Origin of the sequence: Paenibacillus sp. EPM92 (assembly GCF_016586185.1) — a bacterium.
Lineage (GTDB): Bacteria > Bacillota > Bacilli > Paenibacillales > NBRC-103111 > Paenibacillus_G > Paenibacillus_G validus.
In genome coordinates, this window is record NZ_BCPS01000070.1 from 1 (window position 1) to 82,299 (window position 82,299).

71 protein-coding genes and 2 pseudogenes are annotated in these 82,299 nt (G+C 51.5%); 59 read left to right on the top strand and 14 right to left on the bottom strand.

Features of this window, described 5'->3' with window-relative positions; all coding sequences use genetic code 11:
- Positions 1-425: 425 nt before the first annotated feature.
- A complete protein-coding gene (locus JMF85_RS16325) occupies positions 426-1,208 on the bottom strand; it encodes a hypothetical protein (RefSeq protein ID WP_201318530.1) in 783 nt (260 codons plus the stop codon).
- A 282-nt stretch (positions 1,209-1,490) separates the two neighbouring features.
- Here JMF85_RS16325 and JMF85_RS16330 point away from each other — a divergent pair, with 282 nt between their 5' ends.
- The 5 genes from JMF85_RS16330 (at position 1,491) to JMF85_RS16350 (ending at position 6,087) form a co-directional block, all read left to right on the top strand.
- Positions 1,491-2,711: an acyl-CoA dehydrogenase family protein gene (locus tag JMF85_RS16330; RefSeq protein WP_141333974.1), complete on the top strand. Its 1,221-nt coding sequence runs from the start codon at positions 1,491-1,493 to the stop codon at positions 2,709-2,711.
- Between the two features lie 29 nt (positions 2,712-2,740).
- Positions 2,741-3,091 carry a cupin domain-containing protein gene (locus JMF85_RS16335; RefSeq protein WP_196426840.1) on the top strand — a complete coding sequence of 117 codons (351 nt, stop codon included), beginning with the start codon at positions 2,741-2,743 and terminating at the stop codon, positions 3,089-3,091.
- 199 nt (positions 3,092-3,290) lie between these two features.
- Positions 3,291-4,277 carry a heme-dependent oxidative N-demethylase family protein gene (locus JMF85_RS16340; RefSeq protein ID WP_230875954.1) on the top strand — a complete coding sequence of 329 codons (987 nt, stop codon included), beginning with the start codon at positions 3,291-3,293 and terminating at the stop codon, positions 4,275-4,277.
- Between the two features lie 18 nt (positions 4,278-4,295).
- Complete coding sequence (locus JMF85_RS16345; RefSeq protein WP_127604255.1) at positions 4,296-5,108, top strand: hypothetical protein; 813 nt, start codon at positions 4,296-4,298, stop codon at positions 5,106-5,108.
- Between the two features lie 28 nt (positions 5,109-5,136).
- Positions 5,137-6,087: a PDR/VanB family oxidoreductase gene (locus JMF85_RS16350; RefSeq protein ID WP_230875953.1), complete on the top strand. Its 951-nt coding sequence runs from the start codon at positions 5,137-5,139 to the stop codon at positions 6,085-6,087.
- 85 nt (positions 6,088-6,172) lie between these two features.
- On the opposite strand, the gene JMF85_RS16355 is transcribed toward JMF85_RS16350, so the two are convergent.
- Positions 6,173-6,517 (bottom strand): P-II family nitrogen regulator, encoded by a 345-nt coding sequence (locus tag JMF85_RS16355; protein ID WP_127604251.1) that lies wholly within the window; start codon positions 6,515-6,517, stop codon positions 6,173-6,175.
- 43 nt (positions 6,518-6,560) lie between these two features.
- Positions 6,561-7,859: an ammonium transporter gene (locus JMF85_RS16360; RefSeq protein WP_412760927.1), complete on the bottom strand. Its 1,299-nt coding sequence runs from the start codon at positions 7,857-7,859 to the stop codon at positions 6,561-6,563.
- A 548-nt stretch (positions 7,860-8,407) separates the two neighbouring features.
- Here JMF85_RS16360 and JMF85_RS28105 point away from each other — a divergent pair.
- The 8 genes from JMF85_RS28105 to JMF85_RS16395 all read left to right on the top strand — a co-directional run bounded on the left by JMF85_RS28105 (position 8,408) and on the right by JMF85_RS16395 (position 16,553).
- On the top strand, positions 8,408-8,530 hold the full coding sequence (locus tag JMF85_RS28105) for a helix-turn-helix domain-containing protein (protein ID WP_236595878.1): 123 nt from the start codon (positions 8,408-8,410) through the stop codon (positions 8,528-8,530).
- Positions 8,531-8,601: 71 nt separating this feature from the next.
- Entirely contained in the window at positions 8,602-9,111 is a 510-nt protein-coding gene (locus JMF85_RS16365; protein WP_236595877.1) for an IclR family transcriptional regulator, read from the top strand.
- A 240-nt stretch (positions 9,112-9,351) separates the two neighbouring features.
- Entirely contained in the window at positions 9,352-11,286 is a 1,935-nt protein-coding gene (locus tag JMF85_RS16370) for a primary-amine oxidase (RefSeq protein ID WP_201318531.1), read from the top strand.
- Between the two features lie 13 nt (positions 11,287-11,299).
- The gene (locus tag JMF85_RS16375) at positions 11,300-11,662 is read left to right on the top strand and encodes a hypothetical protein (protein ID WP_054796689.1); all 363 of its coding nucleotides are present in this window, start codon (positions 11,300-11,302) and stop codon (positions 11,660-11,662) included.
- Between the two features lie 151 nt (positions 11,663-11,813).
- Positions 11,814-13,529 carry a stalk domain-containing protein gene (locus tag JMF85_RS16380; protein WP_201318532.1) on the top strand — a complete coding sequence of 572 codons (1,716 nt, stop codon included), beginning with the start codon at positions 11,814-11,816 and terminating at the stop codon, positions 13,527-13,529.
- Positions 13,530-13,553: 24 nt separating this feature from the next.
- The gene (locus JMF85_RS16385; RefSeq protein WP_201318533.1) at positions 13,554-15,314 is read left to right on the top strand and encodes a stalk domain-containing protein; all 1,761 of its coding nucleotides are present in this window, start codon (positions 13,554-13,556) and stop codon (positions 15,312-15,314) included.
- Positions 15,315-15,536: 222 nt separating this feature from the next.
- Entirely contained in the window at positions 15,537-16,040 is a 504-nt protein-coding gene (locus JMF85_RS16390) for a GntR family transcriptional regulator (RefSeq protein ID WP_196426838.1), read from the top strand.
- Between the two features lie 135 nt (positions 16,041-16,175).
- Positions 16,176-16,553 carry a VOC family protein gene (locus JMF85_RS16395; RefSeq protein WP_201318534.1) on the top strand — a complete coding sequence of 126 codons (378 nt, stop codon included), beginning with the start codon at positions 16,176-16,178 and terminating at the stop codon, positions 16,551-16,553.
- Positions 16,554-16,692: 139 nt separating this feature from the next.
- Here JMF85_RS16395 and JMF85_RS16400 read toward each other — a convergent pair whose 3' ends face one another.
- Genes JMF85_RS16400 through JMF85_RS16425 form a run of 6 tightly spaced genes read right to left on the bottom strand, consistent with a single transcriptional unit; the run spans position 16,693 to position 23,007 of the window.
- The gene (locus JMF85_RS16400; protein ID WP_127604234.1) at positions 16,693-17,892 is read right to left on the bottom strand and encodes an MFS transporter; all 1,200 of its coding nucleotides are present in this window, start codon (positions 17,890-17,892) and stop codon (positions 16,693-16,695) included.
- Between the two features lie 34 nt (positions 17,893-17,926).
- Positions 17,927-19,138 carry an aminotransferase-like domain-containing protein gene (locus JMF85_RS16405; RefSeq protein WP_201318535.1) on the bottom strand — a complete coding sequence of 404 codons (1,212 nt, stop codon included), beginning with the start codon at positions 19,136-19,138 and terminating at the stop codon, positions 17,927-17,929.
- Positions 19,139-19,162: 24 nt separating this feature from the next.
- Positions 19,163-19,939 (bottom strand): ATP-binding cassette domain-containing protein, encoded by a 777-nt coding sequence (locus JMF85_RS16410; protein ID WP_155614134.1) that lies wholly within the window; start codon positions 19,937-19,939, stop codon positions 19,163-19,165.
- Between the two features lie 24 nt (positions 19,940-19,963).
- Positions 19,964-20,746 (bottom strand): ABC transporter permease subunit, encoded by a 783-nt coding sequence (locus JMF85_RS16415; protein WP_397375993.1) that lies wholly within the window; start codon positions 20,744-20,746, stop codon positions 19,964-19,966.
- Positions 20,747-20,775: 29 nt separating this feature from the next.
- Positions 20,776-21,861 carry an ABC transporter substrate-binding protein gene (locus JMF85_RS16420; RefSeq protein WP_201318536.1) on the bottom strand — a complete coding sequence of 362 codons (1,086 nt, stop codon included), beginning with the start codon at positions 21,859-21,861 and terminating at the stop codon, positions 20,776-20,778.
- A gap of 39 nt (positions 21,862-21,900) precedes the next feature.
- Positions 21,901-23,007: an iron-containing alcohol dehydrogenase family protein gene (locus JMF85_RS16425; protein WP_127604224.1), complete on the bottom strand. Its 1,107-nt coding sequence runs from the start codon at positions 23,005-23,007 to the stop codon at positions 21,901-21,903.
- 391 nt (positions 23,008-23,398) lie between these two features.
- On the opposite strand from JMF85_RS16425, the gene JMF85_RS16430 reads away from it, so the two are divergent.
- From JMF85_RS16430 to JMF85_RS16565, 29 genes and pseudogenes are all read left to right on the top strand, one after another.
- Positions 23,399-24,586: an LLM class flavin-dependent oxidoreductase gene (locus tag JMF85_RS16430; protein ID WP_201318537.1), complete on the top strand. Its 1,188-nt coding sequence runs from the start codon at positions 23,399-23,401 to the stop codon at positions 24,584-24,586.
- Complete coding sequence (locus JMF85_RS16435) at positions 24,583-25,947, top strand: LLM class flavin-dependent oxidoreductase (protein ID WP_201318538.1); 1,365 nt, start codon at positions 24,583-24,585, stop codon at positions 25,945-25,947. The genes JMF85_RS16430 and JMF85_RS16435 overlap by 4 nt, the downstream gene beginning before the upstream one ends.
- Before the next feature lie 18 nt (positions 25,948-25,965).
- Entirely contained in the window at positions 25,966-26,859 is an 894-nt protein-coding gene (locus JMF85_RS16440) for a transporter substrate-binding domain-containing protein (protein ID WP_127604219.1), read from the top strand.
- Positions 26,856-27,557 (top strand): amino acid ABC transporter permease, encoded by a 702-nt coding sequence (locus tag JMF85_RS16445; protein WP_155614129.1) that lies wholly within the window; start codon positions 26,856-26,858, stop codon positions 27,555-27,557. The genes JMF85_RS16440 and JMF85_RS16445 overlap by 4 nt, the downstream gene beginning before the upstream one ends.
- A gap of 29 nt (positions 27,558-27,586) precedes the next feature.
- A complete protein-coding gene (locus tag JMF85_RS16450; RefSeq protein ID WP_127604216.1) occupies positions 27,587-28,300 on the top strand; it encodes an amino acid ABC transporter permease in 714 nt (237 codons plus the stop codon).
- Positions 28,301-28,452: 152 nt separating this feature from the next.
- Complete coding sequence (locus JMF85_RS16455) at positions 28,453-29,778, top strand: LLM class flavin-dependent oxidoreductase (RefSeq protein ID WP_201318539.1); 1,326 nt, start codon at positions 28,453-28,455, stop codon at positions 29,776-29,778.
- Between the two features lie 53 nt (positions 29,779-29,831).
- Positions 29,832-30,689 (top strand): transporter substrate-binding domain-containing protein, encoded by an 858-nt coding sequence (locus tag JMF85_RS16460; protein ID WP_201318540.1) that lies wholly within the window; start codon positions 29,832-29,834, stop codon positions 30,687-30,689.
- 33 nt (positions 30,690-30,722) lie between these two features.
- Complete coding sequence (locus tag JMF85_RS16465) at positions 30,723-31,424, top strand: amino acid ABC transporter permease (protein ID WP_127604211.1); 702 nt, start codon at positions 30,723-30,725, stop codon at positions 31,422-31,424.
- Positions 31,425-31,442: 18 nt separating this feature from the next.
- Positions 31,443-32,153 carry an amino acid ABC transporter permease gene (locus JMF85_RS16470; protein ID WP_164751705.1) on the top strand — a complete coding sequence of 237 codons (711 nt, stop codon included), beginning with the start codon at positions 31,443-31,445 and terminating at the stop codon, positions 32,151-32,153.
- Between the two features lie 106 nt (positions 32,154-32,259).
- On the top strand, positions 32,260-33,012 hold the full coding sequence (locus JMF85_RS16475) for an amino acid ABC transporter ATP-binding protein (RefSeq protein ID WP_127604209.1): 753 nt from the start codon (positions 32,260-32,262) through the stop codon (positions 33,010-33,012).
- Positions 33,013-33,024: 12 nt separating this feature from the next.
- On the top strand, positions 33,025-34,041 hold the full coding sequence (locus JMF85_RS16480; protein WP_201318541.1) for an LLM class flavin-dependent oxidoreductase: 1,017 nt from the start codon (positions 33,025-33,027) through the stop codon (positions 34,039-34,041).
- Between the two features lie 41 nt (positions 34,042-34,082).
- A complete protein-coding gene (locus JMF85_RS16485; protein WP_127604205.1) occupies positions 34,083-34,550 on the top strand; it encodes a DinB family protein in 468 nt (155 codons plus the stop codon).
- Positions 34,551-34,591: 41 nt separating this feature from the next.
- Positions 34,592-35,929: an LLM class flavin-dependent oxidoreductase gene (locus JMF85_RS16490; RefSeq protein ID WP_201318542.1), complete on the top strand. Its 1,338-nt coding sequence runs from the start codon at positions 34,592-34,594 to the stop codon at positions 35,927-35,929.
- 169 nt (positions 35,930-36,098) lie between these two features.
- Positions 36,099-36,398: pseudogene (locus JMF85_RS28110) on the top strand (GNAT family N-acetyltransferase); the annotation flags it as partial.
- A 117-nt stretch (positions 36,399-36,515) separates the two neighbouring features.
- Complete coding sequence (locus JMF85_RS28115) at positions 36,516-37,058, top strand: GNAT family N-acetyltransferase (RefSeq protein WP_236595879.1); 543 nt, start codon at positions 36,516-36,518, stop codon at positions 37,056-37,058.
- Positions 37,059-37,398: 340 nt separating this feature from the next.
- A complete protein-coding gene (locus JMF85_RS16500; RefSeq protein WP_127604199.1) occupies positions 37,399-37,632 on the top strand; it encodes a hypothetical protein in 234 nt (77 codons plus the stop codon).
- Entirely contained in the window at positions 37,629-38,177 is a 549-nt protein-coding gene (locus JMF85_RS16505) for an OsmC family protein (RefSeq protein WP_127604197.1), read from the top strand. Before JMF85_RS16500 ends, JMF85_RS16505 begins: the two co-directional genes overlap by 4 nt.
- 235 nt (positions 38,178-38,412) lie before the next feature.
- Positions 38,413-40,065 carry an ABC transporter substrate-binding protein gene (locus JMF85_RS16510; RefSeq protein ID WP_201318544.1) on the top strand — a complete coding sequence of 551 codons (1,653 nt, stop codon included), beginning with the start codon at positions 38,413-38,415 and terminating at the stop codon, positions 40,063-40,065.
- Positions 40,066-40,077: 12 nt separating this feature from the next.
- Positions 40,078-41,007, top strand: coding sequence for an ABC transporter permease (locus JMF85_RS16515; protein ID WP_127604193.1), 930 nt, complete (start codon positions 40,078-40,080; stop codon positions 41,005-41,007).
- Between the two features lie 15 nt (positions 41,008-41,022).
- The gene (locus JMF85_RS16520) at positions 41,023-41,916 is read left to right on the top strand and encodes an ABC transporter permease (RefSeq protein WP_127604191.1); all 894 of its coding nucleotides are present in this window, start codon (positions 41,023-41,025) and stop codon (positions 41,914-41,916) included.
- Positions 41,917-41,928: 12 nt separating this feature from the next.
- Positions 41,929-43,968 carry an ABC transporter ATP-binding protein gene (locus JMF85_RS16525; RefSeq protein WP_201318545.1) on the top strand — a complete coding sequence of 680 codons (2,040 nt, stop codon included), beginning with the start codon at positions 41,929-41,931 and terminating at the stop codon, positions 43,966-43,968.
- A 43-nt stretch (positions 43,969-44,011) separates the two neighbouring features.
- On the top strand, positions 44,012-44,566 hold the full coding sequence (locus JMF85_RS16530; protein ID WP_155614121.1) for a GNAT family N-acetyltransferase: 555 nt from the start codon (positions 44,012-44,014) through the stop codon (positions 44,564-44,566).
- Between the two features lie 236 nt (positions 44,567-44,802).
- Positions 44,803-45,672, top strand: coding sequence for a LysR family transcriptional regulator (locus tag JMF85_RS16535; RefSeq protein WP_127604185.1), 870 nt, complete (start codon positions 44,803-44,805; stop codon positions 45,670-45,672).
- 25 nt (positions 45,673-45,697) lie between these two features.
- Entirely contained in the window at positions 45,698-46,744 is a 1,047-nt protein-coding gene (locus JMF85_RS16540) for an LLM class flavin-dependent oxidoreductase (protein WP_201318546.1), read from the top strand.
- Positions 46,714-47,892, top strand: a complete 1,179-nt coding sequence (locus JMF85_RS16545; RefSeq protein ID WP_201318547.1) for an amidohydrolase — start codon at positions 46,714-46,716, stop codon at positions 47,890-47,892. Before JMF85_RS16540 ends, JMF85_RS16545 begins: the two co-directional genes overlap by 31 nt.
- A gap of 17 nt (positions 47,893-47,909) precedes the next feature.
- Positions 47,910-49,052 (top strand): N-methyl-L-tryptophan oxidase, encoded by a 1,143-nt coding sequence (gene solA, locus JMF85_RS16550; RefSeq protein WP_201318548.1) that lies wholly within the window; start codon positions 47,910-47,912, stop codon positions 49,050-49,052.
- A gap of 11 nt (positions 49,053-49,063) precedes the next feature.
- Positions 49,064-50,407 (top strand): LLM class flavin-dependent oxidoreductase, encoded by a 1,344-nt coding sequence (locus JMF85_RS16555; RefSeq protein WP_201318549.1) that lies wholly within the window; start codon positions 49,064-49,066, stop codon positions 50,405-50,407.
- A gap of 364 nt (positions 50,408-50,771) precedes the next feature.
- Positions 50,772-53,420, top strand: coding sequence for a winged helix-turn-helix domain-containing protein (locus tag JMF85_RS16560; protein WP_201318550.1), 2,649 nt, complete (start codon positions 50,772-50,774; stop codon positions 53,418-53,420).
- 345 nt (positions 53,421-53,765) lie between these two features.
- Positions 53,766-56,732 (top strand): DUF4073 domain-containing protein, encoded by a 2,967-nt coding sequence (locus JMF85_RS16565; protein WP_201318551.1) that lies wholly within the window; start codon positions 53,766-53,768, stop codon positions 56,730-56,732.
- 193 nt (positions 56,733-56,925) lie between these two features.
- Here JMF85_RS16565 and JMF85_RS16570 read toward each other — a convergent pair whose 3' ends face one another.
- Together JMF85_RS16570 and JMF85_RS16575 are read right to left on the bottom strand one after the other, a co-directional pair.
- Positions 56,926-57,114, bottom strand: coding sequence for a hypothetical protein (locus JMF85_RS16570; RefSeq protein ID WP_054796679.1), 189 nt, complete (start codon positions 57,112-57,114; stop codon positions 56,926-56,928).
- A complete protein-coding gene (locus tag JMF85_RS16575) occupies positions 57,111-58,265 on the bottom strand; it encodes a DUF4062 domain-containing protein (RefSeq protein WP_196426834.1) in 1,155 nt (384 codons plus the stop codon). Before JMF85_RS16575 ends, JMF85_RS16570 begins: the two co-directional genes overlap by 4 nt.
- 812 nt (positions 58,266-59,077) lie before the next feature.
- Here JMF85_RS16575 and ssuD point away from each other — a divergent pair.
- The 5 genes and pseudogenes from ssuD to JMF85_RS28120 all read left to right on the top strand — a co-directional run.
- On the top strand, positions 59,078-60,244 hold the full coding sequence (gene ssuD, locus JMF85_RS16580) for an FMNH2-dependent alkanesulfonate monooxygenase (protein WP_201318552.1): 1,167 nt from the start codon (positions 59,078-59,080) through the stop codon (positions 60,242-60,244).
- Between the two features lie 130 nt (positions 60,245-60,374).
- Positions 60,375-61,517: a 4-hydroxyphenylacetate 3-hydroxylase C-terminal domain-containing protein gene (locus tag JMF85_RS16585; protein WP_127604167.1), complete on the top strand. Its 1,143-nt coding sequence runs from the start codon at positions 60,375-60,377 to the stop codon at positions 61,515-61,517.
- 79 nt (positions 61,518-61,596) lie between these two features.
- Positions 61,597-63,009, top strand: a complete 1,413-nt coding sequence (locus JMF85_RS16590) for a 4-hydroxyphenylacetate 3-hydroxylase family protein (RefSeq protein WP_127604165.1) — start codon at positions 61,597-61,599, stop codon at positions 63,007-63,009.
- A gap of 461 nt (positions 63,010-63,470) precedes the next feature.
- The gene (locus JMF85_RS16595) at positions 63,471-63,722 is read left to right on the top strand and encodes a YolD-like family protein (protein ID WP_054796674.1); all 252 of its coding nucleotides are present in this window, start codon (positions 63,471-63,473) and stop codon (positions 63,720-63,722) included.
- A 142-nt stretch (positions 63,723-63,864) separates the two neighbouring features.
- Positions 63,865-63,957: pseudogene (locus JMF85_RS28120) on the top strand (tyrosine-type recombinase/integrase); the annotation flags it as partial.
- Between the two features lie 454 nt (positions 63,958-64,411).
- Here the strand turns inward: JMF85_RS28120 and JMF85_RS16605 are convergent.
- A complete protein-coding gene (locus tag JMF85_RS16605; protein ID WP_127604163.1) occupies positions 64,412-65,290 on the bottom strand; it encodes a LysR substrate-binding domain-containing protein in 879 nt (292 codons plus the stop codon).
- 210 nt (positions 65,291-65,500) lie between these two features.
- Between JMF85_RS16605 and mmgD the strand changes: the two genes are divergently transcribed.
- From mmgD to prpB, 3 genes are read left to right on the top strand one after another with little or no spacing between them, the layout of a single operon-like run.
- Positions 65,501-66,610: a citrate synthase gene (mmgD, locus tag JMF85_RS16610; protein ID WP_141335858.1), complete on the top strand. Its 1,110-nt coding sequence runs from the start codon at positions 65,501-65,503 to the stop codon at positions 66,608-66,610.
- A 23-nt stretch (positions 66,611-66,633) separates the two neighbouring features.
- Positions 66,634-68,085, top strand: coding sequence for a bifunctional 2-methylcitrate dehydratase/aconitate hydratase (locus tag JMF85_RS16615; protein ID WP_201318553.1), 1,452 nt, complete (start codon positions 66,634-66,636; stop codon positions 68,083-68,085).
- A 35-nt stretch (positions 68,086-68,120) separates the two neighbouring features.
- The gene (gene prpB, locus JMF85_RS16620; protein ID WP_155614110.1) at positions 68,121-69,026 is read left to right on the top strand and encodes a methylisocitrate lyase; all 906 of its coding nucleotides are present in this window, start codon (positions 68,121-68,123) and stop codon (positions 69,024-69,026) included.
- 188 nt (positions 69,027-69,214) lie between these two features.
- Here prpB and JMF85_RS16625 read toward each other — a convergent pair whose 3' ends face one another.
- On the bottom strand, positions 69,215-70,141 hold the full coding sequence (locus tag JMF85_RS16625; RefSeq protein ID WP_196426833.1) for a tyrosine-type recombinase/integrase: 927 nt from the start codon (positions 70,139-70,141) through the stop codon (positions 69,215-69,217).
- A 554-nt stretch (positions 70,142-70,695) separates the two neighbouring features.
- Between JMF85_RS16625 and JMF85_RS16630 the strand changes: the two genes are divergently transcribed.
- From JMF85_RS16630 to JMF85_RS16645, 4 genes are all read left to right on the top strand, one after another.
- The gene (locus JMF85_RS16630) at positions 70,696-72,144 is read left to right on the top strand and encodes an aldehyde dehydrogenase family protein (RefSeq protein WP_230875947.1); all 1,449 of its coding nucleotides are present in this window, start codon (positions 70,696-70,698) and stop codon (positions 72,142-72,144) included.
- 49 nt (positions 72,145-72,193) lie between these two features.
- Positions 72,194-73,666, top strand: coding sequence for a lignostilbene-alpha,beta-dioxygenase (locus JMF85_RS16635; RefSeq protein ID WP_201318554.1), 1,473 nt, complete (start codon positions 72,194-72,196; stop codon positions 73,664-73,666).
- Positions 73,667-73,711: 45 nt separating this feature from the next.
- Positions 73,712-74,404 (top strand): nuclear transport factor 2 family protein, encoded by a 693-nt coding sequence (locus JMF85_RS16640; protein WP_054796666.1) that lies wholly within the window; start codon positions 73,712-73,714, stop codon positions 74,402-74,404.
- A gap of 71 nt (positions 74,405-74,475) precedes the next feature.
- On the top strand, positions 74,476-75,963 hold the full coding sequence (locus JMF85_RS16645; protein WP_127604149.1) for an aldehyde dehydrogenase family protein: 1,488 nt from the start codon (positions 74,476-74,478) through the stop codon (positions 75,961-75,963).
- A gap of 149 nt (positions 75,964-76,112) precedes the next feature.
- Here JMF85_RS16645 and JMF85_RS16650 read toward each other — a convergent pair whose 3' ends face one another.
- Positions 76,113-76,901, bottom strand: a complete 789-nt coding sequence (locus tag JMF85_RS16650; RefSeq protein ID WP_127604147.1) for an IclR family transcriptional regulator — start codon at positions 76,899-76,901, stop codon at positions 76,113-76,115.
- A gap of 141 nt (positions 76,902-77,042) precedes the next feature.
- On the opposite strand from JMF85_RS16650, the gene JMF85_RS16655 reads away from it, so the two are divergent.
- The 5 genes from JMF85_RS16655 to JMF85_RS16675 all read left to right on the top strand — a co-directional run.
- Complete coding sequence (locus JMF85_RS16655) at positions 77,043-77,882, top strand: fumarylacetoacetate hydrolase family protein (RefSeq protein WP_141335865.1); 840 nt, start codon at positions 77,043-77,045, stop codon at positions 77,880-77,882.
- Positions 77,883-77,895: 13 nt separating this feature from the next.
- Positions 77,896-78,996 carry a cupin domain-containing protein gene (locus tag JMF85_RS16660; RefSeq protein ID WP_127604143.1) on the top strand — a complete coding sequence of 367 codons (1,101 nt, stop codon included), beginning with the start codon at positions 77,896-77,898 and terminating at the stop codon, positions 78,994-78,996.
- 44 nt (positions 78,997-79,040) lie between these two features.
- Positions 79,041-80,243: an FAD-dependent oxidoreductase gene (locus tag JMF85_RS16665; protein WP_155614106.1), complete on the top strand. Its 1,203-nt coding sequence runs from the start codon at positions 79,041-79,043 to the stop codon at positions 80,241-80,243.
- Between the two features lie 161 nt (positions 80,244-80,404).
- Complete coding sequence (locus JMF85_RS16670; protein ID WP_155614105.1) at positions 80,405-81,892, top strand: sugar ABC transporter ATP-binding protein; 1,488 nt, start codon at positions 80,405-80,407, stop codon at positions 81,890-81,892.
- A gap of 17 nt (positions 81,893-81,909) precedes the next feature.
- A partial coding sequence (locus JMF85_RS16675) for an ABC transporter permease (protein ID WP_201318555.1) occupies positions 81,910-82,299 on the top strand: 390 nt, incomplete at its 3' end.

The window sequence follows — 82,299 nt, forward strand, 5'->3', positions numbered from 1 at the left end:
CCCGAGAATAACGCAATCGCAGTAAATATCCATTGTGATTTAAAAATATTTTTGAAAACGAATAATATTTATGATCCAGAATTAAATCTTAACAATCCACCAAACAATAAATAACTCGATGATTACATATTTGTCGGATGGGTTTTCTTTCGGCCCCTTTGCAATGCCCACAACACATTTCGCCCATGAAAAATCCCCTTAAGTATAACGGTAAGAAATGATTCTTCTTACTGTCTACTTGAAGGGGATAATACCGGTTCAATCGCAGCCGGTTTTATTCATGCTACCCTAATCTATCTCGAATTGCACAAAGTCATTGGGGTTACTTCGTATACATGTACCTATGATTTTATGTGTTATCCATACGGCCTCGTGAAGGTTATCGAAAAGAGGTTTTACAAGAGACATCAATTCAGGATCACCGGCTACATGAGGGCTATATAACGACGGGTAACCCCGCTTGCCAAAGTGGAAGTTGTTAGCATACGGATGGCCTCGTCGAAGGGAATACGGCGATAAGTCTCGGCTGCACGTCCGCCCTCCATTAACGCATCACGTTTCGCGCACAGCTGCTCGCGCTGCTCGGTGGTCAAGCTTTCAGAACTGTTGATCGAGGCGATGACAACCTGTTCGGCAGCCAAACAGCTTCGTATGAGGACATCGGCCCGGCGGGTTCGGCCGGTCGAAGAATACGCTACAGCGGATAGGATGCGCTGTTCGGCGCTGCTCACCGTTTCTTGAAGAAACGTTGCCGCCGACGGATTTATTTGATCCTCACGAATGGCCTCATACAGGGTAACGGCTGTTACGGGCGGGGTGTCCGGAACGAGCAGACGGGTTATTGCGCGATCGTTAATCGCTTCCAGAATTTGCTCGGGATCGTCGATAACCTCGACTTCCTTGTGCGGCGGCCATATATCCATCCAATAATGATCCATATGCCTCTGACCGACATGAAACACGTAGAACTCCGGATAAATCCTTAACTTACCGGGGGTATTGCCAAGCTTAGGCCGATAAAAGTCATAGACATTGGCCATCGCCGCCATGATCAAAGCGCTGGCGCCAATACCTCCTCCGGACTCGCGAACCACGATGCCTACACGATCATGGGGCTTCATCCCGGGGAAGATGTCCTCAAGGGTTGCAGGCTGACCGTCAATGACGAAATCAAAATCGGCAGAACTGATCATATCGGTAGTATGCATGCGGCGATCGCTCCTTTTTTATCCCATCTTGCAGTTATTTTATCCGGATGGTTTGACTTGCGGTAGGCCGTTTTACGAATAAATGAGAAACATGGAAAAAATCAATGGTTCGGGAAATGAGTTATGTATATGTAATGGATAGTAACATTGAAAGGTGAATCTGCGAAAAAAGTTACGATATTATCAATAGTTGGGAAAGGGAGATATCTACAAACTCAAATTCATGAAATAATCATGTCATGTAAGATGACAAAAAATAACTTTGATGAGGGAGTGGATGGTGTGGCGGTCGATAAAGCAATCGATGATAGTCTGCTGATGAAAATTCCTGCATGGTGGAACTGTTTGCCCGGGTTTGAGCAAATGCATGCCGAAGCCAAGCTGATCGGCGAACAAGTTCTTCGGCCCAATGCCGACATCTCCGATCGGGAAGGGGTCTATCCCAGAGTCAGCCTGCAAGCCATTGCCGATGCAGGGTTTGGCGCCGTTACCGTACCGGAAGAATATGGCGGACTTGGGGCCGGTTGCAGCGGATTTGCGGTATTGGCCGAAACTTTCGCCCAGTACTGCGGTTCAACTACGATGGTTTGGGTGATGCATACGGCCGCCGTTCAGACGCTGTTTATGGCTGGATCGCACGAACAACGGCTTCGCTTCATTCCGAAGGTTGTACGGGGAGCCGTCGGAGGTCTGGCATTTAGCGAACCGGCCACCGGAAGTCACTTTTGGAATGTGGTAAGTAAAGCGCCCCGTAGTGGCGAAGGATATATGCTGAACGCGGACAAATCCTTTGTGACAAGTGCGGGCGAAGCGGATTGGTACATTGTGGAGACAAATTCGCCGGAAAGCGCCAAGGCCGACAAGCTGATGTTTCTGATTGTGGAGAAAGGTCAGGACGGTGTGGAGGCCTTCCCGTTCGATGCACTCGGCTTAAGGGGGAATAATAGCGGTCCGATGAAATTCAAGGATGTGTTCGTTCCGGCTTCTAATCGTCTGGGAGAAGAGGGCGGTGCCGGTTACTGGAACGACATAGTCATCGATCCGTTCTTCCTGCTAGGATCAAGCGCCTGCTGGATAGGGATTGCGCAGGGAGCCATCAGCGCTGCGGTCGAACAAGCGAAAAGAAAAGTTCATGCGGATACCGGTAAATCGGTGGCCGGTTACCAAGTGATTCGACATGAGATGGCTAAAGCGCAAATTCTCGTAGACAGTGCAAGAAGCATGTTGTACCGGGTCGCTGACAAGCTGGATCAGGCGGCGCTAAAGGGAGAAACGCTGGATTCCTGCCTGTACCCGCTATGGGAACTGAAGACGCATGCAGCGGATATCGTCATTGACGTTACGAACAAGGCTTTGCAAATTTCCGGAGGTCGCGGTTACTTGCGCGGGAATGTAGAAAGGTTTATGAGAGACGGAAGAGCGGGCGCTATAATGGGGCCTACGAATGAAGTTTTGCGTGAATGGATCGGGAGAACATTAATCGGCGTACCGTGGCTGGAATAGTACAAACCATCTACTAGGAGGAATTGACCATGGCAATGAAAGTTGTGAAAGAAGCGATCAAAAGCGAGAAGCCTTCAATGGGAGTACCGGATACGAAAGCATTTCTTGTGGATACCCTAACGTCCGCTAACCCTGAAAAAACAATTACGAGCGGATTTTTCCGGATGGAAAAGTCCAAGCCGCTTTCCTATACCTATACGTACGATGAAATGAAAATTATTGTTGAAGGCGAGATTTGGATTACGGATGAAACGGAAAGGACAGTGAAGGGCATTCCGGGCGATGTGTTTTATTTTGAAAAAGGCAGCGAGATTACCTTCGACTCACCCGACTATGGAATCGGATTTTTCGTAGGGCTGCGCAAGGTTGGGGAGGCGTAATCACACAAAAGAAGATTTGATGCGGATGAAGACGATCTATCTGACGGACTCTGCCCAATCTTATGCCGCGGATAGATCGTCGTGCGCGATGATCAGGGGGGGACATGATCAACAGGCCCCGGCCATTCAAAGAACGCCTAGGCATTCTTGGGTGTACGGCGCCTGTTATTTGTCATCACTAACATTGGAGGAATAAGGCATGGATCAAATGATGGATATATCCGAAAGCAGACAGATGAACAACTGGCAGCTATTGGAAAGGTTTCCTTTTCCGTTTCAAGGGGACTCCTATCGGTACTCGAACAATTCCTGGGCATTAGTGCCCCCGATTTGCACGGACATTACGCTTGAGTATGTGGAGGAAGTGCTCGAGAAGAGGCGGCTTCTGGAGCGTTATCCCGAACGGACCTTCCAGTCGTTTGCTCATACGCTGAATGCCCAGTGGGAAATTCTAGATATGCTGATGCATGAGCTTTCCGGTGTCTATGCCGATTATTTCAGTTTGGATAAACAAGGCGATCGATGGACATTTCGCAATCATTTGTTAAATGAAGAGCAGGCGTTCACCTTCGGCGACGTCTCCACGCTTCCGTGTGAGCCGCTCGATTTCATTGGGCGTCACATGCAGGAAGATTTGATTTATTTGCAGCAGCGGGACGGCGATTTATATATGGATGCCGGGCAATTGTGCTTTCCTGCGAATTGGTCTCTCGCTTTCGATCTGGGGATGACCTATCTGCAATTTCATTCGCCGGTTCCCATCTATTCGGACAGCGGCCTTGCGGAAAAGGTGCGCGGATTTCTTCTGAGAATGGAGGCCGGCAAGCCGTGGACGCGGTTAAACTGGACGATTAACGTCGGAACCCGGCTGGATACTTCTCCGGAGGCGTTTGGAGAGTGGGGGCGCGGTAAATTTGACTTGAATGCGGAAAATGTAGGCCGTGAGGTTCATCTTCGGACGGAGGATCAGCGATTATTCCGTATTCCAGGCAGCAATGGCATTTTATTCAGCATTCATACCCATCTGCTTCCGCTTGAGATGTTAGTGCAGAACCCGGACTGGGCACAAAGGTTTTATAAGGTCTTGGAGGATCTTCCGGACCCTATTGCCGAATACAAGGGATTTATATCCTATAAACCGTTGATGCTTGAATACTTGCGGACATTCGCAGGGGCTGAGGGATAAGATCGGGAGGTTTTCAAGGTGGAAACGGGTTATCATATCTTGCAGCCGGGAACGATTAGGTCCTCGCCGTATGTTTATTTCACCGCTGAATTGACTCATGGGGAACTGGAGGCTCCGGTGGGTGTGGTTCGGGGTCTGCGGCTCCATAATGTGCGGATCGATCAAGAGGCTTCATTTGTCCGTTTAAGCACCGGGACAGGCGTTCAGGTAAGGCTGTATGTGGATCTGAACGATTGCCCGGATCAACAGACGACCGAGCTGCTGCGCGAATCACATTCGGGAGTGATTCGTTTAGATCCGCCGGCGCGGAAGATTTTCGTGAATTTGCATAAACATAAGTATATTTTGTTTGTCGATGAGAAGGGTATTCTTGGCTCCATCCCCCTATTACTGCTGTTGGCCAAACAGGGCATTCAAACGGAAGTATACTATGTTCAGAGCTATGCAAAGGATTCACCCAAGACGCTTAAGAGGTACGCCAAAAGTCTGGACATTCCGGTCCGCATCATTCGGGAGTGGAAGAGACCGTCCTTATCCTTATTGCTGGCTGAGCGGACGATTGACACCCAGCTCGTCGTGATTTGCCGCTGGCCCTTGTACAATAATTTGGTCAAGCTGGCGAGGGAATTAGGGTTTGCGAAGGAAGATATCGAAGGATATGATAACGGCGACAAAGAAGAAAGCGTGTTTTGCGTACGTTGCTATAAGCTACAGAGAAAGCCTGTCGAATCGGAGACCTCTTGCTTGCATTGCGGGGCCTCTCTTTCGATTTCCAATCATTATTCAGAGCGGTTAGAGGCTTATCTGGGTTATGTTCTGTGTAAGGAATAAGAGTGATCGTAAAAGGAGGCGGGTAGGCTTGCAGAACCCGAGGCTAAAGGTAACCGTAGCTGAAATCGTCCAGGAGACGCCTGTGGTCAAAAGCTTTAAGCTGGTCGGCGCTCGCGGGAGGCTTCCGCGTTTCTCAGGCGGTGCGCATATTACGACGTATTTTACCGTGAATGCCGAAACCATGGAACGCCACTATTCCCTGGTTGGCAACCCTCAGCGGGATGATTATTATACGATAGCGATTCGGCGCAGTGAAACCTCGCGTGGCGGCTCCGCGCACTGGCATGACCAAATTCGAACCGGCGATGAAATCGAAATCAGTTATCCTAAGAATCACCTGCCTGTAAGCTTTGAAGCGAAGCATCATGTATTCATAGCCGCCGGAATCGGCATCACGCCTTTCATGGCCATGATGTCGGAGCTTGCGGCGTCCGGCAAGTCCTTTGAGCTGCATGATGCGGCCGCTTCCGAGGCGTATTGCCCTTTCTATGAAGAAATCCGCAAGAGGTACGGAGAACGGGCCAAATTTTACTTCTCCGGCAAACAGCAGCGTCTGCCCGTCGCCGTCATGTGGAAGCAGCCGATCGGAACGCATGTGTATTTCTGCGGACCGGAGGAGATGATTTCGCAGTTCAGACAAGCGGCGATTCATTATGGTTACCCGGCATCCAATATCCACTATGAGCTGTTTAGTCCGCCTAATGTGGGCCCGAGCTATCCGTTTCAAGCCGTTCTTGCGAAAAGCAACGTCACGTTACAGGTGCCGGAAAGCAAGAGCTTGCTTGAGGTGATGCTGGAGCAAGGGATCGCCGCCGCCTACTCCTGCAAAATCGGCGGCTGCGGAAGCTGTGAGATTGAGGTGGAGGACGGGGAAGTGGATCATCGCGATTTCTTTCTTTCGGAGCAGGAAAAAAAGACGCGCAAGGTGATGATCCCATGCATCTCCCGCGCCAAGAGCCCGTTGATTATTAATCTGTAGATGCTTAAGATACGTGTTACGGGAACGACGATCAGCATAAAAAAGAGCCGTCAGGGATCATCATCCCGGGCGGCTCCTCTCTTTGCTATTGGTCCAATGCTTCCTGGCCGTGCTGGCCGGTACGGATACGGATGACGTCGAGCACTTCCGTGACGAAGATTTTTCCGTCGCCGACTTGACCCGTTCTTGACGCATCGATGATGACTTCAATGGCTTTCTCATAAATCGCGTCGTTAACAACCGTTTCAATTTTACATTTCGTGACAAAGTCTGTTTGGTACTCGACGCCCCGGTAAATGGTTTTCACACCCTTCTGGATGCCGTGGCCCCGGACATCGCTGATGGTCATGCCGGTTACGCCGATCGTATACAAGGCAGCCGTAATATTGCTGATTTTCTCCGGCCTTACAATAATGGTCAGCAGCTTCATCGGATTTAGCTCCCTTCAACATGGTATGCGCGGACCTTGCTGTTTAATTGGTTTGGGTGATCGGACTTTTCTCGATTTCGAATGAGGCAAACGATGGCGCCGCCATTTCGCTTCTTCCGGATTCAAGCTCATTGTAAGCGTGCTCGCCATGGTGGCTTATATCGAGACCCGCCTCTTCCTCTTCGGCAGGGACGCGAAGCGTTGTGAATAGTTGAATCGTCTTCAGGATGACGAGGGTTCCGGCCGCCGCCCAACCAATGGCTATGAGGATATCGATGGCTTGAATGACAAGCTGGCTGGGATTGCCGTACAGCAGGCCGTTGTTCCCCGCCGGGTTCACTTCCTTGCTGGCGAACACTCCGGTGAGGAGCGCACCCCATATGCCGCCGACGCCGTGAATGCCGAATACGTCGAGTGCGTCATCGTATTTGAATTTGGCCTTGAGTGTGTTGACGGCCCAATAGCATACGAAGCTGGCGCTGCCGCCAATCGCCATAGCGGATAATACGGATACGAATCCGGCTGCCGGGGTGATGGCAACAAGGCCGGCTATGATCCCGGTAACCGTTCCGACTAGCGTAGGTTTCTTATGGAAGATCCACTCGATAAGCGCCCAACCGGCACCTCCGGCACATGCGGCCATATGAGTGTTGGCGAAGGCGAGAGTAGCCAAGCCTCCGGCGGCAAGCGCGCTTCCGCCGTTGAAGCCCATCCATCCGAACCAGAGGCACATGGCGCCTATGAAGAAGAAGACAATATTATGGGGAGGGAGCGTTTTGCCGGGAAACAATTTTCTTGGACCGAGCACGATGGCCGCTGTTATGGCGCTCACGCCTGAAAGGATATGTACGACGGTGCCTCCTGCAAAATCAAGTCCGCCTAATTTGAATAACCATCCGCCTCCCCAAACCCAATGCGCGAAGGGCGTATAAATGAAGGTAACCCAGAAGATGGAGAAGACGATCCATACGGAAAATTTGATTCTCTCGGCAACCGCCCCGGAGATGAGCGCGACCGTAATGGCCGCAAATAAAGCCTGGAATATAGCGAATATAAGATGGGGGAATGTGAGCGTGCTGAACGGATCCATGCCCACCCCCTCGAAGAACAGAAAGTCAAGTCCGCCGATGATTCCGAATTGGTCGGTGCCGAACGTCAGCGTGTGACCCCACAATACCCATACGATGCTGACGACAATCAGGCTGCCCGTGCTCTGCATGATGGTGGAAAGAACGTTCTTGCGGCTAAGCAGACCACTGTAGAAAAGAGCTAGTCCGGGGAGGAACATGAACAGAACAACAGTCGTCGCGACGAGAAGCCAAGCCGTATCTCCGGTATCTATCTTGGGCGGCTCCGATTGGGCGAAAGCCGTCATGGGAAAGCTAAAGCACAGCATACACAGCATACTGATTCGCATAAATATGGATTTAAACATCTGTGGCATCGTATAACCCCTCCTGGATAATGATTCAATTTTGGCCCCTTGCATAGTACTCACTCCCTCCTTAATGTCATGTCATTAATAATAACGTTATAATGACATGTGATTTTGCGGTTTAATAGTTATTCATCCCAGAATGTGGTATGATGTCTAAAAAATAAAAATAACCCATAAATATAACATTAATGTTACATTGAATAAGCTGCGGCAGCATGGTTTCCTTTTGACACCAGGGCACTTAAAAGTGTGTTCTTGCTCTTTGCTAGCCTTATAAGTACCATATAAATACAATAATTATCCAGAAATACCGGATTTACGGTCTAGGAGGTGCGTTGCTGATTGTGTGAGGAAACATCACATTATGACTTGGGGTGAGATCTATGTGCGGAGTCATTTCAAAAGCTATTCAAATTTTGGATGTCCTTGTTCCGCAAGGCAGCGAAAAGGAAATGAGTGTCACGGAAATCAGCAGGGAGCTCGGTATGCCGGTGCAAAGTGTCCATAGAATTCTCAATTCGTTGTCCAGACATGGATTTGTTGCCCAGAACAAAAAACGAAAAAGTACAAGTTAGGTTTATGTGTGATGAAATACGGCTTTCTCATGTGGGACAGCTTAATGCTCAGATCTTTGGCGAGGCCCTTTATGGAGGAGCTTTCGCAAAAAACGAAAGAATCGGTTTATCTCGCGACCCGAGAAAATACGGAAGGGGTTTATATCGATTCTATCGATTCCCCGCAGATGCTCAAAATATCCGAGCCGATCGGGCTAAGGCTGCCTCTGTTCGTTGGGGCGTCCAACCGCGTCATCCTTGCTTATCTGTCCAAAAAAGTACAGGATACGCTGCTGATGAATGTAGATTGGGATAAAACTCCTTCATTAATCCGGTTATCCGCAGACTATATCATGAAAGATTTGGAGGTTATTCGCGCTCGCGGTTATGCCATGACCTCTGGCGAGGCAACCGAGGGGACGACCGGAATTGGCGCCCCCATCTTCTCGTTTGAGAACACCGTAATCGGTTCGCTGAATGTAGCGGGTCCTTCGCTGCGGTTTACGCCCGAGAAAATCGAGACCTATGCGTATCAAGTGAAAAAATATGCCGATTTGATATCTAAAGAGCTGGGCTACAGAAACAAATACAGATGGAGTTAATCAACCTCATTCATCAAACAGGATGGATCACCCTGACGGAAGATTTTGTCTTGTTTTTTTGTGCGCGCCTGCTTTTCCCAAATCGTGAGAAAATGCGAAAATTCATTTGAGGTATTCCATTATTCGGGAAAAGCAGCTAAACATGGTTATCTTTATGTTATATGATCGTTACATAACTTAACACACTGTATGAGCATTGGTGTTCAAAGTTGACATTTTAAAGAGAGAGGGAGAGCTTACATGGCTGAAACTATCGTTAAACATCCTCTGGAGCCGCTTAGCAAGGAAGAAATTCAGGCGGCAGTCTCCATCGTGAAAGTGCAGAAGCAATTGGGAGCCTATGACCGTTTCGTCTCGATCGAGCTCAAAGAGCCGAAGAAGGAAAAGGTACAAAGCTTTGATGGCACCCAGTCCATTCCGCGTGAAGCCTTTATTATCCTCTTGAACAATCGAGCGGGCGCTTGTTATGAAGCGGTTGTTTCCCTTAACGAGGGGAAGGTGACTTCTTGGGAACTGATTCCGGGCGTTCAGCCGATGATTATGCTGGATGAACATATCGAGTGCGAAAAAATTGTACAGGAGAGCCCCGAATTCCATGAAGCGTTGAAGCGTCTAGGCATTGAAGATCCCGGTTTGGTTATGGTCGATCTCTGGTCGGCGGGCAACTTCGGCACCGAAGAGGACTCGACCGTTCGTCTGGCGCGTCCGCTGTGCTTTCTTCGCAGCGACGCGAAGGATAACGGCTATGCCCGCCCGCTTCCGCTCGTACCCATTGTAGATCTGAACAAGATGGAAATATTGCGTGTCGAGGAATACCAATATACGAGAATCCCCGCCGAGGCATCCAATTACACGCCGGACCGTGTAGGCCCGCTGCGCACCGGTATCAAGCCCGTTGAAATTACACAGCCGGAAGGACCGAGCTTTACGGTGAACGGGCATGAGGTCGAATGGCAGAACTGGAGTTTCCGCATCGGCTTCAATCCCCGTGAAGGTCTGACGATCCATAACGTTTCCTACGAGGATCAAGGACGTAAGCGTCCCGTTATGTACCGTGGCGCTCTGTCGGAGATGGTCGTGCCATATGGTGATCCCGGCGCGATCCAAAACCGTAAAAACGCATTTGACAGCGGTGAATACGGTATCGGTCAGCTTGCGAACAGTCTGGAGCTAGGCTGCGATTGCGTAGGGTATATTAAATATTTCGATGCTCCGATGACCAATAGCAAGGGCGAGCTGGTCACTATCAAAAATGCGATTTGCATGCATGAGGAGGACTTCGGCATTTTGTGGAAGCATACGGACTGGAGATCCAACGATGTCGAGGTGAGACGTTCCCGCCGTCTGGTCGTTTCTTCCATCTCGACGGTTGCCAATTATGAATACGGGTTCTTCTGGTATTTTTACCAAGACGGCAATATCCAGTTCGAAGTGAAGCTGACGGGCATTTTGTCAACGGCGGGTTTACATCCGGGCGAAACTTCGAAATATGGCACGATGGTAGGGCCGGATCTCTATGCGCCGAATCACCAGCATTTCTTTAACGTGAGAATGGATATGCAAATAGACGGCAACGAAAATTCCGTATACGAAGTCAATGTGCTCGCGGAGGAATTGGGCGGGGACAACCCGCGAGAGAATGCATTCTACGCCAAATCCACGCTTCTTGAAACCGAACTGCAGGCAAGAAGGAAGCTCAAGCTGGAAACGGCAAGGTATTGGAAAATCGTCAATGACAATGTGAAGAACAGCTTGGGTCAATCGGTCGGATACAAGCTGGTGTCGGGCGAGAACTGCTTCCCGTTCGCCTCGGAGCAGTCCAGTTTGCTTAAACGTGCGGGGTTCATCAAGCAGCACCTATGGGTCACGCCGTATAACGAAAAAGAAATGTACGCCTCCGGCAATTATCCGAACCAGAATATCGGCGGAGAAGGACTGGAAGCTTGGACCGCACAGGACCGCCCGGTCAGCAATACCGACATTGTGGTCTGGTATACGATGGGTCACACCCATGTGCCTCGTCCGGAGGACTGGCCTGTCATGCCGGCGGCTTATATCGGCTTTATGCTGAAGCCGGTCAGCTTCTTTGACCGCAGTCCGGCAATCAACCTGCCGCCGTCCCCGAAGAAAAATTATTGCAGCAGCTCGGTCAAAGCGAACGGCTGTCAAAGCTAAGGAGTGATTCGTGATGATGCAGAAATTAAGACATATGGGGACAGAAATGAAATATGCGATGGTGTCTACGCTTTCGGTGCTTCTCGTCTTGGCGCTGCATCTCGTTCACTGGTTATCCGCCCCGCTGCTGATGGGAGCCATGGAAATGCACGAACACCATCATGGCTTGAACCATGATGCTTCCGGCTATATGGAAATGTTCACCGTAGTGCTGCTTATTGCCAATGGAGCGGGCATGTACTTTGCCCTCCGGCAATTGGCGTTGGCATTGAAACAAAGAAAGCGCGGATGGCATCATGATGCATGCACGGTGATTTCGCTTGGAGTCCTGGTCATGGGCGTCTATACGATCACGACGGTTTCATGGCCGTTATAGCTGGAATAATTTCCACCGCTGAGCAATCAGCCAAGACTTGGGAGCACATTCCCGGGACTTGGCTGTTTATTATTTTCGGATGATTTTTCACCCGAATCGTGCTACATTAAGGTTTACAAAGTTTTCATTCGATGGAAGGAGACATTGGCTCTTGAAGAAGAAACACGTACTTTCTTTTACCCTGCTCGCAGCGCTTTTGGCGGCCCAGGAGCATACGGCGTCAGCACAAGTATCCGGCACCAAGCTGCATTTGCAGTTGCAGGACAAGCAATTATCCGCGACAGTCAACGGCTCTGCCGTATCTTTAGAGACAGCGGCTCAAATTGTGGACGGAAGCTTCTACATACCGATTCGTTGGGCTGCCCAGCAGCTTGGACTGGAGATGAAGTGGAACGAGGAACGAAAGACGGCAGGACTTACCACGCCAAGCGCCTATTTGGAGTGGGATTTGGTGCGCCAAACGGTCAGTGTCAACGGAGCATCGACGCCTTTGAAGGAGACGTCCTTTATGGATGAAGGGGCACTGCTGGTAAAGCTGAGCTGGATCGCGCCCTACTTACAGGTGCAATATGCATTTCAACCGAATCCTGGCCGAGTGGACTTAGCCTACATACAGCCCTTTGATACCGCCTATCGTGAGTCTCGCTACTCCGAGGACACCCAGCCGAATTCGCGTCCCATCGCTATTTTTGTTACCGACAAGCCGTCGTACCGGCTCGGTGAGCCGATCACTTATATAGATTTGAGCTATGACCCCGATGCCGAAGGGCTTCCGGAATATCGATGGTCCGGCAACAAGATGGCCTTCTTTGAACCGGGGACCTACTCGGTTTCCTTGCAGGTGCGTGATGGGAACGGGAATTGGAGCGAGCCTGAGGTTCAGAGCGTGAAGGTGACGGATGAACCCTACTTAAGCAAATCGGAATTTCCTTGGTATACCCAACCGGCCGGCACCGTAATCAAGGACGAATCCGAACAATGGAATCGCGCGCTTTCTAGCGCTCCTCAGCTTTCTGCTATTGTGAAGAGGTCCACGGAGAGAAAGCGAATGAGCAGCGGGGAAAACCGGGTGATCCGACATACAGGGCTCATTGGGCAGCAATCCGTGAACGGCAAAGCTCGCCTATTTATGCATCACAGCAATGGGATGGCGGAAAAGGTGCAGTTTGCAGCTGTCATCCATAATCCGGATCAGAGCAAGACTCGAACGGTACATATCACGCGTGAAGGACTGCTTCAGCCGACCCTCTTGCATCAGGCGAATGCGAGAGAAGCGGCGGTCAATTATATGACCCAGCCGGCCTTGGAGGAAAGCATCGAGGTGAAGCCGGGGGAGACGGCAGTTTTAAAGCAAGTTACGCTTGAGCCTGGGCAAGGCTTTGCAGCGATTCAGGACATCGAGGCGGACGGCCAGGCAGTAATCGGCTTTGTCGCAGCCAAGGAGAGCGAAACGATGAAGCCCTATGGCTCCTATTCCGAAACAAGTGTCGTAGAGGCCGTTTATGATGCTGCTGCCGACATTCGCTTCGACGCGGATATCGATAGGAAGAGTTTGCCGGTGTTGTCCAAATGGACGCTGGACACTCCCCAAACCTCCGATAGAGGTACGGTGTATGCCATGCACTTGTATCATCCGCATCAGGCCGTCATTGCATTTCGTGCGAAGGAAGGCTATGTCAACGGCATCGTAAGAGTCAATGGCCAAGTGCTGGCTTTGCCCCAAGGAGGCTTGACGGATCAGGATGGCGCCTTCGTGGTCTACCGAGCGGAGGGTTGGGAGTCCGAAGTACATATCGATTGGTTGGCCGCCCCTGGAAGCACGTCTCCGGTCGAGTGGATCTTCTATCCTTTAGAAGAAAATAAGTAATCATAGAAAGGATTTCATACGCTGATGCAACCATTACGTCAACTATTGCTGTCACTTTCGGCGGTCTTCGCTTTAGGGGTCGTGAGCGGACAGGCCGCGGCTGCCCCGGAGGATAGCCACTTGTTACTCTATCCCGGCAATACGGCAGTCTATATCAACGGGTCGAAAACACAAACCCAAGTCGCAACGCTTGAACTGAACGGAAGGTACTACTTGCCCGCTGCGGAACTAACCGGCTGGTTCGGTATTCCTGTCAAGTGGGATGAAGGGAAGCAGGCGGTGCAAATCACGACGCCGAAGGCGTTTCTGGAGTACTCGCTTGCCGACCGGACGGTCCTTGACAACGGTGCAAGCCGCAATTGGGGTACCGATGCTGATCTTCAGGGAGATCGGCTGTACCTTGAATTGACCTCGCTGCAGCCCTATATTTCTTTTCAAGCCAAGGTCGATCAGGAGCTGAAACGAGTCGAGCTGCGCTATGTAAAGCCGGAGGCGAACCGGACGCTGTTTACGAACGACGCGGCGCCGAACATCAAGCCTGTTGCCAAGTTCACCGTGGACAAGGAATCGTACCGGATCGGCGAACCGATACAATACAGCAATCTCAGCTACGATCCGAAGGGAACGGAACTCACGGACATCAATTGGATCGGTAATGCGCGTACGATTTTCACGCCGGGCCTGTACAAGGTGTCTCTCACGGTAAAAGACAGCCTCGGCAATGTCAGCGACACGTATTCCCGCAGTATTCTCGTCAAGGACGAGCCTTACTTAGATGCGTTTGAGCACAAGGTCTATTACGAGCCTGTTGGCACCTACGTCCGAGAGGAAGAAGCGGTGCTTCGCAAATATTTGCGCGGAATCCCGCAGATTCCCAAACAAGAGCGGAAGCCTGCGGACCGTCCTCTGATTGTGAGCGATAGTCCGGAGACGTTTACGGAGAAGGGCATTTTGTACCAGGAGAAAGTAAACGGGAAAGCCCGGCTGTATGCAACCCATGTCAACGGTATGGATCGAAAAATGAAATTTGCCATCCTTGTACGAAATAGCGATCCGACCCGCAGCGTTACGATCAAGACGACCAATCAAGGGGAAGTGTACCCTTCGATCTACGCCAACCTGATGGGGAATGAACCGACGATTGAGTTTCTGCAGGGGAAGAGGGCTGAGCAAACGATGGTGCTTAGGCCGAACGAAACGGCTTATTATAAAGCCATGCCTGATTTCTACCCGGGACAAGGGATAAATGTGCTGTATGATGTGGAAACGGATGGAGAGGTGATCTTTTCCTTCGTAGCGATGGAGCAGGAGGATGAGCTCGATACGATCGGCTTATTCCCAAGATTGGCTTACAAAGGGAATGTACGAGGGACGTTCAGCGGTTCGGAAGTTCAATGGAACATCGATGCTTCCTCGATCAAGAGTCCTTCCAGCTTCGCGATCGGCGACGGCACGTCGGATCAATTTGTGACCGGAACGGATTTCTTCAGTAAAGAGCCTGCGCTCAATCTGGGCAACTACGGTGTGGTATACAAAATCCATATCAAGGCTCCGCCGAAAATGTCCGTGCTGATTCTCCCGCGCGGCGGCGTGTTTAAAGGGCCATTCCTGGTGAATCAAAAAATCGTGCAAACCCCGCCGTCGGGAGTCATGATGGATTATCAGGGGTATACGATCATTGCCAGGACGAACGGGACCGAGCCGTCACTGGACCTGGAATTTTCTCCGGCCTCGGGATCGGCATTCCCGATCGACGTCATTTTTTATCCGCTCAATCGTAAATAGAACAAAGTACCCGCCTCTACACGGTGATCGCTCTTTATGACCGGTCTCGTGTAGAGGCTTTTGTATTGGCATGAATCGTGTAATAATAGATTAAAATATTCACTTTTATACAATGAATTAAGATTGGGATCAATCAGAGTTAACAAAGCGCCTGTATGATTGGATGTCTAGACATCTCAAAAAACTTAATGTGACATGACTTTTTTGATACGATTTAAGAAAATGAAGGAGAAAGAAACGTATGATGGCTTTATGAAGCATAACTACCTTAGAATTAAAGAAGAACTGGAACGGCAAATGCGTACGGGGGAGCTCGCAGTAGGAACCAAGCTGCCGTCAGAGCCCGACATGGCCAGCGAATTCAAGGTCAGCCGCGAAACGATTCGAGCCGCTGTCAAGCAGTTGGAACGTGAAGGCAAGCTGCGGGTGCGCAGAGGAATCGGCCGATTCGTTGTCCGCCCATTGGCTGTAATTCCCAGCAGTATAGACCATCTGAGCTCCACTTCCGAAATGATTAATTCCTCCTCATTAAAGGAAGGGGAGCGCCACGAATCGATACGGATTGAGCCGTGTCAGGAGGAATGGGCACACTTTCTTGAAATTAGCCCGCAGGATCCCGTAACGATCATTGAGCGTATCCGAATGGCGGATGGGGAACCCGTATCTTTCAATATCAACATATATGACGGGCAGTTTGGCAAGAGGGAATACTCGCCGCATAGATAACGGTACCGTCTCTGTTGAAATCGGCTACTAGCATCAGGCTTTTCGCAATGGCGAAAAAATAAATGAATATAATTCTTAAAAATGGTAATATTGAGAATTGCTTTATGGAGAGAACAAAATAAAAGGAGGATTATGATGAAAATTACACTAACCAGCGTATTTGTTAACAACCCGCACGAAGCGTTTAAGTTTTACACAGAAGTTCTGGGCTTCCTCAAGAAAACCTACGTTCCCGAATACGGATTGGCCATCGTTGTTTCACCTGAAGAGCCGGACGGTACGGGGTTACTTCTTGAGCCAAGGGGCGAATCATTTGCCAAGACCTACCAGGAAACCTTGTACGAGGCCGGTTTACCTGTAATCGTTTTTGGTGTTGAAGATATTCACAAGGAATATGAAAGATTGATAGAGCTTGGGGTAAAGTTTAGAAAAGAGCCAACAAAAACGGACTGGGGAGTAGAGGCTATATTTGAGGATACTTGCGGTAACCTCATTCAGTTAGCGCAGAATTAGAGCCGCTCTATAACAATCGACCGGAGGGCCGGAGACGTTCAAAATCTTAATCTGAAGCAAGGTTCGGATTGAGTTTTTTTGAAGGTCTCTTTTTGTTATCCCAATCTGTGTCAGTTCGAGGTGCTCTGCCTGCCGTATGTTACCCGGTAAGCATCCGGTCAGCATGCTTAGAGCCCATCGATTTTATGGTCCATGCGGCTCCGAGCAGCGTGAGGCCTGTAACTAGAAAGACAAATTGAATGCCCAGCCATCCACCGAGAACACCGCCAAGAAGCGGACCGGCCACTATGCCGAACTGATGCGACGTTTGGCTCAAGCTGACAGCCCGGCCGCGGAATTCTGTGCTTGCATATTGAATGATGAGTGCATTCAAAGCCGGAAAAACGGCCGCAAAAAACAGTCCGTAACTGAAACGGAGGATGCCGAAGCCGACAAGGTGATGAAAGCCGAGCTGCAGCAGATTGCCAATGCCTCCGCCTAACAACCCGATGAAGAGTGTTTTGTCATACCCGATTCGCCCGCCGATCCTCCCCCATTGGGGACCCATAATGACCGTAGCAACGCCTACTGCAGAGAAAACGATGCCCGAGGTGAGCGCAGCGCTGCTTGCACTGCTTCCGATTTGCACCACATAGATCGTGAGCAGCGGCTCCAGAATGGTAACTGAAGTCGAGACTAATAAGATTAGCCCGTAGATCCGCATCAATCTCGGGTTGCCGGCAGCTTGTTTCAGATCCTGCAGAACACTGGAACGGGGTCCTGTAGGTCGTACATGAACCTCTTTAACGCCCAATAAAATGATGAAGGCGGAACCTAACGTTATTAGACCGGATGCTATGAAGCACTCGCGCAATCCCACCCAATGAATCAGCATTCCGCCTGCGAGTGGACCGAGAATTCCCCCCGCAGCAGTCGCTGTCGAGATGACGCCCAGTGCATAACCGACATGCTTCTCCGGTGTATTCGTTCCAACCAAGGCGATGGAAGCAGGACTAAAGCCTGCCATGAGTCCTTGAAAAATTCGAACAAGTATAAACATGTAAGGATCATACACGAAATAGTTGGCGAGATGCGCCGCACCTAAGCCTATGCCTGAGCGAATAAGCATGAGCTTCTTGCCGTATTTATCGGCGAGCGATCCCCAATAGGGTGCGCACAAGCCGCTGATCAGAAAGCTGATCGAGATGGAAACGCCTGACCAGGCTTCCAGCCCACGCTGAATCCCGAGGTCATTCTCCAAGAAAATGGGGAAAAATGGGACCGAAAGGGTATACGCCAAGTGGTTGAAAAATAAGCCCAGCCATAAGATATAAAGATTGCGTTTCCAGTATAGCTCCATGCTGTCACCCCATTAGAGAAAGACTAGGCCGCTCCTAAGAAGCGGATTTATTGGCGTAGGCAAAATAAGCGTCCGCCAATATGTTTACGCCTCGAACGATTTGTTCTTTACTCACATAGCTGAAGCAAAGTCTCAAATAGGAGTAGCCTTCCGGGTTATGGAAGAAGCTTTTTCCATCTACGAAGCTAACGCCCCGATTCGCGGCATCCTGTAAGAACTCACTCGTATTCACATCATTCCCGAAACGAAGCCAGATATAGAAGCCTCCCTCGGGCAAATGAAACGTCACATGATCTCCGAAGCTGCTCTTGATAGCCTCTGCCATGACATCTCTTTGTTTACGGTAATGCCGGCTAAGGCTGTCCACATGCTCCTGGAAAGCAAAGTGCTCCAACAGCTGCGCCAATATTTCTTGCGCAAACACACCGATACTGCCGCCCAGATTCAATAGCCTCATTTTATCAATAACACGTTGATCCGCAATGACCCATCCTAGACGCAGGCCGGGACCAATAATTTTGGAGAATGTGTTCAGATAGATCACTCTTTCCGGAAGCAGCGTATAGAGGGAGGGGTATTTGTTGCCGGTAAAGTTCAATTCAGAGTAAGCATCGTCTTCGAGAATGAAGAAGTTATACGCCTTAGCCAGCTGTACCAGACGGTTCCTGCGCTCGATGGATAACGTTACGCCGCCGGGATTATGGTAGGTTGGCATGGTGTATAGGAATTTAGGGATAGGCGTATGATTGCGCTTCGCTTCGACCAGGGCGGACTCGATCAGATCGACACGCAAGCCATCCTCATCGATGGGAAAAGAGGTGATGACAGCTTCCGCAGTTCGAAAGGCTTGGAGCGCACTGAAGAAAGAAGGAGATTCCACCCAGACATGATCTCCCGGATCGAGCAAAATTCTTGTCGCCAGATCAATGCCCTGCGTAGAGCCGTAAGTGACCAGTATTTGATTCGATTCCGCCTTGATCCCATGGACAAGGGAACGATTCTGAATCCACTTGAGTATTTTCCCGGGCCCGCCTGAGCCTGAATATTGCAGGGCTTTTCTCCCATGCTGTGTTACTGCGTCGGCAGCAGAGGCAGATAGCTGTTCAATGGGGAATAAATGCGGCGCGGCGAAGCCGAAGGACAAATGGATATGATCCGGCTTCGTTATGGTCGTGCTGCCGATGGACGGCGTAGAGGGGATTCGTTTGGCAAAAGAAAATGAAAATGACTGTAATTGTTGAGACATAGTATTCACCCGCCTATACAGAATTTATATCGAATAAGACAGCTTTCTGGACAGAACCGGGTCCGCATCCGCTGGTTCCTTATTCAACACTCGATTAAGAATCAGGTTCTCAAAATGAACGAAGCCGTTATCCCGTTCTCTTGGCCGCGCTAAAGTAATCCGGGTATCAAAAGCGATTTTTCCTTGCTCTATCAATAGCACTCGATCCGCCAGGGCGACGGCTTCACTGACGTCATGGGTGACCAGAATGACCGTAAATCCTTGTTCCAGCCACAAACGCTCGATTAATTGCTGCATTTCAATTCTTGTTAAAGCATCCAATGCCCCTAATGGTTCATCCAGCAGCAGGAGTCGCGGGCGGCTCACCAACGCTCGAGCCAAAGCGACACGCTGTTTTTGCCCTCCCGAGAGCACTCTCGGCCAATCGTGGCTGCGTTCAGCCAATCCGACAAGCCCCAGTGCCTCTCCAGCACTTGATTTATCCTTGTTGGTAGCGCCGATGCGCACATTATCCAGCACCCTTTTCCAGGGCAGAAGACGTGCCTCCTGAAACAGGACACGCGTATCCTCATGCGTTGAGCCGACAGCTTGACTGTCCAGGTAGATGGAGCCCTTTGAAGGTTGATCAAGGGCCGCGATCAATCGGAGCAGCGTGCTTTTGCCGCAGCCGCTTCGACCTACGATGGCGATAAATTCTCCGGGCTCAATGGTAACATTCACATCCGTTAATACCCGATTTTCCTTGAATTGCTTCGATACTTGATGGATCTGAACGCGAGAGCCCTTTTTTTTCTGAGGCATGGTTCTTACTCCCCCTTTACTTGATTACCGTGCCGCATAATTCGGATTCCATTGCAGCCACCAGTTCTCCAGCAGCTTGGCCGCGATGTCCGACAGTTTTCCTAACAGCGCATAGATCAAGATGCTGAGTACGATGACGTCCATTTGGAAAAATTCCCTGGCGTTCATAGCCATATACCCTAAGCCGGATTTGGCTGCAACCGTTTCGGCTACAATCAGCGTGAGCCACATGATGCCGAGGGCATAACGGAGGCCTACCAGAATCGAAGGGAGCGCTCCCGGCAAAATGATGTGCAAATAGAGAGAGAAGCCTCTCATTCCGTATACTTGACCCATCTCGATCAACCCCGGATCAATCGAGCGGATGCCGTGGAGCGTATTCAAATAAACCGGGAAAAATACGCCCAACGATACGAGCACCAGCTTGGCCGGTTCCTCAATCCCAAACCAGATGATGACCAGCGGAATCAGGGAAAGGTGGGGGATGGTTCGTATCATCTGGATAGACGAGTCAGCTAATCTTTCGGCTGTGCGCCAGAAGCCGTTCATTAATCCGAATAGAAACCCAAGGCTGCCGCCTATAATCAAACCGCTGAATGCCCGCTTGGCGCTAATTCCGACATGGGTGAACAGCTCGCCGGATTGCAGCATGCTGATCAAGACGCTCAACACCTTCAACGGCTGCGGCAATACATTCGAAGGAATAAGCTCCGCGCTGGTAAGCACATGCCAGGCCAACAGGATCAGCACAGGGAAGATCCAGGGGGCAACTTGATGAAAGCGCTGCTTGGCTTTTGACTCTTTCAACTGTAAGTACACTCCTTTCATCGGTCTCTTTATTTGGCTGCTGCCGTTATTTTTTTCAGGTCTTCTTCAAAAGCCGTGCTCCAAATGTCGCTGACCTCTATTTTGTTCTTTAAGAGTCCTACACTGGTCAGAGTATCAGCGACATCCTGCTGGGAAGCGATCGCCTTATCGAAGTTTGCGGAGAGCTTTGACGGACGCTGCTCTTCGCCCTTCTTCAACGTGTCAAGCGCCTGCTCGACGGGCTGCTTCGTATGGGTTGCAGTAATTTCGGCCCACTTCTGCTGGTTGCTGCGGGTCCAAGCGTAAAACTTGTCCAACCGAGTTAAAAAATCGACGATAGCAGCGTGTTTACCCGGATCGTTAATCGCTTCGGGTGTAGCTTCATACAAGAAATTTCCCGATAGGATATCCTTGGCGCTGGCCAGTTCTGTCGCTCCGTTCTGATGAGCGGAAATAATGGCGTTGCCGTAGCTTGCCAATGCGTCGACTTTGCCGCTGATGAGCGCGCTTAAGCCGTCTGATGTCGATAATGGCACGGCATCAATATCCGTCCAGGACAAACCGGCATTCTGAAGCATTTTGACTAAAAAATAGTGAGCCGTCGTGGCGTTTACGTAAGCTACCTTTTTTCCCTTCAACTCGGCTATGCTCTTGATCGGCGAGCCTTTTGGAATGACGAGCTCTTGATTTAAAGTAGTAGACTCGAAAGAAGCGATGATTTTGAAGTTCCCCCCGTTTGCCGCTTGAGAAGCGAATATGGGAGGGATTTCACTGGTGGAGCCGAGATCCAGATTGTTCGCTGCCATCGCTTCAAGCTGCAGATTACCGCCCTGAAATACACTGTACTGCACTTTATAAGGAGTATTGCTGAGTCCGGCCTCTTTAAAGCCTAACTCCAAATTGCTCCAGCCGGTCTGACCGACGCGCAGGGTGACTTTGCTAAGGTCGACGGAAGGCGAAGCGGGAGCAGTGCTGGCTGCTGCCGCAGGTGCCGAAGATGCTGACTGGGATGCTGATTCTCCGGAAGAGGCTGGCTTGCTGCCGCACCCGGCGGCTAGAGCAACGATGAATAAAGAAATAGCGGTTTGACTGGCGAGCTTTCTGAACACGGTCATGATCGAATATGCACCCTTTTCCACGTAATTTATGTATTATCATTTCGCATAAGCTTCCTGAATGATGCGGCGGCCCCATTGATCCGCTTGTTGAAGCGCTTGAATAAGAAGAGACTCATTCACCTCGAAAGACAAACCTTTATCCGCATTTTCCCGCAGCTGAAATCTCCTGGCTATCTCAATCGCAATAATTGCGGGGTCTTGAACGATTCCAAGCTCTTTTAATGTAAGGGGGAGGCCCAGCTTATGGAGCCAAATGGCAAGCTGATTGATTTCCGCTTCTGTTCTCTGTTCAAGCACGACCTGGGTTAGAAGTCCGAATGCAACCTTCTCCCCATGCAGGGAGCCGCTGGTTTGCGGGATAAAGGTCAGGCTGTTGTGGATGGAATGGGCGATGGCGGCGCGGGCGGTTGAACCTTGGAGGGTTCCGGCCAATCCTGCGAGAACGATGACGGCATCGATCGTTTCCGTAAAGGCAGGAGTCACTTTTCCCGTCCCGGCCGTTTCATAAGCTTGTAAAGAATGAGTGTGCAGCCTGTCTAGCGCAAGTTTGGCCGTTTGAGTCGCGAATCGGATATCTAATCCGTCGGGATCGTCATTGCTGTTTACGACGGTTTCATACCATTTCACTATCGTGTCGCCGATGCCTGAGGCCAGATAGCGTTTGGGGGCTGCTGCCAGAACACGCGTATCTGCAAGCACTAGCGCGGGCGAGCGTTGATTCAATAAGTATCCGGAGGAACGCCCCAGATCGTCATAGAGCACGGAGACCGCTGCCCAGGAAGCGCAGGTTGCCGCCACTGTCGGTACAGCGACAACAGGAAGGCTGAGCTTGCCGCCAACCGCCTTGGATAGATCCAGGGCTTTTCCGCCGCCGATGCCGATGACCACGTCAGCCTTTTTCTCCAAAGCGGTAACCGTATAGGCTTCGACTTCCGAAGTCGTGACCTTCCCGCCGAACTCGAGAATCGAGTAGGCAATCCCTGATTGGTCTAAACTGTCAAGGAAAATGGACCTTACGGTGTCCAGTGCTTTTTTGCCGGCGATGATCAACGCTGTCTTCCCAAGAGGGGCGATCAACGATCCGCTTTTGAACAATAGGTCAGGTTCATTCCAATATTGCTCAGGTGCCTTAACGGTAATCATTGTTTCCTTCACTCCTTATAGAGATTGTTTTGGATAAAAATTCTATTATTCCCATGTTTTAAGTGTGGATATATGGCAACACTATCACCCGTGCTTTAAAGCGTCTAATTGATGTTTTCTATCCAAGCATAGACTGCTTCTATGTAAACGTTGTCAAATAAAAGGTACCCTGCTTTATAAATGTTCTCTATCTATGAATAGAACTTGTGTATTAGACGAAGTGCAAGGGATCAGGTAAGATTAGGCAACACATAACTCATAAAACTCATTTGAAAAGTTGGATTTATTTGAAATCGATCTAGCCGGCTGGAAATCTGGAGGCTAAGGTTGCCGTCGTATGCTTTACGCGGACGACCTTAGCCTTCAATATTAACGAAAGGATTTCGAGGTTATGGTGAAACGTAATCGTGATGGGGAGCTTCATCTATCATTATCTTTGCTGGACACTGCTTATTATCCCGGCAGTTGGAGACACCCGGAGGCTGAACCGGAAAGGCTGCTCGATCCTGTTTTTTTCTATAGGTTGGCACAGACGGCGGAACGCGGGAAATTTGATCTTCTTTATGTAGATCATACAGGTCAAAACGATTATGTTAGAGCCACCGGCAAGGAGCCTGTCCTGCTGCTCGAGCCATTGACGCTGCTAACCTCGCTCGCTTCGGTGACCGAGTACATCGGATTAGGCACGGCTGTTGCCACAGCCGTACACGAGCCGTATGCCATCGCTCGGATTTTGGCCGTCATTGACCATTTAAGCCATGGAAGAACGGCCTGGTTCGCCGGAACGACGGGAGCATATGAACCTAAGCGCCAAGGGGCCGGCCGCATTTCTTCGGATTTACCGGATGCGGAACAGGTGGAGCGTAAGCGGGAGTTCATTGAAGTTGCGGACAAGTTATGGGACAGCTGGGAAGATGGCGCTTTGTTGATTGATAAGTCGATGGGGCGGTTTCTTGATTCCGATAAGGTGCATTTGATTCACCACACCGGAAAACATTTTAAAGTGCGAGGGCCTTTAAGCGTTCCAAGACCTCCGCAGGGGCGTCCCGTTAGTATCGGGGTGCTCGACGGACTAGCCGAGCTGAATGAAGCCGACATCGAAGGCAAAGATCTTATTCTATGCTCGCAGCACACGCTGGATGAGGCCAGGATCTTCTACAAATTACTCAAAGAAAAGGCTCTGAGCGCCGGGAGGGCAGCGCATGAGGTGAAAGTGCTCATTCATTTATTCCCTATCTTGGGGGCGACGGAGCAGGAAGCCCGGGATAAAGCGGCGGCACTAAAGGAACTCGCCGATCCCGTGGCCGGGCTTCGCGGGACCCATGTGTTTGTGGGGACTGCGGCTCAGCTCGCGGATTGGATCGAGGAATGGTATCAAGCTTATGGCAGCGACGGATTTAATCTTCAGTTTCCCGTACTGCCGAACGGACTCGATACATTTGTCGATGAGGTCATCCCTCTATTGCAAAGCCGAGGCTTATTCCGAACCTCTTATGCCGGCCGTACGCTTCGAGGTCATTTGGGTTTGAAGGTGCCTGCTCATCCATACGCCTATCATGAAGGGGGACTGCTCAGATGAATGATAGCAAGCCGTTGCATTTAGCAGTATTTTTGGCTGGCCCAGGCTTGCATGCGGGGGGCTGGCGGCATCCGGACACCCATGCCGACCGATTGTTGGATCTTTCATTCTATCATGAATTCGCCAAAATATCGGAGCGCGGATTGTTCGATACGATCATGCTGGTCGAACAGATCGCAATCGGAGAAAGTCATGGGAAGGTAGTCGAGGAACGGCCCATACCAACACTTGATACGGTCACCGTGCTTGCGGCTATGGCCGCCGTTACCGAGAAGATCGGTTTAACAGCGACCCTATCTACGACTTATAACGATCCATTCCATGTTGCCTTACGCTTTGCCGCCTTGGATTATATAAGCGGCGGCCGGGCAGGCTGGAATATAGTGACCTCCCAGGATGCCCGCGTAGCGCTCAACTTCAGTCAGGAAGCCCATTTGGACCATGCTTTGCGCTATCGGCGAGCGGGCGAATTTGTCGATGTCGTCAAGAAGTTTTGGGACAGCTGGGAAGATGACGCACTGCTCGCTGAGACGAGAACAGGCGCGTTCTACGATATCGCCAAGGTCCATGATGTCGATCATGCCGGAGAGTTCTTCAACATCAGCGGTAAAGCTTATACTCCCAGGCCGATTCAAGGTTACCCGGTATTGTTCCAGGCGGGATCGTCCGAAAGCGGCAAACAGTTAGCCGCCCAACATGCGGAGGCGATTTATACGGCTCAGGACAACCTTGAGGAAGCACAAGTTTTCTATGAAGATTTAAAAGGGCTGCTCGGACGTTATGGCCGCAGACGGGAACAATTGCTTATTTTACCCGGATTCTCTCCCGTCCTTGGATCGACCGAAAGTGAAGCCAAGGAGCTGGAGCGGCAATTCAACGAATTTGTTCATCCCGAATATGCGGTAAAACTGCTGTCAGGGCTGTTAAATGTTGATTTATCGACCTATCCGATCGACGGGCCGGTACCCATTGGGGAAATTAACGTGGCAGCCAGTCACAATAAAAGCCGGGTACAGCTCCTTAAGGATTTGGCGGAGCGGGAGCGATTGACCATTCGGCAGCTCAGCAAGCATGTTGTGGCGGCAAGCGGACATTATTCTTTCGTTGGAACGCCTGAGCAGCTGGCCGACCTGATGGAGGCATGGATCGATCAAGGAGCTTGCGACGGATTTACGATCATGCCTTCCCATTACTTGCGAGGACTGGAGGACTTTGTCGACCACGTCGTACCGATCCTGCAGCAGCGCGGGCGGTACAGGACAGCATACAGCGGAAGTACCTTGCGTGATCACTTGGGACTTGAGCGTCCGGCTAACCGATGGTCGAATGCGACGGCATCTGGCGTTGCTGCCCAAACCTAAATCATAAAGGAGAATCACATGAAGAACACAATCCTTCGTACAAGTGCACTATTGCTGGGCGCCGTTAGCCTGATCGTAGCAGGCTGCGCTAACCAAAACGGCGGTTCCGCCACGGCTACTGGGACAGGCTCCGCCTCGTCTGACAGTAATCAACAAACCGTTGTGAAGGTTGCTTTAAACGGTGTTCCCGTTCCTCTGTTCAGTTTTCTCGATGATAAGAATCAGCCTGCCGGTTACATGATCGATTACCTCAAGGAAGTGGAAAAGAAGCTGCCTGAATATCAGTTCCAGTATGAAGCGGTGGATACTGATTCCCAGTTAATCGGAACGGATTCCGGCAAATATGCTTTAGCCGCGAACTTCTGGTTCAAAAACCCCGAGAGAGAGAAGAAATACTTGTTCCCGGAGTGCGAGTATGGGTATTCAATAACCGCGCTGGCTGTCAAAGAGGATCGGAATGATATCAAGACGTTGGACGATCTGGCAGGGAAAAAGCTGGTTCCCATGACCCCGACATCCGGCTTGAGGTATATCATTAAGGACTACAATATCCAGCATCCGGGCAAAGAAATCAGAATCGAAGATATTGATAGGACGACGGCATCCGATGATTTGAAGCTCGTTGATTCCGGCAAATATGACGCGACATTCATAAATATTAACAGCTTTGATGATGCCAACAATCGCTTGAAGCTGAAAGTGAAAATCGGTGGAGTTATTTCCAAAGAGCCGGTATGGTTCTTGTACAATAAAAATCAATCGGAGCTTGCAAAGAAGATTGATGCTGTAACCGTTCAACTGACGAACGACGGAACCCTTTCGAAGCTCGCGGAGAAATGGTTTGATGTCGATTTCTTCAAAAGCCTTGATTATGTCAAACAGGGCCATCAATTCAGGAAAGAAAACAAATGATGAATAACAATTGGGAGACGACTGCAAGCCTCATTCTTAAAATAGCCGAAAGGCTGCCTACTACCTTGACGCTGATGATTTTATCGTCCATTTGTGGTCTCTTGCTGGGATTCGTTATCGCCATAGTCAGAATTCGAAAGAAGCGGATTTCATATTTCATCGCCACGACGTATTTATCGTTTATGCGCTGTACGCCGGCAATTGTCCAACTGTTCTTGATATATTACGGCTTGCCGCAGCTGCTCTTGCTGTTTCATATTAATGTGAATGACTGGGACAAGCTGATTTTTGCAGTCATCACCTTCTCGTTACATAGTGCCGCTTTTTTATCAGAGGTTATTCGTTCCTCTTATCTGGCGGTAGGAAGCGGTCAACAGGAGGCGGCTTACAGTGTCGGCATGACGTATTTTCAAAGCTTGAGACAGATTATTTTGCCTCAAGCCCTCGGTCTGGCGCTGCCGAACCTCGGAAACAATCTAATCATTTTGCTCAAAGAAACATCGCTTGCGTTCACTATAGGCATTACGGATATTATGGGACAAGTACAGGTGATCATCGGCAACAATTATGGAGCCAACATATTCGAAGTGTACATCATCGTTTCGATCATGTATTGGTTGCTCTGCATCGCCATTGAAACATTGTTCGGGAGATTGGAGCGGCGTTCGAGGAAAGGGCAGGTAAGTATTGCGAGATAAGCAGAAGCGAATCAGGATGTGAAGATAGTATGGATAATTTTAGCTTGGAGTTTGCCATCCTTAAATTTCCGGAAGTAGTCAAAGCCGTTCCGACCACCTTGCTGGTGGCGGTCATTTCGATGCTGCTTGGTTTTATCGTCGGTCTCGTCATCGCGCTGTGCCGGATATACAAAGTACCCGTACTGGATAAGCTGGGGGCGCTGTACGTTTCTTTTATCAGAGGGACGCCCTTGCTGGTTCAGATTTATGTCACTTTCTATGGAACGCCGCTGCTCGTAGAGTTTCTTCACAAACAGCTGGGCTGGAATTTGCCGCTTGATGCGATCTCTCCGCTTGGATTCGCGTTGATTGCGTTCACGTTGAATGCGGCTGCCTATCAGTCTGAGATTATTCGTTCGGCGTTAAGCTCAACGGACGCGGGGCAAATGGAGGCAGCTCTTTCTGTGGGGATGACAACCTACCAAGGCTTGATGAGAATTATTACTCCGCAAGCAATGGTTATTGCGCTCCCCAACTTCGGCAACATTTTTATCGGATTGATTAAAGGGACTTCGCTGGCTTTCACCGTGAAAGTCATCGAGATTATGGCAAGCGCGAAAATCGTGGCGGGTGACGGCTATCGGTACTTAGAAATGTATGTCGACGCATCCATTGTTTACTGGGTGCTCTGCTTTGCATTCGAGAAGCTCTTTGAATGGCTCGAGGAGCGGAGCGGCCGTTTCGAGAAGAAGATGGCCATCTGATCATTCGGGGCATCCCTAGACATATAGAAATTTTGAATGGGTAAATAGAATATTACGATATACGGTATTGCCAAGTATTGGTATACACTATAAATAACGATCTAATCCCGATAATACCGATGTGTATATTTGGTCAAAAGTAGGAGGGGCGTATGTCGCAACGAAAATTAAAGCTAGGGGCCAATTTAAACGGAGTTGGAAACAGCATCTCTTTCTGGCGGCACCCGGATGTGCCGACCGATGCAAGCGTCAGCTTTGAATTCTACAAGAAGCAGGCGCTTAAGGCGGAGCAGGGAAAATTTGATCTATTGTTTATTGCGGATGGCTTGTTCATTAACGAGAAATCCAATCCGCACTTTCTGAACCGGTTCGAGCCGTTAACCCTTCTGTCCGCTCTTGGGACAGTCACCTCGAACATCGGTCTGGTCGCGACGTTATCTACATCTTACAGCGAGCCGTTCACAGTCGCCAGACAGTTCGCTTCGATCGACCACATTAGCGGCGGGAGATCGGGATGGAACGTGGTGACTTCGCCGCTCGAAGGCTCCGCGCTGAACTTCGGTAAGGGAGAGCATCCGCACCACTCCTTGCGCTACGAAATCGCCGAAGAGCATCTGGGAGTCGTCAAGGGCTTGTGGGATTCATGGGAGGATGATGCATTCGTACGCGACAAAGCGAGCGGCGTATTCTTCGATCCGGCCAAGATGCACACCCTGAATCATAAAGGGAAGCACTTTTCCGTTCAAGGACCGCTCAATATCGCTCGATCGAGGCAAGGCTATCCGGTCATATTTCAAGCCGGTTCCTCGGAGTCGGGCAAGGACCTCGCCGCCCATTCGGCCGACGCCGTATATACGGGACATGAAATGTTCGAGGAAGCAAGGCAGTTCTATCAGGACGTAAAGTCCAGAGCGACGGAGTATGGGCGTAATCCTGATGAGATTCTGATCTTTCCGGGCATCGGCCCGATCGTCGGCAGAACCGAAGAAGAGGCCGAGCGCAAATATCAGGAAATCGCCGAGCTGGTCTCGATTGAGCAGGCGCTCAATTATTTGGGCCGTTACTTTGAGCATTTCGACTTCTCCTCATTCCCGCTGGATGCTCCGTTCCCCGACATTGGCGATCTCGGAAGCAACAGCTTTCGGAGTACGACGGACAAGATCAAACGGGATGCCAAGGAACAGGGGTTAACGCTGCGTCAAGTCGCGCAGCGGGCTTCAACGCCGAGAAGCAATTTTGTCGGCACGCCCGAGAAAGTAGCCGATCTGATTCAGCAATGGTTCGAAGGAGGCGCGGCTGACGGCTTCAATATTCGTACGGTCGTGCCGAACGGGTTGGCCGACTTTGTCGATTTGGTCGTACCGATTCTACAGCAGCGCGGTATCTTTCGTACGGAGTATGAAAGCAATACGCTGCGCGGAAACCTGGGGCTTTCGATTCCACGCAACCGGTATACGCTTAAGCCTGAAGTTGTGTGAAGGTATGGAATTTCAACGATACATAAGCAGTACATAAACAGGAGAGTGTACCCATGAAAATCATGAAAATCATGACCATTTCGATAGCTGCCGTATTCCTGCTCGCAGGCTGCGGCGCAAAGGATGAGGCTAAGCCGGCTTCTAACGGGGGAGCTAACGCGGCTCCCGCCACGGCTCCACCAAGCGCAGCGCCGCAGAAGGTGCAGAAGATCATAGTCGGCACGAGCGGCACCTTCAAAGACGTTACTTTTTTTGACGACAAAGGCAACCTGACCGGTTATGACATCGAATTAACCAAGGAAATCGACAAACGTCTCCCCGAATACGAATTTGAATTCAAGACGATGGAGTTTCCGAATATCCTGCTGAGCCTGGAAGCTAACAAAATCGATCTGGCCGTTAACCAATATGAAGTGAACCCGGAAAGACAAGCGAAGTTTCTGTTTAACGATGAAGCGTATAACATCTGGCCAAGCAAAGTCGTTGTCCATAAAGACAACAATACGATCAACTCGATCGAAGATCTGAAAGGCAAGAAGGTCATCACATCCCCGGGAAGCAACGGAGCGGCGTGGCTGCAGGATTACAACAAGAATCACGGAAATCCGTTCGAGCTTGTATTCTCCGGAAGCGGCGGAACGAACGATATCATCAACCAAATCAAAACGGGCCGCGTCGACGCCACCATCAGCTCACTGTTCCAGGTGACGGGTCGGAATCGGGATGCGGATGCGCAGCAGAAAGTAGTAGGGCCTGTCTTGTACACCTCGAAAATCTACTACGTGCTGCGCAAAGACGAAACCGAATTGAAGAGCAAGATTGATGAAACGCTGCGCGAAATCAAGAAGGACGGAACGCTGGCGAAGCTGAGCAAACAATGGCTGGGCGAGGATTTCACGGTTAACGAATAATTTGCCGAGTCATAGAGAGGCATAAGGTGTCGAATGGGGAAACCGTTTGATTTTACACTCATATGGGTATTTCTTCCGAAGCTGCTGTCATTTCTGCATGTCACCTTGTTCATCGTCGTCGCTTCCGTTGCGCTGGGCGTCGTCGCAGGAATCATTATGGCGCTGCCCAGACTGTATAAGATTCCCGTGCTCAACCGGATCGTGATCATCTACATCTCGTATACAAGGGGCACCCCGATCCTGATACAGATGTTCCTCGTCTATTACGGCTTGCCTGAGCTGCTCAAGGCTGTCCATGTCGACGTGACCGATGTCCAGCCGCTTGTGTTCGTAATCTTGACGTACGCGCTTCACTTTGCCGCTTATTTCTCTGAAATCGTAAGAGCCTCAGTCAACGCCGTCGACCGCAGTCAAGCGGAGGCCGGGTATTCCATCGGCATGGGAAGCTACGACGTATTGAAGCGGATCGTACTGCCGCAAGCCTGGAAGGTAGCCTTTCCGAATGTGGCGAATTTGGTCATCAGCACCTTGAAGGATACGTCTCTTGCTTATACGCTGGGCGTGATGGATGTCGTCGGACGTGCCGAAATGCTGGGAACGACGTACCATTTTCTAGAAATCTGGATCGCGCTTTCGATCATTTACTATTCGATCGTCCTTATCTTCGAGTATATGTACCGCAGAATAGAGCACAGGCTGAACAAGTATGAGAAGCCTGTCGCTGCCATCGACTAAAGAGGAGGGGGGATGGCTATCCAAATCGATTTCGGCTTTATCCTTGAGGCTTTCATGGCTATGCTGAAGGCGCTGCCGCTTACCTTGGTGATTTCCATCGTGCCGTTGTTTACGGGATTCATCGTCGGTACCGTTGTTGCCTTCGTACGCATGTATGAGGTCAAATATATCCATCGTATCGCTCAATTCTATGTCTCCTTCTTCCGGGGAACGCCACTGCTGCTTCACATTATGCTTATCTATTTTGCTCTTCCGATGATTTTCGACGCGTTGGCGGTGCGTTATGGGTGGGAGGTGCGTTCCAACGTGATCCCCCTGATCCTGTTTATCTTGGTTGCGTTCACGCTGAATATCGGCGCTTATATGTCGGAAACGATCCGATCCGGGATCTTGTCGGTGAGCATTGGGCAATTGGAGGCAGCCTTATCTGTAGGCATGACAACACCGCAAGCGATGAAGCGCATCGTGATTCCTCAGGCATTAATGGTGAGCCTGCCGAACCTGCTGAGCAAATTCGTCGGCTTGCTGCACGGCTCTTCGCTGGCCTTCATGATATCCTTGCAGGAATTGAACGGAACGGCGCATATCGTGGCTATGAGAAACTGGAAATACCTGGAGGCTTATATTGCGGCGGCAGTCGTCTACTGGATATTAACGATTATAGCCGAGTATATTTCGGGCTTACTGGAAAAACGGTTGAATGTGTACAGCAGGGGCGGCGTGGCGTAAGCTTGCTTGAACAGTGCGAACGAACCATACCTAATTTCTTATTCATGTAATTGGAATTATAAGTGATTTGAATAAGGCACGCATGACTATATTTGGGGGGTGTAACATGATAACTTTAGCGAAAATCACAAAATCGTTCGGACGGAACCAAGTGCTCCAAGGTATCGACTTGACGGTAAACAAAGGTGAAGTCGTGGCCATTCTGGGGCCGAGCGGCTCCGGCAAAACGACGCTGCTGCGGTGTGTGAATTATTTGGAGAAGCCGAACGACGGCGTCATCACAATCGATGATTTCAGCGTCGATTGCAAGCGAGCCACCAAGAAGGAGATTCACCAATTGCGCCAAAAGACGGCCATGGTGTTCCAACAGTACAATCTGTTCCGTCATAAGACGGCGCTCGAGAACGTCATGGAAGGGCTTGTAGTCGTAAAGAAGCTGCCAAAGGAGGAAGCGCGGCAGCGCAGCATCGAGCTGCTGGAGAAAGTAGGTCTCAGGAGCAAGCTGGATTCGTACCCGTCCCAGTTGTCCGGAGGCCAGCAGCAGCGTGTAGGCATCGCCCGCGCGCTGGCCTTGAATCCGGAAGTCATCTTGTTCGACGAACCGACCTCAGCTCTTGATCCCGAGCTGGTCGGCGAAGTGCTTTCGGTCATTCGCAAGATCGCTAAGGAAGGGATTACGATGATCATCGTTACCCATGAGATGACCTTCGCGCAGGATGTCGCGAGCCACGTCGTTTTTATGGATGAGGGAGTCATTGTGGAGGAGGGTAAGCCTGGCGAGCTGTTCAATCAGCCGAAAGAGGAACGGACGAAGCAGTTCCTGAGGCGAATTAGACCTGAGTTGTCATATTCCATCTAGGAGGTAACCGCCGTGGCGATTGCGATTAGCGTTCTGGACCAAAGTCCGATCTACCCGGGTGAAACAGCCACAGAAGCGTTCGCACATACGATTGAGCTGGCGAGGAAGGCGGAAGAACTCGGCTTCCGCCGATTCTGGGTGTCGGAGCACCACGATTCCGAGAATACGGCAGGGTCGTCACCGGAGGTGCTGATTTCGCATCTGCTCGCCAAGACAGAGAGGATTCGCATCGGCTCCGGGGGCATCATGCTTCAGCACTATAGTCCGTATAAGGTTGCGGAGAATTTCAATGTGCTCGCTTCGCTGGCTCCGGGACGCGTGGATTTGGGAGTCGGTCGAGCACCGGGCGGACTGCCTCGCAGTACACAAGCTTTGCAGCAAGGTATTGCGGCTCCCCAATCGTTAACCGAGAAGCTGGTTGAGCTCGATTCGTATGTAAACAACCGTCTCCCGGAGAACCATCCGTTAGCCGGGGTGAAAGTGTCGCCTATCCCGCCTAGCCCCCCTGAGATCTATGTGCTCGGCGCCAGCAAAGATAGTGCGGAGATTGCCGCTTCGCTTGGATTGCCCTATGTGTTTTCCTTAGCGATTAATGGAGATCAAGCTGCAGCCATCGAGGCGATCCAAGCTTATCGGTCGCGGTTTCAGGCTGAATCAGGCAGAACGCCTCAAGCTTTGCTAGCCTTGTCGGTTGTGGTGGCGGACACCGATGAGGTGGCTCAGGAACTCGTCGGTGGGCATAAGCATTACAAAATTCATCTGGCGAGCGGAAAGAAGTTGACTGTCGGTACGTTGGAGCAGGCGGAGGAGTTCGGCCGGCAATCCGATGAACCGTACACGATCGAAGAGAAGCAGACGGAAGTCACGAAAGGCTCTAAGGAAACGGTGCGGAGGGAGCTGTTGTCTCTGCAGGAAAAGTCAGGCGTCAACGAATTTATTGTAACGACGAGAATTCAGAATTTCTCCAGTCGCCTCCGCTCATTCGAGCTGCTGCATGAAGCGTTGAAAGGAGTCGCAGCCGGAATATAGCTGTGTCTGATAGCCGTTACATCAATTGAGGAGGAAATGGGATGAGTCAGGTTGATATTCAAGCGTACCTTGATACGCATCATCAGTTAGTTCTGGCCGTGGAGGGACTAAATAAGGAGCAATTAACATGGAAGGCGGCTCCGGAATCATGGAGCGTCACCGAAGTTCTTGCACATCTTGCCGACCACAGCATTGTCGTTTCATTCCGGATTCGTGATATTCTGGCAGGCACGACGGCCCGGCTGCCTGCGTTCAATCAAGACGCATGGGTGAGCGGGCAGAAGGCGAATGACGGCGATGCGGCCGACATTCTGGAGGTGTTCGGACAGCTGCTCCGTTACAACAGCTTGTTATACCGGCGTTTGACCGATGAGGATTGGGAGAAGACGGGCGTTAATGCCAAGGGCGAAACGGTGCGGATCGTGGACATTGTCAAAGGATTCACGAAGCATGTGAACGTCCATCTGGGACAAATCGAACGAATCAAGCAGGCTTCCGTTGCCGTATAAGGCGATGCGGGTCCCGGGTCTTGCGGAGGAGGAATCCAATCATGTCCAGAAACAGACAATTAAAGCTGGGCGCTATGCTGCACGGTGTCGGAAGCAGTACGTCCGCATGGCGTCATCCTGATGCCATTGCCGACGCCAGCGTCAATTTCGAACTCTATAAGAAATGGGTGCAGAAGGCGGAAGCGGGGAAGCTGGATCTTGTATTTATCGCAGACGGTCTCTATATTAACGAGAAATCGATCCCTCATTTCTTGAATCGATTCGAGCCCATCTCCATACTAAGCGCGCTCGCGAGCGTCAGCCGGCATATCGGTCTCGTCGGAACGTTATCGACGTCTTACAGCGAGCCTTTTACCGTAGCCCGTCAATTCGGATCGCTCGATGTCATCAGCGGCGGACGTGCCGGTTGGAACATCGTCACTTCCCCGCTCGAGGGCTCCGCCTTGAATTACGGAAAGAAGGAGCATCCTGACCACGATCTGCGCTACCGAATCGCGACCGAATTCCTGGAAGTGACGCGCGGCTTGTGGGATTCATGGGAAGACGATGCGTTCGTGCGCAACAAGGCTTCGGGCGTGTTCTTCGAGCCGTCGAAGATGCACACCTTGAATCATCAAGGGGAGTTCTTCTCGGTCAAAGGCCCGCTCAACATCGCCCGCTCCAAGCAAGGACACCCGGTCATCTTCCAAGCGGGCTCGTCGGAAGTAGGGAAAAACTATGCGGCCAAGGAAGCGGATGCCATATTTACGGGGCATGAGAAGCTGGAGGAGGCCGTCGGCTTTTACCAGGATGTGAAGAGCCGTGCGTCGTCCTTCGGCCGTAATCCGGACCACGTCCTCATCTTCCCGGGCATAAGTCCCATTATCGGAAGCACGGAGGAGGAAGCGGAGCGTAAGTATCAGAAGGCAGCTTCACTCGTCTCTGCTGAAGATGCGCTGGTGTATTTAGGCCGTTACTTCGAGCATCATGACTTCTCGCAATACGAGCTTGACGCGCCGTTCCCCGATCTTGGCAACCTAGGGAAGAACAGCTTCCAGAGCACAACCGATCGCATTAAACAACATGCGAAGGAGAACGGCCTGACCTTGCGTCAGGCTGCTCTGCAGGCTGCCACGCCTCGCAGCAACTTTATCGGTACGCCGGAACAGGTAGCCGACCGGATACAGCGATGGTTCGAAGCGGGTGGGGCGGACGGGTTCATGATTGGGTCTGCCGTACCGAACGCGCTGGAGCAATTCATCGATCACGTTGTTCCCATCCTGCAGGAGCGAGGTTTATTCCGTACGGAATACGAAAGCGAGACGCTGCGGGGCAATCTGGGGCTGCCGATCCCGAGGAACCGGTATTCAAAAGACGACGAACTGGTGGGGAAATCCTAAGAGGAGAAGCAGATGAATTTATACACGTCTATAACCGACAATTCATATTCGGTTAATCGGATAATGATAGGGGGATTGGAAAGTGTCAGTACAAGTTACTGCTGGACCCGAGGATATTAGAAGCGCCGATTCGGAGCAATTAATCAAGGAGTTGAGCGAGGAACTTGGAGTGCTGTACGACTCCGACGGCACTGCAGGCTTTGAGCCGTCAGACGTCGAAGTGCCGCGTGCCGCTTTCGTGGTTGCTCGAATAGACGGTTATCCGGTAGGATGCGGCGCACTGCGGCCTTTGGAAGACAATGCAGTAGAAGTCAAAAGGATGTACACCAGGTCCGGTTATCGTCGTAAGGGAGTGGCCCAAGCGATTTTGGCGGAGCTGGAGCGTCTGGCGTTGGAGTTTGGCTACAGCAGCATGAAGCTGCAGACCGGCCCGAAGCAGCCGGAAGCTGCGGCGCTTTATGAACGGGTCGGCTATTACCGCATTCCGATCTTCAGCGGGACGTGGGATCAAGTGCTGGCTTACCAGAAGGATTTGTCCTTCGCCAAGCCATCATCTGAGTTATCTGATCGAGAGGTAGGGATCACGATGAGTGAAGTTTACCGACTTGCCGCCGTGGAAGACGCCGAAAGACTGTTGCACGTCATCTATGAGGCCTACGAGACGATTCGTGAGCTGGAGCTTCATTGGCCGGCGGCTAATGCGGATCTTGCCCTTATTCAAGACAACATCACAAAGAACGAGTGCTACGTGCTGGAGCTGAACGGGAAAATCGCTGCAACGCTGACCTTGTCGAAGGAGAAACTGCATAGCTGGGAGACGGATCTTCCTTTCGTCAAATGGTTTGCAGTAGATCCGGAGTATCAGGGAATCGGAATCGGCACTAGGCTGCTTACTTGGGTGGAGGAAACGATTATCCGGGACAAACTTGGAGCGCCCGCCCTCACGCTGGCAACGGCTGAGAAGCATCCGTGGCTTTTGGCGATGTATGAAAAGAAGGGCTATGAGCGAATCGAGTCGATTGACCGGGGCAACGGAGACGGAACGATGCATCTCCTTCGGAAAGTCGTAAATCCTGCATTATACGATGCTCAGCTTCGCACTAAAGAGGAACAAAACGTATATAAATGACAATCCGAAATGGATTTAAAATGTGGAGGCACCTATCTGATGAGAACCATTTATCGCAACGGATTCATATTTACACTAACAGGTTTGATGCTGATACTGTAGGCTTGCGGCGGCTCGTCAACGCCCGCGGCCTCGGCGCCTCAGAAGCCGGCAGCTGCCGATAACGGGAAAACGTCCGAACCGGCGGCACCTCAGAAGGAAAAAGCGATTACGATCGGAATAGTCAACGCGCCAATAACCGTCAACCAAATCAATGACCAAGGAGATTCGGCATCGGACAATGTTATCGCCTTACTGAACGACTTATGTGTTTTTTAACAGGAAGGGCGAGGAGCTCGGCGTGTTCATTGAACGGCCTGAAGAGCTCACGGAGCTGCTGGACGAGTGGAAGGAAACGTTCTGGAACGAACATCCGGAATTCGACGGGCGCGGCAAAGCGATCTCGCAGCTGGAGGACACGGCGAAGAAATCATTGCTCCGTTATCTGAAGGCACGCAGAAGTCAGGTGCGTGAGACAGAGAAAACGGCAATTATTAGAGAACTGCAGCAGATTTTCGGAGGAGATGCGCAATGACAACCTTGAACGAATATTTGAAACAGAAGCGAGCTGCCTTGTTTGAGCGCCAGGAGAAGGCGGAGCAGCAGCCCGAGGCGGCAGGCGTTACGCTGCGGGCTAAAGCCCAAACTCTCGGACGCAGCGGGGTGAGGGAAATCCGCATCCGCGATTTTCAAGTGATCAGCGACAGTCCGCCGGATTTCGCGGGTTATAATCTTGGACCTTCCTCGCCGGAGCTTCAGCTTGGCGTACTGGGCAGCTGCTTGACGCATATTGCATTGATTCAGGCGGCGGAACGCGAGGTTTCGCTAGAATCGCTGGAGGTGGAGGTCGAGGGAGATATGCATCCGTTAGCCGGCAGACCCGGCTATGAACATATCCCTGTGTATCCTCATAACATTCGCTACAAGCTGTTCATCCAATCGGTTGAGTCAGAAGAAACGCTTCAAGCGCTTCATGAAGCCATCGAACAGGTATGCCCGATCTTCAATTTGCTCAAGAACCCGCAGGTTATTCACGGAGAATTGGTCGTGAATCAACGCAGCACAGGGGACATCCTATGAAATTCGCATGATTCAGGGCAGTGATGAATATCCAGCTTTCACTCTATAGATGAAGGCTGGTTTTGTTGCTGCTTGCTGATGCCCCGCTCTATAGAACCTTTCTATACATGGATAGAATATGTTTTGCCTTACACGGATTGACGGTCTTTAACTCGAATGGTAAAGTAAGGAAAATAAATCATACATATCACATAGGAATTATTTGTTTTTATTATGGGGCGGGGGTATGAGTCATATGAAAAAGGCTCGTTGGGTCAAATTAATCGCACTTATGTCAGCTGTAGTTATGGTCTTGTCGGCTTGCAGAGGGGCTGATTCGAAAGCCGGACCAAGCTCGCCCGGTAATGCGGGAAGCACGGAGGTAAAGGCGCAAGCCGCGTCCGGCGGTGAGATCTCTTACGCATTGGCCACGTCGCCGGACTCGCTCGATCCGCATCGCAGCGGTCTGGCCGTAGCCGTGAGAGTGTTCCGCACGATCTATGACAGTCTCGTCGTTCAATTGCCGGACAACACGATCAAGCCATGGCTGGCCACCGAGTGGACGATATCTCCGGACGGCAAGAGCTACACGTTCAAGCTGCGCAAGGATGTCAAATTCCATGACGGAACGCCGTTTAACGCAGAGGCTGTGAAGATCAGCTTCGACCGCATTCTCGATCCGGCCACGAAGGCCGCCAACTCCACGGCGCTGCTGAAGCCTTACAAATCGTCCGAGGTTATTGACGAATACACGATCAAGTTGAATCTGGAGACGCCGTCCGTTGCCTTCCTGGGCAACTTAAGCCAAGCCATGCTCGGCATCGTTTCTCCAACCGCAGCGAAGAAATACGGCGATCAATTCGGCAAAAACCCGGTCGGCACAGGACCGTTCAAATTCGTGAAGTGGGACGATAATTCAGAGATCAAGGTGGAGCGCAATCCCGACTACAACTGGGCGCCGGCACTGGTCGACAATAAAGGCCAGTCTTATTTGGACGCCATCACATTCAAAATCATCCCGGAAGAAGCGACCCGCATCGGCAGCGTCCAGAGCGGGCAAGTGACCGCCGCCGAAACCATTCCTCCGCAAAATATTGTGACGCTTAAGAACGATGCCAAGCTGCAGGTGCTGCAATTCAATACAGGCGGGCTGCCGTACACACTGTTCTTTAACCAAAGCCGGGCGCCATGGAATGACGTAAAGGCCCGGCAGGCTGTGCAATATGCCGTTGACGTCGACTCGATCATCAAGTCGCTGTACTTGGGGACGTATCAACGGGCATGGTCGCCGCTGACGCCTAATATGTTTGGCTATGATCCCTCGTTGGAAAATTCGATCAAGCCCGATCCCGACAAAGCGAACCGCTTGCTCGACGAATTAGGCTGGGTCAAGGGGGCCGACGGCATACGCGAGAAGGACGGCAAGAAGCTTACGCTGCATTATGTCGACGGCTCGCCGAACCGCGAGAAGCGCAATGACATCGCCGCCATCGTCCAGCAGCAGTTGAAGAAGGTCGGCATCGCCGTCGAAGTGGAGATTACGAAAGACGTGCAGACCGTCATTTATACGAATCAGTCATATGACCTTTACGGCAATAGCCAAGTCAATTCGGATCCGGTCGCGCTCAATTCGTTCTATCACACGACCGCTCCGAATACGCGCCCGTCGCTATCCCGTCTGTCGGACCCTGCTCTTGACAAGCTGCTCGAGCAAGGCGTCGTAGAGACGGATGAAGCCAAGCGCAAAGAGATCTACAAGAAGGTACAGCACTATATTATCGATAATGCCGTCATCATTCCGATATACGTCTTCCCTTATACGGTAGCGGCCTCAAATGCATTTTCCGGTCTGAAATTCGATTCGCTCGGTTATCCGATATTCAATGACGTCTCGCTCGTTAAGAAGTAGGGAGGGTGCTAGATGGGCAAGGCCATAACGGTTCGATTATTGAGCTCTCTGGGCGTCGTGGCGGGCTCCTCCATTCTGGTGTTCTGCATTCTATATGTGCTCCCGGGCGACGTCGTGATGAACATGATCGATCCCAGCTCGATGAGCCCGGAGGCGATTGCGAATTTGCGGCATCAGCTGGGTGTAGACCGGCCGTTCTATGAACAGTTTCTGAACTACTTCAACCGTGTGCTTCACGGGGATTTCGGGAAATCGCTGGTGAATTCGGAGCCGGTCCTGCCGAAAATCATCACGCATTTCCCGGCTACTTTGGCGCTTACGACTGCAGCTTCGGCTGTCTCCGTCATTGTCGGCATGGTGCTGGGCGTCCTATCGGCTATACATCGGAATAAGGCGATCGATATGGCAGCCAGGATCGTCGGTTTGTTCGGTATCTCCATGCCCACCTTCTGGTCGGGCATCCTGCTTATCCTCGTATTTTCTGTATATTTCGGCTGGTTTCCTGCTATGGGCTCGGACGGACTGGAGACTCTGATCCTTCCAGCCTTAACGCTAGGTATGCTCGGAGCCGGATTTATCGTCCGTATGGTGCGGAATTCCATGCTTGAAGTGCTCGGCGAACCGTTTATTACGACGCTGCGTGCCAAAGGTTTATTGGAGAGGGCTGTCATGTATCGTCATGCGCTGCGCAACGCGCTCATACCGGCCGTCACCATGCTCGGCATCCTGATCGGCGAGATGCTGGCGGGCACGGTTGTCATTGAAACGGTCTTCTCGCGGCAAGGCATCGGGCGGATTGTTGCGGACGCCATCATGGCCAAGGATTTGCCGGTTGTCCAGGGAGTCATTTTGTTTACGGCCATCGTATATGTCATCGTCAATGCTTGCGTCGACATTTCGTATTCGTACATCGATCCGCGGGTTAGACGCCTGCAAAGCTAGAGGAGGAAGATGAGGATGAGAGAAGCAGCAACCGTGAAACCGATATGGCGGATGAAAAGGGCCGTTGCGGGGCATCATCGTGCGTTCCCCCGAATAGCCGTTTCGAGGTTGTTCGTGTACGCTGCCGCACTTGTCTTTTTATTTCTTGTCGTCTGCGCCCTTGTCCCGCAGTGGATTGCCCGTTACTCGCCTACCGACATGCAAGCGGATCAAATCCTGCTGGCCCCTGGGGCGGCGCATTGGCTGGGCACTGACTATTTCGGCAGGGACGTATTCAGCGTCATCGTGTACGGTGCCCGCGAATCGCTATTGATCGGCTTCGCTTCGGTGCTTGTCGGCGGACTGTCCGGAGGGGCGATCGGGGCTTTGTCGGGCTACTTTGGCGGATGGGTGGACCGTGTGCTGATGCGGGTGATCGACGTGGTCATGACGATTCCTAGCGTGCTGCTCGCTCTGGCGGTCGCCGCTGCGTTAGGACCGGGGCTGCGGAACATCATATTAGCCGTTGCAATAGCCACGGTTCCAAACTATGCCAGAATTATGAGAGGACAAATCCTCAGCATCAAGAACCGCTCGTTCATTACGGCATCCCGTTCCATCGGGGCTACAGAGCCGTCTGTATTCTTTAAGCACATTCTGCCCAATTCGTTGACTCCGCTGCTGGTCATGGCTGCCGTCAGTGTAGGCACCTCCATTCTGACCGGATCCGGTCTTAGCTTCCTGGGGCTTGGCGTGTTGAAGGAAATACCTGATTGGGGCGCGTTTCTCTCGCAAGGAAGAGGATATTTGACGGTTGCGTGGTGGATCTGTACGTTTCCCGGTTTAGCGATTACGCTGTTCGTTTTGTCCGTCAACGTAATCGGCGACGAGCTGCGCGACACGCTGGATCCGAAGAAGCGCCGATCATAGGAGGAGACCCGGATGAGCCAATTACTGGATATAGAAGGGCTTAGCGTCGAATTCGCTACGAGTCGGGGCGTACTGCAAGTGATCAGTGACGTTAGCTTCTCCATCAAAGCCGGCGAAACGATATGTCTGGTAGGCGAATCGGGGAGCGGAAAGACGGTTACATCCAAAGCTGTCATGCGTCTGATTGACGATGAGAACGGATCAATTAGAGCCGGGACCATCATGCTGGATGGGATCGATGTGGCCGGTCTTTCGCAGCACGCGCTTCGGTCGCTGCGGGGAAAAAAGATGGCGATGGTGTTCCAGGAGCCAATGGCGGCGTTTGACCCGGTATTTACGATCGGCAAGCAGATCATCGAGACCATTCTGCGTCATGACCGGAAAAAAACCTCGAACCAAGCGCGGCATCGAGCTGTGGAGCTGCTTCGGCGCGTCGGTATACCGGAGCCCGAGCTGCGGATGAAGCAATATCCGAACGAGCTGTCCGGCGGGATGCTGCAGCGGGCGATGATCGCAATGGCCTTAAGCTGCGAACCTGAGCTGCTGATTGCAGACGAACCGACAACGGCGCTCGACGTTACGATTCAAGCGCAGATCTTGCAGTTGCTGCAAGAATTGAAGGTCGAATTCAACATGTCGATTCTGCTCATTACGCACGATCTTGGCATCGCCGCAGAGATCGCAGACCGGATCGTTGTCATGTACGCGGGGCAAGTGGTCGAGCAGGCATCGACAGCAGAATTGTTTGCGCAGCCTTATCACCCTTATACGCAGGGGCTCTTGCAGTCGATTACGATGATGGAGAGCGACCGCTCGAAACGGCTGTACGCGATTCCGGGTTCGATTCCGAGTCTGGCCGACTTGCCTAGTGGCTGCCGCTTCCATCCCCGCTGTCCGTATGCATCGGAACAATGCGTTCGCGAGGCGCCGGTACTGCAGGACAGAGACGGCCGGCAATCGGCCTGCTGGAACGTGGAGCGGCTGCTCAGCGGTGAATCGGACGCGTCGGCAGCGTCGATAACGCCGCATGTTGAAGTCGCTGCCGCTGCTCTACGCGCGGAAGCCGAATCGGCAGGGCCTGATGCGGATGCGCTATTTGAGCTGCGGCATGTGACCAAGCATTACCCCTTTGGCAGGTCGCTCTTCTCGCGGGAGAAGAAAGCGGTCCAAGCAGTCGATGATGTATCGTTCTCGATTCGCAAGGGCGAGACGTTCGGTCTGGTCGGCGAATCGGGAAGCGGAAAGTCGACGCTCGGCCGGGTGCTTCTTCATATTGAAAGGCCTACCTCCGGGTCCGTCCTGTTCGAGGGTCAGGATCTGGCCGCATTGTCCAGAGCCCGCTTGCGCGAGGAGCGCAAGCATATGCAGATGATTTTCCAAGATCCATACGGTTCCGTCGATCCACGCTGGAAGGTCGGGGATATCATCGGTGAGCCGTTCGCCGTTCACGGCAATCTGAGCGCCCGGGAGAAGAGGGAGGCTGTTGAAGAGCTGCTGCGCCTGGTCGGCTTAAGCGCGGCCTCCTACGACCGCTATCCTCATGAATTTTCCGGCGGGCAGCGGCAGCGGATCGGTATCGCGAGAGCGATCGCCCTGCGTCCGAAGTTCGTGCTGGCGGATGAGGCGGTATCGGCGCTCGACGTATCCGTGCAGGCGCAGATCGTCAATCTGCTGCAGGAGCTTAGGCAGCAGCTGGATCTAACCTTGATGTTTATCGGTCATGGATTGAATGTGGTGCGATACGTATCCGATCGGATCGGCGTCATGTACTTAGGCAAGCTGGTCGAGATCGCTCCCAGCGAGCAGTTGTTCCTTCATCCGGCGCATCATTATACGAAAGCGCTCGTATCCTCCATGCCGGTGCCGGATCCGCAGCGTCGGCGTGAATTTGCCGTCATCCAGGGGGAAATACCGTCGCCGGCCCGCCCTCCCTCCGGCTGCCGATTCCGTACACGCTGTCCGGCCGCCACAGCCAGATGCGCTGCCGAGCAACCCTCGTTCCGTGAGGTTGGACCAGGTCATTATGCGGCATGTCACGATCCCGTGATATAAGCCGGAATTTGCCAAGTTACAATCAGGAAGCGGGGGATGGGAGATGGGGAGCAATGAAGGAACACTGCTGATTCGAGATGCGGCAGAGGGCGACGGGGAAGTGATTCGTGCGGTTGCGCTTGCCGCATATGAGCAATATGCCGATACACTGCCTAAGAAAAGATGGGAAGCCTATCGGGAGTCCATCGCAGGTTCCGTTGACGGCGATGGACCGGAGGCCCGCATCGTTGCCGAACTGAACGGAGAGATCGTGGGCAGCGTCTTATTGTTTATATCCTCGGAGAAAGCTTACGGCAAGCCCGAGCTTGGAATCGACGGACCGATTATCCGGCTGTTGTCCGTAGCTCCGAGTGCAAGGGGCAAGGGCGTTGCAACGGCGCTTATTCAGGAATGCGTACGCCGAGCTCGAACCTTGGGAGCGGCATACTTGCACCTGCATACTTCGGCTATGATGGCGTCAGCCGTCAAGCTGTATGAGCGTTTGGGCTTCGAACGCGCTCCAGACAAGGATTTCCAGAACGGAGAGACGCATGTCTTGCACTATCGTTTGAACTTAACGATGACAGCGCTGCTCAAGCCTGCGGGAAAGCACAGTTAGTATGGACACGAAGCAGATTATACATGTGGAGAAGGTTCGACGTTTTAATAATTAAATTCCGATTGACATACTTGGTTATGACGAGTAAAGTATAGGATAAATTTATAGTTGTCAACCGGGCAGCCGGAGACCTGAAGCCTTCAACCTGAATGTAATTTTGGATGGACGCGCTTTGAAGGTCTCTTTTTATTTTGACACTTGATCTTCCTATTCTATGTCGATCTGGAGAAATGCGTATGAATATCGAGAACATCGAAGCTTTTGTATATGTGTTTCACTATGGCAGCTTTAATAAAGCGGCGGAGGTGCTGTTCCTCTCTCAGCCATCGGTTACAGCGCGAATTCAATCGCTGGAGCGGGAGCTGGACTGCCGGTTGTTCGATCGTTTGGGCAAGCAAGTGCAGCTGACTGAGAAGGGACGTCAATTTCTGCCGTATGCCCAGCAATTGCTGCATATTTATCAGAAGGGTAAGCAGCACATCCAGCGGCAGCGAACAATCCCGAATGAGCTGCGGATCGGCTGTACCGTATCCGTCTCCAATTATATGATTCCGGAGCTGCTGCCGAAGCTGAAGGCGCAGTACCCGGGTCTTCAAATCAAGGTGACGACGGCCGTTACAGACGACATCGTAAGCAAGGTGCTGAACAGGGAGCTGGATATCGGATTTGTCCGCAACGTGAGTCACCCGAATCTTCAATCCGTGAAGTATTATGAGGATCCGATTCGTTTGTACGCCTACGCGGACCATCCTCTAGCCGGAATAAAGGAGGTATCGGTGGAATTGATCGTCGATCAGCCGTTCGTCTTCTTCGAATGCGGCTCACTGGACTGGCTTCGGATTCACCGCGTGTTCCAAAGCCTGAACAAGCCCCCGTTGATCGAAATTCATACCGATAATGCGGAGACGGCCAAGAAGCTTGTCTTGAATAAAGCCGGCATCTGCTTTTTGCCGAGATTGTGCGTACTCAAGGAAGTGCGGGAACAGCTTCTTTACCCGATAGATGTCGCCGAAGTGACAGGTGTTGCGTTGCAGACGAACATTATTAGCCTAAATGGAGAACAATCGGAAATTGTGCAGTTCTTGATCTCGAATCGAGTTGTTTAATGCATAGAAACGGGAGATGAACGATATGGGAATCAAGCTCAGTATGCTGGATCAAACCCCCATCTTGCCGGAAGAAACACCGTCACAGGCTTTCCGGCATACGATTGAGCTCGCACGCCTGGCGGAGCAGCTCGGCTATTATCGATTCTGGGTGTCGGAGCATCATGATTCCGACCGGGTTGCGGGTACTTCGCCCGAGGTGCTCATTTCCCATCTGCTGGCGAAGACAGAGAGTCTTCGAATCGGCTCTGGAGGGGTAATGCTCCAGCATTACAGCCCTTATAAGGTTGCAGAAAATTTCAACGTGCTGGCGTCGCTGGCGCCAGGACGGGTCGATTTGGGGGTAGGACGCGCGCCGGGAGGATTGCCCCGTTCGACACGGGCACTGCAGCAGGGAGTCACGGAAGCGGCTACGTTATCCGAGAAACTGGTCGAGCTTCAGTATTATGTTACCAACCGGGTCCCGGCAGGGCATCCGCTTGCGGGGATTGTTGCCGGGCCGATAGCCGAACAACCTGCCGAAATTTATGTGCTCGGCACAAGTGTATCAAGCGCGGAAATCGCAGCAGAATCTGGCTTGCCCTATGTGTACGCGTTGTTTATCAATAGCGATGAAAATACGGCCCATGAAGCGTTCAGGACGTACTTGGACCGGTACCAGCCGAAGTACGGCAACGGGCCGCAGCCGATTCTGGCTTTATCGGTCATCGTGGCGGATTCCGAGGAGGAAGCGCAGGAGCTTGCGGGAGAGTATAAGCTTGTCAAAATCAAGCTGGCCAGCGGCAGGACACTGACCGTCACGACGATCGAACAAGCGGAGGAATTCGGCCAGCAGTCGAATGAGGAATATACGATAGAGACGCAGCAGGCGCAAATCACGAAAGGGACGAAGGAATCGGTACGCAGACAGCTCCTTGAACTTCAGCGTGCGTACGGTGTTGAAGAATTTATCGTCGTTTCGACGAATTTGAAAAATTTTGAACAGCGCAAGCGATCCTATACGTTATTAAAGGAAGCGTTCGCTGAGGAGGAGGCGGCAGCATGGGAGCAAACGGCAGCGGGACGATCGTAAGCGCGGAGGGAATTGAGCAGAAACTTGTAGACATCAGGCGTCACCTGCACCAATATCCCGAGCTGTCCCATGAAGAGTTCGAGACGACCGCTTATATCCGTAGACGCCTTGAGGAGGAGGAGATTCGGATCGCGACACAGTTCGATTTAAAGACCGGGCTCATAGCCGAAGTCGGGGGATTGCATGGGGGACCTGTCATTGCTTTGCGGGCGGATATCGATGCGCTTCCGATTCAGGAGGAGACGGGGCTGCCCTATGCATCCAAGACTCCCGGCAACATGCATGCGTGCGGTCACGACTTCCATACCGCGGCCATTCTCGGCGCCGCCTTTCTGTTGAAGGAGAAGGAGCATGAGCTGCTAGGGACGATCCGGTTCGTATTCCAGCCTGCGGAGGAGAAGGCCGCTGGGGCGAGGAAGGTGTTGCAAAGCGGTGCGTTGGATGGGGTGCGGGCGATTTACGGCATGCATAATAAGCCGGATCTGCCTGTCGGCACGATCGGCATCAGGCCCGGGCCGCTGATGGCGGCAGCCGACGGCTTTCTCGTCGAGCTGGAGGGTATAGGTTCGCATGCGGCCGTACCGGAAGCGAGCGTCGATCCGATCGTTGCGGCGGCTCAGTTGGTCACGGCGCTTCAGTCGATCGTCAGCCGCAACGTAAGCCCGCTGGAAAGCGCGGTCATCAGCGTAACGCGTCTAAACAGCGGAACGGCCTGGAACGTTATCCCGGAAACGGCGGTGCTTGACGGTACGGTGCGGACGTTCGACGAGAAGGTGCGCAACCGGGTCGTAGAGCGATTCGGCGAGGTCGTAAACGGCGTTGCTGCCGCATACGGGACGAAGGCCTCCTTGCGATGGATTCAAGGCCCGCCCCCCGTCAACAACGATGGGGAGCTGGCGGATGCGGCACGGAGGACGGCGGAACGACTCGGCATCAGCGTCGTTACGCCGAAGCCGTCCCCGGCTGGCGAGGATTTTGCTTTTTACCAAAAGCAGATTCCAGGCTTCTTCGCATTCATGGGAACGTCTGGGCCGAAGGAATGGCACCACCCCGCTTTCGACATCGATGAACGAGCTTTGCCGATCAGCGCCTCTTTCTTCGCTGAATTGGCGATTGCGGAGCTGGAACGGTTCGCTACCGAGCCGTAATACCGAGGAGGGATCGTATGAAGCAGTCGTTTGACGTGATCGTCGTCGGTGCCGGCTCGATGGGTATGAGCGCCGGCTATCACCTGGCCAAGAGGGGCATCCGCACGCTGCTGATCGATTCGTTCGATCCTCCTCATGAGCAGGGCAGCCATCATGGCGAGCCGCGGTTGATCCGTCACGCTTACAGCGGGGGAGCGAGTTATGTCTCATTGGCGCTGGAAGCTGACCGCCTTTGGTTGGAGCTGGAGGAAGCAAGCAATCAGAAGCTGCTGGTCCGTTCCGGCGTTTTGAATATGGCCGATCGTGCGCTTTTCAAGTTTCAAGCGCGGATCGAGGATGCCGGGCGCGCCGGAGTGAGGGTGGAGTGGCTCGACGCTGCCGAAATCCGTCATCGCTGGCCCGCTGTCCGGCTCCCGGAAACGTATGAAGCGATGTATGAGCAGGACGCCGGCTATCTGTTTAGCGAGCGCTGCGTCGCAGAGTACCGCAAGCTTGCTCTGGTCGAGGGGGCGACGATTTTGCCATATACCCCGGTCGAGCAGATCTGGTCGGAAGGCAGCGGAATTCGCGTGCGGACGCGTGTCGGTGAATTTGCCGCTGATCAAACGATTATTAGCGCCGGAGCATGGTTCAAGACTTTGGAGCCGTTCGTGACGCTGCCGATCCGTGCTGTTCGCAAGACGGTGGGGTGGTTCAGGTCCGAACCGGGACTGTTCGATGCAGGGGCTTTCCCCGGGTTTACGCTCGGTACAGACAACGGGGGCTATTACGGCTTCCCGAGCATCGACGGCGCGGGCATCAAGCTGGGCCGCCATGACGGGGGCTTGCCTTGGCTCCCGGGTGAAACGGCGGCGCCGTTCGGCCATCTGGAGCAGGACGAGGGCGATCTGCGTCAGACGCTTGAAAACTACATGCCACAAGCTGCTGGAGCGCTGCTGCGCGGGGCGGTGTGTAAATATGAGCTGACACCCGATGAGCATTTCATTATCGACCGGCATCCGGTTCATTCCAATGTCATACTGGCGGGAGGCTTCTCCGGACACGGGTTTAAATTTTCCAGCGCGGTCGGAGCCGTGCTGGCCGACCTCATTGAAGGGAAGAAACCGTCTGTTGATCTGGGGATGTTCGCATTGTCTCGATTTGACACAATATCGTTGTAGGAGGAGAGAGTATGGGGACAAAGAGACAGATCAAGCTCGGCGCCATCCTGCACGGCGTCGGCGGCAATATCTCCGGATGGCGGCATCCGGACGCGATTACAGATGCCAGCGTCAACTTCGAGCTGTATAAGAAATGGACGCAGAAGGCGGAGGAGGGGAAGTTCGACTTCATCTTCATTGCCGACGGGCTGTACATTACCGAGAAATCGATCCCTCATTTCCTGAATCGTTTCGAGCCTATCACGATCCTAAGCGCTTTGGCCGCCGTTAGCTCGAAAATCGGCTTGGTTGGCACGCTGTCGACCTCCTATAGCGAGCCCTTCACCGTGGCGCGTCAATTCGCCTCCATGGATATGATCAGCCATGGAAGGGCCGGCTGGAACGTCGTGACTTCGCCTCTGGAAGGCTCCGCGCTCAACTATGGGAAGGTGGAGCAGCAGCATCCGTCCCATCCGGAGCGTTACAGAATCGCCAATGAATACCTCGGGGTTACGACGGGGCTGTGGGAATCTTGGGAGGATGACGCGTTCGTGCGCGACAAGGAGTCCGGCATTTTCTTCGACCCGTCCAAAATGCATACGCTGAATCATAAGGGAGAGTACTTTTCGGTCAAAGGACCGCTTAATATTGCCCGATCCAAACAAGGGCAGCCCGTCATCTTCCAGGCGGGAGCGTCGGAGTCCGGGAGAAATTTTGCGGCGAAATGGGCCAATGCGATTTTCACCGGTCAAGAGACGCTGGACGAGGCCAAACGATATTATGACGACGTTAAGGGCCGTGCCAAGGCCTTAGGCCGCAATCCGGACGAAATTGTTATCATGCCTGGCATCGGTCCGATTCTCGGCCGGACGCAGGAAGAAGCCGAGCGCAAATATGAAGAGATTGCGAATCTCGTGTCGATCGATAAGGCGTTGGACTTTTTAGGGCGCTTCTATGAGCATCATGACTTCTCGCAGTATCCGCTTGACGAACCGTTTCCGGATTTGGGCAGTCTCGGACGCAACAGCTTCCAAAGCGCAACGGATCGCATGAAAGCGTGGGCGAAAGAGGAAGGTCTCACCCTTCGTCAGGTCGCGCTGCGGGTAGCGACGCCTAAGCCGACGTTCCTGGGGACGCCAGAAACGGTTGCTGAAAAGCTTGAGGCATGGTTCGAGGCGGGTGCGGCCGACGGCTTCATCGTAGGCGCGGCAACTCCGCGAGGATTGGAGGAGTTCGTGGACCATGTAGTGCCGATTTTGCAGCAGCGCCGACTGTTCCGAGAGGAGTACGAAGCGGATACGCTGCGGGGCAACCTCGGTCTGCCGATTCCCGAGAATCGCTATACGAAGCATAGACAGGTCGTTGCTCAAGGGTAAGTTTACATGAATGCCCGAAGTCTCGTAAGAACGACAGTTCATACAGGATGACGAAGAAGCTCAGGCTGTCCGAGCATGAGCTTCTCGTGATAGGGAGAATGGAGAATGAAGGCTTAGAAGTCGACGTGTTCAACCCGAATATAGGCATGGAAGGGATGACCGTTCCACTCACATCGAGTAACAGCCGCATAATAAACGAATCACGAGCCTTTGAGCCTCAGTAAACGCTGAGGTTTTTTTATTTTGCGATTGTGCACCAAGTCGTTGCAATGAAGAAAGCAGCATCAAACTATGATTCCATAGCAGGATTTGGCTTCGCTGCCTCGAATAGGGTCGTTATATGAAGTTTGAACGGAGGAAAAGAATGAGGGAGAGACTTGATGACGCTGCTGACTTGCGCGAACCGCTGCTTCATACGAAGCTGAACGTTCCCCGGCATGCAGCAGCGCTAGTTCCACGTGTTCGTCTGATCGAACAACTGCATGACAGTTTGAATGGAAAGCTGACGCTCATTTGCGCTCCGGCCGGCTTCGGCAAGACCACGCTCGTCAGTGAGTGGATTTCGTACGGCAGCTTGGATGCCGCCTGGATTTCTCTGGATGCCGGCGATAATGCCGGGGGGCAGTTCTGGCGCTACATGGCTTCGGCTATCGACGGGATTCGTCCTGGCTACATGGAAGAAGTGAAGGCGATGCTTCCGCTGCTGTATGCTGACGATGTCGAACAGGCCCTGATCCTTTTACTGAATGAACTGAATAGGCAGTCAGGCAGGATTCTGCTGGTTCTGGATGACTTTCATGTCATACAAGAACAGAAAATGATTCAAGCAGCAGCATATTTTATTACCCACTTGCCCCCTCATGTCCATGTATGCCTGATGAGCCGTACGGAACCCGGATTCCCGGTAAGCCGTATGGAGGCACAGCAGCTGGCCTTTCGATTAACCGCGGATGATTTGCGCTTTACGGCACAAGAAGCGGAGCAATTTTTCCAAAGCATCCATCTCCAGCTTGATTCGGTGGAAACATCCGCAATAGTCAGGCAGACGGAGGGGTGGATCACAGGCCTTAAGCTTGCCGCGTTGTCCATGCGCCGCACGGAGGATCGGCATGGGTTTATCCGTCAATTCACCGGAGATAACCGTCACGTCAAGCAATATTTGCTGGAAGAGGTCTGGAGCTTGGAAACGATACGCATGAGGAAGTTTTTGCTCAAATGCTCCATTCTGAAACGTTGGAATGCCTCGTTGTGCCGGGCGGTGTCGGGCTTTGCAGACAGCCCCGACCTGATCGCCGATCTGGAACGTTCCCATTTATTCGTTGTTCCTCTGGATGCGAGGGGCAAGTGGTTTCGATTTCATCATTTGTTCTCTGAGTTTTTGCTTCAGCAGTTGGAGTTGGATGGAGAGGAAACCCCCGCTTTGCTGTATAAAGCGGCAGGCGAGTGGTGCCGGGAGAGACGTTTGGAGGAAGAAGCGGTCGAATATTTTTTGCAGGGGAGCCATTATGAATCGGCCATTGCGCTGCTGGAGGAGATGAGTTCCAAAGTCGTGAACTGGGACTGGTCAAATTTGGGCAAATGGCTGTCTTCCATTCCGAATGCCATTCTCTTGGAGCATCCGGTGCTGTTCTTTTCCTACGTGAATTCTTTGGTGGCCGAGGATGCCGGAGATACCGGCAAGGCGGAAGAGCTGATGCGCGAGGCGGATGCCTGGTTCAGAGTCTATTCTGCAGAAATGAAAGAGGAGCAGCGGCATCTATTTTTGGCGATGGCTCATTATGTGCGGGGTACGCTGATGGTGTTCGGCCACCATGATTTGCAGCGCGCCAGAGAACATTATGAAAATGTGGTTCGGTATGCGCCGGACGGCATCCGAATTATTTTCGGCTTTCCGGAAAAGCCGCTTCAGCCGGAAACGATCAAGACGTATAAAATCGGTCTTGGCCATGCCGCTCGCCCGATTGCGGAGCCGTACACGATGCAGCTTGCCGAGCTGTACCGATCGGTCAACCCGATCTTCCTGGCAAGGCTGTTCATCAATTATGCCGAGGCGCTCTATTATTGGAACGACTTGGAGCAGGCAGAAGCCTATCTGACCGAGGGCATGAAATGGGTGGAACAAAAACCGACCGCCGCTGAGTATGAGCTGATTCCAGGATGGATTTTGCAGGGCAGGCTGAGGGTGGCCGCCGGCAGTTTGTTCGAAGCCACCGCTATCCTTGAAGCCGGCATGCGCCGGATGAAGGGGATGGATATCCCGCGGGGGGTTGAACTCTTGGACATGGAGCTTATCCGCCTGCAGCTTCGGTCCGGCAATTCCGCCCCGCTTCGCGATTGGATGATCCGCTGCCGATTGAACAGCAGCGACATGGTATCAGTGTATGAGCTTTACGATTACGAGCTGTTTGCCCGGGCGCTAATGCTAGAAGGCAGATGGGATGAAGCATCCATGCTGCTCGATAAGCTGCTATACTTGGCTGAGAGTGAAATGAGACCGATCGATGCCGCCGAAATCGCATCCATGCGCTCCGTGCTGATGCTGGAGAGGGGCGAGAAAAGAAAGGCGCTGCAGCAGCTTGAAGAAGCGCTGCGGATCTCGGAATCGAATGGGTTCGTGCGCGTTCTGATCGATGAAGGTACGGCCGTTCGAGCTCCTCTTGCCGAATTGGCGGCGGCGAAGCAGCGCGGCTATTACCGGGGGCGGGAGGCGGCTTCCCTCGATTTTGTCCGTGCGATTCTCGTCGGTATGGAAACCGGTGCTCCCTTTGCAGGGGAGATGAATCCTCTCGACACCGTGCTTACAGCAAGAGAGATGGATGTCTTCCAAGGGCTGCTCGACCATTTGAGCGGCAGGCAAATTGCAGACAAGCTGCATATCTCATACGAAACGGTAAAAACGCATCGAAACCGCATATATGGCAAGCTTGGTGTGAAAAACCGGGATGAGGCTGTTCGCCGCGCGCAAGAAATCGGGGCCCAGGCGAAGGAGACTGAACAGGATAAAAAACAATAGGAATACTTATAAATACCATGTGAACTCCCCTCACTATCCCCCTGAGGGGGGATTTTTTTGGTTTTTATTTCATATACAATAAACGTTATATTAGGAATTTTATGAAAATTGGGGGTTACTACGTTGATGTCAATCGCAAAATCAAGCAAACTTGTCAGCTTGATGCTCTCCTTCCTGGTTCTATCCGTCCTATTCCTACAACCCGCTGATGCGCAAGCGGCAGGGTCTGCGGACCGATTTGCCGTTTCAACCCAGAGCTTCAATGATCTTGGACCTATTCAGGATTATCAACCCGTGTCGGATGGCGGATATATAGCGTGCGGATACTCAGGAGACTCCGCCTTTGTGGTGAAATATCGTGCAGACGGTACGGAGCAGTGGCGTAAAGTGTTGAGCGATCCGAGTACGGGCACCAGCCAATTGGTCCGTTATATTCGGGAAACGCAGGATGGCCATTTCATGTTTGCCGGTTACGAAATCGCCCCGAGCTCCTACGATACGCAGTATTTTTACGGGGTGTTGAATCCCGATGGGCAGTTGAAATGGAGCCGTACCCTGAGCTTTGCCGGAACCAGCTCCAGCAGTGCCGCGGCGATCCTGGAGACGGGCTCGGGTTTTCTTATTCCGGGATATGTACGTTACACGGGCGCCGATCTCAATGCGGCGATTGTGACAACGGACGCCGACGGCAACAATCCGACCACAACGTTAATTGCGAAGGCCGGCGATCAATTTATTTATGACGCGGAGCCGGCAATCGATGGGGATGGCTATGTGCTGGTGGGGTCAACGGGTACGGTCTCCGGCACAAGAGGCTATCTGTTGAAAATCGATGGAACAAGCACCGTGCAGTGGGAGCAAGAATATGGAAGCGGCGCTGGCTTGTACTCCTTGCTGGGGATTCAAAGATGGACAGATGCGAATGGGCAGAGCGGATATATGTTGACGGGCAATGTCTATCTTTCCAGTCAAGATGCTGTACTGATCCAGACGGATAAAGACGGCAACGAGAACTGGCTGAACACCTATCCCCAATCCGGAAACCGGCTCGGGCTCGATGTCATCCAAACGATAGACGGCGGCTATGCTGTAGCCGGCGGCAATAATGGCAGCATGGCCTTCATGCTGAAAACAGATGCGGCGGGCAATAAACAATGGGAGACAGAATTCTCGGACTCAGGCAACCTATTATCCGTGCTCCAGCTTGCGGATGGAAGCTACCGGCTGGCTGGCGGGTTTGGCAGCGGCCTGTTGCTCGAATTGCGGGTTGGAGCGCCGCAGGGGCTGACGGCAAACGACGATACGAACCGCCTGTCGGGCATGACGAGCGATATGGAGTACTCGGTTGACGGGGGCGCCAGTTACGTGACCTATGATCCGGCGAATGAGCCTCTGTTTACCGGGCATGTTCCTGTGCTGGTGCGGTACAAGGCGGGGGGCGGCTATGAAGCCGGAGATACGGCCAGTTTTGATTTCACCGCTAATCCTGCCATATCGTCTGTAAGCGCGCGGCCGGACATTACAACCGTTTACGGAACATCTCTGGCAGACGTGGGCCTGCCGGTGCAGGTGGAAGTCACGCTGAGCGACGGAAGCACGGCGCAGGCGGATGCGGCTTGGGACGGCGGCAGTCCGGCGTATAATGGGAATCAGCCCGGAACGTATACGTTCACGGGAACGCTGACTCCGCCGTCAGGAGTTTCGAATCCGTCGGGCAAGACGGCGATGGTGCAGGTAGTCGTGGGCGAGAGGACGATTACCGCAGTGAGCGCGCAGTCCGTCATTTCAGCCGTCTATGGCACACCGCTGGAGCAATTGGGCCTGCCGGCGCAGGTGGAGGTCACGCTGAGCGACGGAAGCACGGTGCAGGCGGATGCGGCATGGGACGGCGGCAGTCCGGCGTATAATGGGAATCAGCCCGGAACGTATACATTCACGGGAACGCTGATCCCGCCGTCAGGAGTGACGAATCTGTCGGGCAAGACGGCGATGGTGCAGGTAGCGGTAGGTGAAGAAGGGGTCGTGCTGACGAGCATTGAGGCGGACGACTCCGCTTATCGGCTGAAAGTGGGTATGACTCATATCACGGTGATTCAGGCCGTCTATTCGGACGGTAGTCGCGTGACGGTTGCTGATCCGGTGACATTCAGTTCCTCTAACGCGAGTATAGCTACAGTTCAGGCGAATGGGCTCGTTACGGGCGTTTCTCCCGGCAGCGCATCGATAACTGCGCAGTACAAAGGCATCCAGACTGTAATTTCGGTGGAGGTGTGGAGGGAGGCTTCGTCCGGCAGTTCGGACAGTTCGTCAGAGCCTTCAACGAACTCTGCGCAGACGACCACCACCACATGCAGCGGAGGGCATTCTTGTACGGCCAGCTTAGGCGATGAGGTTAAAGTTGATTTGCCGATGGATCTGACTGAAGGAAATTTCACGCTTACCATTCATAAAATGACGTCGACTTCAGGAATAGTGCCTGATTCCATGACGCTCCTCAGTCCCGTTTTTGAACTGTTGAAAAGTTTCGACGGCAGCTTCAAGAAGCCTGTTACGCTTCGCTTTAAAATTCAGGCTAAGCTATTGGGAGCCGACCGTCGGGCGGGCATGTTCTACTATGACGAAACGAACGGCAAATGGATTGAAGTCGAAGGTCATGCGGAGAATGATGAATTCGTCGCGACGGTCCATCATTTTACGAAATTTGCCGTTTTCAGTGTGGCAAAGGAGGCTCCTCCTCAAGTGAAGCCGGAGAAGCCGCTTCCGCCAGTCGTACATTTCAACGATTTGAAGGGACACTGGGCGGAGGTCATGATTCAAGAGACCGCTGCGAAGGGAATCGTCTCAGGCTATGATGACGGCAGCTTTAAACCGGATCAGTTCATCACACGCGCAGAATTTACCGTTATGCTGATGCGGGCGCTTGCACCCGAAGCTGCGGACCCTAATAGCGGAGTTTCTTTTACCGATTCTGACAAGATCGGAATATGGGCGCAGCGTTACGTCTCGGAAGCTGCCCGGCTGCATGTGGTGAGCGGTTACGCGGACGGCACTTTCCGTCCGGATGAAGATGTGACTCGCGCCGAAATGACAGCGATGATTATTCGCGCTTCGAAGATCTCGACGGATGAGGGCGGACCCTTGTCATTCTCCGACGCGAACGAGATTCCGGATTGGGCCAAGGGCGCAGCCGCAGCCGCACTGCGTTGGGGAATCGCTCAAGGGCGCACCGGCAATGAATTCGCGCCTGACGGAAAGGCAACTCGCGCGGAAGCCACAGTAATGCTGATGCGGATGCTGCAGTTGAACAAATAGCAGTTCAAGAGCTTTAGATAAGCAATTCATTCATTTCTGTTTGCATAATTATGGAGAATCGGCAGCTAACATGAAACTAGCCGGATCAACCTGGAAGGGCAGGCTGATCCGGCTAGTTTGTCTACGACTGACCCATTCAAAGGATCAGAAGAAACAAAAAAACCACCTTCTCACGGAAGGTGGGTTACAAACGTTATCGCCTGGTGGCTCGAGAAAAGCGATCTTTAATGTGCTTGTTGTTACGCTTCATCGCGGCGCGCTGCTCACGGAGAATTTGAGAGGAGCTTTTTCTGGAAGGAGCGAACAACAGAGCTTCTTTTGGCTGCGTTCCTATGGCTTCCGACACGCTTCCGTTCTTGGAAACGAATACCCCGGTACTCATGGTTGCATCCCTCCTAAGAATAATTTGATGAATTCGATCAACAAAGGATTTTTACTAATTATAGCATGATTGGCGCATCCTTTAAAGAGGATGAATTTTTTATTGTCCCAATCAGGGTCAGACGGGAAGTGCAGGGTTAATACATAATGGCCTGATCGAACGCTATAATAAAACATTTGCTTTGATTCTTTAAAATAGACCTGTTCTGCGTGTTCACCCATGTTATACGTAAGCACGACGTAAGAAGCTTGATTGGATAATTTATAATGCGCTTCGCCAAAGGCGTCGCCCACCTTAGCGACAATGTCCATCTGGTCACCGTTGAGGACATACAGGGTGGCAGCGGAACAATCGCCGTATTCCCCGACCTTCTCTGACATATATTGCCCGTATGATTGCTCGATTATTCCACCTGAAAGACGGGACATAATGCTCTTCAGAAATGCCTCGGGGTTATGGAAGCCTGAAATCTGAAGATGCGGCACCAGGTTAGTCACGACTTCGTAGGCTTCATCGAATTGCTCAAGCCTATCACTGTTTTGCTCAATCGAATCCTCCAGAGGCAGCAGGATGGAGCCCCTGCGAAGCAAATCGCTAAAATAAGTCTTCCAATCGATTTGAACCCCCAGCGAGAGATCGTCAATATACACTTTTCTTAGTGATATATCGTAAAGCAGGTACCAGACATACGGCTCAATATTTTTCGGTACCCGATCATTTTGCTGTAAAGCGTCCATAATATCCTTTGGTGAAGGAAACTGCTCGGTTTCTGCGATGAAGCGCTCAACGAACTCCTCAACGAGCTGTTTCACCGTTCCGAAGAATGCGTTCTTCACCTCGACGTCACCAAATACCAAGATCGTCTTGCCTTGCTCATGAGCCTTGATGAATTCAATGTGCGTCACTGTCCGGGCGGCGTGCGCGTAGTATGTGCCTGCCTTACTGCCTATAAAGAGGAGGTAGATGTCCGATTCCTCAACGGCTTCCAAACACTTCACTACCGGATCTACGTTAGCCGGCCAAGGACCTAAATTTTCTTCCCACATTATAGGTTCATGCCCAAGTCCGGTGAGCTCACGAAAAACGGCACGTCTTAGAGGCTTGAGACCGTCTTCGTTAACGGAGCTGATGAAGATTTTTGTTTTAGCCACCCGATCCAACACTCCTATAATCTCTAGATTCTATCTCCCATTATACTCCAGTTCGGGAAGTTTTAATAGAAAAAGTACATCTCCGGTCTGAAGAATACGAATCACATCTGGGAAAACCTGCATCCTGTTTTGGGAATGCGGTTGTTAGGAGGGATCATCATAGTTAACATAAATATTATTATGTCAACTAATTACAGTATGGCACATTATGACTTACATGCATATTCGACCTTTGATTTACTTTCGGGAGTTTTGTCTTCATCATGCATAAAAGAATCATTGTGCCGATTTGCAGGAACAGGTAAATACCGCCGAAGAAGGGATTGACACATCTCGAAAAGCCATGCTACGATACAAAAATATAATAAACTAAATAAATAGGAATTGTAAGTATTCATGCTGACCGATCAATCGGAGGTGTAATCCAATATCAAGGATTCACCTCTGTTTTTTTTGCCCGGGATATGCAAATGAGAGGGGGTGGATAGGTAAATAGCTGCCAAACCGGACAGATGGTTTGGCAGCTATCGGGAAGTGCATGAAGCGCACAGGTTCGAATTATCTGAGTAGCTGACGAACGGCTCACTTATGCTATAGGGAAGTTGATTGAAGAAGTCTGTTGGCAAGAAATCCGGAAAAACGGCATCCCACAGCATAGTTAACATCTGACTATTTGCACAGGTTGACCGGACCGCCGGAGACACGTTTTTTATGTCCGTGTTTTTTTGACTATCATGAAGACTTGAGGTTTCAAGTGAAGGACGCGGTACTGAAGCCATAGACAAAACTTAGGATAAAAGGATGGGATCAACATGGAAATATTCTGGTTCATTCCTACACACGGAGACGGTCGGTATTTGGGGACATCTAAAGGCGCACGAGCTGTAGACAAACATTATATGAGGCAAATCGCACAAGCTGCCGATAAGCTTGGATATGGCGGCGTGTTGCTGCCGACAGGAAAGTCGTGCGAGGATGCGTGGATCACTGCGGCTTCGTTGATTCCTGTTACGGAGCGTTTGAAGTTTCTGGTAGCGTTACGCCCGGGCCTCATGTCACCGACCCTTGCCGCCCGGATGTCCTCCACATTCGATCGATTATCAGACGGGCGGTTGCTGATCAATGTCGTGACCGGCGGAGATCCGGTCGAGCTGGCAGGCGAAGGATTGTTCCTCGACCATGATACCCGCTATGACTTGACGGACGAGTTTCTTTCCATCTGGAGAAACATATTGCGAGGAGAGGAAGTCAGCTTCGAGGGAGACCATCTGAAGGTCGAAGGAGCCGATGTCATTTACCCGACGATCCAGCAGCCATATCCGCCGCTATATTTCGGAGGCTCTTCGCCGGCCGGTCAACAGGTGGCTGCGAAGCATGTCGATGTGTACCTGACGTGGGGCGAGCCTCCGGCTCAAGTCGAGGCGAAAATCAAGCATATGCGCGAATTGGCTTCGCAGCAGGGACGGACGGTAAGGTTCGGCATTCGGTTGCACGTCATCGTGCGCGAGACGAACGAAGAGGCATGGGCTGCCGCAAATGAGCTGATCCGTTATGTCGATGACGATACGATCGCTGCCGCTCAGAAAATATTCGCCAGGTACGACTCCGAAGGGCAGAAGCGAATGTCGGCGCTGCATAACGGGAATCGCTCCTCCCTGGAAATCAGTCCGAATTTGTGGGCCGGGATCGGTTTGGTTCGAGGCGGGGCCGGCACGGCTCTTGTAGGAGATCCTCAGACGGTTGCCGCGAGAATGATTGAATATGCCGACCTCGGCATCGAGACGTTCATCTGCTCAGGCTATCCGCACCTGGAAGAGGCCTACCGAACTGCAGAACTATTGTTCCCGTTGCTTCCTCTGACGAATATACAGCAGCGCTCGGAGCAGCAAGGATATATGAGTCCGTTCGGAGAGATCATCGCAAACACCGAACCCCCGAAATCAGCGGGGAATAAGCGCGTACAAGAGGTGCAGTCATAGGGAGTAACCATACGCCACCGGCCATATAAAGCTTAGTTCGCCGGGATTCCGGCGTTGATTCATTATTGCTTGGCAAATTTACCCGGGATGCCTGGCCGGTCGCGAGTTGTTTTCTTACGGGAGGGACACGATGAACACAAACCATGTTCAAACGAAAAAACATGAGCCAAAAAAATCCAGTTGGAAGCAGGCCTATTTGCTGCCCAAGACTTTGCAGGAGCTGCAATTAAAGCGGCCTGGGAACTACAGCCTGGAAGAAAGACATGCCAACTTTTCATCGGGGCTGCCGGATTATGCCCAAGCGCTGCTTTCGGGATGGTTCGCTCACCGGAATGTCGAACCGATTGCCGCTTTCGCTTGTTCCAAGCGAATTGAAAACCTGTACAACTTATGCAGCCGAAACGACAGCCTGATCACGACTACGTTTCACAGTATTCATCCTGTTGAAGAAGGAAACGCGAAACCCGCGGTACAAATAACGACCGATGGCATTTGGCTTAGCGGGAAACAGACGTTTGCATCCGATGCTCTGTACGCGGATGAACTGCTTGTATTCGTTCAAGAAAAGGATGAGACAAACCCTTCAACCGTTGTACTGATTCCTACAAACAGTTCAGACCTGCGCCTGCCTCTCGAAGCGGCTGCCTATGCCAACGTGACTGTTTCGTACGATCGTTTGTTTGTCCCTTGGGAGCGGGTGATTTCCCTGCAAAACCAATCGGAAGTAGACCTGCTGTTAGGACATCCGGAATTGAAGTCTCTTGCGGACTATCAGTGGGTATCCCGCCAAGCGGATTTGATCGAACTCGTTACTGCGACTGCGGTTGCATTGGCGGAGAAAACCGGACGGCATAAGGAGTTGCATATTCAAGGACTGCTTGGCGAACTGCTGCAGAATCTGGATACGATAAAGGCGTTCATTCATGCAGCAGAAATAAACGCATACTTCAGTCAAGAAGGCATATGCCTGCCGTCTGCAGTTCCACTTGGAGCAGCAAAAAAAGCGGGCGGGACGTTCTATAAAGCTGCCGCTGAGGCACTGCTGCGCATCGGTAATGGGGATATCGGCTTCGAAGCGCACAGTGCAGACGAGCCTTTACGCCATTTGGTTAGGACCTTTGCAGGCAGTGAGGAAGCCGTAAACCGAAGACAGCACGAGGAATTCGCATTCGGCGACCCGATCCGTTTGTCTACGGAGCTATATCGTGTATATCCGCAAGAAAAGCTTGTGAATCGCTATGAAGCGTTTTGGAGAGAACGAAGCGAAAGGTAATGCGAACGGGGCCAAAAAATCCGCAAGAAATGTGTACATGCAATTTACGGTCAGAAACGAAGCAGAGAGGAGCCGGTTTATGAGTACGGGTCAAACATATCTTAATCGGTTAAAGGACGGAAGGAACGTTTGGTTTCATGGTTCGATCGTACAGGACATTGCCGCTCATCCCGCCTTCGCGGGTACGGTCGCATCTGTTGCCCGCGTATTGGATTTACAAGATCGACCGGAAACGAAGGAACGACTGACCTTTGTGACGGATAATGGCTTTAGAGCGAATCGGGCGTTTCAGGTTCCATCCGAAAGAGAACATATTTTTCAACGAAGTGACTCCTTTCGACTATGGTCCGATGCAACGTTTGGAGTGATGAGCCGCGTTGCCGGCTTTTATCGCGCCCAGTTAACCGGATGGTTCATCAGGCGGGAGTTAATACGCTCCAAACAACCGTATTTTCCCGACAAAATACAAAATTATTATACGTATTTACGCGACAATGACTTGCTCTTGACCGCTGCGGGTCACGATCCGCAAATCGATCGAACGAAGCTTGCTTCCGAGTTAGGGGATCTATATACGGCGGTTCGTATCTTAAAAGAAACGGAAGACGGGATTATCGTTCGGGGCGCCAAGATGATTGCCACCGGAGGGCCTTATATGGATGAGATTATGGTTTCACCGCATAGCCCGAAGTTACAGGAAGAGCAGCGGTACGCCGTCATGTTCGCTATTCCGGTTAACCACCCTGGAGTCCATCTGATCTGCCGGGATTCGTTCGCCTCCGAACGGGAGGAAGACTATCCGTTAAGCGCTCACTATGACGAGATGGATGCGATCTTAGTGTTTGATGATGCTCTAATTCCATGGGAACGAGTATTTATCAAGGATGACCCCGACGCCATCTGGAGTATTCGATCGGATCAATACGTATCCGCCATAAGTCTTCATGAATCCATAGTAAGGCTCGTCAGCAAGTTAGAGTTTGTGACAGCCGTGGGCAATGAACTGGCTTCATCCATCGGCATTAAGAAATTCACGCACGTTCAGGAGAAGCTAGCGGAGTTATTTTTCCAATTGGAATCGATTAAAGCACTGCTTATATCCGCAGAGCATAACGCTGAGCTTCACACCGATGGGGGATGGTCGCCCGAACTGCGACAACTCAATACGGCGAAGAACCTCGGAAACCGTTACTATCCGAGGGCCATAGAAATTTTACAGCAACTTTCCGGCGCGGGAATGCTTCAAGTCCCTTCGTCCATAGCGGAGCTTCACGGCCCATTGGGCGCTAAGCTGCAAACGTATTATCGAGGCGCCGACCGGAATGCGCAAGAGCGGGTAAAGCTGCTTAAGTTGGCATGGGATCTGGTGGGAAGCCAACTGGGCGGTCGTCATGAGCTGTATGAACGGTTCTATGCAGGAGACCCGGTTCGCACCTACGCGGCGCAATATTTGGAATACGACAAGAAAGCATTGTCGGATCGGGTCGGATGAGAAAGCTTAACGTTTACCGCATGTGAGTTTGGTTCGTCTTGCTTGGAATCGTCGTTTTATTCGGTACGTCCCTCGTTTGCTGTCATAGCCGGATTTTTCGTGCTGCTTCGTCGAACATGGGCAGACGGCGTATGGCTTCTAACGATGATAGGCGCAAAGGGACTCAACGGCCATGCCATGGGATTCCGAATTCCTGCGATACAATTGAAAAGTTTAGTTTACAGCACCTATGTCTGTATCGCTGCGCCCGCGACACATGATTATAGGTGCTTAATCGTTTTTGCGACTGATTTTCGCCATAATCCGATAATCGTACGTCTGTCATCAGCTGACCGACGTGAAGAAGCGTTGCATGATGAGTGAATTAAAGATTTAAGATCATATGTGGTATTATTTAAGTTGAGAATTTCGCTCAATCAGCAATTGAGTGGTATACCGGATATATAATCAGGGGGAACATCATGGCCAAAGGAAAAGCAGCAAAGCGACCCACTCGAGATGAATTTGTACTAGAGGAGATTGGAAATCAACTGGCAGAAGCGAAACAGGAAAACTCCGAAGTTTTACTGACGGTATGGGGGTGGGAAGAACCGGTCCGCGGTCAGATTGTGCTAATGGATTCACGAACGGGGAAAGTACATATCCAACGGAATGAAGAGACTGCAAAGGTCCCTTTCATGGACATCATGAAAGTGGATTACCCAAGAGATTAGATTACAACAGGCATCATTAATACGCTAAGCGCCTATGTTTGTGTCGCCGTACAGCAGCAGTAGCAGTGCCGGCTTACCTTAGCCGGCATTACAAATCGCCCAAAAGCAGCACCAATCCCGCCCGGCATTAAAGGATAAAAAGCTCAGCAGCCATAAATTAAGACACACCTTTGCGACTACTCACTTCCGCCGCGGAACCGATTTATGGACGTTGCAGGAGCTTCTTGGGCATGCTTGAAGCGTTAGCGTAATGTTGATGCGACATACGGTGAAGCCGGATTGCTTGAGGAGCGGCGGTGCCGCCGCCAGAACGGGTTTCAAGCATGCGTTCTGTCATTGTCGGAGGATAAGGAGGGGGACAAGCCGCTCTACAAGGCGACGACTGAAGACTTGGCGCTGCTTGAGCTCGGATCGTTTCAAGAAAATCTGGGGGAGCTAAGTATCCGCCAGGGTCTTTTAAGCTTATTTGCACGATCCGTATGATTGAGATGTCGTGCGTAAGTTGACTGATCGGGTACAGAATTGGGGGAAAATCCTTCATTTTTTATGTTCGGATCTTTGATTTAAGGATTTACAACAAAATTATTTACATATTATAAATAAAAATCAATATATTTACATCATCTTGGGAAATACTGCGGTGCTCTTCGTGCGTGGCCCCAGTATTATGTCCCGGATGCTGTTGCTGACTAATCTAAAATCGTATTGTCCTTGCTTAGTTTAATAAACTCCTGCAACACTTTTGATTTCTCCTCACTACGCCACACAAAGTACGTCTCCAAGGTAGAAGTGACATCTGCCAGCTCCCGATACACAATACCCTTGTTCTGCTGATGACGGAACGAAGCTGGAACTATGGAAACACCCATTCCTTGCGAGACGAACGCCATGATCGTTAAAATTTCGGGGAGCTCTAATGCGATGTTCGGCGAAAATCCTGCTTGATAGCATAAATGAATGACAGTGTCGTGATAGGTGGAGCCTCTCGTAGTTAAAATAAATCGTTCATTCTCGAGGTCTATCATACGCAGCGCTTCTCTCTGTGCCATCGGATGCCCTTCAGGGAAAATCGCGACAAACTTCTCGCTGCAAATCACTTCTGAGACGATGTTAGGACTATGAATGTGCGTTCGAACAATCCCGAGATGTATGCTTCCCTCATGAAGAGCATGCAACTGATTGGCGGTTTTCATCTGATGAAGCGTAATGTTGATTTTAGGGGAATGAAGCAGGAAGCGATGCAACAGCGGCGCTACCGAATAAGTGGACGAACCGACAAAGCCGATGGAGAGCCTTCCCAGCAAGCCTTGATTCGCCTTCTGAGCGACTAAACAAGCTTGTTCGACTTGAGCAATCGCAATTCGTGCCTCTTCAAGAAAAACCTTACCCGCCTCGGTCAATTTCACATGCTGTTTATTTCGATATAACAAGGGGAAGCCCAGCTCCTCTTCCAGTTGACGGATTTGCTGGCTTAATGGCGGCTGGGACATGTTCAAACGCGTCGCGGCTTTCCCGAAATGGAGTTCTTCAGCAACGGTAATGAAATATCGTAGATGTCTTAATTCCATAGTTTACCCCTTCTCTATCCGGATTCTATACTCCTACTATCGCTTAGGCGGAACAACCAAGTCAACAAAAATCCTTAATTATGGTCAAGGGGATGTAGTATGCAAAACATATTAAGTAGGATGAAGACGATATTGGATTTGTTCAAGCCGGCATGTCTATGATTAAGAGGCAGGGAGTTATCTAATTTATGGTAAGGGAGTCAGGTGAATATGAATGAATTATTCCAACCCGGTCTTGAAAACGTTATCGCTAGCGAGACCCAAATTTCATATCTGGATGTGGCCAACGAAGAAATCGTGCTGCGTGGTTATGACCTGATTGAATTGGCCCAAAAAGTGACTTACCTGGACATCGTCTCTTTGCTGTTGAACGGCATCTTGCCTAACGAAGAACAATACAAGGGGCTTGAACAAGCTTTGAGGAATGAAGCCGGGTTATCGAAAGAAATGTTTGAACTGCTCAGGCTTCTTCCCAAAAACACACATTTGATGGACGTACTCAGGACGGGGATTTCAGCACTAGCCGGGGACGAAAAGGAAATCGACGACCGATCCAGGGAGGCCAATTACCGCAAGTCCATTCGTTTATTAGCCAAAGTTCCACAAATCGTTGCGGACAGCTACCGGGCTATTCACAATCTGGAGCCGGCCCAGCCTAATAAAGATCTTTCATACAGTGCGAACTTTCTGCATATGATCACGGGACGTGTTCCGACCGAGATGGAAACGAAGGTTTTCGACCAGTCCCTAATCGTCTACAGTGAACATGAAATGCCAAACTCCACATTTACGGCTCGGGTCATTGCTTCTACGCAAGCGGATATCATCGGAGCTTTGACAGGTGCCGTCGCTTCGCTCAAAGGAACGCTTCATGGTGGAGCAAACGAAGCGGTTATGCAGATGCTTTTAGTGGCCGGAGCCGTCGAAGAAATGGAGCCCTTGATTCTCGGCAAGCTGTCACGCAAAGAGCGTATTATGGGCTTCGGCCACCGGGTTTACATGAACAAACCGGACCCGCGCGCCCTTCTTATGAAAGCTGCTCTTCAACCGCTAGCGATTGCAAAAGGCCAGGAGCATTTGTATCACATGTGCGTTATCGGTGAAGAGGTTATGAAACGGGAAAAAGGACTGTATCCCAACTTGGATTACTATGCGGCTCCGGTGTATTACTTGCTTGGAATCCCAATCGATCTATTCACTCCTGTCTTCTTAGCGGCACGAACGATCGGAGTATGTGCACATGTCATCGAGCAGCATGAGAACAACCGTCTTTTCCGTCCAAGAGTTCTTTACAGTGGCCCGCGCAATCTTCATCCATAATACAACAAGGAGAGATAGATGTTATGAGCTCAATTGCTTATGATAAAGGAAATATTTTGGAGCAGGCAGACAAGTTGCTGGTAGATATAGCCCAATATACAATTTCATATGAAATAAAAAGCAAAGAGGCCTATCAAATCGCTCGTCATGTCGTCATGGACTCTCTCGGAACAGCCATGCTGGCGCTGCGCTTCCCGGAATGCACCAAGCACCTGGGGCCTATCGTTCCCGGGATTCGCGTGACGAACGGCACACGTGTACCGGGAACCCAATTTGAGCTCGATCCGGTACATGGGGCATTCAACATCGGCACCTTGATTCGTTGGCTCGATTTCAACGACACATGGCTTGCGGCGGAGTGGGGGCATCCCTCCGACAATTTGGGCGGCATTCTGGCCGTAGCCGACTATGTTAGCCGTAATCGGATCGCTGAAGGGAAGGAACCGCTGAAGATGCGCGATGTGCTTACCGCAGCGATTAAGGCTCACGAAATTCAAGGCGTTCTGGCTTTAGAGAACAGCTTAAACCGTGTCGGATTGGACCATGTGTTGTTCGTTAAAGTTGCTTCGACAGCTGTCGTTACCGCTTTGCTTGGCGGTGGCCGGGAAGAGGTGATCAACGCCCTCTCCAATGCATGGTTGGATGGCGGAAGTTTACGTACGTATAGACATGCGCCAAATACAGGCTCCCGGAAGTCTTGGGCAGCCGGCGATGCGACAAGCCGTGCCGTACGCCTTGGCCTAATGGCAATGAAAGGCGAAATGGGCTATGCCACCGGCCTTTCCGCCAAGCTTTGGGGATTCCAGGATGTACTGTTCAAAGGCAAGGAGCTAAAGCTTGCCCGTTCGCTTGATAGCTACGTGATGGAGAACGTGCTGTTCAAGATTTCCTTCCCGGCCGAATTTCATGCGCAAACGGCAGTGGAGTGCGCATTCGAGCTGCATGAACTTGTGAAAGACCGTATCGATGACATTAGCCATATTACGCTGACGACGCACGAGTCCGCCATACGGATTATTGACAAGAAGGGGCCGCTCTACAATCCAGCCGACCGCGACCACTGTCTCCAATACATGGTAGCCATCGGCCTGTTGTTCGGTAACTTGACGGCCGAGCATTACGAGGACGAGATTGCGAAAGATCCGAGAATCGACGCCCTTCGTGAAAAAATGGTTGTCGTAGAAGATGAGAGATATAGCAAGGACTATCTTGATCCGCAGAAGCGCTCGATCGCGAACGCGGTACAAGTTCATTTCAAGAACGGTACGGAAACAGCAAAAGCCGAATGTGAATATCCGATCGGTCACCGCAGACGCCGTGAGGAGGGAATCCCGAAAATCGTGGAGAAATTCCAATCCAGCTTGCTGACGCGCTTCCCGAAAAAGAGAGTTGAGCAAATTATCGAACTTTCCTTGGATCAGCAGCGCTTTGAAGAAATGGCCGTTCAAGATTATATGAACTTGTTCGTCATTTGACCTTCAGCCTGAGGGCACAAGAAAGGGGAATTACTATGGCTTGGTTGATTGAGGATGAGCCTGGGCAGAAGCAATTAGCCGAACAATTTATGCGAATGATCCGCAGCGGTTCCATTGTAAAAATTCCTGGAACTCATGATGCTATGGCTGCCAGAATCGCGAAGCAGTTCGATTTCAAAGCCATTTATTTGTCAGGGGCCGCTTATACGGCTAGTCGAGGTTTACCGGATCTCGGACTGATCTATTCCAATGAAGTGGCGGACCGTGCTCGGGAGCTGATCAGGGCTTCGGGACTTCCCCTGCTTGTCGATATCGACACAGGCTTCGGAGGTGTGCTGAACGTTGCCCGAACGGCGAAAGAAATGCTGGAGGCCAAGGTGGCTGCCGTTCAGATCGAAGATCAGGAAATGCCGAAGAAATGCGGACACCTGAACGGAAAGAAGCTCGTCTCTGCAGAGGAGATGATGCAGAAAATCAAGACGATAAAGGAAATCGCGCCCTCCCTCGTTGTCATTGCCCGTACGGACGCTAAGAGCGTAGAGGGGATGGAGGCTGCGATCGAAAGAGCCAAGCACTATATAGCTGCGGGGGCAGATGCAATTTTTCCGGAAGCGCTGGAAAACGAAGAAGATTTCAAACGGTTCCGAGCCGCTATCGATGTACCCCTGCTGGCCAATATGACTGAATTCGGGAAAACCCCTTATTATACCGCCGAGCAATTCGAAATCTGGGGCATTAACATGGTCATATATCCGGTGACCTCGCTTCGGGTTGCCGCTAAAGCATACGAGCGGGTGTTTGCGGAAATTAGCCAAACCGGGACGCAGGTGCAATCTTTGGCGCATATGCAGACACGAAAGGAACTTTACGAAACGATCCGGTATTACGATTATGAAAATTTGGACGGGAAAATTGCCAAAACTGTTCTTCAAAACGAATAATCTTGCTTTGGTAATTCCCAATATCGTTGAGTTTGACTTCTGTATGTATTCATCACTGGATAACCCGCAGCCCTGGCCACGGCTGCGGGTTATTTCTCTGCCCGACAAAGAACATGATGTTTGTTCGGGGACGTTTCCAGCATAAGGGGAGAAGGGGGGAGTACGGCGTGACACAATCATGTCAGCTTTCATTTTAACGCTGGTAATTTACCCTTGATATTTCCCTGCGCCGCCCGCAGTTGTTTATTGTCGACATGAGTATAGATCTGTGTGTTCTCTATACTGGAATGGCCGAGCAATTCCTGGACAGAACGTATATCAGTCCCGCTCCGGATGTGCAGTGTTGCAAAGCTATGGCGCAGCTTATGACTGGATAGTTTCTTCTCGTTCTCCGGCTTGGATTCTTGAAAGGCGGCAAATGCCTGCTCGGTTACATGCTGAACCGTCCGTCGCGCGATTCTCCTGCCAAATTGAGAAGTAAAGAGAGGAATATCTTTTCCGCTCCGGTGAGGAATGCGAATCGGCATGTACCGGTCCAATGAATCGATGATTTCCGGGAGCAGAGGAACGACTCGCCATTTATCTCCTTTTCCTTTCACTCTGAGGTACTCCTCGTCTCTATGATAGTCCTTCAAATTCAGACGATGTATTTCAATGACGCGCAGCCCTGCGTACGCCATTAACATGCAGATGGCCACGTTTCGAATCACATATCTTCCGTCTACCTCTTGGAAGAAATGGACAAGCTCCAGCTCATCCAGATAGGTCGGAATCCGATTTTTTTCAACCTTCGTCTTCTCCACCTCCAGGGCGGGGTTTCCCTTGATAATTTCCATAAGATTAAGGAATTTAAAAAAGGTACGAATAGAGGAAAGCTGCCGATTTCTCGCCGATCCGCCCGTTCCGCTCTTACGAATGCTGGTTAGGTAACGCATGACGTCGAGCTTGGTTATGTCTTCGACGGGCTTGGGGTAAACACTCCCGAGGAACCTCCTGATGTCCAGCATATACTCACGCTGCGTGAGGACCGAATAGTCCTTATCTTTCATGATGATTGAGAATGCTTCGAGCTCGGTTTCGTATTGCTCCATGATGTCGTATTTCTTACTCTGCAAAGTCATCTGCCACCTGTCTGCGCCTGCTTGTCCATGGTATAGGGTAGCGGGAGTTGCGCCTTTTCTTTGATTATAACAGAAGTTGCACGAAATCCGTATTTTGTGCAATTTTTTGCGCTTGTCTAATGCACGCGTGAAGCAGGCTATAGCATCTTATGTAGAGGAATAACCGATCAAATTCGCTCTGCCGTTAGGGGGATTCACCGAGGTTGTATTCACGCTGCGACCAAGGACGAATCAACGGGGCATAGACGTCGCTTTACAGGAAACGTGTCCATTTTAAAGGATGGAACAACAACAACTTCTGAAATCAAATGTGATTGACACATACTTCCAAACATGTTACTTTAGTTTTGGGGAGTAAAATGAGTCAATCAGCTCATTATTTTAAAGCGATCGAAAGTTGCAGCAACTACTTTTACTTTACCCGGATTTCAATGCATGGCTAAAGCTGCACGTCGAGGTGACAAGGGCGGGATCAGGATGAACATTTTCCTGAAAGCGCCTACATGCGTCGGCTATTTCAAGGGTGGGGAAAGGGGAAGTGTTTATTGATGAGTGTCATGAAAATCGATTTGCACATTAATCATGAAGATGTACCAACCGAGCGTTATTCCGAGGTTCGGGATCCGGGCCGACTTACAGATGTCGTGGGACAAGTAGCGATCGGAACCGTGCAGCACGTAGAGCAAGCCGTGAACGCCGCACATCAAGCCTTCTTGTCATGGCGCAAGTCTGCGCTTGAGGAACGCCTGGATGTTTTGTCTCGAATCGCGAAGCTTCTGGAGGATGAAAGCCAATCTCTGGCCGAGACGTTATCGAGAGAGAACGGGGTTCTGTTGTCTACATCCTTAGGTGAAATGAATATGGCTATCCATGCGGTTCATGCCACGATCAAAAACGCGGAATCTTTCTTCAATCCCAAACAGGCGGAGGACGAAACCAGCTGGGTGAGCGTGGAGAAAAGGCCAATCGGTGTCATAGCGGGAATCGTGCCTTGGAATGCGCCGATGGTGTTAACGATCCAAAAAATCGCACCGGCAATCGTAACCGGCAACACACTCGTCATGAAGCCTTCGCCGAATGCTCCGATGGGCGTAAGTATAATTATGAAAAAAATCGCAGCCCTGCTCCCTGCCGGCGTCCTCAATGTTATTCACGGAGACGGGGACGTCGGCTCTGCCTTAACGAAGCATCCGCTTGTACGTAAAATATCATTTACAGGCGGCGGCAAGATCGCAAAGTTCATCATGAAGGATGCAGCGGAATCTCTTAAAGGCGTGCACTTCGAACTGGGCGGAAACGATCCGGCAATCGTACTCGATGATGCGGACCTGGACGACATCATTCCCAAAATTATGGTCAGCGCATTCCGCCGTTCGGGCCAAGTATGTTTCGCCACTAAAAGAATCTATATTCCGGAGAAGATGTATGATTCTTTCTATACCAAAATGTGTGATCTGGTCGATCAGTATAAGATCGGGCATGGCTTGGATCCGAGCGCCACTTTCGCACCGTTGAACAACAAAGTTCAATACGACTTCGTCAAAGCGCTTGTTGAAAGAATCAAACAAAGCAGCGCCAAGATTGTGGAGTTGGGTGAGAAGCTGGAGCCTGATAACTGGGACAACGGCTATTACTTGCATCCGGCAATCGTCCGTGATGTGGAGCCATCGCAAGAAATTGTCACATGCGAGCAATTCGGTCCGATCATGCCGTTAATCTCCTATCGTTCGGAAGAAGAAGCAATCCGTTGGGCCAATATGACCGAGTACGGTCTGGGTTCCTCCGTATGGACTGCCGATTTTGAACGCGGCCTGAAAATTGCGAGAGAGATTGAAGCCGGTATGACGTTCATTAACGGGAGCGGCCAATCCCATCTCGGCTATGAGCAAATGCCGTTTGGCGGTGTTAAACAAAGCGGAATCGGCAGAGAAAATTCTGAGCTCGGCCTTCATGAATTCATCGAGTATCATGCGATTAATTATCATAAAACCAGCTGATTTCCATATTTGTACCCGCTTTAATAAGAAATGAAAGAAGGTAATGGAAATGAATAAATTTCCTGACTTGCCCATTTACACAGGCTTCAATACGCCAAGCCGGATGGAAGTTGATATTTACGACGTGGAAGTGGATGGCGACATTCCGGCCGACATCAACGGGGCTTTCTACCGGGTCGGGCCCGACCCGCAATACCCGCCTTTACTCGGCCATGACATTTACTTCAACGGAGACGGCATGGTAAGCATGTTCCGGTTTCAGAACGGCCGTGTCGACTACAAGTCCCGGTATGTTCGCACTGATAAGTTCGAACTGGAACGCAAGGCGCAGCGCGCTTTGTTCGGCGCCTACCGGAACCCGTTTTTCGACGATCCGAGCGTACAGGGGCAGATTAGAGGAACAGCTAATACGAACATTGTTTTTCATGCCGGGAAACTGCTTGCGCTTAAGGAAGACAGTCCGCCGATCGTTATGGATCCGTTCACGCTCGAATCGCAGGGCTATTACGATTACGAAGGTAAAATGACGAGCGAGACATTCACGGCGCATCCGAAGCTGGATCCCCAGACGGGGGAAATGATAGCGTTCGGTTATGCCTCCAAGGGCATCGACACGGATGATATCACGTACTATGTGATCAGCCCTAAGGGGGAAATTGTTCACGAGGTCTGGTTTAAAATGCCATATGCCGCCATGCAGCATGATTTCGGTGTGACCCGTGATTATGTCATTTTCCCGGTTGTGCCGATCGTAAGCAGTCTGGAACGGGCAAGAGAAGGAAAACCGACTTTCGGTTGGGACGGCACGAAGGACATCTATCTTGGAGTCATCCCGCGCAGAGGCGAAGCCCGCGACATTCGTTGGTTTAAAGGACCGAATCAATTCGCATCCCACGTCATGAACGCCTTCAACGTAGGCTCCAAGATACATATCGACATGCCGGTTGCCGAAGGCAACATGTTCCCGTTCTTCCCGGATATCCACGGCGCGGCATTCGACCGGGAGAAGGCGGATTCCCGCGTCACCCGCTGGACAATCGATTTCGAATCCGGCAACAATACGTTCGAACATAAGCAGCTGGGTAATATGATCGGGGATTTCCCGCGCATCGATGACCGCTATGCGATGGAGTCTTACCGCCACGGCTTCATGTGTGTGACGGATTTATCGAAACCTTATGATTCCAAGCGCGGTGGCAGCATTTCGGGGATGTTCATCAATTGTTTGGGTCATATCGACTTTTCCACCGGCAAGGAGAAAATCTTCTTTGCGGGGCCGACTTCCACGATCCAGGAATCTACCTTTATTCCGAAATCGGATCATGCTCCCGAAGGTGAAGGGTACCTTATCGCGTTAGTTAATCGGCATGAAGAGATGCGTTCGGATTTGGTTATTCTTGACGCCCAGCATATCGATGACGGCCCGATCGCCACGGTGCGTTTGCCGCTGCGGCTCCGTCAAGGCCTGCATGGGAACTGGGTGCCGGATTCCCAGCTCAATACGGCGAAAGCAGCTGTCTGATTCATAGATTCACCAATATTGAATATAAATGGAGGAGTTACTACTATGGGAGAACTTGCATTAAACTCGAATGAGCACATTGCCACTTTGGAGAAAAAGATCGAGCAATTAACGAATCAAGTTGGTTTACTGGAAGATACGCAGGCGATCAGGCATTTGCATCATAAATACGGCTATTATATCGATAAGTGTCTGTACAACGAAGTGGTGGATCTCTTTGCAGAAGACGGAGAGGTTCACTTCATGGGCGGCATTTTCAAAGGTAAAGAGGGAGCGCGCCGGCTCTATGTCGAACGGTTCCAGAAAAATTTCACTAACGGCAATAACGGACCTGTATACGGTTTTCTTCTCGATCATCCCATGATGCAGGACATCGTGGAAGTCTCCCCGGATCGGCAAACGGCCAAAGGAAGATTCCGCTGCCTGATGCAAGCGGGACGTCACGAGCTTGCAGAGGGTGAAACCAGACAATGGTGGGAAGGAGGAATCTACGAGAATGAATATGTAAAGGAACAGGGCGTTTGGAAAATCAAAGTATTGAACTACCGCGGATTGTGGCACGCCGATTTCGATAAAGGCTGGGCGCATACTCCACCGGGATTATACCCGATGTTCTCGACGACTTTCCCGGAAAACCCGGTCGGTCCGGATGAATTGATCGTGCCGACTCCTGTTCTCTGGCCGGATACGGATGTGATGGCATTCCATTATCCGCACCCTGTGACCGGTCAGCGCTGAAGCGAATAAGGCCTGTCAGACGCGGAAACACATTTATTATCATAAAACCAACGTGCAAAGGGGTAATATCGATGGCGATTCCAGAGGAAAAGATTCCTGTAACGCGATATGAGGATCTTAACAAAAGCTATATCAACGGAGAATGGCGGGAAGGTTTAAGCGAAAGGACTTACGATATTACGAATCCTTACGACAATTCGGTTGTGACGACCGTGCGGCTCGCGACAGCTAAACAACTGCAGGAAACGTTTGAGATTGCAAGAAAGGCGCAGCGGGAATGGGCCCAATCATCCGTTGAGGAACGCAAGGCGGTCATTCATAAAGCTGCGGAATATTTGCACGCCAACCATGATGCGATTGTCAACGTCATTGTCCGTGAAACGGGCGGAACAATCTTAAAAGCCAACGTAGAAGTGCATCTTGCGCTGGAAGTGTTGGAGGAGGCCGTCAATTACGCCGATGCCATTGATAAAGTGCAGGATATTCCGTCGGCTGTTCCGGGCAAGGTGAACCGGGTTCGCCGCCTTCCGCTGGGCGTGGTCGCATCGATCTCCCCATTCAATTTCCCGATGAATTTGTCCATGAGAACGATCGCGCCTGCTATCGCCCTGGGGAACAGCGTAGTGCATAAGCCTGATATTCAAGTCGGCTTAACGGGCGGTTCGATTATTGCCAAGGCGTTCGAATATGCGGGTCTGCCGAGAGGCGTCTTCAACGTGATTCTGACGGATATTACGGAGATCGGCGACGAGATGCTGACGAACCCGCACGCCGGTTTGATCAGCTTCACCGGCTCTACGGCGGTCGGCAAACATATCGGCGAAATTGCCGGTAAAAACTTAAAGCGCGTCATTCTCGAGCTGGGCGGAAACAGCCCGTTTGTCGTACTGTCGGATGCCGATGTCGATCGTGCGGTTGATGCCGCAGTGTTCGGAAAGTTCATTCATCAAGGACAAATATGTATGATTATTAATCGTTTCATCGTGCATAAAGACAAGCATGATGAGTTTGTGCAAAAGTTTGTCGAGCGGGCGAAGGCTCTTCCCTGCGGCGATCCAAGAGATCCGAAGACCGTAATCGGACCGCTTGTTAATGAACGCCAGCTGCAGAAAGCGGTCAACGTCATCGAATCGGCCAAGCAGGAAGGCGTGACTATTGCGCTTGAAGGCAAGAGGGAAGGCAATGTGCTGACGCCTTATGTGTTTACGGGTGTGGATAACACGAGCCGGCTGGCACAAACCGAGCTGTTTGCGCCGATCGCGACGATTGTCAAGGCCGATACGGATGAAGAAGCGGTTCGAATGGCAAGCGAAACCGAGTACGGGTTAAGTTCTTCGATCTTCACTTCTGATTTGGCCAAAGGCGAAGCGTTTGCGATGCAAATCGAGAGCGGCATGACGCATATCAACGACCAGACGGTTAACGATAGCCCGACGATTCCTTTCGGCGGCAACAAGTCGAGCGGAAGCGGCAGATTCGGGAATCCGTGGATCATCGACGAATTTACGATTACCAAATGGGTTTCGATTCAACAACAATATCGCAAATTCCCGTTCTAATCAGAGACTCAGCACCTGCGTTTGTTCAAGCTAAAGAAGCCCTGCACCTATGCAGGGCTTCTTGCGGTACGCCCGGGAGGGGCGTCATCTCCAGCTTGCACTATTTATCAGACACAATGGTGTTGAATATAGAGGGAATGGGTTTGCTGCTAATCCGTGATCTCGTCAAGACGGTAACCCATTCTGGAAGAAATGTTGTTGGAAGCTTCAATGACGAGTTGCTTGATATTTGCCAATTGCTCAATAAGGTGAACTTCAGGTCCAACGACGCCAATTGCGGCGATGGGATAACCATGTATATCAAATATGGGTGCGGCTATGCCCGTCACTCCCAGATTGGTTTCATGGGAGCTGGCAAATACCCGGTCCCGCCTGATTTGCTGCAATCGCTCACGTAAGAGAACGGGATCTGTAACCGTGTGCTTGGTGTATGCTTTAGCAGGCAGGGACAAAATATGGTCAATTCGAGACTCGGGGAAAAAAGCCAGCACCGCCTGGCCCAGAACGCCGTACAAATACGGCCGACGCAGCCCGACGAGCGTACCTACACTTAAGCCTTCATAATTTTCATTTTCTCGTTTATAAACGTAAAAAATTTCTTCCTTCTCCGGTAAAGCCATCAGGATGGTTTGCTTCGTTCGAAGGTGAAGCTCATCCAAGAACGGCTCCGCCTCTTGCCGTACGTCAAGGGTGGAAGATTTAAGCATCGAAAATTCCAAAAGCCGCAAACCAGGTTGATAGGTTAACGAAGTGGCGTCAAATTGGACTAACCCTCTGCGTGCAAGGGTATATAAAATGCGATAAACCGTATTTTTGGGCAGATGGGCAATTGCCGAAATTTCTTCGATCGTAAGCGAAGTGTTTCCGGCACTGAACGCCTGTAGCACATCGATCGCCCGGTCAATGGTTTGGATGGAGTTCATATTAATGTCCCTCATGTTAAAAACCCCCGATGATCATGGATAATATTGCATGATTTAGCCTGTGGGATTATTGACACCTACAGGCAACCATGTTAACTTATATCATATAGAATTAAAATGAGTAATACAACTCAAAAAATGAGGGGATGTTATGAAGTGAAAATTGTTCTATTCAATGACTATATACCTGGAGTAGTAAAGGATGATCGCGTACTGGATGTTAGCGGTATCGTTCCCTGGGATGCGGCTAAACCGCAGGAATCCCTTGTAAATTTGATTGTGCGATTTGAATATTTCAAATCCGCCATTGATCGGGGGCTGGCATACGCCGATTCGTACGCATTGCACCAAGTGAAATTACGCCCTCCCGTTCCGAATCCAACGAAAATCGTGGCGGCGCCGGTGAATTATTATCTTCACCAGGATGAAATGAACGAGCAATTCAATAACGCGGAGTACACGATTGAAAAACTAGGCTTCTTTTTGAAAGCGCCTTCTTCAATCATCGGTCCCGAGGATACCGTCAAATTGCCGTTTAAAGACCGCAGGACGGACCACGAAGCGGAGCTGGCGTTCGTCGTCGGCAAGAGAGCGAAGGATGTGCCCGCATCGGAAGCCTATAAGTACATATTCGGCTATTTCGCCCTGATGGACATCACGGTCAGAGGCAAGGAAGACCGCCCATGGCGCAAATCCTTTGATACATTTACGCCGATCGGGCCCTGGATTGTAACGTCGGATGAAATCGGGAATCCTAATGAGCTCGGATTTCGCTTATGGGTGGATGAGGAGCTCCGGCAGTCGGCGAATACCAAGGACTTGATATACGATTGCTACAAGTTTTTTGAAGCGGCATCGGCAGCGATGACACTGGAGCCGGGGGACATTCTTACAACGGGAACGCCCGAAGGGGTCGGTCCTATCGAGAAAGGCAACAAGGTCCGGATTCAAATCGACCGGATCGGCGAATTTTCGGTTTCTGTCGATTACAAGTAACGGAGGTGACGGGATGAAAGAATCAGATGAGCTTAAAGCATTTGATGCGAAATTGCAGAGCGAAAACCTGGGGCCGCTGTGGTCGTCGATCCATGCCTTAAATACGATTGAGCCGAAAGCGAAGCCGATTCCTTATTTGTGGAAGAAAGCGCATATCGAAAGGCATCTGGAAGAAGCGGCGAGATTGATGGAGGTCGGAGGCGCGGTGGAACGCAGGGCGGTTTTCCTGATCAATCCAGGTATGAAGGATTTGCAGCCTTTGGGCTGGGGAGGAGCTACCCAAACGCTGTATGCGGCGGTTCAGGCCGTGAAGCCCGGGGAGATTGCGCCGGCACATCGGCACACGACGACGGCCTTGCGGTTTATTATGAAAGGACGCGGGGCCGAAGGAAGGGTGGATGGGGAGAAAATCCCGTTTGAACCAGGCGACTATCTGATCACGCCGACATGGGCCTGGCACGATCATGCGAACCAAGGCGATGAAACGGTGCTCTGGATGGATTGCCTGGATACGCCCTTCACCATGTACATGAATGTGTGCTTCACGGAATTTCATCCCGACAAGCAGCAGCCGTTGCAAGTCCCGGACGATTATAGCGCGCAGCGCTATGAGGGGGGCATGGTCCGCCCGGTGTCCGACCGTACTCCGCAAATCGCGCCGTTAGGCCGTTACAAGTGGGAGCAAACCAGTCGGGGATTGGAAGGATTAAGCCGGTTCGATCCGGACCCGATCGAAGGCTATGCGGTGGAATATATCAACCCGTCGACGGGCAAGGACGCCAACGACCGCATCGGCGCCCGCATGCAGAAGCTTCCTCTGAAGTTTCGCGGGAAAGCCCACCGTCATGTACACAGCTGCGTGTACCATGCGTTCAAAGGAAAAGGCTACACCGTGATGAACGGTGTGAGGTTCGACTGGTCGGAAGGAGACTTCTTCGTTATCCCTTCCTGGACATGGCACGAGCATGTGAATACTTCGGATGAAGAAGAAGCGCTCCTGTTCTCCACCAACGATCTGCCGATTATGGAAGCATTTCAGTTCGAAAGAGCCGAAGAACTCCAGGAGCATGACGGGCACCAACAAATACAAGAGGTTTTTGAACCGATTCTTTAATAGATGAAATGGAATGATAAAGAACTAGAAGGGAGCGATTCCACGTGTCGCAACATCCAATTGTGATTGTCGGCGCAGGGCCAGTCGGATTAACGGCCGCCACCATTTTAACTCAAGCGGGATTGCCGGTCATCGTCGTAGAGAAAAGCAATGCGCCAAGCCGGGAATGGCGGGCTTCTACATTCCATGCAGGAACGCTTGAGCTGCTGGAACCGTACGGAATCGTTGAAGAATTAATGAGCCGTGGATTGCTAAGTGAGAAAGTGCAATACCGGGATCGGAAAAACGGCTTGTATGCGGAATTTGATTTCAATCTGCTCAAGGATGATACGAAATATCCGTTCCGTCTGCAATGCTCGCAGGCGACATACGTACAGTTATTGTTCGAGAAACTGAAGAAGCGCGCGAATGCCGAATTGAGGTTCGAGGCCGAGATTACAGGCTTTACCCAAAATGAAAGCGTTGTCACAGTTTCGGTCAAGACGCCAAACGGAATGGAACAGCTTCAAACGCCGTATCTCCTTGGTGCGGATGGAGCAAGAAGCGTGGTCCGCAAAACGCTTGGCTTCGCATTCGACGGATATACGTTTGAAGAACGCTGGCTGCTGGTAGGTACGCCTAACGCACTCGATCAGTACATTCCGGGCTTGGCGTATGTCAATTACATTTCCGATCCGGAACAATTCTTGTTCATGCTTCGCGTACCGGAAGCATGGCGCTTCCTGTATCCCGTGCCTCCCGAAATACCGGATGAGGTCGCGCTCAATATGGATAACATCCAGCGAACGATGCGGGAAGCCTTACATACAACGGATCACTTCCCCGTCGTTGAAAATACGCTGTATCGCATCCATCAACGCGTCGCGGAGAATTTTTATGAAGGAAGAGCGATTCTGCTCGGGGATGCGGCTCATCTGAACAGCCCGATGGGCGGATTGGGATTGAACAGCGGCATCCACGATGCGGTAGACTTGAGTATCAGGCTTATCCGAATCGTTAACGGTGCCGATCGGAAAGCCGAGTTGGACAAGTACAGTGACGCGCGCCGGCGTGTGGCGGTCGAATATGTCAAAAGCATCAGCGAGAAAAATACCCAAGTTGTGAAAGAAACGGATCCGGAACATCGTATAAAGCTGCAGCGGGAGATGGCCGAGCTCGCTAACGATCCGGTCCGCGCCAGACAGTGGCTGCTTCGTTCGGCGATGATCGCGAGCATCCGCGAACAAGGAATCGGCGATGCGCCGTAATCGATCGACGATTAGAAGCCAAGCGCTTCATGCCGAGGGATAAAACCTGAAGCGCAATCCATTGGCTGATGCAGGGAAGCTGACGATTGTGAATGCAAGCCATGCGGACGCGTTTATGCCCAAGTAAGCCGGCCGTAAAAACCCAATGAAAGAGGAGAGCCATGCAGGATAACGAAATCGTGTTCTCGCTGAGGAAGATATCCAAAAGTTTTCCTGGCGTCCTGGCGCTGAACGATGTCTCGGTTGACTTTGTGCGGGGAGAGGTACATGCGCTTCTGGGAGAGAATGGGGCGGGCAAGTCTACCTTAATTAAGGTGCTTGCCGGAGCCCACGCTCCTGACGAAGGGGAAATTCAAATCGGCGGGGAGTGCTACAAAGAGATGACGCCCCGTCTGGCGAAGCAACTGGGGATCCAGGTGATCTACCAGGAATTCAATCTGATCCCGACGCTGTCGGCTGCGGAAAATATATTTTTGGGCGATTTCATCGGCAACGGCTGGCTGGTTGACAAGAAAGCGATGGTCAACAAGACGAAGGAGCTGCTCGACAGCCTCCAGATCCAATTGGACCCGCGCCGTCTTGTACGGGACATGTCCCCGGCCCAGCAGCAGATTGTTGAAATTGCCAAAGCGATTTCCAAAGACGTCAAAATCCTGGTCATGGACGAACCTTCCGCCCCGTTGACCATCAACGAAGTGGAAGCGATGTTCAAGATCGTGCGCGTGCTCAAAGAGAAGGGCGTCACCATCATTTATATTTCGCACCGGATGGAAGAGTTGTTCGAAATCTCCGACCGCATAACGGTCATGAGGGATGGCCGGTACGTTTCGACCCAAGCAACCCAAGCGACGAACCGCCAGGAGCTGGTCAGTCTGATGGTCGGCCGGGAGCTGAAGGAAACGTATCCGTCCCGCAGCATAAAGCCGCAGCAAACGCTGCTCGAGGTCAATCGTTTAAGCGGCAACGGCTTTGAGCATATTTCCTTCCAGTTGAAGAAGGGTGAAATTCTCGGGTTTTCCGGCTTGGTAGGCGCCGGACGGACGGAGCTGGCGAGGGCGTTGTTCGGGGCGGATCCCGCCCACACGGGCGACATTGTGTTCGAGGGGCAGAAGGTGAACGTGAGATCTCCGCAAGATGCGATCCGGTTAGGAATGGGACTGATCCCGGAGGACCGGAAGCAGCAGGGGGTCATCCTGAGAAGCACGGTGAAACGGAATATTACGCTGCCCAGCTTGAAGTTTCTGTCGCGGTTTGGGGTGGTCAAGACGAAAGAAGAGCTGGGGCAGGCGGAAAGCTTCAAGAACACCTTATCGATCCGAACCCCTACCTTAGAGCAGAAAGTGAATCATTTGAGCGGCGGCAACCAACAAAAGGTGGTGCTCGCCAAGTGGCTGGCCAGGGATTGCAAAGTGCTGATCTTTGATGAGCCGACACGAGGGATCGACGTCGGGGCCAAACAGGAAATTTATAAACTGATGTGCAGCCTGGCGGAAAGCGGAGTCGGCATCATCATGATTTCGTCCGATATGGAGGAGCTGCTGGGGATGTCGGATCGGGTGATCGTCCTCTCCAGCGGCAGAATGACCGGGGAGCTGGGAAGGGAAGCGTTCGCGCAGGAACACATCATGGACATGGCGTCACAGCATTGAAGCGGAGGAGATGCGATATGGCACTGAACGAATTTTTTAGGAAATACGGCATATTTATCGTGCTGGCGCTATTGTTTATCTTGTTTTCATCCATGACGGAAGCATTCTTGACGATCAACAATTTGCTCAATATTCTGCGTCAGGTTTCGATGATGGGGATAGTCGCAGTCGGGATGTGCTTCGTCATGATTGCGGGGGGAATTGACCTCTCGGTCGGTGCGCAAATCTCCTTGGTCAGTATACTGACCTCTTGGCTGATGGTCCATGCAGAGGTGCACCCGGTATTGGCGGCGGTTGCCGGAGTGGCGGCGGCGACGTTGGTCGGGTTCGTCAACGGCTATCTGTGGGTGACGTTAAACATCCACCCGTTGATGATAACGCTGGCTACGATGACGATCGTGACAGGG

What these genes read in the sequence shown, in the direction of transcription:
- JMF85_RS16430 (WP_201318537.1), top strand. Translation starts at nt 23,399, where the DNA reads ATGGTGAAACGTAATCGTGATGGGGAGCTTCATCTATCATTATCTTTG.
- JMF85_RS16505 (WP_127604197.1), top strand. Translation starts at nt 37,629, where the DNA reads ATGACAACCTTGAACGAATATTTGAAACAGAAGCGAGCTGCCTTGTTT.
- JMF85_RS16435 (WP_201318538.1), top strand. Translation starts at nt 24,583, where the DNA reads ATGAATGATAGCAAGCCGTTGCATTTAGCAGTATTTTTGGCTGGCCCA.
- JMF85_RS16355 (WP_127604251.1), bottom strand. Translation starts at nt 6,517, where the DNA reads ATGAAGCTGCTGACCATTATTGTAAGGCCGGAGAAAATCAGCAATATT.
- JMF85_RS16425 (WP_127604224.1), bottom strand. Translation starts at nt 23,007, where the DNA reads ATGATTACCGTTAAGGCACCTGAGCAATATTGGAATGAACCTGACCTA.
- JMF85_RS16390 (WP_196426838.1), top strand. Translation starts at nt 15,537, where the DNA reads ATGAAGGAGAAAGAAACGTATGATGGCTTTATGAAGCATAACTACCTT.
- JMF85_RS16325 (WP_201318530.1), bottom strand. Translation starts at nt 1,208, where the DNA reads ATGCATACTACCGATATGATCAGTTCTGCCGATTTTGATTTCGTCATT.
- JMF85_RS16400 (WP_127604234.1), bottom strand. Translation starts at nt 17,892, where the DNA reads ATGGAGCTATACTGGAAACGCAATCTTTATATCTTATGGCTGGGCTTA.
- JMF85_RS16485 (WP_127604205.1), top strand. Translation starts at nt 34,083, where the DNA reads ATGAGTCAGGTTGATATTCAAGCGTACCTTGATACGCATCATCAGTTA.
- JMF85_RS16445 (WP_155614129.1), top strand. Translation starts at nt 26,856, where the DNA reads ATGATGAATAACAATTGGGAGACGACTGCAAGCCTCATTCTTAAAATA.
- JMF85_RS16510 (WP_201318544.1), top strand. Translation starts at nt 38,413, where the DNA reads ATGAAAAAGGCTCGTTGGGTCAAATTAATCGCACTTATGTCAGCTGTA.
- JMF85_RS16370 (WP_201318531.1), top strand. Translation starts at nt 9,352, where the DNA reads ATGGCTGAAACTATCGTTAAACATCCTCTGGAGCCGCTTAGCAAGGAA.
- JMF85_RS16340 (WP_230875954.1), top strand. Translation starts at nt 3,291, where the DNA reads ATGGATCAAATGATGGATATATCCGAAAGCAGACAGATGAACAACTGG.
- JMF85_RS16540 (WP_201318546.1), top strand. Translation starts at nt 45,698, where the DNA reads ATGGGAATCAAGCTCAGTATGCTGGATCAAACCCCCATCTTGCCGGAA.
- JMF85_RS16660 (WP_127604143.1), top strand. Translation starts at nt 77,896, where the DNA reads ATGAAAGAATCAGATGAGCTTAAAGCATTTGATGCGAAATTGCAGAGC.
- JMF85_RS16450 (WP_127604216.1), top strand. Translation starts at nt 27,587, where the DNA reads ATGGATAATTTTAGCTTGGAGTTTGCCATCCTTAAATTTCCGGAAGTA.
- JMF85_RS16365 (WP_236595877.1), top strand. Translation starts at nt 8,602, where the DNA reads ATGGAGGAGCTTTCGCAAAAAACGAAAGAATCGGTTTATCTCGCGACC.
- JMF85_RS16640 (WP_054796666.1), top strand. Translation starts at nt 73,712, where the DNA reads ATGGGAGAACTTGCATTAAACTCGAATGAGCACATTGCCACTTTGGAG.
- JMF85_RS16475 (WP_127604209.1), top strand. Translation starts at nt 32,260, where the DNA reads ATGATAACTTTAGCGAAAATCACAAAATCGTTCGGACGGAACCAAGTG.
- JMF85_RS16670 (WP_155614105.1), top strand. Translation starts at nt 80,405, where the DNA reads ATGCAGGATAACGAAATCGTGTTCTCGCTGAGGAAGATATCCAAAAGT.
- mmgD (WP_141335858.1), top strand. Translation starts at nt 65,501, where the DNA reads ATGAATGAATTATTCCAACCCGGTCTTGAAAACGTTATCGCTAGCGAG.
- JMF85_RS16635 (WP_201318554.1), top strand. Translation starts at nt 72,194, where the DNA reads ATGAATAAATTTCCTGACTTGCCCATTTACACAGGCTTCAATACGCCA.
- JMF85_RS16590 (WP_127604165.1), top strand. Translation starts at nt 61,597, where the DNA reads ATGAGTACGGGTCAAACATATCTTAATCGGTTAAAGGACGGAAGGAAC.
- JMF85_RS16420 (WP_201318536.1), bottom strand. Translation starts at nt 21,861, where the DNA reads ATGACCGTGTTCAGAAAGCTCGCCAGTCAAACCGCTATTTCTTTATTC.
- JMF85_RS16570 (WP_054796679.1), bottom strand. Translation starts at nt 57,114, where the DNA reads ATGAGTACCGGGGTATTCGTTTCCAAGAACGGAAGCGTGTCGGAAGCC.
- JMF85_RS16650 (WP_127604147.1), bottom strand. Translation starts at nt 76,901, where the DNA reads ATGAGGGACATTAATATGAACTCCATCCAAACCATTGACCGGGCGATC.
- JMF85_RS16530 (WP_155614121.1), top strand. Translation starts at nt 44,012, where the DNA reads ATGGGGAGCAATGAAGGAACACTGCTGATTCGAGATGCGGCAGAGGGC.
- JMF85_RS16460 (WP_201318540.1), top strand. Translation starts at nt 29,832, where the DNA reads ATGAAAATCATGAAAATCATGACCATTTCGATAGCTGCCGTATTCCTG.
- prpB (WP_155614110.1), top strand. Translation starts at nt 68,121, where the DNA reads ATGGCTTGGTTGATTGAGGATGAGCCTGGGCAGAAGCAATTAGCCGAA.
- JMF85_RS16455 (WP_201318539.1), top strand. Translation starts at nt 28,453, where the DNA reads ATGTCGCAACGAAAATTAAAGCTAGGGGCCAATTTAAACGGAGTTGGA.
- JMF85_RS16465 (WP_127604211.1), top strand. Translation starts at nt 30,723, where the DNA reads ATGGGGAAACCGTTTGATTTTACACTCATATGGGTATTTCTTCCGAAG.
- ssuD (WP_201318552.1), top strand. Translation starts at nt 59,078, where the DNA reads ATGGAAATATTCTGGTTCATTCCTACACACGGAGACGGTCGGTATTTG.
- JMF85_RS16595 (WP_054796674.1), top strand. Translation starts at nt 63,471, where the DNA reads ATGGCCAAAGGAAAAGCAGCAAAGCGACCCACTCGAGATGAATTTGTA.
- JMF85_RS16545 (WP_201318547.1), top strand. Translation starts at nt 46,714, where the DNA reads ATGGGAGCAAACGGCAGCGGGACGATCGTAAGCGCGGAGGGAATTGAG.
- JMF85_RS16405 (WP_201318535.1), bottom strand. Translation starts at nt 19,138, where the DNA reads ATGTCTCAACAATTACAGTCATTTTCATTTTCTTTTGCCAAACGAATC.
- JMF85_RS16555 (WP_201318549.1), top strand. Translation starts at nt 49,064, where the DNA reads ATGGGGACAAAGAGACAGATCAAGCTCGGCGCCATCCTGCACGGCGTC.
- JMF85_RS16520 (WP_127604191.1), top strand. Translation starts at nt 41,023, where the DNA reads ATGAGAGAAGCAGCAACCGTGAAACCGATATGGCGGATGAAAAGGGCC.
- JMF85_RS28105 (WP_236595878.1), top strand. Translation starts at nt 8,408, where the DNA reads ATGAGTGTCACGGAAATCAGCAGGGAGCTCGGTATGCCGGTGCAAAGT.
- JMF85_RS16385 (WP_201318533.1), top strand. Translation starts at nt 13,554, where the DNA reads ATGCAACCATTACGTCAACTATTGCTGTCACTTTCGGCGGTCTTCGCT.
- JMF85_RS16375 (WP_054796689.1), top strand. Translation starts at nt 11,300, where the DNA reads ATGATGCAGAAATTAAGACATATGGGGACAGAAATGAAATATGCGATG.
- JMF85_RS16395 (WP_201318534.1), top strand. Translation starts at nt 16,176, where the DNA reads ATGAAAATTACACTAACCAGCGTATTTGTTAACAACCCGCACGAAGCG.
- JMF85_RS28115 (WP_236595879.1), top strand. Translation starts at nt 36,516, where the DNA reads ATGAGTGAAGTTTACCGACTTGCCGCCGTGGAAGACGCCGAAAGACTG.
- JMF85_RS16335 (WP_196426840.1), top strand. Translation starts at nt 2,741, where the DNA reads ATGGCAATGAAAGTTGTGAAAGAAGCGATCAAAAGCGAGAAGCCTTCA.
- JMF85_RS16645 (WP_127604149.1), top strand. Translation starts at nt 74,476, where the DNA reads ATGGCGATTCCAGAGGAAAAGATTCCTGTAACGCGATATGAGGATCTT.
- JMF85_RS16515 (WP_127604193.1), top strand. Translation starts at nt 40,078, where the DNA reads ATGGGCAAGGCCATAACGGTTCGATTATTGAGCTCTCTGGGCGTCGTG.
- JMF85_RS16560 (WP_201318550.1), top strand. Translation starts at nt 50,772, where the DNA reads ATGAGGGAGAGACTTGATGACGCTGCTGACTTGCGCGAACCGCTGCTT.
- JMF85_RS16410 (WP_155614134.1), bottom strand. Translation starts at nt 19,939, where the DNA reads ATGCCTCAGAAAAAAAAGGGCTCTCGCGTTCAGATCCATCAAGTATCG.
- JMF85_RS16585 (WP_127604167.1), top strand. Translation starts at nt 60,375, where the DNA reads ATGAACACAAACCATGTTCAAACGAAAAAACATGAGCCAAAAAAATCC.
- JMF85_RS16440 (WP_127604219.1), top strand. Translation starts at nt 25,966, where the DNA reads ATGAAGAACACAATCCTTCGTACAAGTGCACTATTGCTGGGCGCCGTT.
- JMF85_RS16525 (WP_201318545.1), top strand. Translation starts at nt 41,929, where the DNA reads ATGAGCCAATTACTGGATATAGAAGGGCTTAGCGTCGAATTCGCTACG.
- JMF85_RS16490 (WP_201318542.1), top strand. Translation starts at nt 34,592, where the DNA reads ATGTCCAGAAACAGACAATTAAAGCTGGGCGCTATGCTGCACGGTGTC.
- JMF85_RS16535 (WP_127604185.1), top strand. Translation starts at nt 44,803, where the DNA reads ATGAATATCGAGAACATCGAAGCTTTTGTATATGTGTTTCACTATGGC.
- solA (WP_201318548.1), top strand. Translation starts at nt 47,910, where the DNA reads ATGAAGCAGTCGTTTGACGTGATCGTCGTCGGTGCCGGCTCGATGGGT.
- JMF85_RS16605 (WP_127604163.1), bottom strand. Translation starts at nt 65,290, where the DNA reads ATGGAATTAAGACATCTACGATATTTCATTACCGTTGCTGAAGAACTC.
- JMF85_RS16630 (WP_230875947.1), top strand. Translation starts at nt 70,696, where the DNA reads ATGAGTGTCATGAAAATCGATTTGCACATTAATCATGAAGATGTACCA.
- JMF85_RS16615 (WP_201318553.1), top strand. Translation starts at nt 66,634, where the DNA reads ATGAGCTCAATTGCTTATGATAAAGGAAATATTTTGGAGCAGGCAGAC.